The 114,666-nt window shown below is 73.4% G+C and carries 98 protein-coding genes, 2 tRNA genes, 1 pseudogene and 1 riboswitch (2 of these 102 only partly in view); of the genes and pseudogenes, 59 read left to right on the forward strand and 42 right to left on the reverse strand.

The window, feature by feature from the left end; all coding sequences use genetic code 11:
* Together otsB and otsA are read right to left on the reverse strand one after the other, a co-directional pair.
* On the reverse strand, positions 1-578 hold the 5' portion of the coding sequence (gene otsB, locus AC4H2G_RS19015) for a trehalose-phosphatase (protein ID WP_494367302.1). 286 nt of this gene lie to the left of the window's left edge; 578 of the gene's 864 nt are visible here — the first part of the coding sequence; it begins with the start codon at positions 576-578; the stop codon falls past the left edge of the window.
* The gene (gene otsA, locus AC4H2G_RS19020) at positions 575-2,068 is read right to left on the reverse strand and encodes an alpha,alpha-trehalose-phosphate synthase (UDP-forming) (protein WP_494367407.1); all 1,494 of its coding nucleotides are present in this window, start codon (positions 2,066-2,068) and stop codon (positions 575-577) included. The genes otsB and otsA overlap by 4 nt, the downstream gene beginning before the upstream one ends.
* Before the next feature lie 125 nt (positions 2,069-2,193).
* Between otsA and AC4H2G_RS19025 the strand changes: the two genes are divergently transcribed.
* The 4 genes from AC4H2G_RS19025 (at position 2,194) to AC4H2G_RS19040 (ending at position 5,629) form a co-directional block, all read left to right on the forward strand.
* A complete protein-coding gene (locus AC4H2G_RS19025) occupies positions 2,194-3,897 on the forward strand; it encodes a serine/threonine-protein kinase (protein ID WP_494367303.1) in 1,704 nt (567 codons plus the stop codon).
* Positions 3,898-3,970: 73 nt separating this feature from the next.
* Positions 3,971-4,549 carry a hypothetical protein gene (locus tag AC4H2G_RS19030; protein WP_494367304.1) on the forward strand — a complete coding sequence of 193 codons (579 nt, stop codon included), beginning with the start codon at positions 3,971-3,973 and terminating at the stop codon, positions 4,547-4,549.
* Positions 4,550-4,636: 87 nt separating this feature from the next.
* Positions 4,637-5,494 carry a DsbA family protein gene (locus AC4H2G_RS19035; RefSeq protein WP_494367305.1) on the forward strand — a complete coding sequence of 286 codons (858 nt, stop codon included), beginning with the start codon at positions 4,637-4,639 and terminating at the stop codon, positions 5,492-5,494.
* Between the two features lie 62 nt (positions 5,495-5,556).
* Positions 5,557-5,629 (forward strand) — tRNA-Thr (locus AC4H2G_RS19040).
* Positions 5,630-5,786: 157 nt separating this feature from the next.
* Here AC4H2G_RS19040 and AC4H2G_RS19045 read toward each other — a convergent pair.
* Together AC4H2G_RS19045 and AC4H2G_RS19050 are read right to left on the reverse strand one after the other, a co-directional pair.
* On the reverse strand, positions 5,787-6,644 hold the full coding sequence (locus AC4H2G_RS19045; RefSeq protein ID WP_494367306.1) for an SGNH/GDSL hydrolase family protein: 858 nt from the start codon (positions 6,642-6,644) through the stop codon (positions 5,787-5,789).
* A gap of 200 nt (positions 6,645-6,844) precedes the next feature.
* Positions 6,845-7,546, reverse strand: a complete 702-nt coding sequence (locus AC4H2G_RS19050; protein WP_494367307.1) for a uracil-DNA glycosylase — start codon at positions 7,544-7,546, stop codon at positions 6,845-6,847.
* A gap of 142 nt (positions 7,547-7,688) precedes the next feature.
* On the opposite strand from AC4H2G_RS19050, the gene AC4H2G_RS19055 reads away from it, so the two are divergent.
* From AC4H2G_RS19055 to AC4H2G_RS19070, 4 genes are all read left to right on the forward strand, one after another.
* Positions 7,689-8,006, forward strand: coding sequence for a DUF3263 domain-containing protein (locus AC4H2G_RS19055; protein WP_494367308.1), 318 nt, complete (start codon positions 7,689-7,691; stop codon positions 8,004-8,006).
* A gap of 72 nt (positions 8,007-8,078) precedes the next feature.
* Entirely contained in the window at positions 8,079-8,726 is a 648-nt protein-coding gene (locus tag AC4H2G_RS19060) for a LytR C-terminal domain-containing protein (protein WP_494367309.1), read from the forward strand.
* A gap of 102 nt (positions 8,727-8,828) precedes the next feature.
* Positions 8,829-9,032 (forward strand): cold-shock protein, encoded by a 204-nt coding sequence (locus AC4H2G_RS19065; RefSeq protein ID WP_435737009.1) that lies wholly within the window; start codon positions 8,829-8,831, stop codon positions 9,030-9,032.
* Between the two features lie 42 nt (positions 9,033-9,074).
* A complete protein-coding gene (locus AC4H2G_RS19070) occupies positions 9,075-10,559 on the forward strand; it encodes a phytoene desaturase family protein (protein ID WP_494367310.1) in 1,485 nt (494 codons plus the stop codon).
* An 8-nt stretch (positions 10,560-10,567) separates the two neighbouring features.
* Here AC4H2G_RS19070 and AC4H2G_RS19075 read toward each other — a convergent pair whose 3' ends face one another.
* Positions 10,568-12,178 carry a glycoside hydrolase family 15 gene (locus AC4H2G_RS19075; RefSeq protein WP_494367311.1) on the reverse strand — a complete coding sequence of 537 codons (1,611 nt, stop codon included), beginning with the start codon at positions 12,176-12,178 and terminating at the stop codon, positions 10,568-10,570.
* Between the two features lie 312 nt (positions 12,179-12,490).
* Here AC4H2G_RS19075 and groL point away from each other — a divergent pair, with 312 nt between their 5' ends.
* From groL to AC4H2G_RS19115, 8 genes are all read left to right on the forward strand, one after another.
* Entirely contained in the window at positions 12,491-14,116 is a 1,626-nt protein-coding gene (gene groL / locus AC4H2G_RS19080) for a chaperonin GroEL (RefSeq protein WP_494367312.1), read from the forward strand.
* 325 nt (positions 14,117-14,441) lie between these two features.
* Positions 14,442-14,744 (forward strand): urease subunit gamma, encoded by a 303-nt coding sequence (locus tag AC4H2G_RS19085; protein ID WP_494367313.1) that lies wholly within the window; start codon positions 14,442-14,444, stop codon positions 14,742-14,744.
* A 35-nt stretch (positions 14,745-14,779) separates the two neighbouring features.
* A complete protein-coding gene (gene ureB, locus AC4H2G_RS19090; RefSeq protein ID WP_494367314.1) occupies positions 14,780-15,154 on the forward strand; it encodes an urease subunit beta in 375 nt (124 codons plus the stop codon).
* A gap of 3 nt (positions 15,155-15,157) precedes the next feature.
* Positions 15,158-16,876, forward strand: coding sequence for an urease subunit alpha (locus tag AC4H2G_RS19095; protein ID WP_494367315.1), 1,719 nt, complete (start codon positions 15,158-15,160; stop codon positions 16,874-16,876).
* A 99-nt stretch (positions 16,877-16,975) separates the two neighbouring features.
* Complete coding sequence (locus AC4H2G_RS19100; protein WP_494367316.1) at positions 16,976-17,869, forward strand: urease accessory UreF family protein; 894 nt, start codon at positions 16,976-16,978, stop codon at positions 17,867-17,869.
* On the forward strand, positions 17,835-18,662 hold the full coding sequence (gene ureG / locus AC4H2G_RS19105; RefSeq protein ID WP_494367317.1) for an urease accessory protein UreG: 828 nt from the start codon (positions 17,835-17,837) through the stop codon (positions 18,660-18,662). The genes AC4H2G_RS19100 and ureG overlap by 35 nt, the downstream gene beginning before the upstream one ends.
* Before the next feature lie 25 nt (positions 18,663-18,687).
* Positions 18,688-19,587, forward strand: a complete 900-nt coding sequence (locus AC4H2G_RS19110; protein WP_494367318.1) for an urease accessory protein UreD — start codon at positions 18,688-18,690, stop codon at positions 19,585-19,587.
* A gap of 1 nt (position 19,588) precedes the next feature.
* Positions 19,589-20,638, forward strand: a complete 1,050-nt coding sequence (locus AC4H2G_RS19115; protein ID WP_494367319.1) for an energy-coupling factor ABC transporter permease — start codon at positions 19,589-19,591, stop codon at positions 20,636-20,638.
* 100 nt (positions 20,639-20,738) lie between these two features.
* Here the strand turns inward: AC4H2G_RS19115 and AC4H2G_RS19120 are convergent, their stop codons facing one another.
* Positions 20,739-21,230: a GNAT family N-acetyltransferase gene (locus tag AC4H2G_RS19120; RefSeq protein ID WP_494367320.1), complete on the reverse strand. Its 492-nt coding sequence runs from the start codon at positions 21,228-21,230 to the stop codon at positions 20,739-20,741.
* Between the two features lie 159 nt (positions 21,231-21,389).
* Here AC4H2G_RS19120 and AC4H2G_RS19125 point away from each other — a divergent pair, with 159 nt between their 5' ends.
* From AC4H2G_RS19125 to uca, 8 genes are all read left to right on the forward strand, one after another.
* A complete protein-coding gene (locus AC4H2G_RS19125; RefSeq protein WP_494367321.1) occupies positions 21,390-24,629 on the forward strand; it encodes a hypothetical protein in 3,240 nt (1,079 codons plus the stop codon).
* Positions 24,630-24,851: 222 nt separating this feature from the next.
* Positions 24,852-26,114 carry an urea ABC transporter substrate-binding protein gene (urtA, locus tag AC4H2G_RS19130; protein ID WP_494367322.1) on the forward strand — a complete coding sequence of 421 codons (1,263 nt, stop codon included), beginning with the start codon at positions 24,852-24,854 and terminating at the stop codon, positions 26,112-26,114.
* A 598-nt stretch (positions 26,115-26,712) separates the two neighbouring features.
* Entirely contained in the window at positions 26,713-27,597 is an 885-nt protein-coding gene (gene urtB / locus AC4H2G_RS19135; RefSeq protein ID WP_435736997.1) for an urea ABC transporter permease subunit UrtB, read from the forward strand.
* Positions 27,594-28,778 (forward strand): urea ABC transporter permease subunit UrtC, encoded by a 1,185-nt coding sequence (gene urtC, locus AC4H2G_RS19140; protein WP_494367323.1) that lies wholly within the window; start codon positions 27,594-27,596, stop codon positions 28,776-28,778. Before urtB ends, urtC begins: the two co-directional genes overlap by 4 nt.
* The gene (gene urtD / locus AC4H2G_RS19145; protein ID WP_494367324.1) at positions 28,775-29,728 is read left to right on the forward strand and encodes an urea ABC transporter ATP-binding protein UrtD; all 954 of its coding nucleotides are present in this window, start codon (positions 28,775-28,777) and stop codon (positions 29,726-29,728) included. The genes urtC and urtD overlap by 4 nt, the downstream gene beginning before the upstream one ends.
* On the forward strand, positions 29,728-30,420 hold the full coding sequence (gene urtE / locus AC4H2G_RS19150) for an urea ABC transporter ATP-binding subunit UrtE (protein ID WP_494367325.1): 693 nt from the start codon (positions 29,728-29,730) through the stop codon (positions 30,418-30,420). The genes urtD and urtE overlap by 1 nt, the downstream gene beginning before the upstream one ends.
* Before the next feature lie 87 nt (positions 30,421-30,507).
* A complete protein-coding gene (locus AC4H2G_RS19155) occupies positions 30,508-31,203 on the forward strand; it encodes a GntR family transcriptional regulator (RefSeq protein WP_494367326.1) in 696 nt (231 codons plus the stop codon).
* A gap of 99 nt (positions 31,204-31,302) precedes the next feature.
* On the forward strand, positions 31,303-35,088 hold the full coding sequence (gene uca / locus AC4H2G_RS19160) for an urea carboxylase (protein ID WP_494367327.1): 3,786 nt from the start codon (positions 31,303-31,305) through the stop codon (positions 35,086-35,088).
* 50 nt (positions 35,089-35,138) lie between these two features.
* Here uca and AC4H2G_RS19165 read toward each other — a convergent pair whose 3' ends face one another.
* The 4 genes from AC4H2G_RS19165 to AC4H2G_RS19180 all read right to left on the reverse strand — a co-directional run bounded on the left by AC4H2G_RS19165 (position 35,139) and on the right by AC4H2G_RS19180 (position 39,009).
* On the reverse strand, positions 35,139-35,432 hold the full coding sequence (locus AC4H2G_RS19165; RefSeq protein WP_435736991.1) for a WXG100 family type VII secretion target: 294 nt from the start codon (positions 35,430-35,432) through the stop codon (positions 35,139-35,141).
* A 128-nt stretch (positions 35,433-35,560) separates the two neighbouring features.
* Positions 35,561-36,292: an HD domain-containing protein gene (locus AC4H2G_RS19170; protein ID WP_494367328.1), complete on the reverse strand. Its 732-nt coding sequence runs from the start codon at positions 36,290-36,292 to the stop codon at positions 35,561-35,563.
* A gap of 270 nt (positions 36,293-36,562) precedes the next feature.
* A complete protein-coding gene (locus AC4H2G_RS19175) occupies positions 36,563-38,269 on the reverse strand; it encodes a sensor histidine kinase (protein WP_494367329.1) in 1,707 nt (568 codons plus the stop codon).
* The gene (locus AC4H2G_RS19180) at positions 38,266-39,009 is read right to left on the reverse strand and encodes a response regulator transcription factor (protein WP_494367330.1); all 744 of its coding nucleotides are present in this window, start codon (positions 39,007-39,009) and stop codon (positions 38,266-38,268) included. Before AC4H2G_RS19180 ends, AC4H2G_RS19175 begins: the two co-directional genes overlap by 4 nt.
* Before the next feature lie 219 nt (positions 39,010-39,228).
* Here AC4H2G_RS19180 and AC4H2G_RS19185 point away from each other — a divergent pair, with 219 nt between their 5' ends.
* On the forward strand, positions 39,229-40,476 hold the full coding sequence (locus tag AC4H2G_RS19185; RefSeq protein ID WP_494367331.1) for a winged helix DNA-binding domain-containing protein: 1,248 nt from the start codon (positions 39,229-39,231) through the stop codon (positions 40,474-40,476).
* 21 nt (positions 40,477-40,497) lie between these two features.
* Here the strand turns inward: AC4H2G_RS19185 and AC4H2G_RS19190 are convergent, their stop codons facing one another.
* From AC4H2G_RS19190 to AC4H2G_RS19200, 3 genes are read right to left on the reverse strand one after another with little or no spacing between them, the layout of a single operon-like run.
* The gene (locus AC4H2G_RS19190) at positions 40,498-41,100 is read right to left on the reverse strand and encodes an NYN domain-containing protein (protein ID WP_494367332.1); all 603 of its coding nucleotides are present in this window, start codon (positions 41,098-41,100) and stop codon (positions 40,498-40,500) included.
* A 26-nt stretch (positions 41,101-41,126) separates the two neighbouring features.
* Positions 41,127-41,825: a class F sortase gene (locus AC4H2G_RS19195; RefSeq protein ID WP_494367333.1), complete on the reverse strand. Its 699-nt coding sequence runs from the start codon at positions 41,823-41,825 to the stop codon at positions 41,127-41,129.
* On the reverse strand, positions 41,825-42,601 hold the full coding sequence (locus AC4H2G_RS19200; protein WP_494367334.1) for a GVDTG sorting domain-containing protein: 777 nt from the start codon (positions 42,599-42,601) through the stop codon (positions 41,825-41,827). The genes AC4H2G_RS19195 and AC4H2G_RS19200 overlap by 1 nt, the downstream gene beginning before the upstream one ends.
* 199 nt (positions 42,602-42,800) lie before the next feature.
* Here AC4H2G_RS19200 and AC4H2G_RS19205 point away from each other — a divergent pair, with 199 nt between their 5' ends.
* Positions 42,801-43,562 carry a type 1 glutamine amidotransferase gene (locus tag AC4H2G_RS19205; RefSeq protein WP_494367335.1) on the forward strand — a complete coding sequence of 254 codons (762 nt, stop codon included), beginning with the start codon at positions 42,801-42,803 and terminating at the stop codon, positions 43,560-43,562.
* A 435-nt stretch (positions 43,563-43,997) separates the two neighbouring features.
* Here the strand turns inward: AC4H2G_RS19205 and AC4H2G_RS19210 are convergent, their stop codons facing one another.
* From AC4H2G_RS19210 to AC4H2G_RS19240, 7 genes are all read right to left on the reverse strand, one after another.
* On the reverse strand, positions 43,998-44,804 hold the full coding sequence (locus tag AC4H2G_RS19210) for a PspA/IM30 family protein (protein WP_494367336.1): 807 nt from the start codon (positions 44,802-44,804) through the stop codon (positions 43,998-44,000).
* 120 nt (positions 44,805-44,924) lie between these two features.
* Positions 44,925-47,015 (reverse strand): TPM domain-containing protein, encoded by a 2,091-nt coding sequence (locus AC4H2G_RS19215; protein WP_494367337.1) that lies wholly within the window; start codon positions 47,013-47,015, stop codon positions 44,925-44,927.
* A 169-nt stretch (positions 47,016-47,184) separates the two neighbouring features.
* A complete protein-coding gene (locus AC4H2G_RS19220) occupies positions 47,185-49,419 on the reverse strand; it encodes a pectate lyase-like domain-containing protein (RefSeq protein WP_494367338.1) in 2,235 nt (744 codons plus the stop codon).
* Between the two features lie 253 nt (positions 49,420-49,672).
* Positions 49,673-51,352, reverse strand: coding sequence for a DNA repair helicase XPB (locus AC4H2G_RS19225; protein WP_494367339.1), 1,680 nt, complete (start codon positions 51,350-51,352; stop codon positions 49,673-49,675).
* Between the two features lie 105 nt (positions 51,353-51,457).
* Entirely contained in the window at positions 51,458-54,067 is a 2,610-nt protein-coding gene (locus AC4H2G_RS19230) for a helicase-associated domain-containing protein (protein ID WP_494367340.1), read from the reverse strand.
* 162 nt (positions 54,068-54,229) lie between these two features.
* Positions 54,230-55,210: a type IV toxin-antitoxin system AbiEi family antitoxin domain-containing protein gene (locus AC4H2G_RS19235; RefSeq protein ID WP_494367341.1), complete on the reverse strand. Its 981-nt coding sequence runs from the start codon at positions 55,208-55,210 to the stop codon at positions 54,230-54,232.
* Positions 55,211-55,376: 166 nt separating this feature from the next.
* Positions 55,377-56,309 (reverse strand): NAD-dependent epimerase/dehydratase family protein, encoded by a 933-nt coding sequence (locus AC4H2G_RS19240; RefSeq protein ID WP_494367342.1) that lies wholly within the window; start codon positions 56,307-56,309, stop codon positions 55,377-55,379.
* 120 nt (positions 56,310-56,429) lie between these two features.
* On the opposite strand from AC4H2G_RS19240, the gene AC4H2G_RS19245 reads away from it, so the two are divergent.
* The 4 genes from AC4H2G_RS19245 to AC4H2G_RS19260 all read left to right on the forward strand — a co-directional run bounded on the left by AC4H2G_RS19245 (position 56,430) and on the right by AC4H2G_RS19260 (position 61,710).
* Positions 56,430-57,173 carry a TetR/AcrR family transcriptional regulator gene (locus AC4H2G_RS19245; protein ID WP_494367343.1) on the forward strand — a complete coding sequence of 248 codons (744 nt, stop codon included), beginning with the start codon at positions 56,430-56,432 and terminating at the stop codon, positions 57,171-57,173.
* Between the two features lie 93 nt (positions 57,174-57,266).
* On the forward strand, positions 57,267-57,650 hold the full coding sequence (locus tag AC4H2G_RS19250) for a cold-shock protein (protein ID WP_494367344.1): 384 nt from the start codon (positions 57,267-57,269) through the stop codon (positions 57,648-57,650).
* 2 nt (positions 57,651-57,652) lie between these two features.
* The gene (locus AC4H2G_RS19255) at positions 57,653-58,621 is read left to right on the forward strand and encodes a DUF3027 domain-containing protein (protein WP_494367345.1); all 969 of its coding nucleotides are present in this window, start codon (positions 57,653-57,655) and stop codon (positions 58,619-58,621) included.
* Positions 58,618-61,710, forward strand: a complete 3,093-nt coding sequence (locus AC4H2G_RS19260; RefSeq protein WP_494367346.1) for a sacsin N-terminal ATP-binding-like domain-containing protein — start codon at positions 58,618-58,620, stop codon at positions 61,708-61,710. Before AC4H2G_RS19255 ends, AC4H2G_RS19260 begins: the two co-directional genes overlap by 4 nt.
* Before the next feature lie 26 nt (positions 61,711-61,736).
* Here AC4H2G_RS19260 and AC4H2G_RS19265 read toward each other — a convergent pair whose 3' ends face one another.
* On the reverse strand, positions 61,737-62,045 hold the full coding sequence (locus AC4H2G_RS19265) for a DUF2530 domain-containing protein (protein WP_494367347.1): 309 nt from the start codon (positions 62,043-62,045) through the stop codon (positions 61,737-61,739).
* A 380-nt stretch (positions 62,046-62,425) separates the two neighbouring features.
* On the opposite strand from AC4H2G_RS19265, the gene AC4H2G_RS19270 reads away from it, so the two are divergent.
* The 12 genes and pseudogenes from AC4H2G_RS19270 to AC4H2G_RS19325 all read left to right on the forward strand — a co-directional run bounded on the left by AC4H2G_RS19270 (position 62,426) and on the right by AC4H2G_RS19325 (position 76,624).
* Complete coding sequence (locus AC4H2G_RS19270) at positions 62,426-63,943, forward strand: sugar transferase (protein ID WP_494367348.1); 1,518 nt, start codon at positions 62,426-62,428, stop codon at positions 63,941-63,943.
* A gap of 17 nt (positions 63,944-63,960) precedes the next feature.
* Complete coding sequence (locus AC4H2G_RS19275) at positions 63,961-64,644, forward strand: hypothetical protein (RefSeq protein ID WP_494367349.1); 684 nt, start codon at positions 63,961-63,963, stop codon at positions 64,642-64,644.
* Positions 64,645-64,712: 68 nt separating this feature from the next.
* Positions 64,713-66,188: an NCS2 family permease gene (locus AC4H2G_RS19280; RefSeq protein WP_494367350.1), complete on the forward strand. Its 1,476-nt coding sequence runs from the start codon at positions 64,713-64,715 to the stop codon at positions 66,186-66,188.
* Between the two features lie 134 nt (positions 66,189-66,322).
* Positions 66,323-66,427: pseudogene (locus AC4H2G_RS19285) on the forward strand (type IV toxin-antitoxin system AbiEi family antitoxin domain-containing protein); the annotation flags it as partial.
* Positions 66,428-66,892, forward strand: a complete 465-nt coding sequence (locus AC4H2G_RS19290) for a type IV toxin-antitoxin system AbiEi family antitoxin domain-containing protein (protein WP_494367351.1) — start codon at positions 66,428-66,430, stop codon at positions 66,890-66,892. It begins immediately after the preceding pseudogene.
* Complete coding sequence (locus tag AC4H2G_RS19295) at positions 66,889-67,242, forward strand: hypothetical protein (protein WP_494367352.1); 354 nt, start codon at positions 66,889-66,891, stop codon at positions 67,240-67,242. The genes AC4H2G_RS19290 and AC4H2G_RS19295 overlap by 4 nt, the downstream gene beginning before the upstream one ends.
* Entirely contained in the window at positions 67,223-67,798 is a 576-nt protein-coding gene (locus tag AC4H2G_RS19300) for a helix-turn-helix domain-containing protein (protein WP_494367353.1), read from the forward strand. The genes AC4H2G_RS19295 and AC4H2G_RS19300 overlap by 20 nt, the downstream gene beginning before the upstream one ends.
* Complete coding sequence (locus tag AC4H2G_RS19305) at positions 67,795-68,400, forward strand: DUF6036 family nucleotidyltransferase (protein ID WP_494367354.1); 606 nt, start codon at positions 67,795-67,797, stop codon at positions 68,398-68,400. The genes AC4H2G_RS19300 and AC4H2G_RS19305 overlap by 4 nt, the downstream gene beginning before the upstream one ends.
* A 302-nt stretch (positions 68,401-68,702) precedes the next feature.
* Entirely contained in the window at positions 68,703-70,424 is a 1,722-nt protein-coding gene (locus tag AC4H2G_RS19310) for a glycosyltransferase family protein (protein ID WP_494367355.1), read from the forward strand.
* An 8-nt stretch (positions 70,425-70,432) separates the two neighbouring features.
* Positions 70,433-71,683, forward strand: a complete 1,251-nt coding sequence (gene wecC, locus AC4H2G_RS19315; RefSeq protein WP_494367356.1) for a UDP-N-acetyl-D-mannosamine dehydrogenase — start codon at positions 70,433-70,435, stop codon at positions 71,681-71,683.
* On the forward strand, positions 71,680-73,833 hold the full coding sequence (locus AC4H2G_RS19320) for a glycosyltransferase (protein ID WP_494367357.1): 2,154 nt from the start codon (positions 71,680-71,682) through the stop codon (positions 73,831-73,833). Before wecC ends, AC4H2G_RS19320 begins: the two co-directional genes overlap by 4 nt.
* Positions 73,834-74,044: 211 nt before the next feature.
* Positions 74,045-76,624, forward strand: a complete 2,580-nt coding sequence (locus AC4H2G_RS19325; protein ID WP_494367358.1) for a heparinase II/III domain-containing protein — start codon at positions 74,045-74,047, stop codon at positions 76,622-76,624.
* A gap of 116 nt (positions 76,625-76,740) precedes the next feature.
* On the opposite strand, the gene AC4H2G_RS19330 is transcribed toward AC4H2G_RS19325, so the two are convergent.
* Genes AC4H2G_RS19330 through AC4H2G_RS19360 form a run of 7 tightly spaced genes read right to left on the reverse strand, consistent with a single transcriptional unit; the run spans position 76,741 to position 84,844 of the window.
* Positions 76,741-77,739 (reverse strand): DUF6270 domain-containing protein, encoded by a 999-nt coding sequence (locus AC4H2G_RS19330; protein WP_494367359.1) that lies wholly within the window; start codon positions 77,737-77,739, stop codon positions 76,741-76,743.
* Positions 77,736-78,875: a non-hydrolyzing UDP-N-acetylglucosamine 2-epimerase gene (gene wecB / locus AC4H2G_RS19335; RefSeq protein ID WP_494367360.1), complete on the reverse strand. Its 1,140-nt coding sequence runs from the start codon at positions 78,873-78,875 to the stop codon at positions 77,736-77,738. Before wecB ends, AC4H2G_RS19330 begins: the two co-directional genes overlap by 4 nt.
* 5 nt (positions 78,876-78,880) lie before the next feature.
* Entirely contained in the window at positions 78,881-79,807 is a 927-nt protein-coding gene (locus AC4H2G_RS19340) for an ABC transporter ATP-binding protein (RefSeq protein WP_494367361.1), read from the reverse strand.
* Positions 79,794-80,720 (reverse strand): ABC transporter permease, encoded by a 927-nt coding sequence (locus tag AC4H2G_RS19345; RefSeq protein WP_494367362.1) that lies wholly within the window; start codon positions 80,718-80,720, stop codon positions 79,794-79,796. Before AC4H2G_RS19345 ends, AC4H2G_RS19340 begins: the two co-directional genes overlap by 14 nt.
* 10 nt (positions 80,721-80,730) lie before the next feature.
* Positions 80,731-81,750, reverse strand: a complete 1,020-nt coding sequence (locus AC4H2G_RS19350) for an LCP family protein (RefSeq protein ID WP_494367363.1) — start codon at positions 81,748-81,750, stop codon at positions 80,731-80,733.
* Entirely contained in the window at positions 81,747-83,507 is a 1,761-nt protein-coding gene (locus AC4H2G_RS19355) for a glycosyltransferase family 4 protein (protein ID WP_494367364.1), read from the reverse strand. The genes AC4H2G_RS19350 and AC4H2G_RS19355 overlap by 4 nt, the downstream gene beginning before the upstream one ends.
* Positions 83,504-84,844 (reverse strand): glycosyltransferase family 4 protein, encoded by a 1,341-nt coding sequence (locus AC4H2G_RS19360; protein ID WP_494367365.1) that lies wholly within the window; start codon positions 84,842-84,844, stop codon positions 83,504-83,506. Before AC4H2G_RS19360 ends, AC4H2G_RS19355 begins: the two co-directional genes overlap by 4 nt.
* Positions 84,845-85,030: 186 nt before the next feature.
* Here AC4H2G_RS19360 and AC4H2G_RS19365 point away from each other — a divergent pair, with 186 nt between their 5' ends.
* Both AC4H2G_RS19365 and AC4H2G_RS19370 read left to right on the forward strand, forming a co-directional pair.
* A complete protein-coding gene (locus AC4H2G_RS19365) occupies positions 85,031-86,119 on the forward strand; it encodes an LCP family protein (protein ID WP_494367366.1) in 1,089 nt (362 codons plus the stop codon).
* Positions 86,116-86,856, forward strand: a complete 741-nt coding sequence (locus AC4H2G_RS19370; protein ID WP_494367367.1) for a DUF6270 domain-containing protein — start codon at positions 86,116-86,118, stop codon at positions 86,854-86,856. The genes AC4H2G_RS19365 and AC4H2G_RS19370 overlap by 4 nt, the downstream gene beginning before the upstream one ends.
* 22 nt (positions 86,857-86,878) lie before the next feature.
* Here AC4H2G_RS19370 and AC4H2G_RS19375 read toward each other — a convergent pair whose 3' ends face one another.
* Positions 86,879-87,343: a hypothetical protein gene (locus AC4H2G_RS19375; protein WP_494367368.1), complete on the reverse strand. Its 465-nt coding sequence runs from the start codon at positions 87,341-87,343 to the stop codon at positions 86,879-86,881.
* 106 nt (positions 87,344-87,449) lie between these two features.
* On the opposite strand from AC4H2G_RS19375, the gene AC4H2G_RS19380 reads away from it, so the two are divergent.
* Both AC4H2G_RS19380 and AC4H2G_RS19385 read left to right on the forward strand, forming a co-directional pair.
* Positions 87,450-87,908 (forward strand): MarR family winged helix-turn-helix transcriptional regulator, encoded by a 459-nt coding sequence (locus AC4H2G_RS19380; protein WP_494367369.1) that lies wholly within the window; start codon positions 87,450-87,452, stop codon positions 87,906-87,908.
* Positions 87,905-89,251: an MFS transporter gene (locus tag AC4H2G_RS19385; RefSeq protein WP_494367370.1), complete on the forward strand. Its 1,347-nt coding sequence runs from the start codon at positions 87,905-87,907 to the stop codon at positions 89,249-89,251. The genes AC4H2G_RS19380 and AC4H2G_RS19385 overlap by 4 nt, the downstream gene beginning before the upstream one ends.
* Positions 89,252-89,612: 361 nt before the next feature.
* Here AC4H2G_RS19385 and serC read toward each other — a convergent pair whose 3' ends face one another.
* On the reverse strand, positions 89,613-90,770 hold the full coding sequence (serC, locus tag AC4H2G_RS19390) for a phosphoserine transaminase (RefSeq protein ID WP_494367371.1): 1,158 nt from the start codon (positions 90,768-90,770) through the stop codon (positions 89,613-89,615).
* A 223-nt stretch (positions 90,771-90,993) separates the two neighbouring features.
* Between serC and AC4H2G_RS19395 the strand changes: the two genes are divergently transcribed.
* The 3 genes from AC4H2G_RS19395 to AC4H2G_RS19405 all read left to right on the forward strand — a co-directional run bounded on the left by AC4H2G_RS19395 (position 90,994) and on the right by AC4H2G_RS19405 (position 93,986).
* On the forward strand, positions 90,994-91,704 hold the full coding sequence (locus tag AC4H2G_RS19395; protein WP_494367372.1) for an iron-dependent transcriptional repressor DtxR: 711 nt from the start codon (positions 90,994-90,996) through the stop codon (positions 91,702-91,704).
* A 190-nt stretch (positions 91,705-91,894) separates the two neighbouring features.
* A riboswitch (cyclic di-AMP (ydaO/yuaA leader) is annotated at positions 91,895-92,055 on the forward strand.
* Between the two features lie 50 nt (positions 92,056-92,105).
* On the forward strand, positions 92,106-92,867 hold the full coding sequence (locus AC4H2G_RS19400; protein ID WP_494367373.1) for a C40 family peptidase: 762 nt from the start codon (positions 92,106-92,108) through the stop codon (positions 92,865-92,867).
* A 174-nt stretch (positions 92,868-93,041) separates the two neighbouring features.
* Complete coding sequence (locus tag AC4H2G_RS19405; RefSeq protein ID WP_494367374.1) at positions 93,042-93,986, forward strand: universal stress protein; 945 nt, start codon at positions 93,042-93,044, stop codon at positions 93,984-93,986.
* Between the two features lie 66 nt (positions 93,987-94,052).
* Here the strand turns inward: AC4H2G_RS19405 and AC4H2G_RS19410 are convergent, their stop codons facing one another.
* The 5 genes from AC4H2G_RS19410 to ddaH form a co-directional block, all read right to left on the reverse strand.
* Positions 94,053-94,901 carry an ABC transporter permease gene (locus tag AC4H2G_RS19410; RefSeq protein WP_494367375.1) on the reverse strand — a complete coding sequence of 283 codons (849 nt, stop codon included), beginning with the start codon at positions 94,899-94,901 and terminating at the stop codon, positions 94,053-94,055.
* Positions 94,901-95,911, reverse strand: a complete 1,011-nt coding sequence (locus tag AC4H2G_RS19415; RefSeq protein ID WP_494367376.1) for an ATP-binding cassette domain-containing protein — start codon at positions 95,909-95,911, stop codon at positions 94,901-94,903. The genes AC4H2G_RS19410 and AC4H2G_RS19415 overlap by 1 nt, the downstream gene beginning before the upstream one ends.
* Before the next feature lie 221 nt (positions 95,912-96,132).
* Positions 96,133-97,416 carry an aspartate aminotransferase type Ic gene (locus tag AC4H2G_RS19420; protein WP_494367377.1) on the reverse strand — a complete coding sequence of 428 codons (1,284 nt, stop codon included), beginning with the start codon at positions 97,414-97,416 and terminating at the stop codon, positions 96,133-96,135.
* Positions 97,417-97,426: 10 nt separating this feature from the next.
* Positions 97,427-98,704, reverse strand: a complete 1,278-nt coding sequence (gene rocD / locus AC4H2G_RS19425; RefSeq protein WP_494367378.1) for an ornithine--oxo-acid transaminase — start codon at positions 98,702-98,704, stop codon at positions 97,427-97,429.
* Positions 98,701-99,585, reverse strand: a complete 885-nt coding sequence (ddaH, locus tag AC4H2G_RS19430) for a dimethylargininase (RefSeq protein ID WP_494367379.1) — start codon at positions 99,583-99,585, stop codon at positions 98,701-98,703. The genes rocD and ddaH overlap by 4 nt, the downstream gene beginning before the upstream one ends.
* A gap of 304 nt (positions 99,586-99,889) precedes the next feature.
* Between ddaH and AC4H2G_RS19435 the strand changes: the two genes are divergently transcribed.
* Positions 99,890-100,804 carry a PadR family transcriptional regulator gene (locus AC4H2G_RS19435; protein WP_494367380.1) on the forward strand — a complete coding sequence of 305 codons (915 nt, stop codon included), beginning with the start codon at positions 99,890-99,892 and terminating at the stop codon, positions 100,802-100,804.
* 149 nt (positions 100,805-100,953) lie between these two features.
* Here AC4H2G_RS19435 and AC4H2G_RS19440 read toward each other — a convergent pair whose 3' ends face one another.
* The 3 genes from AC4H2G_RS19440 to AC4H2G_RS19450 all read right to left on the reverse strand — a co-directional run bounded on the left by AC4H2G_RS19440 (position 100,954) and on the right by AC4H2G_RS19450 (position 102,957).
* Positions 100,954-101,436: an SRPBCC family protein gene (locus tag AC4H2G_RS19440; RefSeq protein ID WP_494367381.1), complete on the reverse strand. Its 483-nt coding sequence runs from the start codon at positions 101,434-101,436 to the stop codon at positions 100,954-100,956.
* Positions 101,433-102,368, reverse strand: a complete 936-nt coding sequence (locus tag AC4H2G_RS19445; RefSeq protein ID WP_494367382.1) for a hypothetical protein — start codon at positions 102,366-102,368, stop codon at positions 101,433-101,435. The genes AC4H2G_RS19440 and AC4H2G_RS19445 overlap by 4 nt, the downstream gene beginning before the upstream one ends.
* A gap of 70 nt (positions 102,369-102,438) precedes the next feature.
* Positions 102,439-102,957, reverse strand: a complete 519-nt coding sequence (locus AC4H2G_RS19450; protein WP_494367383.1) for an OsmC family protein — start codon at positions 102,955-102,957, stop codon at positions 102,439-102,441.
* 116 nt (positions 102,958-103,073) lie between these two features.
* Between AC4H2G_RS19450 and AC4H2G_RS19455 the strand changes: the two genes are divergently transcribed.
* A complete protein-coding gene (locus AC4H2G_RS19455; RefSeq protein ID WP_494367384.1) occupies positions 103,074-103,403 on the forward strand; it encodes a MazG nucleotide pyrophosphohydrolase domain-containing protein in 330 nt (109 codons plus the stop codon).
* Here AC4H2G_RS19455 and AC4H2G_RS19460 read toward each other — a convergent pair.
* Together AC4H2G_RS19460 and AC4H2G_RS19465 are read right to left on the reverse strand one after the other, a co-directional pair.
* Positions 103,400-104,827, reverse strand: coding sequence for a DNA polymerase IV (locus AC4H2G_RS19460; RefSeq protein WP_494367385.1), 1,428 nt, complete (start codon positions 104,825-104,827; stop codon positions 103,400-103,402). The genes AC4H2G_RS19455 and AC4H2G_RS19460 overlap by 4 nt on opposite strands.
* Before the next feature lie 104 nt (positions 104,828-104,931).
* On the reverse strand, positions 104,932-105,195 hold the full coding sequence (locus AC4H2G_RS19465) for a GlsB/YeaQ/YmgE family stress response membrane protein (protein WP_251150233.1): 264 nt from the start codon (positions 105,193-105,195) through the stop codon (positions 104,932-104,934).
* Between the two features lie 205 nt (positions 105,196-105,400).
* Between AC4H2G_RS19465 and AC4H2G_RS19470 the strand changes: the two genes are divergently transcribed.
* Together AC4H2G_RS19470 and AC4H2G_RS19475 are read left to right on the forward strand one after the other, a co-directional pair.
* On the forward strand, positions 105,401-106,171 hold the full coding sequence (locus AC4H2G_RS19470; protein ID WP_494367408.1) for a thymidylate synthase: 771 nt from the start codon (positions 105,401-105,403) through the stop codon (positions 106,169-106,171).
* Between the two features lie 16 nt (positions 106,172-106,187).
* Positions 106,188-106,778: a dihydrofolate reductase gene (locus tag AC4H2G_RS19475; RefSeq protein ID WP_494367386.1), complete on the forward strand. Its 591-nt coding sequence runs from the start codon at positions 106,188-106,190 to the stop codon at positions 106,776-106,778.
* Positions 106,779-106,833: 55 nt separating this feature from the next.
* Here AC4H2G_RS19475 and AC4H2G_RS19480 read toward each other — a convergent pair whose 3' ends face one another.
* Positions 106,834-107,598 carry a GntR family transcriptional regulator gene (locus tag AC4H2G_RS19480; RefSeq protein WP_494367387.1) on the reverse strand — a complete coding sequence of 255 codons (765 nt, stop codon included), beginning with the start codon at positions 107,596-107,598 and terminating at the stop codon, positions 106,834-106,836.
* A gap of 379 nt (positions 107,599-107,977) precedes the next feature.
* On the opposite strand from AC4H2G_RS19480, the gene AC4H2G_RS19485 reads away from it, so the two are divergent.
* The 4 genes from AC4H2G_RS19485 (at position 107,978) to AC4H2G_RS19500 (ending at position 111,173) form a co-directional block, all read left to right on the forward strand.
* Positions 107,978-108,946, forward strand: a complete 969-nt coding sequence (locus AC4H2G_RS19485) for a transporter substrate-binding domain-containing protein (protein WP_494367388.1) — start codon at positions 107,978-107,980, stop codon at positions 108,944-108,946.
* 4 nt (positions 108,947-108,950) lie between these two features.
* Positions 108,951-109,679 (forward strand): ectoine/hydroxyectoine ABC transporter permease subunit EhuC, encoded by a 729-nt coding sequence (gene ehuC / locus AC4H2G_RS19490; RefSeq protein ID WP_494367389.1) that lies wholly within the window; start codon positions 108,951-108,953, stop codon positions 109,677-109,679.
* The gene (gene ehuD / locus AC4H2G_RS19495; protein WP_494367390.1) at positions 109,676-110,317 is read left to right on the forward strand and encodes an ectoine/hydroxyectoine ABC transporter permease subunit EhuD; all 642 of its coding nucleotides are present in this window, start codon (positions 109,676-109,678) and stop codon (positions 110,315-110,317) included. Before ehuC ends, ehuD begins: the two co-directional genes overlap by 4 nt.
* A 70-nt stretch (positions 110,318-110,387) precedes the next feature.
* Entirely contained in the window at positions 110,388-111,173 is a 786-nt protein-coding gene (locus tag AC4H2G_RS19500; RefSeq protein ID WP_494367391.1) for an amino acid ABC transporter ATP-binding protein, read from the forward strand.
* 216 nt (positions 111,174-111,389) lie between these two features.
* Here the strand turns inward: AC4H2G_RS19500 and uriH are convergent, their stop codons facing one another.
* The gene (gene uriH, locus AC4H2G_RS19505) at positions 111,390-112,349 is read right to left on the reverse strand and encodes a uridine-preferring nucleoside hydrolase UriH (RefSeq protein WP_494367392.1); all 960 of its coding nucleotides are present in this window, start codon (positions 112,347-112,349) and stop codon (positions 111,390-111,392) included.
* Positions 112,350-112,499: 150 nt separating this feature from the next.
* Here uriH and AC4H2G_RS19510 point away from each other — a divergent pair.
* A tRNA-Arg gene (locus AC4H2G_RS19510) sits at positions 112,500-112,572 on the forward strand.
* 342 nt (positions 112,573-112,914) lie between these two features.
* On the forward strand, positions 112,915-114,666 hold the 5' portion of the coding sequence (locus AC4H2G_RS19515) for a DEAD/DEAH box helicase (RefSeq protein ID WP_494367393.1). It continues 456 nt past the right edge of the window; the window shows 1,752 of its 2,208 coding nt (coding positions 1-1,752); it begins with the start codon at positions 112,915-112,917; the stop codon falls past the right edge of the window.

The following is a 114,666-nucleotide window of genomic DNA, read 5'->3' on the forward strand; positions in this document are numbered from 1 at the left end:
ACGTCCTTGCCGTGCATCGCGTGCAGCCCGAGGTGCTCGGCCACCGCGTCGGCGGCGGCCTCGGCCGCCAGGGTGTCCTCGGCGGAGGCGAGCCGGGTGTGCAGGACGGCGGCGCTCGGCTTCTCCTGCACCCAGGCGCCGTCGCGCCCGGCGACCGCGGCGGCCAGGCCGGTCCTCAGCTCGGCGAGCGCTCGCTCCTGCGCGTCGGTGAGCACGAGGGGGACGGCGTCGACGCCGTGCTCGGTCACGCGTCCTGTCTCGGCGCCGTGGCTCCCGACGAGGAACGTCCCGACCGGGGGCTCTCCCCGCTCGGCGAGATCGGTGAGGTTGCGTCCCGACACGAGGGCGAGCCGCGTCGTCGTCCCTCGCGCCGCCGCCGCGAGGCGGTCCACGGCTGCCCGGGCCGCGGGCGTCATGCGCGCGGCGAGGGGGTCGTCGACGAGCGGCGCGAGCGTCCCGTCGAAGTCGAGGGCGACGAGGCGCGCGCGGGGCGGCCCGTCGCCGTCGCCCGCGAACGCGAGGACGGCGTCGGCGACGTCGGGCGGCAGCGCGACACCGGCGGGCAGGGCGCCGCTCATGCGTCGCGCTCCGCGGCGTCGTCCTGCTGCGCGCGGTCGATGGGCTCTGCGGGCCGGCGCGGTACCCGCGACGGCATGGCGGTCAGGACGCCGAGGAACGACTCCGACCACTTGGCGACGTCGTCCGCGAGGACGCGGCGGCGCAGGCGGCGCATGCGCTTGCGCTGCTCGCGGTGGTCCATGTGCGCGGCCGCGACGATGATGTCCTTCATCCCGTCGATGTCGTGCGGGTTGACGAGCAGCGCCCCGGACGCGAGCTCGTCGGCGGCGCCCGTGAACTCCGACAGGATGAGGACGCCGCGGTCGTCGGAGCGGGCCGCGACGTACTCCTTCGCGACGAGGTTCATGCCGTCGCGCAGGGACGTGACGAGCATGACGTCCGCCGCGAGGTACAGCGCGGCCATCTCCTCGGGCGGGTAGGAGTGGTGCAGGTAGTGGATGGCCGCGTGCCCGATCTCGGCGTACTCGCCGTTGATGCGGCCCACCGCGCCCTCGACGTGCTCGCGCAGCTCCTGGTAGGCGTCCACGTTCTCGCGGCTCGGGCTCGCGACCTGGACGAGGGTGGCGTGCTCGACGTCGAGCCGGCCGTCCTGCAGCAGCTCGCCGTACGCCTTGATGCGGTGGCGGATGCCCTTCGTGTAGTCGAGGCGGTCGACGCCGAGGATCATGACGTCGGGGTCGCCGAGGTCCGCGCGGACCTCGCGGGCGCGCTGCTGCACCTCGGGGGTGCGCGCGAGCTCGTCGAACCGCCGGGAGTCGATGGAGATGGGGAACGCGGCCGCGCGCACGTGCCGGTCGTGGCCCGCGGCCGTCGGCACCGTGATCATCGGGCCGCGCGTCGTGTACGCGCGCAGCCGGCGGACCGCGCGGATGAAGTTCGCGGCGTCGCCCGCCCGCTGGAACCCCACGAGGTCGGCGCCGAGCAGGCCGTCGAGGACCTGGCGTCGCCACGGGAGCTGCTGGAACAGCTCGAGCGGGGGGAAGGGGATGTGGTTGAAGAACCCGATCCGGATGTCGGGCCGCTGCTCGCGGACCATCTGCGGCACGAGCTGGAGCTGGTAGTCGTGCACCCACACGACGGCGCCCGGTGCGGCCTGCGCGACGGCGGCGTCGGCGAAGCGCTGGTTGACGCGGCGGTACGCGTCCCACCACGTGCGGTGGTAGGTGGGCGGCGAGATGACGTCGTGGTAGAGCGGCCAGAGGGTGTCGTTGGAGAAGCCCTCGTAGTAGCGCTCGATCTCGTCGGCGGTCAGCGTCACGGGGACGAGGCGCATGTCGTCGGCGTCGAACGGCTCGTGGGCGAGGTCGGGCGCACCGGACCAGCCGACCCACGCGCCGTCGGAGGACTTCATGACCGCCTCGAGCGCCGTGACCAGGCCGCCCGGCGATCGGTCCCACGAGACGTCACCCCTGGCGTCCACCGTGAAGTCCACGGGCAGCCGGTTGGCCACGACGACGAGATCGAACCCTTCTTTGCCTGACAACGGAATTCTCCTTGGTGCTTCGATGGAACGCGGATGGCGCGTCCCAGGGTAGACGGACGGTCGCGGACGGCGCGGGTCGACACCGACCGTCCCGGGCCGCCGGACGTCGCGTCTGCGGCTACCTTGTCACCATGGAGGAGTCCACGCAGCGCGTCGCCCCGACGGCGGGCGGCCGCGGGCCGGCACCCGGCAGCGAGGTCGGGGGCTACCTCATCGGCGCGCGCCTCGGCTCCGGCGCCATGGGGACGGTGCACAGCGCGCACGACGGCGGCGGCAACCTCGTCGCGATCAAGTTCCTCCACGCGCACGTCGACGTCGACGCCGCGGCGCAGGGCCGCGAGAGGTTGCGCCGCGAGGCGCTGGCCCTCCAGCGGCTGCGGCACCCGGCCGTCGCGCAGATCCTCGACGTCGAGCTCGACGGCCCGGACGCGTTCATCGTCACCGAGCTCGTCGACGGCCCGACGCTCGAGGACGAGATCGCCGACGGCGGGCCGCTCGACGCGTGGGACCTGTACGAGCTCGCCGACCAGCTCGCCGCGGCGCTCGAGGCCGTGCACGCGGCGGGCGTCATCCACCGCGACCTCAAGCCGAGCAACGTCCTCGTGGCGTCGCGCGGTCCCGTGCTCATCGACTTCGGCATCGCGCAGGGGCTCGAGGACGCGCGCGTCACGTCGACCGGCCTGGTCATGGGCACGCCCGGCTACCTCGCGCCCGAGCTGCTCGAGGGCGCGGCGCCGAGCGCCGACACCGACTGGTGGGGCTGGGCCGCCGTGCTCGCCTACGCGGCGACGGGCCGGGCGCCGTTCGGCGTGCGGCCGACCGACGTCGTGCTCGCCCGGGCTCGCAGCGGACGGCCCGACCTCGCCGGCCTCGGACCCGTCACCGCGCAGGCGCTCGCGGGCGCGCTGCACGCCGACCCCACCCGGCGTCTCGGCCCGACCGAGGTCGTCGCGGCGCTGCGCCGCGCCGCCGACACGGGCGACGCTCCCACCCAGCTCGTCGGCCCGCCGACCGGCCCCACCCAGGTCGTGGCACCCGCCGCCGTCGCTGCGGGTGCCGCGTGGGCCGCTGCCCCCGCGGTCGTGCCGCCGCCCCTGCCCGCGTCCCAGACGCAGGTGAACGACGGCCGGACCGTCGCCGTGCCCGCCGACGGGCTCGCCGACCCCGACCTGCTCGACGACCTCGGCGCCCCGCCCTCGGACGAGGCGGGCGAGCCGCTGTACGTGCGCCCGGTCCCCGCGTCCCGGCGCACGGCGCTCGCGCTCCTCGCGGTGCCGCTCGTGCTGCTGGGCGCGATGTTCCCCGGGCTCGCGTTCGGCGCGCTCGCGCTGTTCGTCGTGCTCGCGCGCGTCGTCGGCGTCACCACGGAGTCGTTGCACACGCGCCGTGAACGGCGTGGCGTGCAGCGCAGCGACACCGCACGCTCCGTCGCGGCGTCCCCCTGGTACGTGCTGCGCGCGCTCCTCGGCGCGCTCCCGTCGCTGCTCGTCGCGGCGTGCGCGGGCGTGCTGGTCGTCGTGGCGGGGTGGTGGCTGCTCGAGGCGGACCGCTGGGTCGTCGTCGCGGGGCCCGACGGCGGCAACTCGCCCGTCGTGACGACCGTCCTGCTCGTGGTCGCGATGCTCGCGGCGGTCGTGCTCGCGTGGGTCGGTCCGCTCACCTACCTCACGCGCTACGGGACCCGCACCGCGCTCGCCCGGGTCGCCCCCGGGCGCACCGGGACGCTCGTCCTCCTCGGCCTCGGGATCGCCCTCACCGTCGTGTGCGTGGTGCTGCTCGCGTCGGACCGCCCCGTCGAGTGGTGGCCGTTCCCGGGCCCGCCGGACCTCAGCTGACCTCCCCGGGCGGACGACCGGCGTCCGGTCGGCACCCAGGCCCGTCCCAGGCGGCGTGTGTAGTCTGGGCGCCGTGCTCCGGAGGACGGTCACGCGCGGTATGCCGCGCGGCGCGAGGCGGGCGTCCGTCATGCCCGCGACCGGGCCGTTCCTCGGCCCCGTCGTCCTCCTCCTCACGCTTGCCGCGGCCCTGCTGACGAACCTCGCGGACCGCGGGTTCGCCGTCGTGAACCAGTGCGTGACCGTCCCCGGCGCGTGGGGGATCGCGGGCATGCACCTCGCGCTCGTCCACGAGGCGCCCGACTGCCCGTCCGGGACGGCGCTCGGCGGCGACGGCGCCGCGATGGTCACGGTGCTCGGCGTGCTCGCCGTGCCTGTCCTGCTGGGCCACGCCGCGGCCGCGCTCGTGGCGTGGGGCGTCTCGGCGCGCGTGCGCCGGGCGCACGCACGGGCCCGCGAGCTCTCCGCCGGGGCGGTGCGCGTCCTGACCGCACTCCTCGCCCGCGTCCTCGGCGCCTCGCTGGGACGCACGGTCGCCGGGCCGCGCTCCGATCGGCTGCCGCGGCCCGACGTCGTCCCCGCCGCGCTGCACCACCTCGCCGACGCCGTGGTGCGCACCCGGCGCGGACCCCCCGTGGCCGCCCTCGCCTGACGGCTCCGGCATCTCGAGCCCGACGGCGGCACTCCCCGCCCTCCGTCGTCCCCGCACGACGACCGCACCGCACCCGAAGGACCCACCATGCCCAGCAACGAACCCCAGACCAAGGCCCAGCGCCGCGACGCCGCGCGCGCCGAGGCCCTCGCGCTCCGCGAGGCGCAGGCCAAGCGCGACCGCCGCAACCGGCTCATCACGATCGGCGCGCTCGTCGCCGGTCTGGCCGTCCTCATCGGCGTGTTCCTCTACTTCTTCATCCCCGCCCTGAACGACCAGAACGAGACCGTCGACGCGGTCGCGGCGGGGAACCTCAGCGAGGTCACGAACCCCGAGAACTCGACCGACGGCGGCATCCCGATGGGTGCCGACGGCGCCGCGGGGACCGACAACGGTGCGGAGGCGGTCGAGGTCGCGGTCTACGTCGACTACATGTGCCCCATCTGCGGCGACTTCGAGGAGGCCAACGGCGCCTCGCTCGACGCGCTGCGCGAGTCCGGCGACATCACCGTCGTGCTGCACCCCGTGTCGATCCTCGACCGGGCGTCGCAGGGGGCGCAGTTCTCCACCCGCGCCGCGGCCGCCGCCGGGTTCGTCGCCGACCAGGCCCCCGAGGCCATGAACGAGTTCAACGCCCTCATGTTCGCCAACCAGCCCGCCGAGGGCACCGAGGGCCTGACCGACGAGCAGATCGCGGACCTCGCCGAGCAGGCCGGCGCCCCCGCCGACGTCGCGGCGCAGATCGCCGACGGCACGGCCACCGAGCAGTTCGCCGACTGGGCCGCCACGGCGACGAACCTCGTCACGCAGGACGAGTCGCTCGCCAACCCGCAGTCGGGCGGCTTCGGCACCCCGACGATCGCGATCGACGGCGAGCGCTGGGACGGCAACTGGTCCGACCCGAGCGCGCTGCCCGCCGCGGTCGAGGCCGCGCAGCAGGGCTGACGCCGACCGGGTCGGGCCGGACGAGCGGGTATCCTGCTCTCTCGTCCGGCGCGAGCCGGTGCGCCGCCTTAGCTCAGCTGGTAGAGCACTCGCCTTGTAAGCGAAAGGTCGTCGGTTCGAACCCGACAGGCGGCTCCGCACGAGCCCCCGATCTCCACGAGGTCGGGGGCTTCGTCGTGCGCGGCGGAGCCGCACGGTCGCGTGAGATCGGCAGGTCGGCGTGAGATCGGCTCTTCAGAGGACCGATCTCGCGTGCGGGTGCCGATCTGGCGTCGAGCTGCCGATCTGAGGATCAGTCCTTCGCGAGCGGGACCGGCTCGAGCTCGGGCGCCTTCGGCAACCGCCCGTCGCCCGACGACGTCCCGGTGAGCCGGCGCTGCACCCACGGCCCGACGTGCGCGCGCACCCACTGCCCGTGCTGCCGGGCGCGGTCGAGAGCGGGCGACGGCGGCAGGGGAGTCAGCGGGTCGTCCCACGCCGCGTCGTCGGGCGCCTGGCCCAGCCCGACGAGCGCCGCCTGCGCCACGCGCCGGTGCCCCTCGGGCGTGAGGTGGATGCGGTCGTCGGACCACATGCGCCAGTCCTGCAGCGCGCGCAGCCCCCACAGGTCGACGACGTACGCGCCCTGTCGCCGCGCGATCGCCCAGATGTGCGCGTTGTACACCCCGACGCGCGAACGCGTCAGACCGACGAGCGGGGAGTGCGACGCGTCGAAGCCCGTGCCCATCAGCACGTCGCTCCCCGCGGCGCGCAGACGGGCGACCGCGTGCTCGAGGTTCCGCGCGAGGCGGTCGACGTCGGCGTTCGGGCGCAGGATGTCGTTCCCGCCGCCGATGACGCTCACGAGGTCCGGCTGCAGCGCGAGGGCCGCGGGCACCTGCTCCGTGAGGATCGACCGGAGCTTGCGTCCCCGGATCGCGAGGTTCGCGTACCGCAACGGCTCGTCGCCCGCGGCGACACGGCGCACGGCGAGATGCTGCGCGAGGAGGTCCGCCCAGCCGCGCTGGTGGTCGTCCTGGCCGGGGTACGGGTCCCACAGGCCCTCGGTGAACGAGTCACCCACCGCGACGTAGCTGCTCCAGCGCGGCGGGGAGGTCTCGGGGGCGGGCGTTCCGGAGGACGGGGAGGTCGTCGGGTTCGGCGTCGTCACCCGACCATTCTGCTCCTGTGGTTCGGGTGATCGTTGGTCGCCAGGCCGCGGTGGTTCCCCGGACGCGCGCGCGTCCCGTCCACCACCGCTCGTCCGTCGCCTCGCCCACGCCCCCGACGGGGTTCCGCCGTCACGTCCGCCGCTCGGTCGTCTCGCCACCACGTGGCACAGACCCGGCCGGTGCTCCGCCGGCGACCGCCTCAGGCGGTGGGCAGGTGCCAGTCGACGGGGGCGGCGCCCTGGGCGACGAGGAGCTCGTTGACGCGCGAGAACGGGCGGGAGCCGAAGAAGCCTCGCCGGGCGGAGAGCGGGCTCGGGTGCGCGCTCGCGACGACGGGGGTGTCGCCGAGCATCGGGCGCAGCGTCGCGGCGTCGCGGCCCCACAGGATGGCGACGAGCGGGGCGTCGCGCGCGACGAGGGCTCGGATCGCCGCCTCCGTGAAGGTCTCCCAGCCCTGGCCGCGGTGCGAGCCTGGCTCACCGGGTCGCACGGTGAGGACCCGGTTGAGGAGCATGACGCCCTGGTCGCTCCACGCGGACAGGTCGCCGGTCGCGGGGAGCGGGGCGCCGACGTCCTCGGCGAGCTCGGCGAAGATGTTCTGCAGGGACCGCGGCACGGGGCGCACGTGGGGCTGCACGGAGAAGGACAGGCCCATCGGGTGGCCCGGGGTGGGGTACGGGTCCTGCCCGACGACGAGCACGCGCACCTCGGCGAGCGGGCGCGAGAACGCGTTGAGGATGGCCGACGGCGCGGGCAGGTACTCGCGGCCCGCGGCGACCTCCGCGCGGAGGAAGTCGCCCGTCGCGTGGAGCTGGGGCTCCACGGGCGCCAGGGCCTCGGCCCAGTCGGGCGCCATGACGCTCGCGAGCGGGGGACGGGTCGTTCCGGGTGCGCTCTCCACGAGCACCGAGCGTAGCCCGCGCCCGGCGGGGACGAATGACACCGGTGTGGTTCGCTGCGTACCCTGGGGACGGTCCGGCCCTCGCGCCACGACGAGGGCGGCCTGTTTCGGTGACGAGAAACGTGCACGACGGGAGGGAACCATGAGCGAGGCGGCACACGTCCTCGAGGGACCCGACGCGACCGCGCCCGACGGGAGCGACGACGCGGCGTCGGGACTGAGCGCACGCGACCGGGAGATCCTCGACTTCGAGCGGCAGTGGTGGAAGTACGCGGGCGCCAAGGAGCAGGCGGTGCGCGAGCTGTTCGACCTGTCGGCCACCCGGTACTACCAGGTGCTCAACGCGCTCATCGACTCGCCGGCCGCGCTCGCGCACGACCCGATGCTGGTCAAGCGGCTGCGACGCATGCGTTCCACGCGCCAGCGCGCCCGGACCGCGCGCCGTCTCGAAGGCCTCTGAGGCGGGGCGAGCCGTGAAGAACCGGCGAACCGGACGTTTAGCCATCCGCCCCGACCGGGCTACCCTGTCGCCGTGACGAAGAGCCGCTACCCCTACGCGCCCGACGAGTTCGACGCTCCCGCGCCGCAGGGTGCGCCCGTCGGCGTGCACCGTTCGCCCCGCACCCGGTGGAGCAAGACCTGGCCGTTCCTCCTCGTGGCCGTGGTGTTCGCCGGGCTCGCGTACGGCGGCTTCACGCTGCTGTCGGACGGGAGCGGCGAGGCGCCGCCCCAGGCCGAGTCCACCGATCCGGCTGCGGGCTCGACCGAGACGCCGACCGACGCCGCGACCGAGACCCCCGCCGAGACGGAGGAGACGCCGGCCGAGACCGCGGAGCCGCCGGTCGAGGAGACCCCGGCCGCCCCGGACATCGACGCGCTCATGGCAGTGGCGGACCCGAGCGCGCTCGTCCGCGTGATGAACGACGGAGGGGGCGACGGTGCCGCGGGCATCGGCAAGGGCGCGCTCGACGCACGGGGCTTCACGAACACCACCGCGGAGGACTTCCCCGGCGAGTCCGGCCAGACGGGCAACGTGGTCTGGTACACCGAGAACCGCGGTGACACGGCGGCCGCCGTGGCGGCCGTCCTCGGCATCCCCGCGGAGCAGGTGACCCAGGAGACGCTGCGGTCGGGCGACGTCATGGTCGTCATCACGACCGAGCTCACGCCCGCGCCCTGACCTGGCCCGCGTTCTCCTTCCGTCGACCAGCCGTCGCCGCTAGGCTCGCCGTACCACGAGGCGGCGGTCGTCCCGTGGGTGACGACGCACGAGGAGATCTCGATGGCTCAGGGCACCGTGAAGTGGTTCAACGCCGAGAAGGGCTATGGGTTCATCACCCCGGCCAGCGGCGGTCAGGACCTGTTCGTCCACTTCAGCGCCATCCAGTCCGACGGCTACCGGTCCCTCGAGGAGGGGCAGGAGGTCGAGTTCGAGCTCGGCCAGGGCACGAAGGGACCGCAGGCCGAGCAGGTGCGGCCGCTCTGATCGTGCAGACGACCGTGCTGCCGAGGGTCTGACCGGGCGCGCGTGGTGGAGAACCTCGATGCGGTCGTCGTGGGCTCGGGTCCGAACGGTCTCGCGGCAGCGGTGACGCTCGCCCGTGCGGGGTTGTCGGTCCGTGTGCTGGAGGCGCAGCCGACGATCGGCGGCGGCGCGCGGACGCTCGACCTGGGACTGGCGGACGGGCTCGTGCACGACGTGTGCTCGGCCGTCCACCCGATGGCCTGGGCGTCGCCGTTCTTCGAGGCGTTCGACCTCGGGGCGCGCGGGGTCGACCTCGCCGTCCCGGAGGTGTCGTACGCCCAGCCGCTCGACGGCGGCCGGGCCGGCATCGCCTACCACGACCTCGACCGCACGGCCGAGCGGCTCGGCGGGCCCGACGGCGCAGCCTGGCGGGCGCTGCTCGGTCCCCTCGCGGAGGGGTGGCGCGACGTCGCCGCCGTCGCGCTGGGCGACAAGCGCTCGGTGCCGGGCCGCGTGCTGCGGCCGGAGGGCGCCGCCGTCGCGGCCCGGTTCGGCGCGGCGGTGCTCGAGCAGGGCAGCCGTGCGTGGGGCCGTCGCTTCGCGACCGAGGAGGCCGCGGCGCTGCTCACCGGCGTCGCCGCGCACGCGATCACCCCGTTGCCGTCGCTCGCAGGTGCGGGGACCGCGCTGCTCCTCGCGGCGCTGGGCCACGCCCCGGGCGGCTGGCCGCTCCCGCGCGGCGGATCCGGCGTGATCGTCGCGGCGCTCGTCGAGGACCTGCGCGCGCACGGAGGTGAGGTCGTGACCGGGCACCGCGTGACGTCCCGCGCCGACCTGCCCCGGGCCCGGGCCTACGTGTTCGACACCGCGCCACGCGTCGTCGCCGACGTCTTCGCCGACGGTCTCGCGCCGCAGGCGGCCGCTGCGCTGCGTCGGTTCCGGCACGGCGACGCCGCGGCGAAGGTCGACCTCGTGCTCTCGGGACCGGTCCCGTGGGCGGACCCCGAGGTGGGCCGGGCGGGCACGGTGCACGTCGGCGGGACGCGCGCGGAGATGGCGTTCGCCGAGTCGGAGGTCGCGGCCGGGCGCCACGCGCAACGGCCGATGCTCCTCGTCAGCGACCCGACCGTCGTCGACCCCGGGCGCGGCGCCGGCGGGCTGCGGCCGCTGTGGACCTACGCGCACGTGCCGGCCGGGTCGACGCGTGACGTCACGGAGGACGTCGTGGCCCAGATCGAACGCTTCGCGCCGGGCTTTCGCGACGTCGTCGTGGCGTCGCGCTGCGTGCCGGCCGCGGAGATGAGCCGGCACGACGAGAGCTACGTCGACGGCGACATCGCCGGCGGCGCGGTGACCATGTGGCAGATGGTGGCGCGCCCCAGCCTCCGGCTCGACCCGTACGCGGTCGGGCTGGAGGGTGTGTACCTGTGCTCCGCGTCGACGCCGCCGGGCCCGGGCGTGCACGGCCTCGGCGGCTGGTACGCCGCGCGCCGCGTGCTGCGGCGCGAGTTCGACGTCCGCGACGCCCCCGACCTCGGGCCGCGGTAGGAGCCGTCCTACCGCTCGGCGGCGTCCAGCTCGACGAGCGCGAGGACGACGAGCGCGGAGCTCCACGACAACGGTGCGACGGCCGCGGGCGACCCGTCGGCCAGCACCTTCTCCGGGATCGCGCCGGACGCCGTGCGGTGCTCGTCGACCCAGCGCAGCCACTCGCGCGCGTCGGCACGGTCGTCGGCGTCGGACGACGACGCGGCGGTGAGGGCGTAGAGCGTCGTCTGCGGCGTCCAGGAGATGCCGTCCTCACGCCACCCCGCTCCGGGGGCGAGACCCCCGGCCGGTCGCAGCATCTCCGTGACGGACGCCTGCCAGGCATCGTGCGCGCCGTCGAGCGGCTCCGGCTGGAAGGGCGGGAGGACGAACGCCGTCGAGGCGTCCCGCAGGCCGCCGGTCACGTGCCGCGGGTACCCCTGGCTGCCGAACGCGTCCTCGACGGCGGCGCGCAGGCGTTCTGCGGCCCCGGACGTCTGCACGACGCGCGTCCACGTCCCGGCCGTGGCCCCGACGTCGGACGCGACCTCGCCGGCCGCACCGGCCGCACCGGCCGCACCCGGCGCGCCCGTCGCGCCGGCCCCACGGGGTGCGCCCGGTGCGCCCGCCGCGCCTCCTGTCTGCGGAACCCTGCCGAGCCCTGCGCCGTACACCGTCGCGTGGCGCGGCCGTTCGGTCGTGGCCGCGGCCCGGTAGAAGTCGGACGCCGCCTCGAGCCCCGCGAGGAGGGGACCGGCGGTGCCGAGCGTGAGCGACGTCGGCTCGACCTCCCAGTAGTCGCTCGACGCCGGTGGCAGCGCGTCGGCCCCGGCGACGAGCGACAGCGCGTGCGCGGTCGACGCGTCGACGAGGGGACGCAGGCGGGCGACGACGTCGGCCCTGTCCGCCTCGGGGGCCTCGGCGACCACGACGGCCGCCGCCCACAGCGCCCAGCCGGTGCCGTCGGACTGGAGCCCGCGGTCGTCGGGGACGCCGGAGCCGTCCGGCAGGTACCGCGCGTGGAACGACCCGTCTTCCTCCTGCACCTGGGCCAGGAACCCGAGCACGTCGAGGGCGTCGTCGACGTGACCCGTGCGGGCGAGCGCCGCCGCGGTGAACGACGCGTCGCGCGGCCAGACGTAGCGCCACCTGGGTGAGGGGGCGGCCAGCGACGCTCCGTTGTCGAGCACGAGGGCACGTAGGTCGAGCAGCGCGTCCTCGCCCAGGTTCGCGTACGGCCCGCCGGCGCCCGGGACGGTGCCCGCGGCGAGCCAGGCGCGCGAGGAGGCGGCGGCGTCGGCTGCTGCGGACGCGTCGAGGAGCGCTGCGGCGTCGAGCGGTGCGCCCGCAACCTGGGCGAGGCGGTTCGCCTCGCCGTCGGCGGGGTCGACGCCCGCGATGAGCACGGCGGCGTCGAGGCTCGCCGGGTCGAGGACGCGGCTGCCCTCGAGATAGGTCGCGGCGGTGCCGGACGGCAGGCGCAGCAGCGCGCCGGAGGTGACGGCGACCCCGTCCTGGTAGAGGTCGATGTGCTCACCGACCGGTTCGGCGGAGGCGGTCGCCGCGCTGAGCCCCAGGCTCGGGACCAGCACGAAGCAGGCCACCGCACCGAGGCGCCACGTCGCTGTTGCGCGGATCACACCGCGCATCCTAGGGGAGCGTGGCCACGACGTGGACCGGCGCCGAGTTCCGCCTCGGGCGATACGGGGGAGAAGAGCCCTTCGCTGCCTTGCACTCGCAGGGTGCGAGTGCCAATAATGGCGTTAGCACTCTCCCCGTGAGAGTGACAGAAGTGACCAGCGCAGGCAGCCGCTCAGGCGGGTGCCGCGCAACAACACCAGGTCGACAGGTGAGGCCCGCCCCGGCGGCGTGACATGAACGCCGCCCGACGCGGGCCGTCCGTCGCGGGCGCCCGCCGACCGCCGAAAGCCACCAGCGGAGGATCATTCCCCATGGCAAAGATCATCGCCTTCAACGAGGAGGCCCGTCGCGGGATGGAGCGCGGGCTCAACGTCCTCGCCGACACCGTGAAGGTCACCCTCGGCCCCAAGGGCCGCAACGTCGTGCTCGACAAGAAGTGGGGCGCGCCGACGATCACGAACGACGGCGTCTCCATCGCCAAGGAGATCGAGCTCGAGGACCCGTACGAGAAGATCGGCGCCGAGCTCGTCAAGGAGGTCGCCAAGAAGACGGACGACGTCGCGGGTGACGGCACCACCACCGCGACCGTGCTCGCCCAGGCGCTCGTGCGCGAGGGCCTGCGCAACGTCGCCGCCGGCTCGAACCCGATCGCGCTCAAGCGAGGCATCGAGAAGGCCGTCGACGCGGTGACGGAGCAGCTGCTCATCGCCGCCAAGGACATCGAGACCAAGGAGGAGATCGCCGCCACGGCCGCCATCTCTGCCGGCGACCCCGCGATCGGCGAGCTCATCGCCGAGGCCCTCGACAAGGTGGGCAAGGAGGGCGTCATCACGGTCGAGGAGTCGAACACGTTCGGCCTCGAGCTCGAGCTCACCGAGGGCATGCGCTTCGACAAGGGCTTCCTCGCGCGCTACTTCGAGACGGACCCCGAGCGCCAGGAGGCCGTGCTCGAGGACCCGTACGTCCTCATCGTCGAGTCCAAGATCTCGAACGTGAAGGACCTTCTCCCCGTCCTCGACCAGGTCATGAAGCAGGGGCGCTCGCTCCTCATCATCGCCGAGGACGTCGAGGGCGAGGCGCTCGCGACGCTGGTGCTCAACAAGATCCGTGGCACGTTCAAGTCCGTCGCCGTCAAGGCCCCGGGCTTCGGCGACCGCCGCAAGGCCATGCTCCAGGACATCGCGATCCTCACCGGCGGCCAGGTCATCACCGAGACGGTGGGCCTCAAGCTCGAGAGCGCGACGCTGGACCTGCTCGGCCAGGCGCGCAAGGTCGTCGTCACCAAGGACGAGACCACGATCGTCGAGGGTGCGGGCGACGCCGACCTCATCGCGGGTCGCGTGAACCAGATCCGCAGCGAGATCGAGAAGTCCGACTCGGACTACGACCGCGAGAAGCTCCAGGAGCGCCTCGCGAAGCTCGCGGGCGGCGTGGCGGTCATCAAGGCCGGCGCGGCGACCGAGGTCGAGCTCAAGGAGCGCAAGCACCGCATCGAGGACGCCGTGCGCAACGCGAAGGCGGCCGTCGAGGAGGGCATCGTCGCCGGTGGTGGCGTCGCGCTCATCCAGGCCGGTGCCGTCGCGTTCGAGAAGCTCGAGCTCGAGGGTGACGAGGCGACCGGTGCCGCGATCGTGCGCGCCGCGATCGACGCCCCGCTCAAGCAGATTGCGATCAACGCGGGCCTCGAGGGCGGCGTCGTGGCGGAGAAGGTGCGCAACCTCCCGTCCGGCCACGGCCTCAACGCCGCGACCGGCGTCTACGAGGACCTCCTCGCCGCCGGCGTGAACGACCCGGTCAAGGTCACGCGCTCCGCGCTGCAGAACGCCGCCTCCATCGCGGCGCTCTTCCTCACGACGGAGGCCGTCGTGGCGGACAAGCCGGAGAAGAACGCGCCGGCGCCGGGTGGCGACGGCGGCATGGGCGGCATGGACTTCTGATCCACGCCTGACCCGCCTCCCGGTTCCGTCCGGGAGCACCGCAGGACATCGAGGGCCGTCGGCCGGGTTCGCCCGGTCGGCGGCCTTCGTCGTGCCCGGCCGTCGTCGTGCCCGGCCGTCGGCGCCGAACCCCGGGTTGTGTGCCGATCAAGGCCTCTGGATGCGCACAACCCGGAGTTCGGCGGGCTCCCCACGGGAGCGGGATGGCCTGCGTGGCCGCGGAGGCTCGATCCCGGCACGTGGACAGCGCCGCCGACAGCGCGGTACACACGCGTATAACGCGGTGTATACACGCCGGACACATGCGACGGGCAGGATCACCGCCATGCACCTGACACCTGGTGACACCGAGAAGCTGCTGCTCGCCGTCGCGGGCATGGTCGCCCGCGACCGTCGCGAGCGCGGTGTGCTCCTCAACTATCCGGAGACGGTCGCGCTCCTCACCACGTGGGTGATCGAGCGCGCGCGCGAGGGCGTGACCGTCGCCGAGCTCATGGTCTCCGGCCGCGAGGTGCTGGGCCGCGACGAGGTCATGGAGGGCGTCGCCGAGATGCTCCCCGACGTGCAGGTCGAGGCGACGTTCCCCGACGGGCGCAAGCTCGTCACCATCCACCAGCCGATCGCCTGACCGGCGACCCGCGCAGCAGCAGGACGGAGCCGACGATGGCGGGTATCAGCACGAGCGGGCCGGGCGCGATCCGGCTCAAGCAGGGGGCGGAGGACGTGCCGGTCGTCCTCAACGCGGACCGTACCGACGACGAGCGCCTCACGCTCGTGGTGACGAACACCGGCGACCGGCCCGTGCAGATCGGGTCGCACCTCCACCTGCCGGACGCCAACGCGGCGCTGGACCTCGACCGCGCCGCTGCGCACGGCTTCCGGCTCGACGTGCCGTCCGGCACGTCCCGCCGGTTCGAGCCGGGAGCCTCCGCCGAGGTCGAGGCGGTCGCGCTCCGGGGCCGACGCCGCGTGCCCGGTCTCCAGCGCGGCAAGCCCGACGGCGGCCGCCTCGACACCACGACGACCCCGGAGGACTGAGCGATGGTGGCGATCTCGCGCGAGCGCTACGTCGCGCTGTACGGGCCCACGACGGGCGACCAGGTGCGCCTGGGGGACACCGACCTGTGGATCGAGGTCGAGGAGGACCGCACGTTCGGCGGCGAGGAAGCCGTCTTCGGCGGCGGCAAGTCGATCCGCGAGTCGATGGCGCAGGGCTCGACGACCCGCGCCGAGGGCGCGCTGGACACCGTGATCACGAACGCCGTCGTGCTCGACTGGTGGGGGATCGTCAAGGCGGACGTGGGGATCCGCGACGGCAGGATCGTCGCGCTCGGCCGGGCCGGGAACCCCGACGTCGCGGACGGCGTGCACCCGGACCTGCACATCGGGCCGTCGACCGACGTCGTCTCGGGCGAGGGCAAGATCCTCACCGCGGGCGGCATCGACTCGCACGTGCACCTCATCTCGCCGTCGCAGATCCACGAGGCCCTGGCCACGGGGATCACGACCGTCGCGGGCGGCGGCACCGGCCCGAGCGAGGGCACCAAGGCCACGACCGTCACGCCGGGTGCGTGGCACCTCGAGGCGATCCACCGCTCGCTCGACCGGCTGCCCGTCAACGTGCTGCTGCTCGGCAAGGGCAACACCGTGAGCGCGGACGCGCTGCGCGAGCAGGCGATGGCCGGCGCGGGCGGCTACAAGGTGCACGAGGACTGGGGCTCGACGCCGGCCGCGATCGACGCGGCGCTGCGCGCGGCCGAGGACTGGGGCCTGCAGGTCGCGCTGCACTCCGACTCGCTCAACGAGGCCGGGTACGTCGACTCGACGCTGCGCGCGATCGGCGGCCGGTCGATCCATGCGTTCCACGCCGAGGGCGCCGGGGGAGGGCACGCGCCCGACATCCTCACGGTGGCGAGCCACCCGAACGTCATCCCGGGGTCGACCAACCCCACGCTGCCGCACACCGTGAACACCGTCGCCGAGCACCTCGACATGCTCATGGTGTGCCACCACCTCAACCCTGCCGTCCCGGAGGACCTCGCGTTCGCCGAGTCGCGGATCCGCGGCACGACCATCGCCGCCGAGGACGTGCTGCACGACCTCGGCGCCATCTCCATCACGTCGTCCGACGCGCAGGCGATGGGGCGCATCGGCGAGGTCGTGACGCGCACGTGGCAGGTCGCGCACGTCATGAAGGCCCGGCGCGGCGCCGACCCGGGCGGCGCCCGCGGGCCCGCGCTGCCGGCGGACAACCTGCGTGCCCGCCGGTACGTCGCGAAGTACACGATCAACCCGGCCGTCGCGCACGGGATCGACGGCTACGTCGGCTCCGTCGAGCCGGGCAAGGCCGCGGACCTCGTGCTGTGGGAGCCGAAGTTCTTCGGCGTGCGGCCGAGCGTCGTCATGAAGGGAGGCGCGCTGGTGTGGGGCGCGCTGGGGGACCCCAACGCCTCGATCCCGTCGCCGCAGCCCGTCCTCATGCGGCCGGCGCTCGCGGACGCGATCGGCGCGGACGTGTCGATGTCGTTCGTCTCGCCCGCCGCGCTCGACGACGGCCTCGAGGAGCGGCTCGGCCTCGCGCGCCAGCTCCTGCCCGTCGCCGACACGCGCGGCGTCGGGAAGGCGCAGATGAGGCTCAACGACTACCTGCCGCAGATCGAGATCGACCCGGAATCGTTCGCGATCGAGGTCGACGGGGAGCTCGTCGTCCCCGCGCCCGCCGACCGGCTGCCCCTCGCGCAGCTCTACTCGCTGTTCTGAGCCGTGGACGAGACCCAGGAACCGGCCCGCACGTCGAGACGTGAGCTTCTGCCCCGGATCGAGCCGGATCAGGGGCGGGAACTCGCTTCTCGGCGGGCCGTGGACGCGGCGTCGGACGCGGGTTCCGCGGGGGACGGGCGGGCCGAGCTCATGCTCGCGCTGCTCGCGGACGCGCGGCTCCCGACGGGCGGGCACACGCAGTCCGCCGGGCTCGAGCCCGCGCTGCGGGCCGGCATGGACCCCGCGCGCGTGCCCGACTACGTGCGTGCGCGCCTCGCGACCGTGACGTGCGTCGAGGCGGCGACGGCGGTCGTCGCGCGGCACGCGGTGCTCGCAGGTCTGCCCGACGACGCGGGGTCGCCACGCGGGCCCGCCTCGCCGTCGTCCGTGCCCGACGACGCGTGGTCGCCCGCAGCCGACGCCCTCGCCGACACGTGGCGCGCCTGGGCCGCTCGGACGCCGTCGCCCGCGCTGCGCGAGACGTCGCAGCGGCTGGGCCGCGGGTACCTGCGGCTCCTGCGCCGCCTCTGGGCCGGGCATCCGGGCGTCGTCGCGCTCGACCAGGCGGCGCGCCTCCTCGCGGCCGAGCAGACGGCCGTCGCGGCCGGGTCACCGCGCGAGCGCGCGGCGACCGGTTCGCCGACGCGCGAGGGCGAGCGGGCGGCGTCGGGCCGGACGCGTGCGCCGTCGCCGCCGCGGCCGCTCGTGCTGGGCGTGACGGCCGCGTGCGCGGGCCTGTCCGCGCTGCAGGTCGCGCGCCTCGTCGGGTACGAGGACGTGCAGACCGTCGCCGCGGCGACGCTCAAGCTCGCTCCGGTCGACCCGGTCGACGCGACCGGCTGGGTCGTCGCCGCCCAGCCCGCGATCGACGCGCTGGCCCACGACGTCGCCCACCTCACCGACCCCCGCGCGATCCCCGCGCACGGCGCACCGCTCGTCGAGCAGTGGGCCGAGACCCATGCCCGCACCACCGAGAGGCTGTTCAGTGCCTGACATCCTGACCGACCAGAGCACCACCCCCGCCGCGCCGTCCACGAGGTCTCTGCGCCTCGGGGTCGCCGGCCCCGTGGGGACCGGCAAGAGCTCGCTCATCGCGCTGCTGTGCCGCGAGCTGTCCGGGGTGCTGCAGCTCGGCGTCATCACCAACGACATCTACACCGACGAGGACGCGCGCTTCCTACGGTCCGCCGGCGTGCTCGACCCGGAGCGCATCCGCGCCGTCGAGACGGGCGCGTGCCCGCACACCGCGATCCGCGACGACGTGACCGCGAACCTCCTCGCCGTCGAGGACCTCGAGGAGGACTTCGCGCCGCTCGACGTCGTGCTCGTCGAGTCCGGCGGCGACAACCTCACGGCGACGTTCTCGCCGGCGCTGGTCGACGCGCAGATCTTCGTGCTCGACGTCGCGGGTGGCGGCGACGTCGCGCGCAAGGGCGGTCCCGGCATCGCCCGCGCGGACCTCCTCGTCGTCAACAAGACGGACCTCGCGCCGTACGTCGGCGTCGACGTGCCGCAGATGGTCGCCGACGCGACGGCGGCGCGCGACGGCGGTCCGGTGCTCGCGCTCTCTCGGGTCGACCGGGAGTCGATCGACGCGCTCACCGCGTGGCTCCAGGTGCTGCTCGCGGAGCACCGCGCGGGCAGCCACGTGCCGCAGGACCCGGGGCCCATGGCGCCGCACTTCCACGCGGACGAGGACGGCAACGGCTTCCTCCACACGCACGACGACGGCGACGCCGGTCACGACCACGCGCACGACGACGCGCCGACCGGCGCGCGCGGCTGACCTCGGCCGATCGGGAGGGGACCGGATGGACGGCACGACGCGGGTCGGGGTGACCCGGGCGGCAGGGCGCGTGCGCTGCGACCTGCGTCCCGGAGCGCTCAGCGCGCGCGTGCTGTCGACCGGCCCGGGCGTCGCTCGGGTCGCGCTCGTCGCCACGCGCGCGCTCCTGCTCGGCGGCGACCACGTGCGCGTCGAGGTCCACGTGGGGGACGGCGTCGAGCTCGAGCTCGTGGAGGTCTCCGGCACGGTCGCCTACACCGGGCGAGGCCGCGCGGCGTCGTGGACCGTGGACGTCGTCGTGGAGGACGACGGCCTGCTCGTCTGGGACGCGCTGCCGTTCGTCGTCGCGGAGGGGGCGGACGTCGCGCGGAGCACGGACGTGCGGCTCGGCGCGGGCGCCGTCGCGCTGCTGCGCGAGACGCTCGTGCTCGGCCGGACGGGCGAGACCGGCGGCCGGGTGCGGTCGAGCACGCGCGCCGAGCACGGGGTGCAGCCCGCGCTCGCAGCGGATCCTCAGCACGACGCCGGTGAGATCTCGCCGCCGGGCCGGTCGTACCCCGCGTGCCCCGAGCCCGCGCGCGAGCTGTTCGTCGAGGATCTCGACCTCGGCGCGGACCGATCACTGCCTGGGATCCTCGGCACGGCGCGCGTCGTCGACTCCGTGCTCCTCCTCGGCGCGCGGCCCCCGGTCGCGCACCCGGACGACGCCGTCGCCGGGCGGCACCCGTTGCGCCTCGACCTCGACGGGCCCGGCGCCGTCGCGCGTCATCTCGGTGCCAGCACGCACGACGCCGGCCTCGACGCCGTCGTCACCACGTGGGCCGCGGCGGCGCGCGCCGCCCGCGCGGCCTCGATCCACGACGGCGCCCCCGACCCCGATCCCGATCCGGACAAGAGCAGCATGCTGCAGACGACAGGAGCCTGACATGCACGTCCCCGACCACTTCCTGAACGACCCCACGTCGGCGACGACCGCCGTCGTGTCCCTCGCCGCCGTCGGGTACGCCGCGTACCGCGCGCGGGCCGACCTCACGCCGGGGCGCGTCGCCCTGACCGCCGCGACCACAGGCCTCGTGTTCGCCGTGCAGATGCTCAACTACCCGGTCGCGGCAGGCACGAGCGGGCACCTCATGGGCGGGGCGCTCGCGGCGGCGCTCGTCGGGCCGTGGCTCGGCATGCTGTCCGTCACCCTCGTGCTGCTCGTGCAGGCGCTCGTGTTCGCCGACGGCGGGCTCAGCGCCCTCGGGACGAACGTGCTGCTCATGGCCGTGGTCGGCACCCTCGTCGGCTGGGCCGTGACGCGCGGGGTCCTGCGCCTGACGCGCGGTCGCTGGTCGCCCGCCGCCGCGGGGGCGGGCGCGCTCGCGAGCGTCCCGGTGTCGGCGGCGGTGTTCGCCGGCCTCTTCGCCGTCGGCGGGACCGTGCCGGTGCCGGTCGGGGAGCTCGTCGGGCAGATGCTCTCCGTGCACGTGCTCATCGGGCTGGGCGAGGCACTCATCACCGCCGGCGTCGTCGGGCTCGTGCTGGCCGTCGCGCCGGGTGTCGCGGCGATCGAGCCGGTCGCCCGTGCCGCGCGCGGCGCCGTCGTGCCCGACGCCGCGGGGTCGGCCTCCCCGGCCCTGTCGCCGTCGGCCGTCGCGTCCGCCGTCCCTGCTGCCGGTCCGGCGGGGGGCGTCCGCCGGGCCGTCGCCGCGCTCGGTGGTGGTGCGCTGCTCGCCGCGGTCGTGCTCTCGTCGTTCGCGGCCGCCACGCCCGACGGGCTCGAGGCGACCGCGGAGGCCGTCGGGTTCGCGGGCGCCGCACGGGACCACGCGTTCGCCGGGCTGCCGCTCGCGGACTACGGCGAGGTCGGCGGGATCTTCGTCGGGGTCGCCGGGTTCGTGGGCGTCGTGCTCGCCGTCGCGGTGACCTGGGCGCTGCTCGCGGGCGCCCGCCGGGCGCTCGGTGCACGGACGGTCTCTGCACCCGCTGCCTGACACCGTCCGACGACGGCCTGCCGCACCGGGGTGGTGCGGCGGGCCGTCGTCTCTACGTCCGCGTCGTGTCTCCTGGGCGAGGGCGCCCCGCCGCGCGCTGTCAGCGGACCATGCGGATCTCGACGATGCCGCCGAAGCGGTCGTCCGTGCAGCGGGGGCCGTCGGGCTCGAACCCGTTGCGTTCGTAGAAGCGCCGCGCGCGCGGGTTCTCCTCGGCCACCCAGAGCTGCGCCGGACCGGGCGGCACGACGGCGTCGAGCAGCGCCTGCCCCACCCCGGTCCCGTGGTGCTCGGGCAGGACGTACAGCGAGTACAGCTGCACGTCTCTCGCCGGCGCGAAGCCGCCGACCTCGACCGCCGGTCCGCTGATCGCGTGCCCGACCACGACGTCGTCCACCTCCGCGACCACGAGTGCACGGTCCTCCGACGGCGGGGTGGCGAGCCAGCGCTCCCACGACGCCGTGCGCGCCGCGATGGTCGCCGTCTCCCAGAACGACGCGGGCACGAGGTCGGAGTACGTCGCGCGCCACACGAGGTGGTGGACGACGGCGCAGCGCGCTGCGTCGTCGGGGCGGGCAGGTCGGACCAGCACGTGCGCGAGCGTACTGCGGAGCCATCGCAGGGTGCTGCCCGGGCAGTGGCAGTGGCAGTGGCAGTGGCAGTGGCGCTGGCGGTGCTGTCGCCCGTCGTGCGGCGGGGACGGGCGACGACCCGGTTCAGCGCGGCAGCGCCGGGGGCCTACGCTGACGCCGTGCACGACGACGTCACTCCCCGCCGCCCCTGGTACGCCGGTGCCGCCGTCGCCGTCCTCCTCGCCCTCGGGCTCGGTGTCGCGGTAGGTCTCGGCGACGTGCTCGCCGTCGAGGCGACGCCGTCGGTCGCGGCGCCGGAGCACGCCGTCGCGGCCCCGGCCGCCGCGGCGAGGCCCGCGCCCGCGGTCACGACCGTCGTCGTGCCCGACGACTCACTGCGGCTCTCGCTCGCCGCCGACGCCGTCGTCGCCGCCCTCGCCGGGCGCGGCACCGTCGCGACGGTCCGGGTCGCCCCCGCCGCGCCCGGCCCCGCCGCGCCCGGCCCCGCCGCGCCCGGCCCCGCCGCGCCCGGCCCCGCCGCGCCCGACCCTGCGCCGGGCGAGCTGCGGGTGGCCACCGGCGCCGACCTCGGCTCGGACGACCCGGAGGCGTACCGCCTCGCGGCGCTCGGAAGCCCGGGTGCCGGCTCCTGGCGTCTCGACGCGGCCGACGCCGCCGGTGCCGCGCACGGGCTGTACGAGGTGGCGGACCGCATCCGCACCGGACGCGACGCGCTGCCCGCGGGACCGGGAGAGGCGGGGGACGGCGTCGTGCAGGAGCCCGCGCTCGGCATGCGGCTCGTCGACAAGGGCGCGACGGGCATCGAGCCCGACGCGCAGGCCTGGCGCGAGGGCGACCCGTACTCGCACAACGGCGGGTCGTTCGCCGACGCGATCCTGTCCGACGCCCCGTACGTGGACGAGGCCGAGATCGCCGACGACGCCGAGGACTTCCGCGGCTACGTCGCGTCACAGCTCGCGCAGGGGTTCACGGGCGTCGTGATCCCGGGCTTCCTCGAGTACGTGACGTTCGATGGCGTGGGTGACGGCGACGACGTGTACGCCGACGGCGACGAGCACGTCGCCCGCGCCGAGGCGATGCGTGCGAGGTTCGGCCCGATGTGGGATGACGCCGACGACGCCGGCATGGACGTCTACCTGCAGACCGACATGCTCATGCTCAGCACACCGCTGCAGGAGTACCTCGACGCGCGCGACCTCGACGTGCACGACCCCGGGCTGTGGGAGGTGTACGCGGCCGGTCTCGACGAGCTGTTCACCACCATGCCTGCTGTGGACGGCCTCATGGTCCGCATCGGCGAGGCCGGACGGATCTACGACCTGCCGGGCTGGGACTACTGGTCCGAGCTCGCGGTCACGGACGACGCCGCGGTGCAGGCGATGCTCACGGCGTTCACGCGCGTGGCGGAGGAGCACGGCAAGGACGTGATCTTCCGGTCGTGGTCGGTCGGGGTCGGCGCGGTCGGCGACATGCACACGAACCCCGAGTCCTACGAGTCCGTGCTCGCCGGCATCGACTCGCCGTCGCTCGTCGTGTCGACGAAGCACGTCGCAGGGGACTTCTACTCGTGGCTGCCGCTCAACCCGACGCTCGACGTCGGCGACCAGCGGCGCATCGTCGAGATGCAGTCGCGGCGCGAGTTCGAGGGCTTCGGGGCGCTGCCGAACGACCTCGGAGCCGCCTACTCCGGAGCGCTCGAGCACTACCTCGCGGTCAACCCCCACGTCGAGGGCGTGTGGGCGTGGGCCCAGGACGGCGGGCCGTGGAAGGCCGGGCCGATGAGCCTGTACCGCAAGTCCGGGTTCTGGCAGCTCTACGACCTCAACACGTACGCCGCGGCGCGCCTCGCCGTCGACCCGTCCGCCGACCCCGGCGAGATCACCGCCTCGTGGGCGCGCGCGACCTTCTCCGACGACCCGGCGACGGTCGCGGCGGTCGGCGAGGCGATGGCGCTCTCGCGCGACGCGGTGACCCACGGGCTGTACATCGGGGCTTTCGCCGGGAACCAGGTGAGGGCGCTCGGTCTCGAGCCGCCGCCCATGATGTGGATCTTCGAGTGGGACATCGTGTCCGGCGACGCCGCCGCGCTCGACTCGATCACCTCGATCGTGGGGGACCGGCCCGAGGACGTCGAGGCCGCCGTCGCGGAGGGGCGCGACGCCGTGCGGACCGTCGGCCGGATGCGCGACGCGATCGCGGGTACCGACCCGGCGACGTGGCGCGACCCGGCGCTGCGCCAGCAGCTGCTCGACGCGATCGACTACGAGGCGGACCTGTTCACGGTGCTCGCCGACTACCGCGAGGTCGTGCTGCAGCACGGCCGCTGGCTCGCGACCGACGACGGCGCGGCGCGCGCCGCGTGGGCGGACGCCCGGGACCGCTTCGAGCGGTCTCGCTCCGCGCACGTCGCCGCCTACGGCGACGATCTCTACCTGCCCGCCTACACGTTCACGGCGGCCGACCTCGGGCTCCAGCGCGCGGAGCGCGACCTGTCCGTCGCCTGGTCTGCACGCGTGCTCGGGGTCCTGCTCGTCCTCGCGCTGCTCCTGGGGACGGCGCCGGGACAGCGACTCCTCGCGCGGGCCGCCCGCACCCGCGCCCCGGCGGCCGCCCGCACCCGCGCCCCCGCAGCCGACGGTGCCGAGCGCCCGAGCAGGCAGGTGCCCGGCAGTCTCGCCCTGCGCGCGCTGTGGCTCGGCGCGACGCGACCCTGGTGCGCGGCCTCGATCGCCCCGGAGGCCGGTCGCGTCGACCGCGTGGCCGTGTGGGTGCTGCCCGTCGCCGCCGTCGTGCTCAGCCGCGTCGCGTACACGTGGGCGCTGTCCTGGGTGCACCTCGTCGTCGTGCTCGGGGCGTGGGCGCTGTTCGTCGGGGCGCTGCGCCTGACGGTCGGACGCGCCGGGTCGTTCGGCCTCGCGGGCGCGGTGGGCGGAGCTGCGATGCTCCGGACGGTCGTCCTGCTCGCCGCGCTCTCACCGACCGGCCCGGGCGGCTACTGGTACGGCCTGTGGGCGGAGCCCGGGGCGCGGACGGTGTACGTCGTGCTCGCCTTCGCAGGGTTCGTCTGGGTCGGCGTCGCGGCGTGGTTCGCGCTGCGGTCGCTCGGCGCGGGCGTGCTCGGCGCGACCGGCCGCGTGCTCGTCGCCGCCGCGGCCCCGCTCGTCGTGGGCGGGCTCGCCGTGGCCGCGGTCGGTCTCGAGACGACGCTCACCGCCTGGAACGACCAGATGATGGTGCTGCCGTGGGGGCTGTCGCGGATCCTCGGCCTCACGGTGCACCTCGGCGTCCCGGGCGCTCTTCCGCTCGCAGTGGTGGTGCTCGGTGCTGTGGTCGGCGCGCTCGGTGCGGCGGCGTGGTGGTCCGGGCGCGCACGGACCACGGTCGGCGCGGCTCGCTGAACCGGGAGCCGGAGCCGGAGCCGACAGCTGGCGTGACCGGATCGTGACCCTGTGACACGCAGCGTTAACACGAGGGTGAAACCGCCCGAAACACGGCCTCTCTAGCGTCGACACCAGTGGGCACGGTTGCGGACACGTCCTCGTATACGTCCGCGTACACCTGCCCGCGGCACACGGTCCTCCCGCCCCGGAGGCCGCGCCCACCCGCTGAAAGGACCTCCGGTGACACCTTCACGCGCCACGACCCGCCGCGCCCCGGCAGCCGCCCTCGTCGCCCTCACGCTCGTGCTCACCGCGTGCGGCGCGCGCACCGAGAGCGGCGACACGGCCGGCGAGACCTCCGCCGCCGAGAGCTGCGTCGACACCTCCGGCGACACCGTCAAGATCGGATTCCTCAACTCGCTGTCCGGCACCATGGCGATCTCCGAGCAGACCGTCGCCGACTCGCTCGCCCTCGCGGCCGCGGAGATCAACGCCGACGGCGGCGTGCTCGGCAAGCAGCTCGAGATCGTCCAGGAGGACGGCCAGTCAGAGCCCACCGTCTTCGCCGAGAAGGCCGAGAAGCTCATCACGAGCGACTGCGTCGCCGCCGTCTTCGGCGGCTGGACCTCCGCGTCCCGCAAGGCCATGCTGCCGGTCTTCGAGGCGCAGGACTCGCTGCTGTTCTACCCCGTCCAGTACGAGGGCCTCGAGTCGTCGCCGAACATCTTCTACACCGGCGCGACGACCAACCAGCAGATCGTCCCCGCGCTCGACTACCTCAAGGAGCAGGGCACCGAGTCGATCTTCCTCGTCGGCTCCGACTACGTCTTCCCGCGCACCGCGAACAAGATCATCAACGCCTACGCCGAGGCCAACGGCATGGAGGTGCTCGGCGAGGAGTACGCGCCCCTCGGCCACACCGACTTCTCGACCATCGTCAACAAGGTGAAGTCCGCCGGCGCCGACGCCGTGTTCAACACGCTCAACGGCGACTCCAACGTCGCGTTCTTCAAGGAGTACAAGAACGCGGGCCTCGGCCCGGACGCGATGCCCGTCGTGTCGGTGTCCATCGCGGAGGAGGAGGTCGGCGGCATCGGCGTCGAGAACGTCGAGGGCCAGCTCACCGCCTGGAACTACTACCAGACCATCGACAGCCCCGAGAACACCACGTTCGTCGAGGCGTTCCAGGCCGAGTACGGCGACGACCGCGTGACGTCCGACCCGATGGAAGCCGCCTACACGTCGCTGTACCTCTGGAAGGGCATGGTCGAGAAGGCCGAGTCGTTCGACGTTGCCGACGTCCAGGAGGCCGCCGACGGCGTCACGTTCGACGCGCCCGAGGGTTCCGTGACCGTGAACGGCGACAACCACCACATCGCCAAGACCGCCCTCATCGGCAAGATCGGCGCCGACGGTCTCATCCACACCGAGTGGAGCTCCGAGGAGCCCATCGAGCCCGACCCGTTCCTCGAGGGCTACGACTGGGCTGCTGACCTGTCCTGAGGTCCGTGGGTCGGTCCGGCGGGGACCGGGATGTGCGCGCCGGGTCGCCCCCGGCGGGGACCGGGATGTGCGCGCCGGGTCTACCATCCGCCCGCTCGTTCCTCGCGGGCTCCCGCCAGACCCACCACGACTCGGCGCGCACACCCCGGACCCCGCCTCTCCCGTCACGTCGCTTCGTCCGTCACTCCTGCACGACGGCGGTCGTCGGCTCTCCCGTCGGCTCGCCTCGCCCGATGGTCCGCCTGCACGACGGCGGCTCCCGCCTCCGCGTTCTCGGGTTGCATGGGAAGGGGACGCCCGAGGTGACGGGCGAGCGCGGCGGCCGGCGGAGAAGGGGCGGCGGGTCGTGGTGGGTCTGGCGGGAGCCGCGAGGAACGAGCGGCGGATGGTAGACCCGCCGCCCCTTCTCCAGAGGCCGCCGCCCCACCCACAGACCGCCGCCCCACCCACAGACCGCCGCCCCACCCACAGACCGCCGCCCCACCCACAGACCGCCGCCCCACCCACAGACCGCCGCCCCAACCACAAGCCGCCGCCCCAGCCACAACGCCACAGCAACTGCCCACATCGACGCACCGAACCGGAAGGCGAACCGCCCATGGATGTGCTGTTCTCGCAGCTCTTCGCGGGACTGAGCCTTGGCTCCGTCCTGCTCCTCGCCGCCCTCGGGCTGGCGCTCACGTTCGGCCAGATGGGCGTCATCAACATGGCGCACGGCGAGTTCATGATGGCGGGTGCCTACACGGCGTTCGTCGTGCAGGGGGTCGTCGGGAGCGCCGGCGTCTCGTTGCTCGTGGCGCTGCCGCTCGGGTTCCTCGTCGGCGGGCTGCTCGGTCTGCTGCTGGAGGCGACGCTGATCCACCGGATGTACAAGCGGCCCCTCGACACGCTGCTCGTCACGTGGGGCGTCGCGCTGGTGCTGCAGCAGGTCGCGCGCGACGTGTTCGGCGCGCCGAACGTCGACGTGCGCGCGCCGTCCTGGCTGAGCGGGGCGTTCGACCTCTTCGGCCTCGCGGTGCCGAAGACGCGCCTGTTCATCCTCGCGCTGGCTGTCGTCGCCGTCGTCGCTCTGGCGGTCGTCCTCAAGGCGACGCCGCTCGGGCGGCGGATCCGCGCCGTCGTGCAGAACCGCGACCTCGCCGAGGCGAGCGGTGTCTCCACGCGCGCCACCGACCGCCTGTCGTTCTTCATCGGCTCAGGCCTCGCCGGCATCGCGGGCGTCGCGCTCACGCTGCTCGGCTCCGTCGGTCCGACGCTCGGGACCAGCTACATCGTCGACGCGTTCCTCGTCGTCGTCGCCGGCGGCATCGGCCAGATCAAGGGCACCGTCATCGCGGCGTTCGCGCTCGGTCTGCTCCAGGCGACGTTCGAGTACTCGACGACGGCGAGCATCGCCAAGGTGCTCGTGTTCGTCGCCATCGTCGCCTTCCTCCAGGTGCGACCCCAGGGCCTCGTGTCGGTCCGGACGAGGAGCCTCGCATGACCGCCGTCACCGAACGGGCCCAGAGCACGTTCCGCTCGTCCCGAGCCCGCGTGATCGTCGGGTTCGCCGTCGCGGCCGTGCTGCTCTTCGCGGTCGCACCCGCCACGCTCTCGACGTTCCGCCTCGGGCTGCTCGGCAAGTTCCTGTGCCTCGCCATGGTCGCTGTCGGCATCGGCCTCGCGTGGGGTCGCGGCGGGATGCTCACGCTCGGGCAGGGCGTGTTCTTCGGCCTCGGCGCCTACATGATGGCGATGCACCTCAAGCTCGCGGACGCCGCGCAGGTCGAGGGGTCGGGCGGCGTGCCCGACTTCATGATGCTCTACGGCTCCGGCGTCGTGCCGGGGTGGTGGGAGCCGTTCCGGTCGCCGGTCGTGACGATCCTCGCGATCCTCGTCGTCCCGGCCGGCGTCGCCGCGCTGCTCGGCTGGGCCGTCTTCACGCGGCGCGTCCGCGGCGCGTACTTCGCGATCCTGTCCCAGGCGCTCGCCGCCGCGTTCGCGATCCTGCTCATCGGGCAGCAGGCGACGACGGGCGGCACCAACGGCCTCAACGGCTTCCGGTCGTTCTTCGGCTACGACCTCGCCGACCCGGTGAACAAGCGCATGCTCTTCTTCATCGCCGCCGGGGCGCTGCTCGTCATGGTCGCGATCGCGCGCCAGCTCATGGTCTCCCGCTTCGGCGAGCTGCTCGTCGCCGTGCGGGACCAGGAGAACCGCGTGCGGTTCCTCGGATACGACCCGGCGAAGGTCAAGGTCGTCGCCTACGCGGTCGCGGCGCTCATGGCGTCCGTCGGCGGGGCGCTGTTCGTGCCGATCGTCGGCATCGTCTCGCCCGCCGACGTCGGCGTCGTCCCCTCGATCGGGTTCCTCATCGGCGTGGCGATCGGGGGCCGCGCGACGCTCCTCGGGCCGGTGCTCGGGTCGATCGCCGTGAGCTGGGCGCAGACCAGCCTGTCCGAGCAGTTCCCGTCCGGGTGGATCTACGCCCAGGGCGCGCTGTTCATCGTGGTCGTCGCGTTCCTGCCCGGAGGCCTCGCGGAGCTGTTCACCCGGTGGCGTCGCTCGCGCGGTGCACACGGTCCCGACGCCGGTCCCGCCCCGGGCGGCGACGTCACCTCGGGCGCCGGTCCCGACGAGACCGAGCGCACCGCCGTCGACGCACCCTCGGGGAGGGCCTCATGACCGAGCAGCACACCGCACCCGAGGCCCTCGAGGCAGGTGTCGCGGGAGACGGCCTCGACCTGGAGGCGGCCCAGGCCGTCCTCGGCGTCGACGACTCCCGGTTCCGACACGACTATCTCGAGATCCGTGGTTTGCGCGTCGAGTTCGACGGTTTCGTCGCGGTCCAGGGCGTCGACCTCACGGTGACGGCGGGCGACCTGCGCTTCCTCATCGGGCCGAACGGTGCCGGGAAGACGACGATCGTCGACGCGATCACCGGACTCGCGAAGGCGTCGGGGTCCGTCCAGTTCGGCGGCGTCGAGCTGCTGGGGAAGAAGACGCACCGGGTCGCCCGCGCGGGAGTCGGGCGCACGTTCCAGACCGCGAGCGTGTTCGAGGAGCTCAGCGTCCTGCAGAACCTCGACATCGCCGCGGGTTCCGGGCGCGGGCCGCTCACGCTCCTGCGCCGGCGCGGACAGGTGCCCGAGTCCGTCGAGCAGGCGCTGGAGACCGTCGGACTGACGCACCTGCGAGACACCCAGGCCGGGATCCTCGCGCACGGGCAGAAGCAGTGGCTCGAGATCGGCATGCTCCTCGTCCAGGACGCGCGCCTGCTCCTGCTCGACGAGCCCGTCGCGGGCATGAGCCAGGCCGAGCGCGAGCAGACGGGCGAGCTCCTGCAGCGCATCGGCGCCCAGCGGACGGTCGTCGTCGTCGAGCACGACATGGAGTTCCTGCGGGCCTTCGCCTCGTCGGTGACGGTGCTCCACCTCGGGCAGGTCCTCGCCGAGGGCACGTACGCCGAGGTCCAGGCCGACCCGCGCGTGCAGGAGGTCTACCTCGGCAGCGCGGGGGCGACCCGGGGCGCGCGACGACCCGGGCGAGGCGCGCCGGAGGGCGAGCCCGCGGCGTCGGGCACGGGTTCGACCGTGGGGCCGCAGGGCTCCGCGGCCCACGAGGAGGAGGCGTGATGCTCGAGCTCACGGGACTGCACGCCGGCTACGGCCGGACCATGGTGCTGCACGGCGTGGACGTCACGGTGCCCACGGGGGGCGTGGCCGCCGTGCTCGGCCACAACGGCGCCGGGAAGACGACGCTCCTGCGGACGGCCCTGGGCCTGCTCAAGCCGCGCTCGGGCACGGTCGTGCTCGACGGCGAGGACGTCACCCGGCTGCCGACGTTCCAGCGGGTGCGGCGCGGGCTCGCGTACGTGCCGCAGGGGCAGCAGTCGTTCGGCGACCTCACCGCGCGCGAGAACCTCCAGCTCGTCGCGGACATGTCGCGCGAGGGGCCGCGCCGGCTCGACGAGGCGCTCGACCTGTTCCCGGCGCTGCGCGGTCTGCTCGGCCGTCGCGCGGGACTGCTCTCGGGCGGGCAGCGCCAGCAGCTCGCGATCGCCCGGGCGCTCATCACGGGGCCGCGCGTGCTCGTGCTCGACGAGCCGACCGAGGGCATCCAGCCGTCGGTCGTCACCGAGATCGAGGACGCGATCCTCACGCTGACGGACGCGGGCGGCCTGTCGGTGCTGCTCGTCGAGCAGCACGTCGGGTTCGCGCTCGGCGCGGCGAGCGACTACGTCGTCCTGCAGTCGGGGCGGGTCGCCAGCCGCGGGTCCGGGGGAGAGGACGCCGAGGCCGGTGTTCGCGCGGCGATGGCGGTGTAACCCCGGCGGCCGTGTCGCCGGGGCGCGGTGCGGGAAGATGATGGCAGGGCAGGACCACGCACGGGCCGGACGACCAGGAGACCCCGCATGGACATCGTGACCGCGCCGGAGCCGGCGACCTCGTTGCGCGACGCCGTCTACACGCGGCTGCGCGCCGAGATCCTCAACGGCCGCGTCGACCCGCGCGAACGGCTCACCGAACCCAAGCTGAGCAAGCGGTTCGAGGTGTCGCGCACCCCGGTGCGCGAGGCGCTGTCCCGCCTGCTCTCCGACGGGCTCATCGAGCGGACCGACTTCGGGTACGCCGTCGTCGTGCCGAGCCTCGCCGCGCTGCGCGACCTCTACGAGCTGCGCGTCACGCTCGAGCTGCGCGGCGTCGAGCGGATCATCGAGAACCCCGAGCTGCGCTACGACACCGAGGCGCTGTCCGCCGAGCTCGACTACTGGCTCGGGCTGCGCGCCGACGTGCCCGAGCCGGACCCGAGCTTCGTCATGCTCGACGAGCGCTTCCACACCGTGCTGTCGCGCGCGGCGGGCAACGAGCGCCTCACCGAGGCCCTCGTCGAGGTCAACGAGAAGGTCCGCGCCGTGCGCATGTACGACTTCGTGGAGCCCGAGCGCATCCGCATCACCATCGACGAGCACGTCGAGATCCTCGAGCTCGCCCTCGCGGACCGCCTGCCGGAGGCCCGCACGGCCCTGCACAAGCATGTCGGGGAGTCGCTCGCCGTCGTCATGGAGCGTGCGGCCCGGGCGCTGTCGCGCATGGCGCTCGCCGTCTGAGACCCCGCGTCCGACGGTAGCTCGCCGGGCCTACAGTGTCGTCGTTCGACCCGACGGCGAGGCGCGCTCTCGTCCGCCCGCACGGCACCCGGGAGGGCGATGACCGCCACGCTGCTCGTCGCGAACCGCGGCGAGATCGCCTGTCGCATCCTGCGCAGCGCGCGCGATCTCGGCCTGCGCACCGTGGCGGTGCACTCCGACGCCGACCGGGGCGCCCGGCACGTGCGTCTCGCGGACAGCGCGGTGCGGCTCGGTCCGGCGCCTGTCGCCGAGTCGTACGACGACGGCAGGCGGCTCCTCGACGCCGCGCTCGCCACGGGGGCCGACGTGCTGCACCCCGGGTACGGGTTCCGCTCGGAGGACGCCGGGTTCGCCGCGACGATCGAGGTGGCGGGTGTCGCGTTCGCCGGCCCGACCCCCGGGCAGCTGCGCGTGCTCGGCGACAAGGCGCGTGCTCGTGCGCTCGCGGAGGAGTGCGGGCTGCGGGTGCTGCCCGGGTCGCCGGTGCTCGCCGGGCTGGCGGACGCGAACGGCTGGGCGCGCGAGATCGGCTACCCGCTCGTGCTCAAGGACGCGGGCGGCGGGGGTGGCACGGGGGTCCACGTGTGCCGCGACCCCGGCGAGCTCGCGGCGGCGTGGCGCCGCGAGTCGTCGCGACCGGGGTCGTCGGGGCGCCTGTTCGTCGAGCGGCACGTCGAGCGCGCGCGGCACCTGGAGGTGCAGCTCTTCGGGGACGGGTCGGGCCGCGTCGTCACGCTCGGCGACCGCGACTGCTCGCTCCAGCGACGTCACCAGAAGGTGCTCGAGGTCGCTCCCGCACCACACCTCGACCCGGCCTCGCGGACCGCGCTGCACGACGGCGCGCGCCGCCTTGCGGAGTCCGTCGCCCTCCGCTCGGCCGCGACCCTGGAGGTGCTCCTCGACGCCGGCTCCGGCGACGTGACGTTCCTCGAGGTGAACCCCCGCATCCAGGTCGAGCACACCGTGACCGAGGAGGTCACCGGCGTCGACCTCGTCGCGTGGATGCTGCGCCTCGCGCTCGGGGACACGTCGATGCTCGAGGGGGTCCCGCCGTCGGGCCCGGCCGTGCGCGGTGCGGCCGCGCAGGCCCGCGTCTACGCGGAGGACGTGCGGCACGGGCGACCGGTCGCCGGCACGCTCGCCCGGCTGGACCTGCCGTCCGGTCACGACCGGGCGCACGAGGGCGGCGAGCGCCGGGTCCCGGACGGGTCGGCGGACCGCACCGGAACCGGGCGGGCGAGGACGGCCGTCCGCGTCGAGACGGGCGCGAGCGTCGGCGACGAGCTCGGCCCGCACGCGGACCCGCTGCTCGCCAAGGTCGTCGTCCGCGCCTCGACCCACGCCGACGCCGTCGCGGACCTGCGGACGGTGCTCGGGGAGATGCGTGTCGACGGGGTGCCGACGAACGTCTTGCTGCTGCGTGCCGCGCTCGACGAACCCGACGTCGCGGCGGGAACGGCGACGACCACCACGCTCGGCCGGGTCCACGACCCGTCGCCGTGGATCGAGGTGCTCGACGCGGGCGTCCTCACGACGGTCCAGGACTGGCCCGGGCGCACCGGGTACTGGGGGGTCGGGGTGCCGCCGTCGGGGCCGATGGACGACCTCTCGTTCCGCGCGGGCAACCGCGCGCTGGGCAACCGCGAGGGCTTGCCCGGGCTGGAGTGCACGCTCACCGGTCCGACGCTGCGGTTCTCCCACGCCGCGACGGTGTGCGTCACCGGGGCGCCCGCGCCGGTCGTGGTGGACGGCGAACCGGTGCCGCAGTGGGAGCCCGTCGAGGTCCCGTCCGGGGGTGTGCTCGCGGTCGGGCCGCCGCATGCCGTCGGGCTCCGCACCTACGTGCTCGTGCGGGGCGGGCTCGACGTCCCGACGTACCTCGGGTCGTCCGCGACGTTCCTCCTCGGGGGCATCGGCGGCTACGCCGGCAGGGCCCTCGCCATGGGCGACGTGCTGCACCCGCGCAGCTCCCCGGGCGTCGATGCCGAAGCGGATGCCGATGCCGATGCCCTGGGCGTGGGCGTGGGTATGGGTATGGGCGAGGAGGACCCGACGCCACGGCCCGTGCCCTCCGACGAGCGCCCGCGCATGGGCCACTCCTGGGAGATCGCCGTGGCGAGCGGGCCGCAGCCCGTGCACCTCACGGCGGCGGCGCTGCGCCGGCTGCGCACCGCGTGGTGGCGCGTCCTGCCGCACGCCGACCGCACCGGGATACGGCTCTCGGGGCCGCCCCTCACGTGGGTACGAGCCGACGGCGGCGACGCCGGGCTGCACCCCTCGAACGTGCACGACAACCCGTACTCCGTGGGCGCGCTCAACGTCAGCGGCGACACCCCGATCCTGCTCGGCCCGGACGGTCCGAGCCTGGGCGGGTTCGTGTGCCCGCTGACCGTCGTCGCCGGTGCGCGCTGGAAGCTCGGACAGCTCCGGCCGGGCGACGTCGTGCGGTTCGTCGTCGTGGACGACGACGAGGCGCGGATCCTGCGAGCACGCGGCGCGGCCCGGGCCGCCGCTCGCGTCCCCGCCTCGCGGCGCACGGCCCTGGACGACGGCGTCCTCGCGCGCCGCGACGGGAGCGTGCCCGCCGGCCGGCCGGCGGTGCGGTACCTGCGCGGCGCCGAGGACAACGTGCTCGTCGAGTACGGGGCTGACGGCGGCGGATCGGCACAGGACGAGGGCCCGGAGGGCGTCGCTGTCGGTGACCCGTTGCTCCTGCGGCTGCGGGTGCACGCCCTGGCGCAGGCGCTCGCGGCGCAGTCCCCGCGGGGCGTCGTCGACATGACGCCGGGTGTCCGGACCCTGCACGTCCACGTCGACCCGGACGAGCTGCCCGCGCGACGTCTCGTCGGGCTCCTCGAGGAGATCGAGGGCGACCTCCCGCCGTCCGCGGAGATCGAGGTCCCGAGCCGCGTGCTCCGCCTTCCGCTGAGCTGGGACGACCCCGCGATCCACGAGGCCGTCGAGCGGTACGCGGCGGCCGTCCGGGAGGACGCCCCGTGGCTCCCGTCCAACGCGGACTTCGTGCGGCGCGTCAACGGGCTCGGCTCCGTGGACGACGTGCGCCGCACCGTGCTCGACGCGGAGTACCTCGTGCTCGGTCTGGGCGACGTCTATCTCGGCGCGCCGCTCGCCCTGCCGGTCGACCCGCGGCACCGCCTCCTCACGACGAAGTACACGCCCGCGCGGACCTGGACACCGGCCGACGCCGTGGGGCTCGGCGGGACGTACCTGTGCGTCTACGGGATGGACAGCCCGGGCGGGTACCAGCTCGTCGGCCGCACGGTGCCGATCTGGGCACCCCACGCTCAGCGCGGCCCGTTCGAGCCCGGCGTCCCGTGGCTGTTCCGCGCCTTCGACCGCATCGTGTGGGAGCCGGTCGACGTGGCGGAGCTCGTCGAACGGCGGGCCGCCGCCCGGGCAGGTGTGCTCGACGTGCCGACGGTCCCGGGGACCTTCTCCGGGCGCGCCCACCTCGACCTGCTTGCGGAGCACGCCGACGAGATCGCGGCCGTCGCCCGGTCCCGCCGCGCCGCGTTCGACCGCGAGCTCGAGGCGTGGAAGGGCGCGGGCGAGCTCGTCGGCGCCCCCGGGCGTCGCGGGCGCCGGTCGCGCGGCGAGACCACGGTGCAGCCCGTGCCCGGACGGACGGTGCTGCGGGCCCCCCTCGGCGGCGTCGTCTGGCGGGTCGAGGCGCAGCCGGGCGACGAGGTGCGCGCGGGAGGCACCGTCGTCGTGCTCGAGGCGATGAAGCTCGAGCTGCCGGTGACGACGACCGTGCTGGGACGCGTCATCGAGGTCCTGGTCCGCCCCGGCGACCACGTCGCACCCGGGGACGTGCTCGCCGTCGTCGGCACCGACGCCTGAGCTGCGGCTGCCACCGCCGGCGCAGTCCTCGCCCGACCGCCTGCTGCCCGTCAGCGGGCGACGAACAGGCGCGACGCCTGGGCCTCGGCGTCCGCGTACGTCTGCGCGGCCGAGCCGAGCGCGGCGGTGATCGCGTCGAGCGCCGCCTCGACCTGGACCTGGGTGCCCTGCCACTGCACCATGACTCCCGTGAAGGCGTCGGCGGCTCCGCCGCGCCACGACGCCTGCAGGTCCGTGAGATGCCGCATCATCGCCGCGACCTCCGAGCGGATCGCCGTCACCGACCCGTTCACGGCCGTGCTGGCCTGCGCGACGCGCGCGCTGTCGACCTCGTACCTGCTCATCGTCGTCCTCCGTCGTGTCCGGCGACCGTGCGGGCCGCGCGGCCCGGTCGTCTGCCGGGCTCGTCGAGGACGCTAGGGGAGCGGGCGGTGGCCTGGTTCGGGGTAGCGGCGCACCTGTGGACGACCGCTCAGGCGATGGGGGTTGTGGACGGCGTGGATCGTTGCGCGAGCTTGATCTGCTCCTTACGCAGGCGCTGGAGCTCGGCGTCGAGGTTCTGTCGAGCGGGTTCCTCCCAGGCCGTGCCGAGCGGGCTGGAGAACAGCGACCGCCGCTCGAGCAGCTTGGTGAGGATGGCCATGCGCGCCCTGACGTAGTCCTCGGGCGGGATGTGCGCGTACTCGTCGCGCACGTCCTTGAGGTACTCCTTGTAGCGCTGCGGCTCGGCGGCGAGCATCGCCAGGTCGGCGTCGCACAGCACGGCGCAGTCGAAGTCCGTGGGGTCGGGCGCGTGCCGCACGAGGGCGTTCACGAGGTGGGCGACACGGCGCGCCGAGTCCTCGGGGACGCCAAGCTCCGTCAGCTCGGCCAGCGCGAGCGCCGCGCTCGCCGTCTCGTCCTCGCCGCCCTTGTTCGCGTACGTCGCGCGGCCCTTCGCGTCGAAGACCGCGCCGTGGTACCAGGCGGCGAGCCGCACGAGGTCGGGGTCGTGGGTCTCCTGCGAGAGCTCGTCCACGCGACCGAGCACGTCGGCGAGGTGACGCAGGTTGTGGAAGTTGCGACCCGGGGTGTCCCAGCGGTCGAGGAGCCCTTGCCCGACGGCGCGGATCGCGTCGTCCGACGCGGTCGCCCCGGCGCCCCGGGCGCTGCGGACGAACGAGGAGAGGAACCACTGCGGTGCGTCGATGCTCGTGACGCCCATGGAGATCAGCCTTCTTCGACGACGAGGGAGGAGCGGCACCGGCCGGGGGAACCGACCGGTAGGCCCGGCGTCGTCAGCGTCCCTGCCGGGCCTTCGATCTCAGCCTAGGTCGATCCACTGACGACGACGCGCCATCGTAGCCCTGCTCGGCGGTGTGGTGTCAGGACGACAGGTCACCCACGTGACCTGTGAGCCTGACAGGAGGCGACGTCGCGCCGTCTGTCAGGGTCACAGGGCACCCGCGTGACCGGTAACCCTGACACGACGTCGTCAGGGGGCGAGCGGGAGCTCCACGCGGACGGTCAGCCCGCCGTCGTCGTCGGTCGTGCGCACCGAGACGTGGCCCCGGTGGGCGGCGACGATCGCCGCCACGATCGCGAGCCCGAGGCCCGAGCCGCCGGACGCGCGGTTGCGGGACGAGTCCGCCCGGTAGAAGCGCTCGAACACCCGGTCCTCCTGCCCGGCGGGCACGCCGGGGCCGTGGTCGCGGACCTCGAGCACCGCCGTCGCGCCGGGCCGGGCGCCGTGCTCGGCGTCCCCGGCAGCGGTCCTGGTCGCGGGCGGCGGGGGTGCCGCGACGACACCGAGGGCGATCTGCGCGGCCGTGCCGCGCGGCGTGTGCCGTGCGACGTTGCCCACCAGGTTGGCCAGCACCTGCCGCAACCGGTCCTCGTCTCCGACGACGCGCAGCGGGTCCGGCGCGACCGACCCCGCCGCGAGCCCGACGACCTGCACGTCTCGCGACGGGTCGAGCGCGTGCAGGTCCTGCGCGGAATCCTTGGCGAGCGCGGCGAGGTCGACGGGCTCGTGGCGCAGCGGCCGGCCCTCGTCGAGGCGCGCGAGCGCGAGCAGGTCGTTGACCAGCGTGCCCATGCGGGTCGCCGAGTCCTCGATGCGGCCCATCGTGTCGTCGACCTTCTCGGGCGTGTCGAGCGCCCCCATCCGGTACAGCTCGCCGTACCCGCGGATCGTCGCGAGCGGCGTGCGCAGCTCGTGGCTCGCGTCGGACACGAACGTCCGCATGCGCGCCTCCGAGGCCTCCTGCACGGCGAACGCCTCCTCGATCTGCGACAGCATCGCGTTGAGCGACGCCGCGAGCGAACCCACCTCGGTCGTGGGCGGAGCGGGTCGCACCCTGCGCGCGAGGTCACCTGCGGCGATGCCCGCTGCGGTCTCCTCGATCTCGCGCAGCGGCCGCAGCGCGCGGTGCACCGCGAGGTACGCGACCGCCCCGCCGACGAGCGCGATCCCCAGCGCGGACAGCGCGAGCGTGCGGCCGAGGACCTTGACGGTCTCGTGGATCCCCGTGAGCGGGAGCGCGACGAAGGCGGTCCCGACGACCTGGTCGTCGAACCGCACGAACCGCGAGACGACGCGCCACTGCGCCGGGTCCGACCCGCCGGACGACGACACCGTGAACGGGTCGCCGTTCAGCTGTTCGATCTCCTGGTCCGAGAGTGCGGGGATGTCCGGCTCGCCGTACAGGCTCACCGTGGCGGGCCAGCTCAGGGGTACCTCGCCGCCCTGGAGGTCACGGGCGAGCACGTAGTAGTCGCTGGGCAGCCGGCTGCGCTGCGTGTCCTGCGTGATCGTGGACCAGGCGACCGTGCTCGCCGAGCGCCGGAGCTGGTCGTCGACCTGGTCGACGAGGTACTGCGACACGACGGTCGTCGTCAGGAGCGCGGCGATCCCCTGTCCGGCGACGAGCAGCAGCACGATGATCGCGACGAGCCGGGCGCGCAGGGGCACGCGCGCGAACCAGCTCCAGTCCCCGGTGGGGACGGGCCGGCCGTAGGGGCGCTGCGCCGTCGGGCCCGGGACACCCGGTTCCCCGGCCGCCGCGGCCGAGCCGCCGGACGTGCCCGACGCCGGGTCACCGGCCGGGCGCGCGGCGTCGCCGGGCGGAGGGGGCGGCACGGCGCGCGCGTCGGTCGCCGTGCCGTCGGACGTCGCCGTGCCGTCGGACCCTGCGGTCATGAGGCCGACGGCGCGCCCGGCGGCTGCCGCAGCAGGTACCCGACGCCGCGCTTGGTGTGGATGAGCGGCGGCAGGGCCACGGGCGCGCCGTCGGGGCCGGGCACGGTGAGGTTGTCGATCTTGCGCCGCAGGTAGGAGATGTAGGACTCGACGATGTTCGCGTCGCCGCCCCAGTCGTACTGCCACACGTGGTCGAGGATCTGCGCCTTCGAGAGCACGCGGCCGGCGTTGAGCATGAGGTAGCGCAGGAGCTTGAACTCGGTGGGGGACAGGTCGACGTCGATCCCGGCGCGGCGGACCTCGTGCGAGTCCTCGTCCATCTCGAGGTCGGCGAAGCGCAGCACGGCGTCGTCGACGGGCTCGGAGTGGGTCCGGCGCAGCACGGCGCGGATGCGGGCGACGACCTCCTCGAGGCTGAACGGCTTCGTCACGTAGTCGTCCCCGCCGACGGTCAGGCCGGTCACCTTGTCGCGCGTGTCGTCCTTCGCGGTGAGGAACACGACGGGCGTGCGCTGGCCCTTCTCGCGCATGCGGCGCGTGACGGTGAACCCGTCCATGTCGGGGAGCATGACGTCGAGCACCACGAGATCGGGCTCGACGTCGCGCACGAGCTTGAGCGCGCTCTGACCGTCCGCGGCGGCGTGCACCTCGAACCCGGCGAAGCGCAGGGAGGTGGCCAGGAGCTCGCGGATGTTCGGCTCGTCGTCCACGACGACGAGGCGTGCCTCGGGAGTGCTCATGGATCCAGTGTGCGCGCGTCCTCTGGGAGCTGCCTGGGAAGGTGCTCCACCGGTGCCGACACGCGTCGTGCCGCCGAGAAGTGAGTTTGCGCCCCGGATCTGGCCGATTCCGGGGCGCGAACTCACTTCTCGGCGGCTCGGCGGCTCGGCGGCTCGGCGGCTCGGCGGCTCGGCGGCGCGGTCGTGGGTGGCGTGGGTGGCGTCCGGCAGGATGGCGGCGTGCGCATCACCGTGGAGCAGCGTCGTCGTCTGCTCGTGGCCCGTCAGCTCGCGCTCGGCGTCGACCACCCCGGCCTTCCCGCTGCGACGTCGGTCGAGGACGTCGTGGAGCGCGTCCTCGCGCTGCACGCGACCGACGCGCCGAGCGTGTACCTGTCGGTCCTCGCGCGCGCGCCCGGCCTCGCGCTCTCCGACGTCCGCGACGCGTTGTTCGGGCGGCGCACGCTCGTCAAGGTGCTCGCGATGCGTCGGACGATGTTCGTGGTGCGGCGCGAGCTGGTGCCGGTCGTGCACGGCGCCGCGGGCGCGGCGGTCGGGCGCCGGCTGCGGACCCGCCTTCTCAAAGAGCTCGCGACCCTCCCGACCGACCCGCCGATCGAGGACGCCGAGTCGTTCCTCGCCGAGACCGAGCGGCAGGTGCACGCCGCGCTCGCGGAGCAGGGCCCGCTCGACGGCGCGAGCCTGTCCCGCGCCGTGCCGGCACTGCGTACCGCGTTCCTGCCGACCACCACGAAGTCGTGGGACGTGCGCCGGACCGCGACGACCCAGCTCCTGTCGATGCTCTCGGCCGAGGGCGTCGTCGTGCGCGGGGAGCCGCGCGGCTCGTGGTCGTCGAACCGGCACGTGTGGGCGCCGATGGAGGACTGGTTCCCGGGCGGGATCCCGGACGTCGACGAGCCGACGGCGCGCATCGAGCTCGCGCGGGCGTGGCTCGCGGTGTTCGGCCCCGCGACAGGGAAGGACCTGCAGTGGTGGACGGGCTGGAACCTGCGCGACACGCGCGCGGCGCTCGGCGCGCTGGACGTGCGCGAGGTCGACCTCGAGGTGGGCGCGCCCGGCGGGGCGGGGACGAGCGCGGCGGCGCCCGGCGTCGTGCTCGCGGCCGCGCTCGACGACGGGTCGCTCGACCTGCCGGCGGACACGCTGGACGGTGTCGTCTCGCTCGTGCCCGCGCTGGACCCGACCACGATGGGCTGGGCCGCGCGCGACTGGTACCTGGGCTCGCACCGCGAGCGGCTCTTCGACACGATCGGCAACGCCGGCGCGACGATCTGGTGGGAGGGGCGGATCGTCGGCGCGTGGACCGTGCGCCGCGGCGGGGAGCCCGCATACCGCCTGCTCGAGGACGTCGGCGCGGACGCGGAGGCCGCCGTCGAGGCGGAGGCAGCGCGCATCGCCGGCCTGCTCGACGGGGACGGCACGACGGCGTCGTTCCCCACCCCGCTGTACCGCGAGCTGCACGTCTGAGCGCGCAGCCCGCGGCACGCGTCAGAGGTAGCGCAGCGGGTCGAAGTCGGCGAGGGGGATGATCCGCACGCGCGGGAGCATCGTCGTGAAGGCCCCGGCGTGGTCCTCGAGGTCGAACACCTCGAGACCGCGCGCGGTGAGCTCCGAGAGGCGCACGTTGACGAACTCGCGGAACGCCAGCACGCCCACGCGCCGGTCCGGGTCCTCCAGGAGCGTCTCGACCTGCGGCAGGAAGTCGCCGTCGTGGCTCGCGAGGAGGACGTCGCCCGGTCGGTCGCGCAGCGCGTCCAGGGTGCGCTGGATACCGATGTCCACGACCTTCTCGCTGCCCGTCCCCGCGAGCGGGATGGGTCGGTAGCCCATCGCGAGCAGGGCCTGCACGAACGACATGGGCATCTGCCCGGACGACGCGTTGAGGAAGAACAGAGGCGTGACGTCCTGACCCCACGCCTGACGCGCGAAGTCGACGATCCGATCCCAGCGCGGACGCTCCTCGGGTGCCGGGCGATGCCCGAGGACGTTCATGCCGAGCGTCGCGTCGATGTTCTCGCCGTCCACGACGAGGTACGTGCGGCGCGGCTGCTCGACGACGGGCGGGGGCGCGACGATCTGGGGGTCAGACATGTCGACCACCCTAGCCGCGAGAGGGCTCACCGGTCCGCGAGGCGGGCGAACACGACGGTGTTGTCCGTGTAGTGGCCCGTCGCGGGGTCGACGCCACCGCTGCACGTGATGAGCCGCAGCTCAGGCGCGGCCGTGTTGCCGTAGACCGCGAGGGTCGGGAACGCGTCCTTCGGGTGCTGCTGCACGTCCTCCACGACGAACGTGACCGTCGACCCGTCCGCGCGGTCCACCACGACCTCGTCGCCGGGAACGACACGGGCCAGCTGGTGGAAGACGGACGGGCCGCCCTCGCTGTCGACGTGCCCCTCGATCACCGCAGGCCCCGTCGCGCCCGGCCGGGGCGAGCCGTCGAACCAGGCCGCGCGGTCGACGTCGGGCCCCTCGGGGACGGCGATCGTGCCGTCGTCGGCGAGACCGAGGGTGATGAGGTCGGACTCGACGCCGATCGACGGGATGCGCACGGTCGTCGGAAGCGGCTGCTCCTCGACCGCCTCCGCCGCCTCCTTCGTCTCCTCGGTCGGGACGGCAGCCGGCGGCGCCGGCGGGCCGGACGGGCTCGCGGTGGGGGCGGGCAGACCGTCCGCCGCGGGCACGGACCGCTCTTGGACGGCCGGCGGGTCGGGCTGCTGTCCGGCGACACCGACGGCCACCGCCGCGCCCCCTCCGAGGAGGAGGGCGGCGGCGGCCACGACGACGCCGCGGCGCACCCGGGCGTCGCCCGTCATCAGCGCTCCGCGCGAGCCGTGCGACGGGCGCGGACCAGCAGGACGCCGCCCGCGAGCAGCGCGGCCACGCCGCCCGCCATCAGTCCGGCGTTCTCGACGCCGGCGGTCGAGCCGCTCCCGGTCTGCACGCCACCCTGCGGCATCTCGGACATCTGCGACACCGTCATGACCCCGCACAGCGCGGGGTCGGTCGCCTCGGCGGGCAGCGCCGGGTCGAGGTCGGACATGGTGTCCCCGCCGTAGGCGCCGTCGCCGTCGTGGTCGACGCCGTGGATCACGACGGCGGCCTCGCCGCCCGAGATCGCGTCGGCGACCTCCTGCGACACCTCGATCTCGCCGCGCTGGTACGTGATGTCGCCGCCTTCGGCCGTGTCGAAGTGGGCGACGTCGAGCGCGTGGTCGGGCGACGTGTCGCCGCTGGTCGTGAGCGAGACCTGGACGGCGCCGTACGCCGGGACCCCCTCCGACGTGGTGAGCGTGCCGCTGCCGTCGGCGTCGTCGCTCGCGGCGGGGCACTCGTGGCGCGCGTCGGGCGCGAAGTGGATGTGCGCCGCGTGCGGGCTGCCCGGCAGCAACCCGGTGGCCTCGACCTCGACGTTCAGCGTGGTGCCGTCGACCCAGACCATGGCCGTGCCGCTCCCTTCCACGCCGTTGAGGGCGACGGGCGAGAGGTCGCCCTGGGTGGTGTCGGCGGCCGCCGCGGGACCCGCGACGGCGAGGGCTGCGGCCAGGGACAGTGCCGGGACCGCCAGGGCGGTGCGTGTGCGCGTCCTCATGGTGGTGCTCCCTTCGACGGGTCGCGGCTCTCGCGACCACGGGAAGGGTTCGGTGCAGGCGGGAAGGCGGATGGGTCGGATCTCGATCGGTCGTCGTGGTCGCGGCGACGGCGGGGTGCCGGGCCACCGGCGACCCTCCCACGGTCCGTGACGTGGAAGTTTGTGCGCAGCGGGGGGCTACTGGGTACGGTCGTGCCCCGTGACCACGTTCGACAACCCGTCAGGCCCTGCGCACCCGACCGTGCGCCTCACGGTCGTCCAGAGCTCTCCGGACGTCACGCTCGACACGTACGCCGACCACCTCGACGCGGACGTCCACGTCGTGCGTGCGTACGACGGCGAGCCCGTCCCCACGGTGGGGGAGGTCGCCGACGGGCTCGTCGTGCTCGGCGGCCACATGTCCGCCCACGACGACGCCCGGGCACCCTGGCTGCCCGCCGTCCGGGAGCTGCTGCTCGCGGCCGCGACGTCCGGCGTCCCGGCGCTCGGCATCTGCCTCGGCGCGCAGCTCCTCGCCGTCGCGGGCGGGGGCCGGGTCGAGGTGGCCGCGCCGCCCGGGCGCGAGGTCGGCGCGACGCAGGTGTTCTGGCGGCACGACGCCACGATCGACCCGGTGCTCGGGGCCCTCGCGGCCGGCGACGACCCGGTCCGCTGGGTGGCGAGCGCGCACGGCGACGCCGTCGTGGACCTGCCTGCAGGTGCTGTGTGGCTCGCGTCGTCGGACATGTACCCGTACCAGGCGTTCCGCCTCGGCTCGGCGCTCGCCGTCCAGTTCCACCCCGAGGTCTCGTGGGCGAGCCTCGCCGGGTGGTGCGACCGCTACGACGACGTCGACACCCCCGCGGTGCTCGCAGGGTTCGACGAGCACGCCACCGAGATCGCCGACGGCGGCCGCCGCCTCGCCGCCGCGTTCGTCGCCGAGGTGGGTGCCGCCGTCGGGCAGCGATTCGTCACCGCCTGAGGTCCGGGGCGGTCGCAGCTCCGAGGCCGGGTCCGCGGTCGACGGCTCCACGAGGAAGGGGCCGGGTCTACCATCCGCCCGCTCGTTCCTCGCGGGCTCCCGCCAGACCCGCCACGACCCGGCCCCTTCCTCGTTCCGCCGTCGACCGCTCGGCGACGCGTCTCACCTCCGATCACATGACGACCCGTCCGCCGTCGACCGCATGGTGACCCGCCCGGCGTCGACCGCTCGGCCCCGCGTCGAGGTGACGCGAGGCACGAGCGGTGGGGGCGGCGTCGGATGCGAAGGGCGTCAGAGCCGCGCTCCTCAAACTGACGGCTGACAGACCGAGGCGACGGCGCGGCAGCCCGAGCACCGACGCCGCCCCCACCGCGGGCGCCCCCACCGCGGGCGCACCCACCGCCGCGGACCCGACCGAGCGTCCAGGGCCCCGCGTCACCAGCCGGACGTCGGCGCGTCCTGGGTGCTCGTGCCGGACCCGATCTCCGGGGTGACCTGCGTGGGCGCGACCTGGGGCGCCGTCGACGCCGACCCGCCCTTGAGCGCGGCGAGGCGCGCCTCGATCTCGATCGTCTCGCCGGAGGTCTCGAGCTCGGCGAACTGCGCGTCGAGGCTCGACGCCGCGACCTCGGCCTGGCCCATCGCCATCGCCTCCTCGCGCCGCACCATGTCCTCGTAGCGGGAGATCTCGCTCGTGGGGTCAAGGACGTTGATCGAGCTGATGGCACCCTGCACGGTCTGCTGCGCCTGCGCGCTCTTCTGGCGGGCGACGAGCGAGTCGCGCTTCGAGCGCAGCTCGCCGAGCTTGTCCTTCATGAGCGCGAGGCCGGACTTGAGCTTCTCGACGGTGTCGCGCTGCGACGCGATGAGCGGTTCCGCCTGGCGCACCTCGCCCTCGGCGGCGATCTGCTTGCCCAGCGCGAGCTTGGCGAGGTTGTCGAACTTGTCCGCGTTCGCGGTGTCGCCGGCCTGGCGGTAGCGGTCGGCCTGCGCGGACGCGGCGAGGGCCTTCTGGCCCCACTCCTGCACCGCCGCGACGTCCTCGTTGTAGTCCTGCTCGGCGAGGCGCAGGTTCCCGATGGTCTGCGCGACCGCCTGCTCGGCCTCGGCGATGTTGTTCGTGTAGTCCCGCACGAGCTGGTCCAGCATCTTCTGCGGGTCCTCGGCGCCGTCGATCAGCGCGTTGATGTTGGCCCTCGTGAGCTGAGCGATGCGCCCGAAGATGCTCTGCTTCTCCGCCATGGTGCCTCTCCTGTCGTTGCGTCCTGCCCTGACCGGGTCGTGCTGCCTGCCGTCTGGTGCCGTGCCGTCTGGTGCCGGGCCGCGGGTGCGGTGGCCCAGGAGCCTGAGGGGTTCGGCTCGTCAGAACCGCCCGCCGCGTCCCGAGCGGCCGCCCGACGACCTGCCGCCGGACCGTCCGCCCGAGCGCCCGCCGCCGAACCCGCCGCCCCCGAACCCGCCGCCGAAGCCGCCTCCGCCGAAGCCTCCGCTGCGGCCGCCCCGCCCGCCGCCTCCGCGCAGGATCGAGTCGAGCAGGATGCCGCCGAGCACCATGCCGCCGACGTTGCTCCCTCCGCCCGAGCCGTAGCCACCGCCGAAGCCGCCGAGCCCGCCGCCCTGCGAGGAGTCCCACCGGGACGCGTCCTGCTGGGCCAGCTGCGCGGCGGCCTGCGCCTGCGCGTCGGCCTGCTGCGCGCGCTGCAGGGCCGTCACCGGGTCCGTGGGCTGGAGGGAGCGAGCCTCGCCGAGCAGGCGGATCGCCTCCGAGAGGCGGGTCCGCGCCTCGGGCCCGACGGCGCCGCGCCGGGTCTCGATGAAGTCGTTCGTCGCGCGCACCTGGGAGTCCACGCGCAGCAACGTCTCGCGCAGCAGGGCGTTCGCACGGGCCGCCTGCTCCGCGCGCTCGCGGAACGGGGCGAGCGTGGTGTCGAGCGCGGCCTCGGCGTCGGTGAGGCGCCGCAGGGCGGCGAGGGGGTCGCCGCCGTCGTGCACCGTGGAGGCGGCCTCGGCCGCGGCCTGTGCCTCGGCGAGGGCGGGCGCCACCGCGGCGTCCTGCGGCGCGAGCCGGCCGGCGTCGGCCAGGTCCGCCCGGATCGAGGCGAGCCCCTTGTCCAGACGGACGCCCGCCTGCGCGAGGTCCGTCCCCGCGCGCTCGACCGCGTCGAGGAGCGTGACCGCCTGGCCGACGGCGTTCTGCGCCGCACGGGCCAGGGCCACCGCCGCCGCCCGGTCCTTGCGGGTCAGCGCTTCGCGGCCCCGGGCAACCGACTCCTGCGCCCCCGCGACGAGCGCCTCCGCCTGGTCCGGGTTCTGCGCGACCGACGCGAGCGCCGTCGCGGGATAGGTGCGGGCGAGGGTGCCGAGCGTCGTGCGGGCCGTCGGGACTCGGGTCAGCACCTCGGCGGCGCGCTGGTCCGTCTCGTCGAGCACCTGCGGCGCGCGGGCCTGGAGATCGCGCAGCTCGTCGAACGTCGCGGACTGCGCGTCGAGGGCGTCCGCGACGTCGTCGCACAGCGTGATGATCCGCGCCATCAGCGCGCGGGCCTGCGGCTCCGACTCGGGGGCGGAGTCGTCGAGCTGCCGCCGCAGCGCGAACGCCTCGGTCACCCGCTGCTTGCCCGCAGCCAGCGCCGCGGAGAACTGCTGCGTCGCCTCGATCCCGAACTGCGCCTGCGCGAAGCCGAGCTCCTGCTCCGACGTCTTCAGGGCGTCGTCGATCGCGACCAGCGCGGCGCTCGCACGACGGTCCAGCTCGTCGGTCGGCAGCGACTCCAGGCTGCCGGGTGCCGGACCGCCCGTGGCGGTACCGCGCTCGGCGCGACGTCGGCGGTTCGCGACGGCGCGCACCACGAGCACCACGACGAGCACGAGCAGCCCGCCCACCGCGAGCACGAGGAACCAGCTCACCCCGCCGCCGTCGCCGCCGGTCGCCGACTCCCGCGCGGTGTCCGCCGCGGCGATCGCCGCGCCCGCCCAGTCGTCCTCGCGCAGGTGGTCCTCGACGGTGGACGAGATCCGGTCGATGTCGGCGTCGCTCAGCGCGATGTTGGTGTCGTACGACAGCCCGTACCGGCGGTCCTGCGTCCCGACCGCGAGCAGCAGGTCGTCGACCCCGAGCCCCGACATGTTCGCCGTCGCGTTCGCCCAGTCGATGCCGTCCATGCCGTCGAGGTCGGGCACGTACACGACGAAGAGCTGCAGGTCGGTGTCCGCGGCGAGCCGGTCGAGGGCCTCTTCGACCTCGCCCGTGCGGTCGCCGAGCACGCCCTCGGGGTCCGTGATCTCGCCCTCGACGGCTGTCGGGGGCGCGGCGTGCGCCGTCCCCGACGGCACGAGGAGCGCGGCCACCGCCACGACGACCGCAAGGGCGGCGACCAGGGCGAGCGCCGCCAAGGATCCACGTCGCGCGGTGTCGCGGGCACGCGGGAAGGACCAGTGGTCGGGCAGGCTCACGCCGCGATCCTGTCCCACCGGGCAGTGGCCTGCAAGGCGGCAGCGGCGACGGGGGCGGCGCGACCGGGCCCGAGACGGCCGGCCGGCGACGATCGGGCGTCGTCCGGTGCGAGCACGGCAGGAGCCCGCCTCGAGGACGAGGCGGGCTCCCGGTCGTGCTCCGCGCGTGTCAGCCGCAGGTGCGGGCGTCGTACGCCGCCGCGACCTCGCTCGTCACCGGACCGGACCCGAGGTCCCCGACCGCGGAGACGGTCGCTTCCCCGCCGTCGACGGCGCCCGCACGCACCGCGAACGACTGGTACGCGTCGGCGCCCGGCGCGACGTCCTGGACCGTGCGCGAGCCGTAGGGCGTGGTGAGGGTGACGTCCACGGGGACGTCCGCGTCGTTCGTCGCGCGGACCGCGACGAACGCCCTGCCGGCGAGGCACCGCGCCGACGCCTGGACGTCGACGGCGGGCCCGTCGGGCAGGTCCGTGGGGTACGCCACGACCTGCGGCGACGCGAACGACCCGACGGCGGGGTAGCCCGTGTCGTTGATGACGTGGTTGATGCCACCGGACCCGTTGAGGAACACGCTCGTCATCGAGCGGAACGTGACGCCCGCGCGGACGGGCGTCTGGATGCCGCTCTCGACGCGCACGTCGACGCCCTGGTTGAAGAACGAGTACACCCCGAGGCCGACCGCGTCGTGCGTCCGCACGTCGTCGCCGACCCGGTACGACGCATAGCCCTTGCGGTCGCCGTCCATGAAGGCCGCCTGGCTCGGCGGGTCGTACGGGATCTCGCTCTGGTAGAAGATCGTGCGGCCGCGCTCGCCGTTCCAGATCGTCTGGTTCTTCTGGTAGTGCTCGACGAACAGGCCGGTGGCGATCACGTCGTCGCCGTTGACGACCAGGCCGTGGTCGCCCGTGTTCTGGTCCCAGCCGATGCCGTTGCCGTGGTCTCCGCGCCACGCCCAGATGTGGTCGAGCAGGACGTGGTCGCTGTTGACCTCGATGCTCGTGGTCGCCTTGCCGACCCAGGGGCCGCCGATGCGCACGAACACGTCGGTGAGGGTCGTCGGGTCGCTCGCGTCCGACTCCTGCGCGTCCGCCGGACCGACGCGCAGCAGGACGTCGGAGCTCACGGGACCGGCGTCGACGGTGATGCCGGCGATCTTCACCCCGGCGACGTCGCCGACCTCGAGCGCGGCGTCGCCGGTCTGCGGGGCGAGCGACGCGTAGCCGAGGCCCAGCACGACGGTGCCGGGGTTGTCGACGTGGATCGCCTCGTCGAGCCGGTACACGCCCGGGGTGAGGAGGAGGTTCTTGCCGGTCGCCAGCGCGGCGTTGATCTGCGCCGCGGTGTCGCCCTCGTGGGCGATGTAGAACTCGTCGAGCCCGAGCGTCGTGCCCGCCGCGTCGTCCGTGGACCAGTCGGTGCCGCGCGTGTCGGTGCGCGCGTTCGGCACGAACACGGCGAGGTCCTCGCCGTCGCGGAACAGGAACGGGGCCTCGCGGCTGACGGGGGTCGTGTCGAGCGTCGTCTTGACGCCCACGGCGTTGTTCGGCAGTGGGTCGCCGAAGTCCGTCGCGGGAGCGCCCTCGACGCCGGAGAACACCATGTTCCACACGCCGCCGTCCCAGGTGCCCACCTCGGAGTTGCGCGTGAACCACTGCTGCTGGGAGCCGGTGACGAGCGTCCCCGTGATGCGCGAGTTGGCGAGGTAGCCGCCGGACGCGTACTCGCCGTACGCGCCGAAGACGGTGAGGTCGCCGCGGATGTCGACGCGCCGCATCGGCGCGGCCTGCGAGACCGCGAAGCGCATCTGGTGGGGCGCGGTCGAGCCGGCGGGGAACGGACGCGTGGCGTCCTCGTCCACCGGCCGCTGGATGGGGTTGATCGCGACGTTGCTGAGCGAGCGCCAGAAGCGCGTGAGCGAGCCCGGGTCCTGGCACGACCACGGGTTGTTCGGGCACGTGACGACGGGCTGGACGCTCAGGGCGCCGTTGATGAGCACGTCGCCCGGCTGGGCGCCCAGTCCTGCGATCGTGGTGTAGTAGCCGACCTCCTGGTTGACCATGCCGGTGGCCGTGGCGGGGTTGTCCTGCCCGGCGGCCGAGCCGTAGACGCCCGGCTCGAAGAACACGGCGTGCCGGTTCTGGCTGAACTCCGCCTCGTCGTTGATGGACGCGAGATAGGTGTTGATCTCGTCGACCGACCAGGTCTCGTCGATGAAGGTGACGTTCGGCCCGAGGTCGGGGTCGGCGGCGGCCGCGGGGGCGGCCAGCGCGATTCCGGCGAACGTGCCGGTCAGGGCGACCGCGGCGGCGCTGACCGCGGCGGTCGCGGCCCGGGCGCCTCGCGCGCGGACGTGGAGGCGTCCCGCACGGGTGCGGGACGAGTCTCTGAACGAGAGGGTCACGGGGTGTTCTCCTTCGAACCTGGACCCGGCGCTCGTCGCGCCGGCGCCGGAGCGTCGTCGCACCGGTTGTCGGGAGCATAGGCCAGGGCTGACTTGCTTGTCAGTAAGGAGTTGGTAGCGCTCCCAGGCGCCGCGCCCGCGGCCGCACCGGAGGGCGCGTGCACGACGGCGGGAGCGCCGTCGTGCGTCGCACGTCCGCCCCGGCACCGCAACGATCACGCCGCGCCGGGGCCCGCTCTCCGCCGGACTCCGGTCAGGCGTCGACGCCGAGGTCCTCGGCGTCCACGATGCGATACGCGTAGCCCTGCTCGGCGAGGAACCGCTGGCGGTGCGCGGCGAAGTCCTGGTCGACGGTGTCGCGCGCGACGACGGCGTAGAAGTGCGCCGTGCGGCCGTCCGCCTTGGGGCGCATGACGCGGCCGAGGCGCTGCGCCTCCTCCTGGCGCGAGCCGAACGAGCCCGACACCTGGATCGCGACCGACGCCTCCGGGAGGTCGATGGAGAAGTTCGCGACCTTCGACACCACGAGCCGCGAGATCTCGCCCGATCGGAACGCCTCGAACAGGCGCTGGCGCTCGCGGACCGTCGTCGCGCCGGTGATGAGCGGGGCGTCGAGGTGGTTGCTCAGCTCCTCGAGCTGGTCGAGGTACTGGCCGATGACGAGCACCTGGTCGTCCGGGTGCTGCGCGACGATCTGCTCGACCACGCGGTTCTTGCCCGTCGCCGTGGCCGCGAGCCGGTACTTGTCCTCGGGCTCGGCCACGGCGTACGTCATGCGGTCGGACTCGGGCAGCGTGAGGCGCACCTCGACGCAGTCGGCGGGCGCGATGTAGCCCTGCGCCTCGATGTCCTTCCACGGCGCGTCGTAGCGCTTCGGCCCGATGAGCGAGAACACCTCGTCCTCGCGACCGTCCTCGCGCACGAGCGTCGCCGTCAGGCCGAGCCGGCGCCGCGCCTGCAGGTCCGCGGTCATGCGGAAGATCGGCGCGGGCAGCAGGTGCACCTCGTCGTAGACGACGAGGCCCCAGTCGCGGGCGTCGAGCAGCTCGAGGTGCGTGTAGACGCCCTTCCGCTTCGTCGTGAGCACCTGGTACGTCGCGATCGTGACCGGCTTGATCTCCTTGCGGGCACCCGAGTACTCGCCGATCTCGTCCTCGGTGAGCGTCGTGCGCCGCACGAGCTCGTCGCGCCACTGGCGCGCGCTCACAGTGTTCGTCACGAGGATGAGCGTCGTGGTCCCGGACCTCGCCATGGCGCCCGCGCCGACGATCGTCTTCCCGGCGCCGCACGGCAGCACGACGACGCCGCTCCCGCCGTGCCAGAACCCGTCCACGGCCTGGGCCTGGTAGGGCCGCATCTCCCAGGGCTTCGGCGCGTCGCCCGCGGTGCGCGGCGGCGTCGTGGGGCTGAGCGCGATCTCGTGCTTCTCGCCGTCCACGTAGCCCGCGAGGTCCTCGGCGGGCCAGCCGAGCTTGACGAGCACCTGCTTGAGGTGACCGCGCTCGGAGGGGTGCACGACGACGGTCGTCTCGTCGATCCGCTCGCCCACGAGGCCCGCCGTGCGCTTCGACTTGAGCACCTCCGCGAGCACGGCGCGGTCCGTCGCCTCGAGCACGAGCCCGTGCACCGGGTGCTGCGCGAGCGTGAGCCGCCCGTAGCGCGACATCGTCTCGGCGATGTCGATGAGCAGCGCGTGCGGCACCGGGTAGCGCGAGTACTCGATGAGCGTGTTCACGACCTGCTCGGCGTCGTGGCCCGCGGCGCGCGCGTTCCACAGCCCGAGCGGGGTCAGCCGGTACGTGTGCACGTGCTCGGGGGCGCGCTCGAGCTCGGCGAACGGCGCGATGGCGCGCCGCGCCTCGTCGCCGCGCGGGTGGTCGACCTCGAGCAGCAGCGACTTGTCGCTCTGGACGATGAGGGGGCCGTCGGTCATGCGTCTCCTTGCCGAGGTAGTGCCGTGGTGTGCGAGGTAGAGCCGTGGTCGGCGAGATGGAGCGGTGGTCGTCGGTACCAGGGCTCTACCTCGGCGACCACGGTTCTATCTCGCCCCGTCGTGGTCGCTCGACCGCGCCGGGGCGACGGAGGCGATGCGGTGCACCGCGACGGTGAGCTCCGCGTCGCGCGCGGGATCCTGCGCACGCAGCCGCCCGGCGTCGAGCGTGAGCGGTCGCACGAGCCGCCGGGTCGGGGTCCCGACGGACCCCACGACCTCGAGCCACACCGACGAGCCGTCCGCGATCGCCTCGCGCAGGAGACCCAACGCGGCCGCCGGGTCCGTTGTTCCATCGTCCCCGGCGCGTCGGCCCGCACCGCGCACCGCTGATCCGTCCGCGAGCGCCACGTCTGGGTCCGGGTCCGGGTCCGCCGAGCGTCCGGTCGTCGAGCCCGCCGCGGCCGTGCCCGTGCCCGACGACGCCCGCCCGCCCCCGCGACCCGTCGCACCTCCCGGGGCGCCGGGCAGGGCGGAGCCGTTCTGCCGTCGGGACGACGAGGCGTCGGCACGGCCCGACGGTCCGCCGTCGTCGTGCCCTTGACCTTGACCCTGAGCCGCCGCGTCGGCCGCGTCGGCCGCGCGCAGTCGCGCGACGAGCGCCGCGTACCTCTCGCCGGCCGGACCGGAGCGCCCGTCGCCGGGTCGCGGTCCGTCGTCGTCGGCGCCCGGACCGAAGCCCGCCGCCGCCGCGCGGGCACGTCGTCGGCCGACCACCAGACGACCGCCACCGGGCGGACCGGGGCGCCGGCCGCCGTCGGCCACCAGCACCCGCCCGTCCGGCCCCTCGACCGCCGAGACCACGCCGCGGGCGCGCAGCGCCGCCTGGAGCTCGCCCGCCGGGACGGCCGCGACGAGGACGGTGGGTGCGATCCGCACGAGCCCGAGGTGCCGCAGCGCGGTCGCCTCGACCAGGCCCGCGAGCAGCGCCGGGTCCTCGGCCCGGACGTAGCTCGACGCGGAGCCGACGCGCACGCGCCCGTGCCGTCGCGCGGCGTCCCGCACGAGGTACTCGAGCGCCTGGGGGACCGGCGTGCGCGAGTGCGCCGCGAGCTCGGCGAGCAGGTCGTCCGCCGTGCGCCCGTGGTCGAGCGAGCGCACGACCGACTCGGCGGAGAACCGGACCGTCGTCGCGGCGCCGCGCGACTCGACGTCGGCCGCGATCTCCACGAGCCGGCTCAGCGGGCCCGACGGACGCCCCGGCACGATCCCCGTGAGGTCGCCCTGCAGCAGGAGCTCGTCGACCTCGGGCGGCAGGACGGCCTCGAACGCGGCGGGGAGCGCCGGAGCGGGCTCGTCGGCCTGGCCGAGCAGCGCGCGCCCCGGCGCCGAGAGTGCCCCCGCGCCCGTGACGCCCAGCAGCGCGGCCTCGCGCAGCAGGCCGGCGACCGCCTGCTCCGGCGGCACCGCGCGCGGCGTGCGCCAGCGCAGGACCTCGACGACCTCGGGTGCCGCGGGTCCGCGTCCGGGGAGGGCCGCGAGCACGTCGAGCACCGTGCTCCGCAGCCGCGGCACCCACGGACGCCACAGCTCCGGGTCGAGCGCGCCGCGCAGGGCCCCCTTCTCGTCGCGGCTGCCCACGAGCCACGGGGTGCGGCGTGAGCGCCACCAGCCGCGCGCGAGCGTCGCCCAGCGGTCGCCGAGGTCGTCGTCGAGCCAGTCCTCGGCCGCCGCGGTCGCGGTGAACGACGGCGGGTCGTCGCCGTCGTCCGCGACCAGCCCCGCCGCGGCGGCGAGCTCGACGACCGCTGCCGCCGTCGCGTCCTCGACCTCCAGCGTCGCGGCGGCGCGGCGCAGCTCCCGCACGCCGAGCCCGCCGGAGCGCAGCACGCCCGGCGGTTCCTCCTGCCAGGCCGTGACGAGCCGCGCCACGAGCCGCACGGCCTCGATCCCGGCGCTCGCGGACTCCGCGTCGACGGTCGCCCCAGGGACCTCCCGGACGTCAGGCACCGGTGCCGTCGTGCGCACGTCACGGTGCGTGCGGCCGCCGCGCAGCGCGAGCCCGACCTCGCGGGGCAGGACGACGTGCCGGTCCTCGGTGGTGCGCAGGTACCCGCGGTCGACGAGCCACCCCACGGCACGCCGGGCTCCCGGGTCGGTGCGGGGTGCCACGCCGACCGGTGGGCCCCACGTGAGCGCGTCGAGGATGGCCGACGCACCGGGCGGGGCGTCGGCCGGGAGCGGGATCGCCGGGACGTCGTCGGGCGCGACGCCTGCCGCGGGGCCGAGCCCGGCGGGGTAGGGCCCGAGGATCTCGGCGAGGCCGGGAGCGGGACGACGGCTCGCGGGACGCCCGGGGTCGGGGGACCAGACGAGTGCCGCCTCGGAGAGGTGCGCCAAGGTCTCCGTGGTCGCCCGGACGCCTGCCGTGCCGCGGATACCGAGCGCGGCCGCGATCTCGCGGGGCGTCGTCGGACCGGTCACCGGGTCGAGGAGCAGCACCGACTCGAGCACGTGGAGCTCGAAGGCGCTGAGGCCCGCCAGCACGCGCTCCAGGCTCGTGCGGCTCGACGCGCGGGCGGCGAGCGACAGCAGCGTCGACGGCGAGGGCGTGGCCAGGTCGGGGCGTCGCGTCAGGAGCGCGACGAGTCGCGCGTCGTCGCTCGAGCGCAGGGTGTCGCTGAACGTCGCGGACCGTCCGGAGGTGGAGGTGGCCATCCGTTCGATGCTACGCGGACGGAGCGCCCGCGCGGGCACGGGCCGGGCGTCGTCGTACCTCGCGAGATCGGCAGGCCGGCGCGAGATCGGTCCTTGCGAGGACCGATCTCGAGACGAGCTGCCGATCTGGCGCCGAACTGCCGATCTGGCGCCGACGAGCCGCTAGCGTCTGCGGGGAGGAAACCGAGGGAGCGGCGGCGGCAACAAGCGGTCCGGGCGCAACGACCGGACGACCTCGGGCGGCAGCACTGCCAGGACGCGGTGCTCGACGGATGCCGCCGAGTCGGACGCCATGAAGCGCAGCATCCGCCACCGGGCGCGCTCGGCCGCCTCCTGACGCCGCTTCTCCTGGACGAGGACGCGACCCGGGTCGTCCCGCGGAGCGAGACCGTCGCCGGAGGTCCGGTACTTGACCAGCCCGTCGAACTCGAGCAGCAGCCGCCACTCCTCCCAGCCGGCGTCAGCGCGGACGCGGCCGATCGACGTGCGGATCTCGAGCTGCGTCGTCGGGCGCGGCAGGCCGAGGCGCAGCACGACGTACCGCAGCCATGACTCCCACGCGGACTCGGCGCCGGGGTCGGCGAGCGCGAGGACGTGCCTCGCCCGGCGGACGCCGCGCGCTCCGGGCACCTGGCGGTCCAGCACCGCGTTGACGGCCTCGCGGGAGACGCCGGACGCCATGGCGGAGTCGGCGACGACGAGACCGTCGAGCGGGGGCGACGTGCGCAGGCAGTCCGCCACCGTACGAGCGGGGGAGGTGACCGGCAGGCCGCCGACGATCACGCGCTCGCCCGGGTCGAGCGGGATCCGGTGCCGGGTGACGTCGTCCGCCGAGACGCTCGACGCGTTGTACGTCTGAACGACGTGCGTCGTCCTCGGCGCGGACCACAGCCGGAAGCCGTGGAGCAGCGCGGCCGTCGCGTGACTCAGCGTGTGGTCCGCGGCGAGCTGGAGGTGCAGCGCACGGGCGCGGTCGGCAGCCAGCTCGCGCTCCGCGGCGTACCGCGAGGCGTGCGGCGGGGTCTGCGGGCGATACGCGCCGCGGCGCACGCGTTCCCACGCGCCGTCGTGCACGGCCTGCGCCGCCGTGCCGGGCGGGTGCTCGCGGGCCAGGAAGATCGGGCGGTCGAGGTCCGGACTCATGGAGGGAGCGTGTCGCGGGTTCTCCCCGCGGCGTCTCGAGCGGGCCGCGGCCTGTGGACGGGAATCACAGGCGCCGGTCCTCTGGACGGCCAGAAACCCTGCGGTCACGCCGAACAACCGATCTCGGCGCCGGATCCTCGTCCGCGTCTCCGTCCGCCGGAGCGTCTCAGGCGCGCGCGGTGCGGCGGCAGACCTCGTCCCACGGGGTCGGCTCGATGCCGAACCGGGCGCGAGCCGCCGAGTCGTCGAGGACGTAGGGGCGCTCCCACTGGTAGACGATCTCGCGCAGCTCGCGCATGAGCGGAGAGAAGAGGCCCACGGCCGCGAGTCCGGCCCCGCGCAGCGACCGCACGCGGACGGGCGGCAGGCCCGCGCTCGCGAGCACGTCCGTGAGCGCCTGCTCCTGGCTGCGGGGCGCGTTGCTCGGCGTGTGCCACGTGCGGCCGTGCGCGCCGGGGTCCTCGGCGGCCGCGACGAGCGTGCGCGCGGTGTCCTGCACGTCGGTGAAGGTGTGCAGCAGGTCCGTGCGACCGATCATCGTCACCGCCTTCCCGCGCGACGCCGCCGGGAGGACGCGCGACACGTGGCCGTTGGCACCGACGCCCGGACCCATAAAGTCCGCGCTGCGCACCTCGACGACGCGGACCTTCCCGGCGTCGTGCGCGGCGAGCGCGTCGGCCCAGAGCCGGGCGCGCAGCACGCCCTTGTGGTCGGTCGCGGTGTCGGGCAGGTCCTCGCTCAGGGGTCCCTCGACGGGTCCGTACGGGTAGAGGTTGCCGGTGATCGCGTAGACGGCTCCGCTCCGCTCGGCGGCCGTGAGCATCGACGCGGCGAGCGGCGGCCACACGCGCTCCCACTGCGTGTAGTCGCCCGGGTTGGCGCAGTTGTGGAGCACGTCGGCGCCGTCGGCCAGGCGGCTGAGCGCGTCGGTGTCGGCCGCGTCGAGCGCGACGTGCCGGACCCCGGGGATCCCCGTGTCGCGACCGCTGCGCGTGACGACGGTGACGGACGACCCCCGCGCGGCGAGCAGGTCGGCGACGTGGCGTCCGACCGGGCCGGCGCCGACGACGACGTGGCGGTCGAGAGGGGTGCTGGTCATGGCGGTCTCCATTTCCGAGAGCGGTGCTCTCACTGTGAGGAGCGTGGCACGGGCGCAGCGCGAAAGCAAGAGCACTGCTCTCATTGGCGTGCAGTGCTCTCCTCTGCCACCCTGGACCGCATGGCAGCACCCCGGAACGCCCGCGCCCTGGCCCGAGAGACCCTGACGCGCGAGATCCTCGACGCCGCGCGCGCCCGGCTCGCGACCGACGGCCCGAGCGCCCTCTCCCTCCGGGCGGTCGCGCGCGACGTCGGCATGGTGTCGTCGGCCGTGTACCGGTACTTCCCGAGCCGCGACGCGCTCCTCACGGCGCTGCTCGTCGAGTGCTACGACGAGCTCGGCGCCGCCGTCGAGGGCGCGGAGGCCGCCGTCGCGCGCGAAGACCTCGAGGGTCGCTGGGTCGCCGCGTGCCGCGCGCTGCGGTCGTGGTGCGTCGCGCGGCCGGGGGACTTCGCGCTGCTCTACGGCACGCCGGTCCCGGGCTACGCCGCGCCGCGCGACACCGTCGAGCCCGCGACGCGGGTCGTGCGGGTCCTCGTCCGGATCGTCGGCGACGCGTGGGCGGCCGGGCGGGAACCCGTCCCGGCGCCGGTGGGCGCCGCCGACGCCACCGCGCTCGTCGCCGACGCCCGCGCCTACGTCGCGGCGCGCGGGCTCGTCGGTCCGGACGCGCCGACGGAGAGCGTCGTGCGGACCCTCGTCGCCTGGACGACCCTGTTCGGCACGGTCTCGTTCGAGCTGTTCGGGCACCTGGAGCGCACGGTCGGCGACCGCGCGTCGTGGTTCGACGCCGTGGCCCTGCGGGTCGGGGCGGACCTCGGCGTCGTCGGGCGCGCCGCCGACCCGGGGAGCGCTGCGCCCTGAGCTGCCGTCCGGCGGGCGGTATCGATGCGGCGGCTGCCCGACGAGGCCGGTAGCCTGAGGGTTCTGATCCCTACGAGCACGAACGAGGTCCACGTGCCCACCGGCAAGGTCAAGTGGTTCGACACCGAGCGCGGCTTCGGCTTCATCGCCGACGACGACGGCGGCGAGGTCTTCCTGCACGCCTCCGCGCTCCCCGCGGGCGCGCCCGCCCCCAAGCCCGGAGCGCGCGTCGACTTCGGCGTCGCCGACGGCCGTCGTGGCCCGCAGGCGCTCGCCGTCAAGCTCCTCGACCCCGCGCCGTCGGTCGTGAAGGCCAAGCGCCGCTCGGCCGACGAGATGGCCGTGATCGTCGAGGACCTCATCAAGGAGCTCGACGGGATCGGCAACGGCCTGCGCCGCGGCCGGTACCCGGAGAAGGACAAGACGACGAAGGTCGCCGCCGTGCTGCGCGCGGTCGCGGACGAGATCGAGGCCTGAGCATGAGTGCCGTGGCAGCCGCCGAGCAGCGCGCGCGTGGGGTGTCCGCGCGTGCCGCGCGCGACGCCGTCCTGACGGGCGCCGTCGACATCGCCCGCGCCGCGGCCGAGGAGGTCGCGGAGAACCCGCAGGACGTCGGCGAGCACCTCGGCACCGTCGCGGAGGCCGACCGGCTCATCTCCCACCGGTTCGCGTGCACGATGCGCGGCTACGCCGGCTGGCACTGGACCGTGACCCTCGCGCGCGTGCCCCGCGGGCGCGTCGCGACGGTGTGCGAGGTCGAGCTCCTGCCCGGTGACGGCGCGCTGCTCGCGCCCGCCTGGCTGCCGTGGTCCGAGCGCCTGCAGCCGGGCGACGTGGGTCCTGGCGACGTGCTGCCGTTCCGCGCCGACGACCCGCGCCTCGAGCCCGGTTACGTCCCGACAGGTGACGAGCAGGAGGACGCCGTCGCGATCGAGGAGCTCGCGCTCGCTCGCGCCCGCGTGCTCTCGCCGGAGGGTCGGGACGAGGCCGCGGAGCGCTGGTACCGCGGCTCGCGCGGCCCGACGACGCGCGGCGCCGTCGCGTCGGCGGCCGAGTGCGGGTCCTGCGGCTTCCTCGTGCCGCTCCAGGGCGCGCTCGGCCAGGTGTTCGGCGTGTGCGCGAACGCGTGGTCGCCCGACGACGGCAAGGTCGTGAGCCTCGACCACGGGTGCGGCGCGCACTCCGAGACGGACGTCGACCCCCAGCCGAGCGACTGGCCCGAGGCCGCGCCGCTCATCGACGAGATGCACGTCGAGCTCGTCTCGATGCTCGAGGCAGCGGCTCCGGCCGAGCCTCCTGCGGCGACGATCGACGTCGTGGCCGGGACCGATGTCGTGAGTGGGACCGACGCCGTGAGCGAACCCGACGCCGTGAGCGAACCCGACGCCGCGGACGGCACCGAGCCGGCGGAGCCGTCGCGAACGGCCGAGGACGAGCCCGGGGCGTGAGCCACGACCCCCTCGGGACCGCGGCGCTGCGTCGCGCCGTCCTCGAGGCCTGGCGGTCGTCGCCGACCCGGTTGCGCGAGGACGCCAACACCGAGGAGGACCACGCCCACGGCTCCTACCGCGACCGCGTGGTCGTCGAGCTCGCGCAGAACGCCGCCGACGCCGCCGCTCGCGCCGGGGTGCCCGGCCGTCTGCTCCTGACGCTGCGGCCGTCGGGCCGTCGCTCCACCGGCGACGCGACCGGCAGCACGACCGGCGCGACCGGCGCGACCGGTGCCGACGGCGCCGACGGCGCCTGGGTGCTGCGCGCCGCGAACACCGGGGCGCCGCTGGACGCCGCGGGCGTGGCCTCGCTCGCCGCGATGCGGGCGTCCGCCACCGGGGAGCGTGGCACCGGGGCGACCGTCGGCCGGTTCGGTGTCGGGTTCGCCGCGCTGCGCTCGGTCTCCGACGAGATCCGCATCGGTGCCGGGGACCGCGCGGTCGGCTTCTCGCTGGACCGTGCCCGCGTCGCGCTCGAGGACGTGGTGCGCGACGACGCCGCTCTCGCGGCCGAGGCCGCCCGGCGCGGCGACCGGCTCCCTGTCCTGAGGCTCCCGTTCCCTACGGCCGTCGAGGTCCCGACGGGCTACGACACCGCCGTCGAGGTCGTGCTGCGCGACGCGGCCGCGAGCGCCGCGGTGCGCGCGGAGCTGGCGGCCGTCGGCGACCCGCTGCTCCTCGCGCTGCCGGCTCTCGCGGAGGTCGTCGTCGACGACGGCGACGGCCCGCCCCGACGGGTCGCGGGCGTCGAGGACCGCTGGACCATCCTGCGCCGCGGCGGCGACCTCGACGAGGAGCTGCTCGCCGGCCGACCCGTCGAGGAGCGGTCGCGCGCCCGGTGGTCGGTCACGTGGGCGCTGCCGCGCGAACCGGGCCCGGCGGCCGGTCCCGAGCTCCCGCGCGTCGTGCACGCGCCGACCCCGACCGACGAGCCGGCGACCTTCCCGGCCTTGCTGCTCGCGTCGTTCCCGCTCGACCCGTCGCGCCGGCACGTGTCCTCGGGAGCCCTGACCGAGCACGTGGCGCGCCGGGCGGGCGAGGCGTACGCGGAGCTGCTCGGGGCGGAGGCGCTGCGCCGCGGGGCCGACGTCCTCGCCCTCGTGCCGACGGGGCTTCCCGCGGGCGCCGTCGACGCCCTCGTGCGCGACGCGGCCACCGACGTCCTGCGGCGCACGCCGCTCCTCCCCGTGGCGGGCTCACCGCACCTGGTCCGCCCCGCCGACGCGCGGGTGCTGACCGGGGACCTCGGCGCCGACGCGGCCGTGCTCGACGTGCTCGGCGTGCCGGACCTGGTCTCAGTGCCGCGGCACCTCCTCCCGGTCGCCCGCTCGCTCGGGGTGGAGGTGCTCGACCTCGCGGACGTCGTCGACGATCTCCGGGCCCCCGCCGGCCCCGGCGGCTGGCGCGCCCTCTACGACGCGCTCGCGCCGCACGCCGCGGACCCGGCCGTGCGGGAGGCGCTCGGCGCCGTCCCCGTGCCCCTCGCCGGCGGCCGCACGGCCCGCGGGGCGCGCGGGCTCGTCCTGCTCGACGCCGACGAGCCGCTCACCCTCACCGCGCACGACGCCGCGGACCTGGGCCTGCGCGTCGTCGACCCGGACGCGGCGCACCCGCTCCTCGAGCGTCTCGGCGCGCGTCGGACCTCGGTCCGCGACCTCGTCGCCGACGACGCGGTCCGCGCGCGCGTCCTCGCCGCAGCAGCCGCGTCCGACGACGGCGAGGACGTCACGGCGGCGGTCGAGCCCTTGCTCGCCCTCGTCGCGTCAGCGGTGGCGACGGGTCTCGACACCACGCCCTTCTGGTGGGGAGAGCTTCCGCTCGCGACCGGGGACGGCGAGACCGCGGCGGCCCGCTCGCTGGTCCTGCCGGGGTCGTGGGCGAGCCGTGTCCTCGACCTCGACGTGGTGGACCAGGACGTGGTCGAACGCTGGGGCGAGGCCGTGCTGCGCGCGGTGGGGGTCGTCGTCGGGCCGACGGTGCACCGGGTGCATGACGCCCTGACCCCCTCGCCGGGAGAGGAGCCGGTCCTCGCGCCGCACGGCGCGGAGGGCTGGTTGCCGGACTGGTCGGGGTACCTGGAGCACGTGGCGGCCGCGCTCGGAGCCGGGGTCTTCGTGGGCGACGTCGCGGCCGTCGCCGACCTCGACGCGGTGACCGACGACGCGTGGCCCGAGGTCCTCGCCGCGATCGCCGCGGACCCCGCCGCGCGGGCCGCGCTGCTCGAGCCGGTGCGCGCGCCGGACGGGCGGGAGGCGCCGTCGTACACGGCGTGGTGGCTGCGCGAGGAGCTCGGCGGGCCCTTCGCCCTGGGCGACGTCTCCTTCCTGCGCCCGGCCCCGCCCGAGCTGGCCGGGCTCGAGCCGACCGGGTCCGACGGCGCGGCGCTCGACGAGGCGGTCCTCGTCGCGCTCGGCGGTGTGCGAGACCTCGACGGGCTCGCGCCGGACGAGTGGGTCGGGCTCCTGGACGGGCTGCCCGACGTCGGGACGGGGCTCGCCGCCGACGACGCCGTCACCGTGTGGCGAGCGCTCGCGGGCCTCGCCGCCCGCGGGGAGGAGCTCGACCCGGCGCCGGACCGGCTGCCCGCGCTCGGCCCGCGGGGTGTCGAGGTCGCGGACGCGGCGGAGGTCGTGGTCGCGGCGGACCCGATGTGGTCGCCGCTGCGCCCGGTGCTCCCTGCTCCCGCGGCCCTGGTGGGCGCCGTCGCCGACCTGCTCGACGTCGCCGTCGCGCCGCCCGCCCCGCCACCCGACGCCGCGGGCACGGCGCGGGAGGTCCCCGAGCCGGTGCGCCGGGTCCTGGGGGACGCGCCCGGGACGTGGACCGAGCACGCGGACCTGCGGGTGCAGGGGGTGCGGGTGCCGTGGTGGGTCGTGGGTACGGGGTCTGCGGCGGCGGTGCACGGGGACGGTTCGGGGGCCCTCGCGGCGGCGCTGGTCGCGGCGGCAGGGAGGTTCGCGCTGCGGCACCTGGTCGAGGAGGTGCTGCGCGACCCCGAGCGCGCCGAGCGGGCCGTGGCGTCGTCGTTCTGGGACGACGCAGGCTGAGCGGCGCGTTCCGCGTTCCGCCGATGTCAGTCGGTCGTGCGGCCCCGGTGGTCGTCGCGCGGGACGACCGGGAGCTCGGCGGTGCCCGCACGGTAGCTCTCGCGGTGCCCGCGTTCCCACCACAGGCCGACGCCCCCGAGGAGGAGGCCGACGACGCACGTCGCGACACCGCGGGCGGTGGGCATGCCCGTCGCGAGGAGCACGACGCACACCAGCAGGGCCGCCGCCCACAGCGCGACGCCCCACAGGATCACGGCGCGCAGGTCCACGCGCAGAGGCGCCGGCTCGGGTCGGCGGCGGTCGGGGTGGAGCAGGAGCGTGACGAACGTGGGCACGTCGTCATCGTACCGGCGGGCCAATTCACCCGGTGATCCACGTCACAGCGGGCCGTCCGCGTCGTCTTACCTGGTGTGATGATCACCAGCGTCGCCCGACGGCCCGCCGCGACGGCGCGGCAGAGCTGGGCGGCCCGGGTCGCCACTCGTCGGCCGACCGGCGACCAGAACGCCCGAACTGGACGATTGTCCAAACTCTTTCACTCGTTCCCCGACGTTGCAGGAATCGTTGGAATCCTGCGCTCCGCAGGACCTGACGGATCGTGTCGGGCAGTCCTCTTCTCACCCGGGTGAAAGCCCGTCGGAATTCACTGCCGAGAACTTCTACGAACTTAGGATGAGTCGCCATGCAGGGGTATCAGGAGCCAGGAGGTGGACGCGTGTCCCACGACGTCGAGCACGACGTACGACGCGGACTGCGCTCCCTCCTCGTCACCTCGCCCGCAGCACGCGTCCGCCGCGCGCGGGCAGCCTTCACCGACAGCCACTGGCAGGTGGCCTACCGCCACCGGCTCCTCGTCACGGACACGGCCGCCGTCGCGGTCGGCGTGCTCGTCGCGTACTTCCTGCGCTGGGACCAGTTCGTCGAGCAGCCGGTCCGCAGCAACCTGCACGTGCCGTACGTCGCCCTCAGCCTGCTCATCGGGGTCGCCTGGTCCGTCTCGCTCGTCGCGACACGGACGCGCGACCCCCGGGTGCTCGGGAGCGGACCCACCGAGTACCACCGCGTGTTCGACGCGTCGTGGCGGCTCTTCGCGGTCTTCGCCGTCCTGGCGTTCCTCCTGCGGTTCCAGGAGGCGCGGGGCTACCTGGCCTTCGCGTTCCCCATCGGTCTCGGCGGCCTCCTGCTCGGGCGCTACCTGTGGCGCCAGTGGCTCCACCGGCAGCGCGCCCACGGGCTGGCACGCTCCGCGGTCCTGGCCATCGGCCACCGCGAGCAGGCGGAGCGGCTCATCCGTGACCTCAACGGTCGCAGCGAGTCCGGCTACCGCGTCGTCGGGGTGTGCGTCCCGTCGGGCCGCATCGAGGAGGGCGAGACGGTCGACGGCATCCCCGTCCTGGGCTCCCTGCGCGACGCCGGCGAGGTCGCCGCGCGGGTCGAGGCGGACATCGTCGCGGTCTCCGGCTCCGACTCCATCACGGCCGAGGTGGTCCGACGGCTCGGCTGGGAGCTCGAGCCGTACGGCGTCGACCTCATGCTGACGGCGGAGCTCGTCGACGTCGCGGGGCCGCGCATCACCATCACCCCGGCCGAGAGCGTGGCGCTCCTGCACGTCGACGCCCCGCGCTTCACGGGGCCCCGGTTCATGGTGAAGACCGCGACCGACTGGTTCGGTGCCGCGCTCATCACGCTCGTGCTGCTGCCCGTCCTCGTGGCCGTGGCGCTCGCGGTGCGGTGCACGAGCCGCGGACCGGTCTTCTACCGCCAGGAGCGCGTGGGCCGCAACGGGCAGGTGTTCCCGATGTTCAAGTTCCGGTCCATGCGGACCGGCGCGGACCGCGAGGTCGGCGCCCTCGTCGAGCAGAACGACGGCGCTGGTCCCCTGTTCAAGCTGCGCGACGACCCCCGGGTGACCCGGGTGGGCCGCGTGCTGCGCCGGTACTCGCTCGACGAGCTCCCGCAGCTGCTCAACGTGCTGCGTGGTGACATGAGCCTCGTGGGCCCGCGGCCGCCGCTGCAGAGCGAGGTCCAGAAGTACGAGATGAAGGTGCGCCGTCGTCTGCTCGTCAAGCCCGGGCTCACCGGGCTGTGGCAGGTGGGCGGGCGCTCGGACCTGTCGTGGGAGGAGAGCGTCCGTCTCGACGTCTACTACGTCGAGAACTGGACCCTCTTCGGCGACTTCCTCATCCTCGCCCGCACGGCACGCGCCGTGTTCGGCGGGCACGGCGCCTACTGAGGCGGGGGTGGTCCGCCATGAGGGTCTCCGTCGTCGGGTGCGGTCGCCGCGGTGCGGTCCAGGCGGCGTGCCTCGCCGCAGCGGGCCACGACGTCGTCGCCCTGGAGGCGGACCCGTCCGTCCGGCGGCGGCTGCGCGCCGGGCTGCCCACGACCGCCGAGCCGCGGCTGCGGCGGCTCCTCGCCCTCGCGCTGCTCAGCGGGAGGCTGCGGCTCACCGGTGACCGGACGGCGGTCGCCGGCGCCCGGGTGCACGTCCTGGCCGTAGGGACCGGTGTGGTCCCGGGAGGTCTGGCCGCCGGGGACGACGAGCTGCGCGCCGGTGCCCGGACCGCGATGCTGCGCGACGTCGTCGAGCAGCTCGCGCCCCACCTCGGGCCGGGGGACCTCGTCGTCGGCCGTGCGAGCGTCCTGCCGGGTACCGCCGCATGGCTCTCGGCGTCGCTCGCGGCCGACGGCGTGCGCGCGGACGTCGTGTGGGTGCCGGACGAGCACCGGCCCGGCCACGCCGTCCTCGACACGCTGCGCCCGAGCCGTCTCCTCTACGGGGTGCCGGCTGGTGGGCCGGGGGAGCGGGCGGTGGCGATCCTCGACGCGCTCCATGCCCTCCAGCTCGCCGCGGGGACACCCCGCGAGACGACCGGCCTCGAGCACGCGGAACTGGTGGGAGCACCTGTCCCGGCTGCGCTCGGCGCCGCGTGAGGCGCGCCACGGCGGGGCACCCTATCCCGGTTACGCCCCCGTAACCCGCGTCTGGCAGCATTCTCCCCATGTCTTCCCCCACCTCCGTCCGTGAGGACGAGCAGGCACCCCCGCCTGCCAACAGCGCGATCGACCGCTTCTTCAAGATCACCGAGCGCGGCTCGACCATCGGCACGGAGGTCCGCGGAGGCCTCGTGACGTTCTTCGCGATGGCGTACATCGTCGTGCTCAACCCGCTCATCATCGGGACCGTGCAGGACGGCACGGGCCAGTTCCTCGGCGGCGGCGACGCTCCCGACTTCGGCAAGGTCGCCGCGGCGACGGCGCTCGTCGCGGGCATCATGACCATCGCGATGGGCGTCTTCGCCAACTTCCCGCTGGGCCTGGCCGCGGGCCTCGGCCTCAACGCCGTCGTCGCCTACTCGATCGCGTCCCTGCCGGGCGTGACGTGGGCCGACGCCATGGGCCTCGTGGTGATCGAGGGCCTCATCATCCTGCTGCTCGTGCTCACCGGGTTCCGCGAGGCCGTGTTCCGCGCCGTGCCCGTCGAGCTCAAGACGGCGATCAGCGTCGGCATCGGCCTGTTCATCGCGCTCATCGGCCTCGTCAACGCAGGCTTCGTCACCGCGGGCAGCGGCACGCTCCTCGCGTTGGGCAACCTCGGCACGTGGCCGATCCTCGTGTTCGTCGTGGGCCTCGTGCTGACGATCGTGCTGTGGGTGCGCAAGATCAAGGGCGCGCTGCTCATCGCGATCCTCACGGCCACCGCCCTCGCGGTCGTGCTCGAGAACACCCTGAACATCGGGGCGAAGGCGCCCGACGGCTCGAACCCGGACGGCTTCAACCTCAACGCCCCGACGTTCGACGGCGTCGTCGACGTCCCCGACTTCGGCCTCCTCGGGCAGTTCTCCCTGCTGGGCTCGTTCGAGAACATCGCGACGGTCACCGTCATCCTGCTGGTCTTCTCGCTGCTCCTCGCGGACTTCTTCGACACGATGGGCACGATGGTCGCGGTCGGCGCGGAGGCGAAGCTCCTCGACGCGGACGGCACCCCGCCGCGCACGCGCGCGATCCTCGTCGTCGACTCGATCGCCGCGGCGGCCGGCGGTGCCGGGTCGGTCTCGTCGAACACGAGCTACGTCGAGTCGACGACCGGTGTGGGCGAGGGGGCCCGGACGGGCCTGGCGTCGGTCGTCACGGGCGTCGCGTTCCTGCTCGCGACGTTCCTGTCGCCGCTCGTCGCGCTCGTCCCCTACGAGGCCGCGGCGCCCGCGCTCGTCTTCGTCGGGTTCCTCATGATGACGCAGATCGCCGGCATCTCCTGGAAGGACGTCGAGATCGCGATCCCGGCGTTCCTCACGATCATCATCATGCCGTTCACGTACTCGATCGCCGACGGCATCGGCGCGGGCTTCCTCGCCTTCGTGCTCATCAAGCTCGCGCTCGGCAAGGTCCGCGCGATCCACCCGCTCATGTGGGTCTCGTCCGCGATGTTCGTCGTGTACTTCCTGCTCGGCCCGATCCGCGAGGCGCTCGGCCTGTAGGGCCGGCACCGTGACGCGGGCCCGGGAGCCGGGCCCGCGTCGTCGGGCACGCGCCCAGGTCCTGTGGATAGAAAGCATCCACGACGAAGGGGTCCCTGTATGGCTTTTATCCATGGGGACAACTCTGCGGTCGCCTGCCGGCGACCTTCACGACGAAGACGGCACGCGCGCTCGGCGTCCACCCCCGCGACCTGTACCGGTGGCGTGACGACGGCGACATCATCGAGCTCTCGCGCGCCGTGTACCGAAGAGCAGACGCGCCACAGGCGACCTACCCGGACCTGCTGGCCGTCGCCTACCGGGCGCCGCGGGCGATCGCGTGCTGCGTGACCGCCGCCGCGGTCCACGACCTGACAGACGAGCTGGAGACGACGGTGCAGATCGCCGTCTCTGCCGCGCACAACGCGGTGCGCATCGCGTTCCCTCCGACGACGGTGTTCCGCTTCGACCCGGACACGTTCGAGCTCGGGCTCGGCGAGGTCGAGGCGGCACCGGGGGAGAGCGTCCGGATCTACGACAAGGGCCGAACCGTCGTCGACCTGATGCGCCTGCGCGGTCGGATCGGCGAACCGGTCGCCCACGCGGCGCTCAACCGCTACCTCTCTTCTCCAGGCGCGCGGCCAGCGCTCCTGCTCGAGTACGCCAAGGCTCTGGACGTGTTCGGGCCCGTGCGAACCGCCCTCGACGTGGTGAGCGCGCGATGAGCCGCCCGCGCCGCGACTCGGCATCCGGTCGGGCCTACCCGGACCTGCAGAACCGAGCCCGCCGCGAGGGCCGACGCACGCAAGACCTGCTGACCATGTACGTCGTCGAGCGGTGGTTGGCCCGGCTCGCGCGCTCCTCGTACGCCGAGGACTTCGTGCTCAAGGGCGGCATGCTGCTCGCTGCGTTCGGCACGCTCGACGCGACGGCAGAGAGTTCGGTTGACGATGGCCTCTGGATCGCGGCAGAACGGCGCTGGGAGCGCCGAGCACGCCCTCTGGGAGGTTTCATTATCGTTGCTTTTCAAGCGATTGTCACCGACCATGGTAGTTGTGGAGCAGATCCGAGCTGAAGAACAGGTGGGTATGCGAGTGCGCTCAGCGAGGCTCGCACGCGCGTTGGACCAGCGGGATCTGGCCGAGCGGGCGGGGGTGTCGTTGAGTGCCTTGCGGCGGCTCGAGGCGGGCGAGGGCAGCACACTCAAGACGGTGATCGCTGTGACCAACGCCCTTGATCAGCCGCTGGTCATGACTGACTCATCTGTCAGGGCCACGCGCCGCCGTGCTCCGCGCGTCACGCAGACCCGTCCTCGGCTGGAGCGGCGTGAGGAACGCGTCTCCCTCGAGCTTCACCGGGCCGTCGTGCGCCACCTGCGCGCTGATGACCGTCGGGTGCGCGACGTCGCTCGTGCGAACCTGCCCCTGCTGCGCCGTACCGTGCACGGAGACCAGGCTCGCCGCTGGCTCGACGAGTGGGAGCGGGCGCTCGCCGGGACGACCGCCGACATGGTCGCGCTCTGCCTGCGCGAGGACGAGCACGGGATCGACATGCGTCAGGTCTCACCGTTCGCGGGCGTCCTCGCCGATGACGAGCGTGTCGCGGCAATCCGCAAGGCACGGTCCTGGTGAGGCGGGAACAGCTCGAGCACGCGATCCGTGCCGCGACGCAGATCCTTGAGCAGGACCGGGTCATCGTCATCGGGTCCCAGGCTGTGCTCGGATCCTGGGAAGAGGAGCAGCTGCCCAATCAGGCCACCATGTCTGTCGAGGTGGACATCTGCCCGCTACGCGATGACGACGCCGAGACGCTCGCTGATCGTCTTGACGGCGCAGTCGGGGAACTGTCCACCTTCCACATGACGCATGGCTTCTACATCCAGGGTGTCGGTCGGCAAACGGCGATCCTTCCGTCGGACTGGAGCGACCGTCTGGTTGAGGTCTCGTCCGACGCGACCGGCGGGGGAACGGGACTCTGCCTCGAACCGCACGACCTGTGCGCGGCAAAGCTGCTAGCCAACCGGGAGAAGGATCACGTGTTCGTGACGGCGCTCGTGCAGGCGGAGCTCGTCGACCCCAACATCATCTGGGAGAGGGTTTCCGCGACAGAGACGGAGCCTGAGAGGATCTCCGCGGCCCGGAGATTCCTGCGACCTCACTGCGACCGGTGGGCCGCCCTGGGCCTCGCCCCGCAGGCCGCATCTCGTGCGCGTCAGCGGGATCGTCGAGCGTGATCTGACGCCGCGGAGCCAGCCTGGACGGGTTCCGGCCTATCACCGGGACGGCGGTACCATGTCCGCGGTCGGTGCGCATGTGCAACGGCCGCGGATCGAGCGAGACGGTGACAGTGACGGCACGAGGGGGCTCACGCCTCGATGAGGCGCGCAAGGCCCTCTGGCATTTTCGCCGCGGTGGTTTGTCCCAGTTGCGGACGTATCTGCGTCGACGCGGCATCGCGAGGCCGGCGGGTGCGCAGGGCGCGATCCGCACCGACAGCGGTGTGACGTTCGAGCCGTGGGTACCGTCTGAGCGCCCTGTGACCCGCCCGGCGTTGCGCGTCGGCGTGATCCTCGACGACTTCTCCCGCCTCGCGTTCGGGTTCGAGTGGGACCAGGTGGCCGTGACGCCGCAGTCGTGGCGGGCCGAGCTTGACACGCCGCGCGACGGTGGCCGCCCGGGTCTCGACCTGCTCTTCGTCGAGTCGGCGTGGAACGGCAACGCGGGCGCGTGGCAGTACCACCTGACGGGTCCGACGGCGCCCCGTCCGGCGCTCGTGGAGCTCCTGGCCGCGTGCCGTGAGCGCGGCGTGCCGACGGTCTTCTGGAACAAGGAGGACCCGGCGCACTTCGAGGACTTCCTCGACACCGCGGCGCTGTTCGACCACCTGTACACGACCGACGTCGGGCGCGTGGACGCGTACCGCGAGCGGCTCGGGCACGACCGCGTGGGCGTGCTCGCCTTCGGCGCGCAGCCGGCGATACACAACCCGGTGCGCGCGCACGGGGACGGGCCGAGCGGCGACGTCGCGTTCGGCGGCATGTACTTCGCGCACAAGTACCCGGAGCGCCGCGCGCAGATGGACCTGCTGCTCGGTGCGGCGGTCGACGTCTCGCCACGCATGGAGCACGGCCTCGAGATCTTCTCGCGCTTCCAGGGCGGCGACGAGCGCTACCAGTTCCCTGCGCCGCTCGGGGCGCACGTGGTCGGCTCGCTCGACTACGACCGGATGCTCACCGCGTACCGCGAGTACAAGGTGTTCCTCAACGTGAACTCGGTGGTCGACTCGCCGAGCATGTGCGCGCGCCGGGTCTTCGAGATCACGGCCTGCGGCACGCCGGTGGTGACGACGCCGAGCGCGGCCATCGGCGAGTTCTTCCCGCCCGACGAGGTGTTCGTCGTGGGCGAGCGGGCCGAGGCCGCGCACACGATCCGCGCGCTCGTGCGCTCGCGCGAGCTGCGTGACCGTGCGACGCACCGAGGGCAACGGCGCATCTGGCGGGAGCACACGTACGGCGCCCGCGTGCAGCGCGTGCTGCACGACGTCGGGCTGGCTGAGTCCCCGACGGTGCGTCGCCTCGGCGTGAGCGCACTCGTGTCGACGAACCGGCCCGGTCAGCTCGACCACGTCCTGCGGACGGTCGGCGGGCAGCGCGACGTGGACGTGCAGCTCGCGTTGCTCGCGCACGGGTTTGACGTGGACGAGGCGGACGTGCGCGTGCGGGCGAAGGAGGCCGGGGTCGAGGACCTCGTGCTCCTCCGTGCGGGAACGGACGTGTCGCTGGGGGAGTGTCTCAACCGGCTCGTCGCGGCGTCCGACGGGGACGTCGTCGCGAAGATGGACGACGACGACCTCTACGGCGCGCACTACCTCTCCGATCAGCTCGACGCTATGGCGTACGCCAGTGCCGAGGTGGTCGGCAAGCAGGCCCACTACATGCATGTGGCGTCGCTCGACGCGACCGTGCTGCGGTTCGCGGAGCGTGAGCACCGGTACACAGATTTCGTGATGGGCCCGACGATCGTGGCCGACCGCACGCTCGTCGAGCGGGTGAAATTCGCCCATATGGCACGGGGTGAGGACACCGGCTTCCTACGATCAGCGGTGGACGCCGGGGCACGCGTGTTCTCCGCCGACCGCTTCAACTTCGTCCAGGTGCGCTCCGGCGGGGCGCACACCTGGGACGTCACCGACGCCGAGCTGCTCGCGAGCGGTGAGGTCCAGTTCTACGGACGTGCAGACGCGCACGTCCTCGTCTGAGGGGAATCATGACCAGCACCACTGTGTGCGTCGTCGGGCTCGGCTACATCGGGCTCCCGACGGCGGCGATCCTCGCGTCGAACGGCGTGAACGTCATCGGCGTGGACATCAACGAGCGCACGGTGGAGGCCGTGAACCGGGGTGACGTGCCCTTCGTCGAGCCCGACCTGGCGACGTACGTCGCGGGCTCCGTGACGCAGGGGACTCTGCGGGCGACGACGAAGCCCGAGCCGGCCGACGCGTTCATCGTCGCCGTACCGACGCCGTTCACGGAGGGGCACAAGCCCGACCTTTCGTACATCCAGGCCGCGGCCGAGGCCATCGCGCCGCACCTGTCGGCAGACGCGCTGGTGATCCTCGAGTCGACCTCGCCGCCGCAGGCCACGCAGCAGATGGCGGACTGGATCCTCGCCGCCCGCCCGGACCTGTCCCTCGACGGTTCTGAGGGCCGCGCGGTCATCCACGTGGCGCACTGCCCCGAGCGCGTGCTTCCTGGCCGCGTGATGATCGAGCTCGTGACGAACGACCGGATCGTCGGTGGGCTCACCACGGCGGCCGCGGAGCACGCCAAGGAGCTCTACCAGGTCTTCTGCCAGGGCGAGATCCTCCTCACCGACGCGGTGACTGCCGAGATGGCGAAGCTCGTCGAGAACTCCTACCGCGACGTCAACATCGCGTTCGCGAACGAGCTGTCCCTCATCTCGGCAGATCTCGGCATCGACGTGTGGGAGCTCATCCGCCTCGCGAACCACCACCCGCGCGTCAACATCCTGCAGCCGGGACCGGGCGTGGGCGGTCATTGCATCGCCGTCGACCCGTGGTTCATCGTGGATGCGGCGCCGGAGCGGGCGCAACTGATCCGGACCGCCCGCGAGGTCAACGACGCCAAGCCCGAATACGTGATCTCGCGGGTCAAGGCACACGCGGACCGGTTCAAGGCGCCCCGCATCGCCGTGCTCGGCCTCGCCTTCAAGCCGGACATCGACGACCTGCGCGAGTCTCCTGCACTGGCCATCGCCGCTCGACTGGCTGCGGAGGTCGACGACGCGGTGGTGCTCGCAGTGGAGCCGCACATCGACGAGCTGCCGCGTTCTCTCGCAGGGCGGACGAACGTCGAGCTCCGCGACCTCGGCAGCGCCGTCGCCGAGGCGGACATCGTCCTGGTGCTCGTCGACCACACCGACTTCAAGCAGGCAGACCGCAAGCCGCTGCGGCTCCGCGAGAAGATCGTCATCGACACGAAGGGCGTCTGGCGGTGACGAAGCCTTCGCTGGTTGCCAGAGCGCGCCGACGCATCGCCGGGCCCGTCCCGAAGGCGACTCTTGCGGGTCGCGAGCTCGACAGCTACATCGCCGAGGCCAAGGAACGCTGGGCCCAGGGTCGCCGGGACGCGGCGCTCGAGTCCATCAGGCGCGCGACCCTCCTCGGACCGCGCCGCGCGGATCTCTGGTATCTCTACGGGCAGTGGGCGATCGATGCCAAGCGTTCGGACGTCGCCTACGAGGCGATCCGTAGCGCGCTGGACGTCCGGCCGTGGCACCTCGGCGCGTACGAGCTTCTCATCGAGCTGGTGAGGAGCAAGGACAAGTCGCCGTCGATCCTCACCGACGCGCTCAGTGCTCTCGTCGCAGAACTCCCCGCGCACCCTGAGGCTCATCGCGCGGCGCTCGACTTCCTCATCCCGCAGAAGAGCCTCGACGGCATTCGTACCGTCGCCAGCGGTCTTGACCCGGTCGCGGGGTACGCCGCTCGCCTCTTCTTGGAACGAGACGCAGAGACGTCCACCCCTTCGACGAGTTCGTTGACCGACGACCAGCGCCACCAGGCTGAGCTTGTCTATGCGCTTGCCATCGGTCGCACCGGTACGTCCGTCGCTCTGCTGAAGTCGTTGCCCCCCGAGCATGTCCCGATCGACGCGCTGCGACGGGCCATCCGGCGCAGCCTCGCTCGTGAGCAGGACAAGCGCAGTGTGAAGCTTCTTCGCGAGTACGCACGCGTCCGCCCGACCGACGGCTGGGCACGCACGACGCTGAAGACGATCGAGCGTCGGCAGGAGCTGGAAGAGAAGGCGACGCCGTCCGGTGCGCCGACGAACTACCAGCTCGCGAAGCGTGGTTTCCCGTTCGGCAAGCGCAAGGACACGCCCGCCTACGAGCCCGATCCGCGCAGCACGTTCTACCTGCTCCACAACTCGCTCCCGTACAGCTCTGCGGGGTACGCGACGCGCTCCCACGGTCTTCTACGGCAGCTCAGCACCGAGTGGAACACCCGTGCGGTGACCCGTCTGGGCTTCCCGTTCGACACCCCGGGGCACGACGAGCTCCAGTCGATCGCCGACGTCGACGTGATCGACGGTGTCACGTACTCCCGCTTGAGCACGGAGACGGGCAGGTGGCAGAAGAACCCGATCACCGACTACGTCACTCAGTACTCCGACGCGCTCGCTGCTCTCGCCGCGGAGCACAAGCCGTTCGTCATCCATGCTGCGTCGAACCACTGGAACGGCCTCACTGCGGTCGAGACCGCCCGTCGTCTGGGCATTCGCTCCGTCTACGAGGTTCGCGGGCTCTGGGAGGTCACCCGTGCTTCCCGCAACCCGGAGTGGCACGACTCGGGGATGTACCGGTACGTCAAGCGGATGGAGGCAGACGCAGCGTCTGCAGCTGACCGCGTGATCACCATCACCCGCGGTCTGCGCGACGAGATGATCGACCGGGGCGTGGACCCGGCGAAGATCGCGGTGGTACCGAATGGCGTCGACACCGAGAGATTCACGCCGATTCCTCGTGACCTCGAGCTGCAGCGGCAGCTCGGGCTCGAGGGAAAGACGATCATCGGGTATGTCGGATCGGTCCTCGACTACGAAGGCCTCGACCTCCTCATTCGCGCCGCGAGCCGGCTGGCAGGCGAGCGAGAGGACTTCCACGTCCTGATCGTCGGTGACGGCGCGGAGAAGGAGACGTTCGAGACCTTGGCCGAAGAGCTCGGTGTACTCGGAACCTTCGTCACCTTCACCGGGCGCGTGCCGCACGCAGACGTCGAGCGCTACTACTCGCTGATCGACATCGCCCCCTTCCCGCGTGCTCCCATGCCCGTGTGCGAGCTGGTCTCTCCGCTCAAGCCGTTCGAGGCCATGGCGATGGGCAAGGCGGTGGTCTCGTCGGACGTCCGGGCTCTCGCCGAGATCGTCACGGACGGTGAGAACGGTCTGCTGCACACGAAGGGCGACGTGGTATCGCTGGAGAGCGTGCTGCGTCGACTCCTGGACGACGACGAGCTGCGCAACCGGCTCGGAGCCCAGGCGCGCGACTGGGTCGTCCGCGAGCGGGACTGGCGCAACTTGGCGACACGCGTCTCGGAAATCTATGAAGGTCTCAGTTCCGGGGCCGCGTTGCGTTCGGGGACGTGACATGGGACCGACGATTGCGAACGCCCGCGAGGTGGCACTGCGTCAGGCCTTCGGGGTCGGGTTTGAGGCAACCGCTGACGACCGGTCGTCAGCCAGGGATGCACAAGCAAGAACGCTGAGGCTTCCCCCGCACCCTGCATATACTTTCCCCTCCCGGATCGACTGGCGTGCCGATCCATTTACCCAGCGCAATTGGCGGGCGCAGCTTCATATGCTCCGTTGGATCGATCCTCTGCGCCGGCAGGCGCGAATCGGTCGCGTCAGCGAGTTCCAAACGTGGGAAGAGATTGTCCACGACTGGATCAATGCGAACAGTGATCCGAAGCGCACGATCGTCTGGGCGTGGAAGGATATGGTCGACGCGATCCGCGCCGAGGTCATACTGTATGGACTTCCGTACGCCCGTGATGTCGAAACGGTCATGGACGCGCTTGCGCTGCATCGCGACTGGCTGATGGACGCGGAGAACCTTGGGCACTCGAATCACGCTCTCCATCAGCATTCCGCCCTCTTCCAGTTGGGAAGTGCGTTGGGGGACGTGACCGCGACCCGCAAGTCGCTCGCACGGCTGCGCGACTACTTCGCCTCAAACTACGATACGCAAGGCCTGAATGCTGAAGGAGCACCTGGATACTGGGAACTCAATCTCCGGTGGGGGCGTGAGGTACTCGATCGGCTTCGCCGTGAGGGCCAGGACGCTGACTTTATCGCTGAGTCGCTCAAGCTTGCGGCAGAGTCAATCGCCCATGCGACTCGTCCTGACGGCCGAATCGAGGCGCTCGGCGACACGGTTGCGGGGCGGCCGCGCGCCGGTCAGGATGACGTCATCGAGTATGCCCGTTCGCAAGGCGAGGGCGGAGTCCCACCGCCTTCGATGTCCAAGGTGTACATGGGTGGGTATGCTTTCGGACGGTCCGGCTGGGGCGAGACGAGGCGGGGCGTCGGCGAAGAGAGCTTCTACTCTCTTGTATTCGGTAGCGCGAGCAAGGTGCATGGGCACGTAGATGCGGGGAGTTTCACGTTCTTCGCCGGCGGCTCGCCGATCGTCGTCGATGCCGGGAAGTACTCGTACACCAACACTGCCGAGAGGGCGCACTTTGTGTCGCGCAATGCGCACAACGTGGTGGTGATAGAAGGGGCCGAGTATGACAGGACCAGTGTGGTGTCTCTGGTCCGGCACGAATCGAACGACGTGTACGACTACTTCAAGCTCGAAGACACTGGCTACGCCGGTGTCGTGCTTAGACGAGATGTCCTCTACCTACGCCCCGCTGACGCGCTTCTCATCATCGACACGGTGATCGCGGACCGACAGGTTGAAGCCGAGCTCAGGATTCTCGTCGATCCGCGTCGCGTAGTGGAGCGGCGTGCTGGTCACCTGCTCGTCGGGGACGGGGGAATCGCTTTTGGCGGAACGCTACCTGATATCGGAGTCATCAAGGCCGCCCCCGGACGCTTGGATGGATGGGTTTCCGAGCGGTGGAACGAGATGACACCGTCTCATCTCGTGACGGCGCGGAAGGTCGGGCGCCGATTCCGGATTGTCACCGCCGTGTGCGGGCAGCGCCCGACAGGCCGTCTCCGCTCGGTTGAGCTCGACGACGGAGCGCGGGCATTTCGCATCGACTCATCATCGGGACCGTACGACGTCGTGATCGACGACGCGGGCGTCCGGGTGGAGCGTGCGGACGGTTCCAGTGCGGCCCTGCCGCCGCCGCTGGAGGCCGTTGGGACGGCGACCGTCGCGGAGGTTGAGTCGGCGGTAACTGGTGCCCGTCGGCTGCTCGCCGGAGGGCAAGCAACATCGCTGGACGGGGCCATGGACGCGGATCTGCGTCGGCTTCGCGAGCACATCGGTCGCGGGCACGACTACGGCGGACTCGTCACGATTCGAGATCTCCGTGAAGCCGGGGTCGCCGCCGGCCTTCTCGAACCGGACCATGCCAGGGATGCGATCCGCTCTGCCTATCCCTACGACCGAGCCGCGTCTCCAGGAGTGAAGGATGTAGTGGTGCACGGTGACACCGTGGTGGCGGGACTGGTCGGCGCGGCACCGGCGACCCACGTGATCGACGTCGGTGCGCTCGCACTCCCCATCCGTGTCGAACCATGTGGCACCACAACCATGCTCGTCGGGTTCTCGGGTGCTCTCGAACGGACACGTGACAGGCTCCCACGCTTCGAGAGAGCCACAAGCCTGTCGCGATTCGGACGGACGACGGCCGTAGTGTCAGACCCGACGCTTGATCTGCGATCGGACTTGGGGCTCGCTTGGTATCTGGGAACGCTCACGCGGAACCTCCATGCCGACATCGCCGACGCCCTCAGATTACTCTCCGTCGCCGTCGGGGCCTCGAGAATACTGCTGGTAGGAAGCTCCGGGGGCGGTTTCGCCGCACTGCAAGTCGGAAGCTATCTCACCGACAGTCATGTGGTCGCGATCAATCCGCAGACAGATGTGCGTCGATATCACGCACGCTTCTCGCAGAAGGCGCTCGCGCTTGTATCCGGAGACCCGTCGGGTAGTCCGATCGATGTTCAGCGGATCTCCGCGGTCGAGCGCCTGCGCGCCGGGCACTCGGCCCTGAGCGTCACACTGGTGGGGAACCGTGGCGACGGCCATCATATGGCGAGTCACATCGGCCCTTATGTATCGGTCGCAGAGGAGGTCGGCGTCCGTGTCCAACTGGTAGAAGTTGACTGGGGGCGCGGGCACGTGGGACCAACGCGCGACGCCTTTTCGACCATCGTCACGAGCGCCCTCACCAAGCTCGAAGAATTTGAGAGTTGACGAGTAGGCCGCGGCAGCGAAATGGCCGGGCCGGGGACCGGTGTATCGCGGGAATGGTCATCCGCGGCGATGCGCTAGCCGCGACTGGCTACTGGGTGCGTCTCAGCATACGCGTTTCATCTCGAGACTTTCTCAGACGGCGAGTACACGGCCGTGCGTTTGCTGCCGTACTTGTGAAAGACGCGGAATCGGTAAGTCTCGGGTTCGAGGCCTTTTACCTGAAACTGCGGAGACTGCTGGTACGGCAACTTTTGTACGATCCCCAATGAGTTTGTAACGTACAGAGCGAACTCGTTGGCCCAGGTCGGCGACGCATGGATGAGAAACCCGTTGCGCGCAAGCCGCTCCACGCGAGGAAACGGAGGTGGGAAACTGCTTTCGGCATCGAATGCCACGCCGTGGAGTTCGACTGCGAGCTGGTGGTTACTCGCGACCGAGTATCGGAAGGGTGATGGCACTCCGGAGTTCTTGAGCGCGGTCATCACCTGATCTCGTCCGACGACGATGAGTCCAGGGAGAGCCTTCAGCGCGGACTCGACGTAGTACGGCGCGATAGCCGCGTGCGTCACCGTTGTGACACCCGCGTATGGCGGCGTCGGGGATCCGTCTTCGAAAGTTGCGGCCCACGGTGGGGCGATCAGCACCGTCCGCTCTGCGAATCCCGCGGCGTCAAGCGACTCAGCCCACATCCTGGTCGCGCTCGTCCAGAGCTCGAAGTGTTCATCCGTCCCGAAGGGCAGGTGTCGCGCGTTTCTCGTGAGAATGGCGTCGATTCCTGACGCGACCACCTCCGGTGTCCTGGTGACGAATCTGCCGCGGTGCTCGAATACTCCTAGGACCTCGTCCGCAAGGTCCCAGACGAGGATATCCGAGACGGCGCGGTGTTGCTCGAACCTCTCGACGAGGTCACCCGCGAGGGTTCCTGCGAGTGCCCGGCGCTGGATGCGGGACTCGAGCCGCGAGATGTCGACGCCTCGCCCGAGATCGGGGATCGTGCCGTGGACCGAGATGAGGGATTGCCGCGAGGTGTGGTGCGATACCTCGAAGCCATGCCCGTTGAGCGTCGCGAGCACATCTCGCGAGACGGAACCCCCTTGTACGAAGGTCCGTATCATGCCGGCTCCTGTCGGCCACTGACGCCAAGCGAGCGAGCGAGCACTTCGAGAGAGCGGATGGCGCTCGTGCCGTCGCCGTAGGGGTTGTTCGCGCCGGACATCGCAGAGTAGGCGGTGCTGTCGGTCAAGAGCCGTGACACCTCGACGACGATCCGCTCCTCGTCCGTCCCGATGAGCTTGACGGTCCCGGCGGCCACGGCCTCTGGACGTTCAGTGTTGTCCCGCATCACGAGCACCGGCTTGCCGAGGCTCGGTGCTTCTTCCTGCACCCCGCCCGAGTCCGAGAGGATCACCGTGCTGAGCGACATCATCCGGGCGAACTCGCCGTAGGGGAGCGGCTCCGTCACGGTCACGTTGTCGACGCCGACGAGCTGCGGTAGCACCGCGTCGCGCACGATGGGGTTCCGGTGCGCGGGCAGCACGATCTCGAGGTCAGGGAACTGCCGCGCGATCCGGGCGAGCGCACGCCCCACGCCCTCCATCGCACCGCCCCAGTTCTCGCGGCGGTGCGTCGTCACGAGCAGGATGCGCCGTCCGGAGGCGGCGAGCTCCTCGAGACGAGGATCGGTGAACGGCACCTCCTTGCCCACCGTGGTGAGGAGTGCGTCGATCACCGTGTTGCCGGTGACCGCGATCGTGGCGTCGTCCACGCCCTCCGCGAGCAGGTTCGCCCGGCTGGTCTCCGTCGGAGCGAGGTGCAGCGTCGCGATCTGCGTCGTGAGCTTGCGGTTCGCCTCCTCGGGGAACGGGGAGTTGATGTTCCCCGAGCGAAGCCCGGCCTCGACGTGGACCACGGGGATCTGCCGGTAGAACGCTGCGAGCGCAGCGGCGGTCGAGGTCGACGTGTCGCCCTGGACGATGACCGCGGCCGGCTTCTCCTTCTCGAGGATCGGGTCGAGCCCCTCCAGCACGCGCGCGAAGATCTGCGCGAGCGTCTGCCCGTGGCTCATGATGTTGATGTCATGGTCGGGCACGATCCCGAACAGCTCGTTCACCTGGTCGAGCATCTCGCGGTGCTGGCCGGTCACCACGGTCACCGACTCGAAGTCGGGGCTCTCCTCGAGCGCCTTGATGACGGGCGCGACCTTGATCGCCTCGGGCCTCGTGCCGTACACGGTCATGATGCGGGTGGTCATGCTTCTCATTCCTCGTTCGTGGTCGGGATGCGACCAGCTGCGCGCACGTGCCGTGGTCGATAGCCGCGTCCGGGCGGCTCCTCGATCTGCACGTGCGTCTCCGTCTTCTCCGCGAGCGCGTCCTCGATGATCTTCTTCGCGTCGTCGGGCTTCTCCTTGGCGATGGCCCACGCCCACTTGCGGTAGCGCAGCGCGACGTCTTCTGCCGGCCCGTCGAGCACGAGCCGGCCGTAGTTCAGCCAGATCGCGCGCGTGCACGTCTCCTCGATCGTCTTCGCCGCGTGGCTCACGAGGAACACGGTGCCCGCGTTCTCCCGCAGGCGGTTCATGCGCGCCTCGCTCCGTTCGCGGAAGGCCGCATCGCCGGTCGCGAGTGCTTCGTCGATGAGCATGATGTGCGGGTTGGCGGCGGTCGCGATGGCGAACCGCAGGCGCGCGCCCATGCCGGAGGAGTACGTCTTCATCGGCAGGTAGATCGACTTGCCCAGGCCGGCGAGCTCCACGACGTCGGGGATCGCCTTCTCGGTCTGCTCCGGCGTGAGGCCCATCGCCAAGCACCCGAGCCGCACGTTCTGCTCTCCGGACAGGTCCGGCACCAGCGCGGCGTTCACCCCGATCAGCACGGGCGTGCTCTCGGACAGCACCCGCCCGCGCGCCGGCCGCTCGAGCCCCGCGATGATCCGCAGGAGCGTGCTCTTCCCGGAGCCGTTCTGGCCGACGAGGCCGATCTGCTCCCCGGAGCGCGCGACGAACGAGATGCCGGACAGCGCGCGCACGAGAACCATCGGCTGCTGTCCCAGCACCGACTTCGCCGCACGGACGATCCGGTTGGACCGACGGCGCTCCGCGGCGTCGGTCGAGGGCACCCGGTACCGCACGTGCACGTCCTGCACCGCGACCGTCGCCGCGGCGAACGGGTCAAGCTCGCCCATACGACTCCTCCCCGCGGTAGAAGAAGAGGAAGCCCACGACGAGCGTCCCGACCGCCCAGGCGCTGAGTCCCAGCCACGAGGACAGTGCCGGCGTGACCCCGTAGAGCACGCAGTTCCGGACCATGTCGAGCACCATGAACATCGGGTTGAGCTCCATGACCGCGAGGAGCGTCGGATGGCTGATGAACTTCTCGTAGGAGAAGAACACGGCCGACCCGTACAACCACAGCCGCGTCGCGAACCCGATGAGCTGGTTGATGTCCGGCACGACTGCGGCACACCGCGCGAGAAGCAGCGAGAGCCCGGTCACGAACAGGACCTGCAGGGCGAGGACGGCGGGCACGAGGGCGACGCGCCAGGTGAACTCCTCGCCGGGCGGCAGCACGATGATGATGGCCGCCATCGCGCCGAGCACCGGCACCATGTTGAGCATCTCGCGCAGCACGACGGCGATCGGCAACGAGGCCCGGGGGAACGCGAACGCCCTGATGAGGTTCCGGCCGGCGGCGATCGACTTTGCCCCGCCCGTGACGCAGCGGGTCGTGAAGGAGAAGAGGAAGACGCCGATGACGAGGTAGCCGAGGAAGTTGTCGATCCCGCGGTCCGACTGCAGCAGCAGCCCGAAGATGAGGAAGTACGTCAGCCCGTCGAGAACCGGCTTGAGCACGAGCCACACGGTGCCCAGCAGGTTCTCGCGCGTCCCGCTCGTCACCTTGGCGCGCGCCTCGGCCCACAGGAAGTGCCGTCGGTTCCAGAGCTGGCTCAGGTACACGCCGAGCGGCGGCCGGGCCCCGACGCGGGTGAGCCGACCGCCCGAGACGACCTCCGTCGTCGACGGCGGGCCGGCGAACAGCATCGAGTAGAGGTCGCCGCTCGTCGGCTCCTCCTGCTCGGTGTTCGTGTTCCCGGTCATCTGCGGCATCCTAGGACGCCCCCGTCGGCGCGTACTCCGTGCCGTACGTCGCGACGTACGCGTCGAGCGTGTCCGTCCGCACCGCCTCGCCGAGCGCCGCAGTCTGCGCGGCGTCGACGAGGTTCACCGACGCACCCCCGCGGTTCCCGAACCCGGTGACGGGCACCATGAGCCCCACGACGTCCTCGCGCTCGAGCTCGGCGGCGAGCGGGACGAGCGCGAGGGCGTCGTCCACGTCGAGATCGCCGGTGATCTTCACGTTCTGCACGAGCATCGGGACGAGCTCGGCCAGCACGGCGGGCTCGTCCGCGCGCTCCGCGATCCGGTCGAGCATCCCGACGAGCGCAGCGCGTTGCCGCTCCGTGCGGTCGAGGTCGCCGAGCGGCAGCCGCTTGCGCTCGCGCACGTAGATGAGGCCGTCGGTCCCGGACAGCGTGATGCGGCCCTCCGGGAAGTCGACCACCCGACCCGTGCTGTTCACGGTGACGGTGCTCGCGTGCCGGTTGTCCACGGAGAACCCGTCGAGCGCACGGGTCAGCGCGATGAAGCCCGCAAAGTTCGACTGCACCACGTAGTCGATCTCGACACCTCCCAGCACCTGGGAGACGGTCTGCGCGAGCGTGTCCGTGCCCCCGCGCGCGAACGCCGCATTGATCTTGCCCTCGCCGAGCCCGGGGATGTCGACCCACATGTCGCGCGTGAACGACACGAGGTACAGGTTCTCCCGGTCCGCCGGCACGTGGACGAGCAGGATCGTGTCGGCGTTGCCGGTGAGGTCCGCCGGGTCACGCGAGTCCGACCCGACGAGCAGCGCGTTCACCGGCCCTTCGGGCAGCGGGTCCGCCGGACCGGTCGGCGGGGGCGAAGGCGCGGCGGTCCGCGGCACCGACGGCGCCGCGGACGACGGTGAGGAAGGCACAGCGGTGCCCGACGGCGCGGCGTCCGGCGGCGTGGCCGTGCACCCGGCCAGCACGAGCAGGGCGGCCGCGACCACGCCCGCGAGAGCACGGCGCAGGAGGGCGGATGTCATCGTGCCCCTCCAGCCAGTGCTCGTGCGTACACCTCGCGGTACCGGGCCGTGTTCGCGGCCCACGTCCTGGTGGCCGCGAGCCCGCGACCGCGGGAAAGCATCGCACGACGCGCCGCGGCGTCGTGGAGCACGTCCGCCACGGCAGCGGTCCACGCGGAAACTTCACCCGGCGCGACGAGCACGCCGGCGTCCCCGACCGCCTCGCGCAGCGCGGGCAGGTCGCTCGCGACGACGGGCCGGCCGACGGCCATCGCCTCGACCGGCTTGAGCGGTGTGACCAGCCGGGTCACGCGGTCGTCGCGCCGCGGGACGAGCACGACGTCGAGCGCCGCGAGGTACGTCGTGGCGAGGTCGCGCGGGACCCGGCCGGGCAGGATCGCGTGCTCGCCCAGCCCCAGCTCGTCGGCGAGGCGGAGCAGGCCGGGGCGCGCGACGCCGTCGCCCACGACGAGCGCCGTCGCGTCCACGCCGCCCGCACGCAGGGCGGCGACGACGCGCAGCACGGTGTCGAGGCCCTCGTAGCCGACGAGGCTGCTCACCGTCCCGACCACCGGTCCCGGCACGTCGACGCCGAGCCGCGCGCGCGCCTCCGCGGGGGACGGGTGCGCCGTCTCGAGCAGCGACTCCGGCACCGCGTTCGGCACGACGGTGACACGCCCTTCCGGCACACCTCGGGTCACGAGCTCGGCGCGCATGGTCTCGCTGAGCGTCACCACGTGGTCCGCGGCGAGCGCGAGCTCGGTCTCCTTCGCGCGGATCAGCGCGTACCGGCCGGATGCCTCGGCCGCGCGCCGCGCGTCCGGCGACCGGTGCGACGCCGCCCACGTCTCCTCCGGCAGCCCGCGCACTTCGTACACCCACGGCACGCCCAGGCGCCGCGCGGCCTCGCGCGCGGCGGTTCCGGTCGTGTGCGGAGTGGTCGCGTGCACGACGTCGGGCGCGAACCGCTCCCCGGCCCGCACCAGCAGGTCGACCTCCGCCCGGGCGCGCGCCTCCGGGTCGGCGCGCTGGACCCACGGCAGCAGCCGCGCGTACCGCACGCCGTCGACCACGTCCGCGCCCCGGGCACCGAGGACCCCGATCGTCACCGGGTACGCCGCACGCGTCGTCGCGGAGACGGTCAGCCCGGCCTCGCGCTGCGCGCGCAGGATCGCGTGGCTGCGCAGCGTGTACCCGCTCTGCGTGTGCGGCAGCGAGTTCGTCAGGTGGTGCAGCACGCGCGGGTGCCCGACGTCGGCGCTCGCCCTCGACGCGGAGCGTGTCCCGGCGTCGTGGGCGGCGGGCGAGGGAGCCAGCGCCCGCACCTGGGCGCGGATCGCCCGCAGCGTGCGGCGCTCCGCCCGGCCCGACGCCGTCGCGCGCCCCAGGGCCTCCACGTCACCCGCGTGCCACAGCGCGCGCAGACGCGCGGGGCCGGGGTGGGGGACGCCGTCGAGCAGGTCCGGGCTCCCGACGGCCACGGCGACCTCCGCGGCGACCCGGTGCGCCAGCCCCCGACGGCGCGGTGCGGCGAGCAGGGCGGCCGCCGACGCGGCGGCGGCCTCCGGGGCGCCGTCGAGGTAGAGGCCGAGCGCGCGCCGGGCCGAGGGCTCGCCCGCGGACAGCAGCAGGCGCACGACTCCGGCCCGGACGCGTGCGGGCGCGCGGCGAGCCGCCTGGATCGCGAGCCACACCGGGTCGTCGAGCAGGGCGCGCACGCCGAAGGATGCGGCGAGGGTCAGGGCGCGCGCGAGGTCGCGCGCAGGAGACGGCGTCACCGGCGCAGCCCGTCCAGGAGCTCGACGTACCGGGCGGCGAGCGCGTCGTCGTCGGCGTTGAGGGCCACCCACTCCTGCGCCGCCGGACCGATCGACGGGACCGCGCCGTCGCGCACGAAGCCCGACCACAGCGCGACCAGGGCCGCCACGTCGCCCGGCGGCACGACGTCGCCCGCCTCCAGGGACAGCACGAGCTCCGCGGCCTCGCCCGCGAGGCACGCGGTGACGTGCCGGCGCGTGGCCATCGTCTCGTACAGCTTGGACGGGACCGTCCACTGGAACGGCTCCCAGTCGCGCAGCGACACGAGCACCGTGTCCGCCCACGCGTACAGCGCGGGGACGTCCGTGTGCGGAACGCGTCCGAGGAACGTCACCGGCGCTCCGAGCGTCGATGCGAGGGCGGTGAGATGGGGGACGTCCGCGCCGGTCCCGGCGATCCGGACCTCGACCGGGACGCCGCTCGCGGTGAGCGCCGCCGCGGCGTGGATCGCGACCTCGAGTCCCTGGGACCGTCCGATCGTCCCCACGTACACGACGCGCAAGGGCCGGTGGGGCCCGAGGCGTGCGGAGTCCTCGGGCAGCGCCTCGACCTCCTCGTCCACCTCGTCCGCGAGCCGGTCGGCGCCGAAGGCCGTGCCGTTGCGGACCACGCCCACGCGCGGGGCGCCACGGCCCGCGACCACCTCGGCGAACGTCTCGGTCGTCGTGACGACGAGGTCGCTGCGGGCCTGCAGCCGGATGATGGCGCGGTGCGCGACGGCGACGACGGCTGCGCGCGCCCGCTGACCCGGGCCGTCGGCGACGACGCCGGCCGGCCGGATGAGGTCGGGCCAGGCGTCGCGCATCTCGACGACGAACCGCGCGCGGAAGAGGCGCGCGAGAGCCCACGCCGCGAACATGCTCGGGATCCCGGGGACGGTCCCCACCACGACGGTCGGCCGGTGCGCCCGCGCGCGCAGGAGCCGCCAGCCGAGGACGACGGAATGAGCGGCCGCGACGACGTGGTCGGCCGTGCGGGACACGAGCGAGGTCGTGTGCTCGCGGTAGCGGACCCGGAGGATGCGCTCACCGTGGCGGCCGCGCTGGACCCGGCCGGGACGGATGTCGGCGTGGGTCGGGTCGAGCACGCCCGCCGGGTAGTGCGGCGGCGGCGCGAGGACGCTCACACGGATGCCCGCGTCGACGAGCCGGGGGACGAGCGCGCCCCAGCGGCGCTGCGGGGCGCCGGTCTCCGGCTCGTAGTGGTGCGTGACGAGGAGAAGGTGGTCGCCGGGCCGTCGTCCGGATCTCGCCAGGGGCAACCGTCGTCGAGCATGCCTCGCGGCGGTGCTGGACATGTCGCCCCCTGGGCTCTCGTCGTCCTCAGGGCATGGACCGACGAGGAACTTCGTGCTCTTTACGGCACGATCGTACCGCCCGCAAACCGGGGGAAGTCGTGAATCGGCGGGGGACCGCGGGTGAAGAGGCCCTGTGCCGAGCCGATCCCGGCCATCCGACCTGGGCGCGGACCGTAGGATTCGCCCGTGGCCGACACCCTCTTCCCGCCTTCCCCCACGCCCCAGCCGCCCGGCGAGCGGCGTCACGCGCGACGTCGTCGCGGCACCCGCACCACGCTCGTGGTGCTCGGGTCGCTGCTCGTGGTGCTCGTGCTCGGCGGGGTCGGGGGAGCGCTGTGGTTCCAGAACCGGCTCGACGACAACATCGAGAAGCTGGCCGACCCGTTCGAGGGCCTCGAGAACCGGCCCGACCCCGCGCCATCGCCGACGGAGGAGGGTGTCACCACCGAGGCGGTGAACTTCCTCGTGCTCGGCTCCGACAGCCGCATCTCCGCGGGCGACCCGTCGCAGTGGGAGGCCGGCGCCCAGCGCACCGACGCGATCATGCTCGTCCACCTCCCGGCGGACCGCGAGACCGCACAGGTGATCTCCTTCCCGCGCGACGCATGGGTCCCGATCCCCGGCCACGGCGAGGGCAAGATCAACGCCGCGTTCTCCTACGGCGGGCCGTCCCTCATGATCCAGACGGTCGAGCAGCTCACCGGCGTGCGGATCGACCACTTCGCCGTCACGGACTTCGAGTCGTTCACGGCACTCACCGACGCGCTCGGCGGCGTGCAGATCCGCATCCCCGAGGACATCGGCGACGGCAAGAAGGTCTTCTTCGAGGCCGGCGTGCACCAGATGAGCGGCGAGGAGGCGTTGTCCTACACGCGGCAGCGGTACGGGCTCGCCAACGGCGACTTCGGCCGCGTCCAGCGCCAGCAGAACTGGATGCGCGCCATGCTCGGCAAGATCAACAACAACCGCAACGACGTCGCGATGATGACGCGGTTCTTCACCGCCGTGAGCGAGTCCGTCGCCGCCGACGAGGGCCTGACCATCGACGAGATGCGCACCCTCTACATGAGCGCGCGCGGCCTGAGCACCAACGACGTCACGTTCATGACGGCGCCCAACTCCGGCACCGGACGCAGCCCCGACGGACAGTCGATCGTCGTGCTCGACCGCGCCGCGCTCGACCCGTTGACGGCGTCGATGGCGACCGACACCGTCGCCGACTACCTCGCCCAGAACGCCGCGGCGCTCGAGGTCCTGCCCCCGACGGTGAAGTGACCTCGGGGTCGGGCGACGGGACGCGGAGCGTCCTGATCCACGGGAGCTGCGTCACGCGCGACGCGTTCGCGCTGCCGGAGGCCCGGTTCCGCCTCGAGGACTACCACGCGCGCAGCTCGCTGGCCTCGGCGTTCGCGCCGCGCGGCGTGGAGGGCGTGGACCTCGCGCGCGTCGAGTCGCCGTTCCAGCGGCGCATGGTCGCGCGCGACCAGGGCAAGTCCTTCCGGCGGCAGCTCGCGACGACCGGCGCCGACGTCGTGGTCGTCGACCTCGTCGACGAGCAGTACGACCTCGTCGTGTCCGCGGACGGCGGGGTCGCCACCCGATCCCTGGAGTTCCTGCACGCCGGCGGTGACGCGACGGCGGGGGCTCGCGTGGAGTCCGGGTCCCCGGACTTCCTCGTCCGCTGGGAGGCCGGCTGGGCCGCGTTCGTCGAGACGGCGACGGCGCACGGCCGCCTGGGCCGCGTCGTCGTGCACGAGGCGCGCTGGGCCCACGCGAGCGCCGACGGGACGCGCTTCGACCACGCGCGCGTGGAGGCGGCGAACCGCACCCTCACCTACCTGTACGCGCGGATGCGCAAGGACCTACCGGAGCGACGGTTCCTGCGCGTGCCGGACCGCTACCTCCTGGGCGACCCCGGACACCGCTGGGGCGCCTCACCCGTCCACTACGTCGAGGACTACTACCGCGCGTTCCTCGACCGGCTCGACGACGCGACGTCGGGCCGGGGCTGACGGCGGGCCCTGCCGGCAGACGTCAGGCAACGCCGTCGATGACGACGATGCCGTCCTTGAACGCCACGTCGGTGATGCGCACCCCGGGGTCGGTCCGCTGGACGAGGCGCTGCACGTCGAGCGCGATCCGCGCGTCGGGCAGGACGCGGACCGAGCCTTCGGGCAGGCCCTTGGCCGCGACGACGGACTCGATGCGGCTCGCGGCGAGACCGAGCAGCTTGTGCGCGGGGAGGCCGCCGGCACTGGCGTCCACCGCGATCGTCGCGACACCGTCCGCGAAGCGCTCGACGCGGAGCCGGGCGCGCGCCGTCGGGGCCACGCGTGTCGCGAGCTTGAGCGGCGCCGGCAGGCGCTTGACCTGACGCGGGTCCACGACGAGGTCGAGCTCGTCGCCGCGCCCGGACACCGAGGTGATGAACGAGGGCAGCTTCTTGCCCAGGAGCCCGAGCGCGTGGAGGGTCTCGGCGAGCGTCAGTTCGTGGTGCACGGCGCACACCATAGCGGACGACCGGGACGTGTCGGGCGGGCGCCCACCGGCCGTCCCGGCGTATCCGCAGTTTCATTACCCGAGGTAATGAGTTAGGGTAATGATCATGCCTGCTGCGGACCCCACTGCCCCCACTCGGAGCCAGTGCCGGCCCGCGACCCTCGGCGGCGAGCTCCGTGTGGCGCTCACGCGCATCTCCCGCCGGCTGCGCTCGCAGCGCGGCGAGGCCGACCTCCCCGAGGGGCAGTTCGGCGTCCTCACCGTGCTGCACAAGCACGGCGCCATGTCGCCCGGCGCGCTCGCCGAGCACGAGCGCGTCCGCCCGCCGTCCATGACGCGGGCCGTCAACCGGCTCGTCGAGCTCGGGCTCGTCGAGAAGGTCGAGCACGAGACCGACCGGCGCCAGGTCGTCGTCCGCCTGACCGACGTCGGCGAGCACGAGGTCAAGGAGACCCGGCGCCGACGCGACGCGTGGCTCACGCAGCAGCTGACCACCCTCACCCCCGACGAGAGAGAGACCTTGGCCCGCGCCAGTGAGCTGTTGATCAGGATCGCCGCCCGATGAGCGCGACGTTCTCCTCCCTGAAGTACTTCAACTACCGCGTCTGGTTCGGCGCCGCGCTCGTCGCCAACATCGGCACGTGGATGCAGCGCGTCGCGCAGGACTGGCTCGTCCTCACCGACCTCACCGACGAGTCCGGCATCGCCGTCGGCGTCGTCACCGCGCTGCAGTTCGCCCCCGTCCTCGCGCTGTCCGCGTGGGCGGGCGTCCTCGCCGACCGGCTCCCGCGCCGTCGGCTCCTCATGGCCACCCAGAGCGCGATGGGACTCCTCGCCCTCGGCCTCGGCGCGCTCGTGCTCTCCGGCCACGTCCAGCTCTGGCACGTCTACGTGTTCGCGACGCTGCTGGGCGTCGTGTCCGCGTTCGACAACCCCGTGCGACAGACGTTCGTCGCCGAGATGGTCCCCGCCGACAAGCTGTCCAACGCCGTCGGGCTCAACAGCGCGTCGTTCAACGCCGCGCGCCTCGTGGGCCCCGGCGTGGCAGGCCTCCTCATCGCCGTCGTGGGATCCGGCTGGATCTTCGTCATCAACGGCGTCACCTTCGCCGCGACGATCCTCGCTCTCGGCTACATGCGGACGCGCGAGCTCCACCCCATGCCGAGCGCCTCCCGGCAGAAGGGCCAGATCCGCGAGGGCATCCGGTACGTGCGCGGCCGGAGCGACATCATCGTCATCATGGTCGTCGTCGGCGTCGTGTCGACGTTCGGCCTCAACTTCCAGCTCACGTCCGCGATGATGGCCAAGGTCGAGTTCGGCATGGGCCCGGGGGAGTACGGCATCCTCGGGTCGATCCTCGCGATCGGCTCCCTCACCGGCGCGCTCCTCGCCGCGCGGCGCGAACGACCACGCGTGCGCCTCGTCATCGGCTCCGCGTTCGGGTTCGCCGTCGCGACCGGTGTCATGGCGCTCATGCCGACCTACCCGAGCTTCGCCGTCGCGTGCATCCCCGTCGGGCTCGCGTCGCTCACCATGATGACCGCGGCGAACTCGACCATCCAGATGTCCGTCGACCCCGTCATGCGCGGGCGCGTCATGTCGCTCTACATGATCGTGTTCCTCGGCGCGACGCCGGTCGGGTCGCCCCTGATCGGCTGGGTCGCCGAAGCCTGGGGTCCGCGCTGGGCCATCGGCATCGGCTCCATCACCGCCGCGCTCGTCGCCGTCGGCGCGGCCGTCTGGGCCGTGCGCAACTGGCACCTCGAGGTCCGGTACCGCGTGCTGCAGCGTCCGCACCTGCTCGTGCGCTACCTCGACGCGGGCACCCCGGTGGAGACCGGCGCCCGGGCCGAGACGCGGCGTCGGCTCGAGACCGAGGACGCGCAAGAGGCTGCGCGCGCGGCCTGAGCCTTCTGCCACGTGTGGTCGGCCTGGGTGGCGGTCGGGGGCGCTCGCGCCGGGTCTACCATCCGCGGCGCTCGTTCCTCGCGCCGCTCCCGCCAGACCCGCCACGACCCGGCGCAAGCGCCCCCGACCGCCCTCGCCAGGTCGCCTCGTGCACGTGTCACGTGCTCGAGGTGACCCGGCCGCGTGCGACGAGTCGGGCGTGGCGAGACGACGGGCGAGCGGGTGGGGCGGCGTCGGATGCGAAGGGCGTGGAGCCGCGCGCGGAGACGCACGGCCGAACGCCCGAGGTGACGGCGCGGCAGCCCGAGCACCGACGTCGCCCCGCCCGCGGTGGTGACGAGCACCGACGCGCCGGGAGGGTTCAGGACAGGCGGTCGACGACGTGGTCGACGCACGCGGTGAGGGCGCGGACGTCGTCGGGGTCGATGGCGGGGAACATCGCGACGCGGAGCTGGTTGCGGCCCAGCTTGCGGTAGGGGAAGACGTCGAGGATGCCGTTCGCGCGGAGCGTCGCGACGACTGCCTTGGCGTCGATCGTGTCGTCGAGGTCGATCGTGCCGACGACGGTCGAGCGCTCGGCGGGGTCGGTGACGAAGGGCGTGGCCCACTCGCGGGCCTCGGCCCAGCCGTAGAGGTGGGCGGCCGACTCGGCGGAGCGTGCGGCGGCCCAGGCGAGGCCGCCCTGGGCGAGGAGCCACTCGACCTGCTCGGCGAGCATGACGAGCGTCGCGACGGCCGGGGTGTTGAGCGTCTGGTCCTGGCGCGAGTTCGCCGCGGCGGTGCGCAGCGACAACGACTCCGGCACCCAGCGCGTCCCGCTAGCCTCGACCTCGTCCGCGCGCGCGAGCGCGTCGGGGGAGCACAGCGCGAGCCACAGGCCGCCGTCGGACCCGAAGACCTTCTGCGGCGCGAAGTAGTACACGTCGGTCTCCGACACGTCCACGGGCAGGGCGCCCGCTCCCGACGTCGCGTCGACGAGCGTCAGTGCGCCGCGCTCGCGCGACCCGGGGACGCGGCGCACCGGCGCCATGGCCCCGGTCGACGTCTCGTTGTGGGGCCAGGCGTGCACGTCGACGTCGTCCGCGGGCGCCGGGTGCGCGACCGTGCCCGGGGCGGCCGTGATCACCTGGGACGGGTCGAGGAAGGGCGCCGCCGTCGTGGCCGCCGCGAACTTCGCGCCGAACTCGCCGAACGCCGCGTGCTGCGCCTTGCGGCGCACGAGGCAGGCCGTCGCGACGTCCCAGAACGTCGTGGAGCCGCCGTTGCCCAGGACGACCTCGTACCCCTCGGGGAGGTCGAACAGCTCGGCGAGCCCCTCGCGCGTGCGCCGCACGAGCGACTTCACGGGGGCCTGGCGGTGGGACGTGCCGAGGAGCGAGGCGCCGGCGTCGGACACGGCACGCACCTGGGCGGCGCGCACCTTGCTGGGCCCGGACCCGAACCGGCCGTCGGCCGGGAGCAGGTCCGCGGGGATCGTGATCGGGGAGGTGGCGTCGGCGGGGATCGCGTGCTCGGTCACAGCGTCACCCTACGCGCGCGCGGTGCGTGAGAACGGCGTCGTCCACCGTGCCACCGGGCGCCCGACGGCGGGGTCGTGCGACGGCGTGCGTTCGCCCGGATTTTCCCCGGAACGCGTCAGGGGATCGCCATAGACTGTCCTCACCGGTCCGCCGGCGCGGGCGGGGGTGCCCTGCGAGGCGGAGCAGCAGACGGCCCGGGCCGAAGGACGACAGGAGCGCGACGTGACCGATCTGATCGATACCACCGAGATGTATCTCAAGACGATCTACGAGCTCGTCGAGGAGGGCATCACACCCCTCCGGGCGCGCATCGCGGAGCGCCTCGGGCACTCGGGCCCCACGGTGTCGCAGACGGTCGCGCGCATGGAGCGCGACGGACTCGTCGTCGTCACGGGGGACCGGCACCTCGAGCTGACGCCGGCGGGCAACGACAAGGCGACGCGCGTGATGCGCAAGCACCGCCTCGCGGAGCGGCTGCTCACCGACGTCATCAAGCTCGACTGGGAGCACGTGCACACGGAGGCGTGCCGCTGGGAGCACGTCATGAGCGAGCTCGTCGAGGAGCGGCTCATCGGGCTCCTCGACCACCCGCACTTCGACCCCTACGGGAACCCCATCCCGGGGCTCGCCGAGCTGGGCGAGCAGTTCGAGGGCGTGGAGTTCCTCGACGGCGTCGTGCCGCTGCCTGCGTACGTCGCGCAGCGCCGCGCGGCGGGTGACGAGGAGATCGAGGTCGTCCTCCAGCGCATCGCCGAGCCGATCCAGGTCGACGTCGAGCTGCTCGCGCGGTTCGCGGAGGCCGGAGTGCTCCCGCGCCGGACGCTCGTGGTGCGCCCGGCGATCGGCGGCCTCGTCGTCCAGGGCAAGGGTTCCGAGCTCGTCCTGGACCTGCCCGAGGAGATCGCGCGTCACCTGTTCGTCGCCCAGGCCTGACCCGAGCCGCCCATCGGGGTAGCGCTCCCACGGAGCGCTGACCAGCATGGACACGCTCTCGTCGGCGGCTGCTCCCGAGCGTCGTGATGGGAACGTGACATTTGGCAGGGTGTCCTGTACGGTCGGTGCTGCTCCATCGGAAGACCTGTCCGGCGGAGTCCTCGAGCGGAACGCCTAACCCTGTCGCTGCCCGAGGTTCACGACAACCCGACGACAGGGACGGGGGACCCAAATCCGGGCGCTGGAGACAGCGTCCTTGGGGTGAAGCCCGACGGACCTCGGTCCGTCAGGCCGGGTGTTTCTCCCACCCGAACCCGACAGCTGACCTCGCAGGCGTCCAGGAGAGGCAACACGTGACCGTGAGCACGACTCGCGCCCGCCACCGCGCGGCGCGGCGTCCTATGACGCCACTCAGCACCATCGCCCAGGCAGCCTCGGACCAGATGTCGACCGTCGGGCGCCGCACAGCCGTCGTCGCCGCGTCCTCCGGTCTCATCGTCTCGATGATCGGCGCCGCCGCCCCCGCGACCGCTGCCCCCGTCGACTCGGAGCCGAAGCTCAACTCGGTCGACCTCAGCGCCCTGACCGCGCAGGCGCGGCAGGCCCTCGAGGCCGCACCGGCCGTGACGGTCGCCGCGGACGCCGCGTTCTCGATCGAGGCCGCACCGGTGACGGTGACCCCGGCCCCCGAGCCGGAGCCGGAGCCGGAGCCCGAGCCCGTCGTCGAGCGGACCCAGAGCACCAGCCGCACGCAGGAGCGTCAGTCGACGCAGACCGAGGCCGAGGCGCCTGCCCAGGAGGAGGCCGCGGTCTCCGTCCCGGCGTCGGCCTACGGCAGCTCGATCGTCTCGATCGCGGCGCGCTACGTCGGCGTCCCGTACGTCTACGGCGGCACCACGCCCGACGGCTTCGACTGCTCCGGCTTCACGAGCTATGTCTACGCGCAGGTCGGCATCAGCCTTCCCCGCACGTCGGGCGCGCAGGGCTCCGTCGGCACCAAGGTCCCGCGCTCCGAGGCGCAGCCGGGCGACCTGATCTGGACGCCGGGCCACATCTCGATCTACGCCGGCGACAACATGCAGATCGACGCTCCGCGTCCGGGCAAGACCATCCAGTTCCGTCAGATCTGGCAGTCGAACCCGACGTTCATCCGCGTCGCCTGATCGCAGGCACAGCACAGCACGTCACACGAGCCCCGTCCCTCCGCGAGTCGTCGCGTAGGGGCGGGGTTCGTGGCATTCTTGACTCGTTCGTGACCTGTGGTGGAGGCTCTGCCCAGGGCGCCTCGGCGACGTCGGTCGCCGGACGGCACGCGGCCGTCGAGAGGAGAGTCACTGATGACCCGCACGGAAACCGTCCTGGTCGGCGTCGACGGGTCGGCACCCAGCCTGCACGCCCTCGACTGGGCCGCCGCGTACGCCCTGCGCGTCGGTTGGTCGCTCCACGTGGTCTGCACCTACTCGCTGCCGTCGTTCACCGCCGCGTCGCTCGACGGCGGGTACGCAGCCCTCGACGACAGCGCCATCCAGGAGGGTGCCCGCGCGGTGCTCGAGGAAGCGCGGGCGCGCGCCGACGCCGCAGGGGTGCGCGTCACCGCGACGGTCACGACGGGCGACGCCGCGGGCGTGCTCGTCGAGATGTCCCGCGAGCACTCGCTCGTCGTCGTCGGCACCCGCGGCCGCGGCGGCTTCACCGAGCGGCTGCTCGGCACCGTGTCCTCAGCGCTCCCGGCGCACGCGCACTGCCCGACGGTCGTCGTCCCGTTCCGCGCGCGGACCAAGGGCGACGACGTGACGACCGAGGAGCTCCCGGTGGTCACCCCGCTGCGCCGCATCGTCGTGGGCGTGGACGGGTCGCCGTCGGCAGAGATCGCCCTGCGGCACGCGATCCGCCAGGCCCGCGCGTGGGACGCGGAGCTCGTCGCGGTCGCCGGGGTGCCCGTCGGTGCGGGTGCCGGTCTGCTGGCGTGGCTCCCCGCGTCCATCGACCACGAGCAGGTGCTCGCCGACGTCACGGAGGGCCTCAACGTCATCATCGCCCGGCACGAGGCCGAGAACCCCGGGCTGACCATCAAGCGGATCGTGCTCGACGGGACCGGCGCCGAGCTGCTCACCGAGTTCTCCACGGCGTCCGACCTGATCATCGTCGGGTCCCGCGGGCGCGGGGGCTTCCGCGGCCTGCTGCTGGGCTCGACGAGCCAGGCCGTGCTGCACCACTCGGCGTGCCCCGTCATGGTCGTGACGAAGAAGTGCGACGACGCGGTCGAGCCTGCCGAGAAGTGAGTTCCCGCCCTCAGATCTGCCGATTCGGGGGCAGGAACTCACTTCTCGCGGGAGGCGGGCCGAGGCTCAGCTGCGGTTGCGGTACAGGCGCATCGTGATCGGGGCGAGGACCGCGGTGAGCACGACCGACGCGACGAGCACCCACATGATGCCGTCGAGGTCGGGCTCGCCCGCCATGAGGCTGCGGACCGCCGTGACGAGGTGCGTCACCGGGTTGATCTCCACGAAGCGCTGCAGGACCACCGGCATGGTCGACGGATCGACGAAGATGTTCGACGCGAACGTCAGCGGCATGAGCACGAGCATCGACGTCCCCATGACCGCGTTCGGGGAGCGCAGCACGAGGCCGAGCGCCGTGAAGACCCAGCTCAGCGCGAACGAGAACACGAGCAGCAGCAGGATCCCGAGCACGACCCCGACGACCCCGCCCGGCGGGCGGAACCCGAGCACGAGCCCGAGCGCGAGCGTGACCACCGACGCGATCGTGTAGCGCACGGTGTCGCCGAGCAGGGCGCCGACGATCGGCGCCGGTCGCCACACGGGCAGCGAGCGGAACCGGTCGAAGACACCCTTCGAGATGTCGGTGTTCATCGTGTAGCCCGTGTAGATCGTCGTGAACAGCACGGCCTGCACGAGGATCCCGGGGAGCAGGAACTGCAGGTAGCTCTGCACGTCGCCGGCGAGCGCGCCGCCGAACAGGTACGTGAACATGAGCGTGAAGATGATCGGCGACACGGTGACGTCGAACAGCTGCTCGGGCACGTGCTTGATCTTGAGCAGCGCACGCCACGTGTAGGTGAGCGTCGCGGACACGGGCGACGGTCGGCTCGGGCGGTGCTCGAGCGCGACGGCCTCGCGCAGGGCGCTCGCCTCCGGGGCGCGCAGCTCCGCGGCAGTGGTGGGTTCGGTCGCCATCAGGCCACCTCCTCGATCTGCTCATCGGTCGGCAGGGGTTCGTCGACCGGCTGACCGGTCAGGGCGAGGAACACCTCGTCGAGGCTCGGCTGGCCGAGCGTGAACTCGGGCACCGCGATGCCCGCGTCGCCCAGCGCGGGCAGGAGGTCCGCGACCGAGGTGGCACCGTCGTCGGGCACGCGGGCCGAGAAGGCGTAGGGGTCGTTGGCGAGGGAGACCTCGGTACCCAGCACGGCGCCCACGATCTCCGCCGCGCGGGCGCGCTGCGCGGAGTCCGCGAGCCGCACGTGCACCGCGCCCTCGCCCACCGAGCGCTTGAGCTCCGTCGCGGTGCCCTCCGCGATGACCTTCCCGTGGTCGATGACCGCGATCTTGTCCGCGAGCTGGTCGGCCTCCTCGAGGTACTGCGTCGTGAGGAGGACGGTCGCGCCGTCGGCCACGAGCACCCGCACGATGTCCCACACCTGGTTGCGGCTGCGCGGGTCGAGCCCCGTCGTCGGCTCGTCGAGGAACAGCACACGCGGGCTCATCACGAGGCTCGCGGCGAGGTCGATGCGGCGACGCATGCCGCCCGAGTACGTCTTGACCTGGCGGTCGCCCGCGTCGCCGAGGCCGAACGCCTCGAGCAGGTCCGCCGAGCGGCGGCGAGCCGTCCCGCCGAGGAAGCCGTACAGCCGCGCGAGCATCACGAGGTTCTCGGTGCCCGTGAGGTCCTCGTCCACCGAGGCGTACTGCCCCGTGAGCCCGACGACGGAGCGCACCTTGTCGGCGTCGCGCACCACGTCGTGGCCCAGGACGGTGGCCGTCCCGGCGTCGGGCTGGAGCAGCGTCGCGAGCATCCGCACGGCCGTCGTCTTGCCTGCGCCGTTCGGGCCGAGGACTGCCAGGACGGTGCCCTCGGGGACCGTCAGGTCGACGCCGTCGACCGCCTTGGTCACCGACTTCCCGGACGTGAAGTGCTTGACGAGACCCCTCGCCTCGACGGCGAGGTCACCGGTCGACGAGCTCATGTCCCTCCTCAGGTCGCACGTGGAGGCACCCGGGCGGTCCCACCACCCACGCTCCGACCGGGCCGACCGGCGGAACTCATCGGTGCACCCACCCATCGTGCGCCGAGGGTCCGACAGGGTCCAGTGAGATACGTCAGGAGCGGAACGCGGCCCTCGGTCGCGAGATAGAACCGCCGGTCGCGAGATAGAGCTCGCGGGGTTCTATCTCGCGACCGGCGGTTCTACCTCAGCGATCCGGCGGACTGCTCCGCGGCGGCGAGCAGGACGCACGTCGCGACGCCGTCCATCGCGACGCGGACCTCTTCGAGCGGGGGCAGCGACGGCGCGAGGCGCAGCACCGTGTCCTGCGGGTCCTTGCCGTACGGGTAGGCGGCACCGGCCGGCGTGAGCGCGATGCCCGCCGCCTTCGCGAGCTCGACGACGCGCGACGCCGTCCCGGGCCGCACCTCGAGGCTCACGAAGTAGCCGCCCTTCGGCTCGGTCCACGCCGCGACGCCCCACGACCCGAGCCGCCCGGCGAGGATGCCGGTCACGGCCTCGAACTTCGGCGCGAGGATGTCGCGGTGCTTGCGCATGTGCTCGCGCACGCCCTCGGCGTCGCCGAAGAACAGCGCGTGGCGGAGCTGGTTGACCTTGTCCGGGCCGATGGACCGCGCCGACAGGTTCTTGCGGAACCACGCGACGTCGGCCGGCGACGACGCGAGGAACGCGACGCCCGCGCCCGCGAACGTGATCTTCGACGTCGACGCGAACAGCACCACACGGTCCGGGTTGCCCGCCTCCGCGGCGAGACCGATCGCGTCGGCGGTCGTCACCTCGTCCTGCGTGAGGTGGTGCAGCGCGTACGCGTTGTCCCACAGGATGCGGAAGTCGGGCGCGGCCGTCGGCATCGACACGAGCCGGCGCGCGACCTCCTCCGTCACGACCGACCCGTCGGGGTTCGCGTACGTCGGCACGACCCACATGCCCTTGATGCTCGGGTCGTCGGCGACGAGCGCGGCGACGGCCTCGGCGTCCGGACCGTCCGCCGTCATGGGGACGGTGACCATCTCGATCCCGAGCGCCTCGCACACCGTGAAGTGGCGGTCGTAGCCGGGCACCGGGCAGATCCAGCGCACTCGCTCCTCACGGCTCCACGGTCGCTCGGACCCGGGCACGCCGAACAGCATGGCGTCGGCGAGCGTGTCGTACATCATCGTGAGGCTCGAGCTGCCGCCCGCGAGGAGCTGGTCCACCGGGACCCCGAGGAGCTCGGCGAAGATGCGCCGCAGCTGCGGGAGCCCGTCGAGACCTCCGTAGTTGCGCACGTCCGTGCCGGCATCGTCCGTGTGCACGCCCTCGCCGGGCAGGGCGAGCAGCTCCTCGGACAGATCGAGCTGCTCGGCGGACGGCTTGCCGCGCGTGAGGTCGAGCTTCAGCCCGAGCGCCTGCAGGTCCGCGTAGGCGCGGCGCAGGTCGTCGAGGGACGCGGCGAGGGCGGAGGGGTCCGGGTGCACGGTGGTCACGCTCCGGACTCTACCGATCGTCGGCCAGCTCCGTCAGGGCATTCTCGAGGGCGGACATCCCCGTCTCGAGGTCGTCGGCGGAGATGGTCAGCGGGGGCGCGAGCCGGATGGTCGACCCGTGCGTGTCCTTCGCCAGCACTCCGTGCGCGAGCAGCGCCTCGCACAGGTCGCGACCGGTCCCGCGCGCCGGGTCCAGGTCGAGCCCGGCCCACAGCCCGACGCCGCGCACGCCGTCGAGCAGGCCGACCTCCACGAGCCCGGCGAGGCGCGCGTGGAACGCCGACCCGAGCGACCGGGCCGCCGCCTGCGGCTCGCCGGAGCGCAGCAGGTCGACGACGGCGATCCCGACGGCGCACGCGAGCGGGTTGCCGCCGAACGTCGACCCGTGCGTCCCGGGCGTGAGGACGTCGAGCACGTCGCGGCGCCCCACGACCGCGGACACCGGCAGGATGCCGCCGCCCAGCGCCTTGCCGAGCGTCACGAGGTCGGGCCGCACCCCCCATAGCTCGCACGCGAGCGTCGTCCCGGTGCGCCCGAGGCCGGACTGGATCTCGTCGGCCACGAGCAGCACGTCGCGCTCGGCGGTCAGCGCGCGCAGCGCCGGCCAGAAGCCGTCGGGCGGCACCACCACCCCTGACTCGCCCTGGATCGGCTCCATGAGCACGGCGACCGTCGTCTCGTCGATCGCGTCCGCGACCGCGTCGACGTCGCCGAACGGTACGACGCGGAACCCCGGCGTGTACGGGCCGAACCCGTCGCGCGCGTCGGGGTCGTCGGAGAACGACACGACCGTCGTCGTTCGGCCGTGGAAGTTGCCCGACGCCACGACGATCGTCGCCTCGCCCGGAGCGACCCCGCGGACGTCGTAGCCCCACTTGCGGGCGGTCTTGATCGCCGTCTCGACGGCCTCCGCGCCGGTGTTCATGGGCAGCACGGCCGTGCCCGGTCCGGCGTCCGCGCCGCCCGTCGGAGCGCCACCCGTGGTGAGCGGCCCGACGAGCGCGGCGAGCGCGTCGGCGAACGGCTCGAGCAGGTCGTGGTCGAACGCGCGCGACGTCAGGGTGACGCGCCCGAGCTGGCGCGTCGCGGCGTCGACCAGCGCCGGGTGCCGGTGGCCGAAGTTCAGGGCGGAGTACCCGGCGAGCAGGTCGAGGTAGCGGCGGCCGCCCGTGTCCGTGACCCACGACCCCTCGGCGGTCGCGATCGTCACGGGGAGCGGGTGGTAGTTGTGCGCGAGCGTCTGCGTGGTGGGGCGCGGGTCGGCCGGGCGCACGTCCTGCGCGGTCACGCGGCACCTCCGGCGCGGAGCCCGCGGATCTCGAGCGTGCAGCACTTGGCGCCGCCGCCGCCGCGCAGCAGCTCGGACGTGTCCACGCCGATCGGCGCGTAGCCGCGCTCGCGCAGCGCTCCCGCGAGGTGCTCGGCGCGCGGGTTGTGCACCACGTGCTTCCCGTCGCTCACCGCGTTGAGCCCCAGCACGACGGCGTCCTCCTCGGTGGCGAGCAGTGCGTCGGGGAAGCGCTCGCGCAGGGTCTCCTGCGCGGCGGGGGAGAAGGCGTCGGGGTAGTAGGTGAGGTCCACGGGGGGCGCGCCGACGAGTGCGGGGTGAGCCCCGCCGTCGGGCACGGGACCGCCCTGGTTGCCGCGCAGGACCGTGAGGGCGGTGTCCAGGTGGTAGAAGCGCGGGTCGACGAGCTCGAGCGTCACGACCTCGCGCCCCCACAGCGCGGCGGCCTCGGCGTGCGCGGCACGTTCGGTGCGGAATCCGGTGCCCGCGAGCACGACGTCGCCCGCGACGAGCAGGTCGCCCTCGCCCTCGTTGACGTGCTCGGCGAGGTGCGTGACGTACCCGTGGTCGGCGAACCACTTGAGGTAGGCGGGGCCCTCGGCCGCGCGCTCGGGGTGGAGGAACCGGGCCGAGTAGACGAGGCCGTCCACGACGGTCGCGCCGTTCGCCGCGTAGACCATGTCGGGCAGACCGGGGACCGGGTCGATCGTCTCGACGGTGTGCCCGAGGTCGCGGTACGTGTCGCGCAGGCGCTCCCACTGGGCGACGGCGAGCGGCGTGTCGACCGGTCGGCTGCGGTCCATCCAGGGGTTGATCTCGTAGCTGACCGTGAAGTACGTCGGCCGGCACATGAGGTACCGCCGGGGGTGGTCTGCGTGCATCGCCGCCTCCTCGCTGAGACCGGGCCGCGGGGTGAGGGCCCGGGGTGACCCGGCCGTGGGTGTCCGGCCGGGTGACGTGCTGGCTGCCAGCGTACGTCCGCGCGCGGCCGGTGGCCCGGCACCGCGCGCGTCTGACAAGGCGTTGACAGCGATATTCTAGCGATATATCGTTAGCGTATCGCTGAGCCACTCGATGCGACTCGCGACACCGCCCGAGGCGACGAGACGTCGCCGGGCACCCGCAGTGACCGGCCCGCCGCACACGCCCCGGGCCCACCAGACACCCTCACCCAGGAGAACCTCCATGAGCTACGCACACCACCACCGGGGTCGTCACCCCGAGACGTCCCAGCCCTCCGGCGAGCAGCGCGGTCCGCGCCGCCGTCGCCGCGACGGCTTCCCGCCCGTGCCTGACGACGCGGCCTGGTTCCGCGGCGACGTCCCCTCCGGCCGTGGCCGGGGCGGCGCCCGTCGCGGACCCGGCGGCTTCGGCGGCCCGGCCGACGGTCCGCGCGGTCCCGAGGGCCGCGGCTTCGGCGGCCCCGAGGGCCGTGGCCCGGGCTTCGGTCCCGGGTTCGGACCGGGCTTCGGCCCCGGTTTCGGGCCCGGCGGGCACCGGGGCGGTCATCGCGGCCGTGGGCCGCGCCGCGCGGGGCGCGGCGACGTCCGTGCCGCGATCCTGCTCCTCCTCGCCGACCAGCCGATGCACGGCTACCAGCTGATCCAGGAGATCGGTGACCGCAGCGAGGGCCAGTGGCGCCCGAGCCCGGGAGCCGTCTACCCCGCGCTCAACCTGCTGCAGGACGAGGGGCTCGTCGAGCTCTCGGCCGAGGGCGGGCGCCGGCTCGCCTCGCTCACCGAGGCCGGACGCGCCGTCGTCACCGAGCAGGCCGGCCAGCTCGGCGACCCTTTCGCCGACGCTGCGGGCCGGGGCGGACGCTCGCGCCACGCGCTGCGCGCCGGCGTCGAGGCGGTCGCGGCCGCCGTGCACCAGGTCGCCCGCACGGGCACCGACGAGCAGGCGAAGGCCGCGGCCGAGCTGCTCGAGCGCGCGCGGCGCGACCTCTACCTGATCCTCGCCGGGCCGACGCCGTCGGACGCCCCCGCCGACGTGGAGGATCACCCCGCGGACGTGCAGGACGCGCCCATGGCGGACGACGCGCCGTCGGGCACGGACGACGACGCGCCGTCGGGCACGAGCGACGAGCCCACCGCCTGACGTGATCTGACCGCCCGACCTGCCGAACCCCGGGTTGTCCCTCGATCAGACCGCTGATCGGGGGACAACCCGGGGTTCGGCGTCGGCGTCTACGTTGGTGTCGGCGCCGGGCTGCGCGGACGGACCGACGGTCTGGCGAGAGGGCCACGTCAGCCGCGTGCGGTGAGGCGCGTCTCCAGCCGGCGCAGCGACGCGTGCAGCATCCAGCGCAGCACCAGGCCGACGAGCGGGCCCGTGACGGACCGCGGGAGCGGACCGGCGAGGTAGGCGTCCTCCCACCACACGACACGGCAGCGCCCGGCCCCCAGCGGCTCGACGTCGAAGCCTGCGTCTCCGAGCAGCACGGGCCCTTCCTTGCGCACGCTCGTGCGCCCGGTCCGACCGGCGCCTGTCGACGGCCGCTCCAGCGACGTGACGACCATCCGGTCGACCACGCCGCGCGCGCCGCGACCGACGAACGGCCCGCTCACCATCGCGAACCGGTCGCCGACCTCCGGACCGCGCCCGGCCGGCGTCGCCATCCGCGTGAGCGGGATGAAGCGGGGGTGCGTGCGCGGGTCGGCGACCCAGGCGAACGCGACGGTCGCGTCGACGGGCAGCTCACGCCCGACCGCGACCCGGTGGGTCGTCACCCGGCGTCTCGCGTCGGGTCCTGGCGACGACGACGCCCCGGCAGGAGCCGCCGTCGACCCCGGGTGGGAGCGGCGTCCTCCGGGACGGGGACCAGCGTCGGCCGCGCGTCCTCGGTCGGCGCCTCGACGACCTCGAGGATCCGCCCGAACGTCGACGGCGGCGGGCCGAACGCCCGCCGCGACTGCGCGACGACGCCGTGCCCGAGCGCCCGCGCCCCGGCGACCCCGACGACCGCGCCGATGCCGAACGGCACGAGGCGGCCGAGCGCGAGGCCGGACTGCTTGGCCAGCTGCGTGCGCAGGAAGCGGTTGCCCAGCGCCTTGTTGACCTTGACGAGCGTCCCGGCGGGCATCCGGGTCAGCAGCACCTTGCCCCAGGCGAGGCCCGACCCCTGGGCGGCCTTCTCGACGTCGCGCGCGCCCTTCTCCCCGAGGACCGAGGCGAGCAGGAGCGCGCGGCGGCGGGCGACGTCGTCGACGGCGATGCCGTGCACGTCCGCCACGGCGAGCGAGAACGCCGCCGACGACGCGAAGAACGTCGCGATGTCGCTGGACGTGAGGACGATCCCCACGCCGGTGCCCACCGCCGGGATGCCCGCTGCGGCCCCGACGGCGCCCCCGGCGGCCTGGATGACGAGCAGGTACTCCCGTTCGAGGATGCGGATGACCTCGGCCGGGCCCGCCTCCGGGTTCCGGCGGCGCACGGAGTCGACGTGCGCGCGGATCACCTGCGACGGGATCGTCACCGACTTGTCCAGCGCGGCGTCGAGCAGCGGCGTCGGCCGGTACGCGGCCCACTCGACGGCGTCCTGCGTCGCTGCGGCGTCCCGCGTCGCGACGTCGTCCGGTGCGCCCTCGCGGGGCGGCGTCCCGTAGTCCGGGGTGCCGCCGTACGTCGCGGGGGTCCTCGAGGGGTCCTGCCTGTGCGCCATCGCGCCTCCCGTCATCGTGCGGTCCGGTCGTCCGGTCGTCCGGTCGTCCCGGTCAGCCGCTGCGGTCTGGTCAGGCCTGGGTCTCGACCTCGCGGCCCGCGCCCTCCGGCTGGAACAGGTACTCGACCTCGGCCCCTGCCTTGACCGTCCGTCCTACGGTGCACGCCTTGTCGATCGCTCGCTCGGCGACGGTGACGAGACGGTCGCGCGCGTCGTCGTCGAGCGACGTCAGGTCGATGTCGAACGTGCCCGTGATCTTCGGGTAGCGGTCCTCCTCGACGAGCTTGGCGCCCTCGACGTGGATCGTCACCTGGTAGTCGTCGCCGAGCCGCCGCGCGAACGTGCGGTCCGTGCTCATGCCCGCGCACGCGGCGAGCGCGATCTTCAACAGCTCACCGGGCGTGAACACCGCGCCCTCGCTCGCCGGGCCGATCGAGACCTGCGCGCCGCGCGCCGAGTGCCCCGTGTACGTGCGGTTCCCGGTGCGCTCCACCCACAGGGGGTCGGCCGGCGCGGGGGACGCCGCGGGGACGTCGCGCTCAGCCTCGTCGGCGGGGTTCAGGGTGCTCTCGGCAGGCTGGGTCGTCATGCGTCGATCCTCGCACTCCTCGGGTCGTGGCAGCCGGACGGTCCGCCGTCGGAGGAACGCGCGTGTTGCGTCGGCGATTCCCTCTGTGCGGCACCGTCGTGGACCAGCATGAGGGCATGCAGTTTCACGAGATGGAGGCCCAGGCTCGCGCAGTGCGAGCGAAGTACGCCGCGGTCGAGGCTGAACGCTACGGCCGATCCTGGACCCCCGAAGAGATCATGCTGGGGTTCCTCGGCGATGTCGGCGACCTCGCCAAGCTCGTTCAGGGCAAGGCAGGCATCCGTCCGCGAGGCGACCTGGACGCCGCGCTGGCCCATGAGCTCGCCGATTGCCTCTGGGCCGTGCTGACCATCGCCGACACCTACGGCGTCGACCTCGAAACGGCCTTCAGCCACACCATGCAGGACCTGACGAGCCACCTCGAAGACTGGGGAGAAGCGCGCTAGGTGTCGTCGGCTTCCGGGGGGTGCACGGGCTCGCCGTCAGGCCCGAGCGGGGCCACGAGGACGAGGTCCTCGGCCTCCGGATCGACCCAGCGCTGGTAGCCCGGCCCGGTCTGCGCGGTCTCGAAGCGCACGGCGACGCGCCCGTCGTCGCCGACGCGCACGACCCAGCCACGGCCGTCGGACGCGGTCTCGACGTCCAGCCCGGGTGCGACGTCGGCGGCCACCGCCCGTGCCGGTCCGGCCGGGCCTGGTGCGGCCGGGTCCTGCCCGGCCGGGACCGGTGCCGGTGGCGGCGCAGCGGCGCTCGCTGCCGGAGGCTCGACCTCGTCCTCCAGGGGCAGCATGAGCTGCGCGTGCTCCGACAGGGCGTGGAACGACGTGCCGAGCAGCCGCACGGGCTCGGTGACGTCCGCGAGCGCCAGCGCGCGGTGCGCCGCGGACCGCAGTGCGCCCTCGTCTGACGTCGGGCGCGGCAGCGTGACCGACCGGGTCAGCGTCGTGAACGACGAGAGGCGGACCTTGACCACGACGGTGCGCGCCGCGACGGCGTGCCGCTCGAGGCGGGCGAGCGCGGAGTCGACGACGCGGTCCAGCTCCCGGGAGATCGCCGCCCGGCCGTGCAGGTCGGTGTCGAACGTGTGCTCGGCACCGGCGGACTTGCGCTCGCGCACGGTCGTCACGGGCCTGTCGTCCCAGCCGCGCGCGATCCGGTACAGGTTCGTGCCGCCCGCTTCTCCGGCGACCATCAGCAACGTGTCCAGCGGTTGGCGGCGCAGGTCCGCCACGGTGCTCACCCCGAGCTCGTCGAGGCGCGCCGCGGACACCGGGCCGACACCCGCGAGCGCCCGCACCGGCAGCGCCAGCAGGAAGTCGTCCTCGTCGTCCGGGTCCACGACGAGCACCCCGCCGGGCTTGGCGTCCTCCGAGGCGAGCTTCGCGACGAGCTTCGAGCGGCCGAGCCCGATCGAGACCGACAGCCCGCTGAGCTCGCGTGCGCGCTCCCGGATCCTCAGCGCGAGATCCTCGAGATCCGTCCCCGGTCCGGCCGCTGCGTCGAGGTCGGCGAACGCCTCGTCGATGCTCACCGGCTCCACCAGGTCGGTGACCTCGCGCAGCGCCGCCATGATCCGGTCGGAGTAGGCGGCGTACGCCGCGAAGCGCGGCACGACGACCACCGTGGACGAGGGGCAGAGCCGGCGCGCGAGCTCCATCGGCATCGCCGAGCGCGCACCGAACCGGCGCGCCTCGTACGACGCCGTCGCGACGACGCTGCGCGGGCCGAGCCCGCCGACGAGCACGGGGCGTCCGCGCAGGGACGGGCGCTGGTGCTGCTCGACGCTCGCGAAGAACGCATCGGCGTCCAGGTGCGCGACCGTCGCCCGGGCGCGCAGCACCGGGGCGAGCGGCACGCGGGCGAGGTTCACCGCACCACTGTGCCGTGTCCCTCCGACACCGCGCGCTGCCCGGGGAACGACCGCGGGCCCGGCGCCGTCCGAGGACGGCACCAGGCCCGCAGGGTCGTGAGAGGTCAGGCGTGGCTGCGCTTGGTGAGCGCGCCGTACACGCCGAGCGTGATGAGCGACCCGAGGATGGCGAGGAGCCAGGTCCGGAAGTCGCCGAGGTCGCCGAGGCTCGTGCCGAAGAGCACGGAGCCGAGCCATCCGCCGAGGAGGGCGCCGAGGATCCCCAGGAGGATCGTGATGATCAGCGAGCTGGTCTGCTTGCCAGGAAGGACGAAGCGCGCGATGAGTCCGGCGATGAGCCCGAGCACGATGTAGGCGAGCCAACCCATGGTAAATCTCCGTTTCGTCGGAACTGTGAGGTATTCCCCCTACGACCGTGAACACTGGCAGAGGTGAAGGAAGCTCGCACGTCGAAACGGCCTCGCGCCTACACTGGCGACCGTGGAACTCGACGCAGCCGACGCCCGGACCGCACCTGCGCACGGGGCGGAGCCCGCGCCGTCGGGCACGGTCCCGACGCCCTACGAGGACCTCCTGCGCGACGTCGTGGAGAACGGGACGCCCAAGGGTGACCGGACCGGGACGGGCACGCGCAGCGTGTTCGGCCGGCAGATCCGCTTCGACCTGTCGCAGGGCTTCCCGCTGATCACCACGAAGCGCGTGCACCTCAAGTCGATCGCGTACGAGCTGCTGTGGTTCCTCCGCGGGGAGTCGAACGTGCGTTGGCTGCAGGAGCAGGGCGTGACGATCTGGGACGAGTGGGCCGACGCCGACGGCGAGCTCGGCCCCGTCTACGGCGTCCAGTGGCGCTCGTGGCCGACGCCGGACGGCCGCCACGTCGACCAGGTCGCCCAGGTGATCGAGCAGATCCGCACCAACCCCGACTCGCGGCGCCACATCGTCTCGGCGTGGAACGTCTCCGAGCTCGACCAGATGGCCTTGCCGCCCTGTCACACGATGTTCCAGTTCTACGTCGCCGACGGCCGGATCTCGTGCCAGCTCTACCAGCGCTCCGCCGACCTCTTCCTGGGGGTGCCGTTCAACATCGCGTCGTACGCGCTGCTCGTGCACATGGTCGCGGCGCAGACGGGCCTCGAGGTCGGCGACTTCGTGTGGACCGGCGGCGACGTGCACATCTACGACAACCACGTCGAGCAGGTGCGCGAGCAGCTCACGCGCGCGCCGTACCCGTACCCGACGCTGCGCCTCGCGCCCCGCGACTCGATCGACGCGTACGAGTACGAGGACATCGAGGTCGTCGGGTACCAGCACCACCCGACGATCAAGGCACCGATCGCGGTATGACGGGCGCGGCCCTCTGATGCTCGGACTGATCTGGGCCCAGGCTCGCGACGCCGCCGGTCGTCCCGTCATCGGCGCGGGCGGCACGATGCCGTGGCACCTGCCCGAAGACCTCGCGCACTTCCGGCGCGTCACGTCAGGGCATCCCGTCGTCATGGGGCGGCGCACGTGGGAGTCGCTCCCACCCCGGTTCCGGCCGCTGCCCGGCCGCGCGAACGTCGTCGTCACGCGCCGGGACGGCTGGGCTCCGGACGGCGCGGTGGCCGACGGCGCACGCGCGCCCGGGGAGGTCGGTGCGCCCGTGCGCGTGGCCGGGTCGGTGGACGACGCCCTCGCGGCGGCGCGCGCTGCCGCGGGCGTGGACGGCGAGGTGTGGGTCATGGGCGGCGCGCAGCTCTACGCGGCGACGATCGATCGGGCGGACCGGTGCGTCGTCACCGAGATCGACGCGGTCGTCGAGGGCGACACGTTCGCGCCGGGCGTCCCCGCCGGGTGGCGGGCTGACGCGGGGGAGTGGGCGACGTCGTCCACCGGCCTGCGCTACCGCGTCGTCACGTTCGTGCGCCCCGCCGACCGCTCCGTCGACCAGGTCATCGCGGCTCGTCGGTAGGTCAGGACGGGCCACCGTCTCCTGGTCGGCCGTCACCGTCTCCTGGTCGGCGCGGTCAGAGCCCCGTCGGCTCGATCGGCTCGAGGCGCGGCGGCGGGACGGGGTGCGGCTCCTCAAGCGTCTCGACGTGGGCGTCCTGCGGCGCGGTGAGGCGCTCGACCGCGCCGTCGAGGTTCGCCGTGATCGCGGCGACGAGGCCGTCGGCGTCACGCGCCTCGAGCCGCTCGACGATGTCCGCGTGCGACGCCGCGGAGTCGCGGCGCACCGCGTACTCGTCGCTCACCGTGAAGCTCGCGACACGGACCTCGACGATGAGCGTCGTCATCCACCGCAGGAGCCACGGGTTGCCCGCGGCTGCGACGAGCGTCCAGTGCAGCGTGAGATCCGCGTCGCCGATGCGCCGCGCGTCCTCGGAGCGGCCCGCCTCGACGAGCGCCTCGTACGCGCCACGCACCGCCGCGACCTCGGGGTCCGACGCGCGGGCGACGGCCAGGCGCGCGGCCGTCGTCTCGACCGTCGCTCGCGCCGCGTAGAGGGCAGGGATGCGCTCGCGCCCGATGGTCACCACGCTCAGGCCGCGACCCGGCGTCGCGGTGAGCAGGCCCTCCTGCACGAGGCGCTGGGCGGCCTCGCGGAACGGGCCGCGACTCACGCCGAGCTGGCTCGCGATCTCGACCTCGCGGATGGGGGTGCCGACGCGCAGGGCGCCGGAGTAGATGGCGTCGCGGAGCTCACGGACGATGAGGTCGACCGTCGACGGGCGCGTCACCGGTGAGAGGAACGGCGCGTTGCCGAGGGGCGCGCGCGAGGCGGGACTCATCGGCTCTCCTTCTCTGAGGTCGTGCAGTGGTGGGCCCGCCGGGCCGGGTGTGCGTGCGGGACGGTCGAGGTCACGATCCGGTATCACATCATCCCCTGTCGGAGGCCGGAGCGCGGCCTGCGGTCGAGCCGCCGTGCAGTTCGCGACGCGGCGGTCACACGACGAGCGTCGGTGCAGGTCAGCGGGTGTCTCCTACGGCTCTGGAGCGAGCGGTGGTGACGCCCTCCGGGACAGTGAACACCTGACACTGTCTGATTGTAGACAATCGGATAGTAGGACGAGCGGATTGTCGAATGGTCGACATCGCGTTAGCGTGTTCGATCGTCCAGCTACCCACGACCGTCCGCCGCGTCACGCGTCGACGGGCACGAAGGGAACCATGACTTCCACGCGATCCACCGCGACCCGACGCCGCGCGCTCCTCGCCGCGAGCGCCGTCGGCCTCCTTGCCGTCACCACCGCCTGCTCGAGCGTCGACTCCGGAGGCGGGAACGGCACCGACGGCGAGACGACCGGGGGCGGCAGCGGCACCCTCGCGGAGCTCCAGGAGAGCGGGACCATCACGGTCGGCTTCGCCGGCGAGGAGCCCTACAGCTTCCAGGACGACGGCGGCGAGCTCACCGGTGCGGCCGTCGCGCTGAACGAGGCGATCTACTCCGAGCTGGGCATCGACACCGTCGAGGGCACGCTCACCGAGTGGAACTCCCTGATCCCCGGTCTGAACGCCGATCGCTTCGACTCGATCAGCGCCGGCATGTCGATCCTGCCGGACCGTTGCGAGCAGGCCGCGTTCAGCGAGCCCGAGATCATGTACACGACCGCGTTCCTCGTGCCCGAGGGCAACCCCGACGGCCTCGACGACTGGCAGTCGGCGGTCGACGCCGGCGTCACCCTCGCGGTGATGGGCGGTGCCATCGAGGCGGGCTACGCCGAGGACACCGGCGTGGAGACGATCCAGGTCGGCAGCCCGCAGGACGGCCTGGACGCCGTCGTGTCCGGGCGCGCGGACGCGTTCGCCCTCACCGGGATCTCGCTGCGAGCGCTCGCGGAGCGGTCGGACGCCGCGGTCGAGGCCACCGAGGCGTTCGTCGCCGTGATCGACGGCGTGCCGCAGATCGGCGCGGGCGCCACGGTGTTCCGCCAGGCCGACACCGAGCTGCTCGACGCCTACAACGAGAAGCTCGAGGAGATCGTCTCCGACCCGCAGAAGTACGAGGACGTCCTCGGCCCGTTCGGGTTCACCGAGGCGGAGCGTCCCGTCGAGGGGCTGACGGCGGAGATGCTCTGCGAGGGCGACCTCGAGGCGATCGCCGGCGAGCTCGGCCCGGAGCTGGGTCTGGACTCCTGACCCGATGTCCGACGACATCCAGACACTTCTCGGCAGGCTCCCGCAGCTCGGTGAGAGTGTCCTCGTCACCCTGCAGCTGACGGTCGGCGGCGCGGTCCTCGCGATGGTCGTCGCCCTGCTGCTCGGGTTCGGCTCGCGCACCCGCTCCCTGTGGGTGCGCGGGCCCTCCCGGGTGGTCGTGGAGTTCTTCCGCGGCACGTCCCTCGTGGTCCAGTTCTTCTGGCTCTTCTTCGTGCTGCCCGTCTTCGGGTTCAAGATGGAGTCGCTGGCCGTGGGGATCGTCGCGCTCGGCCTCAACTACGGCGCGTACGGCGCCGAGGTGGTCCGGGGCTCGATCAACTCCGTCGCGGTGGGGCAGTGGGAGGCTTCCACGGCGCTCAACCTGGGACCGTTCCACCGCGTGCGCCGCGTGATCTTCCCGCAGGCGTGGGCCCTGATGATCCCGATGCTCACCAACCTGCTGATCCAGCTCCTCAAGGGCTCGGCGCTGGCGACCTACATCTTCCTCCACGACGTGAACTTCTTCACCGACCAGCTGCGCCGCACCACGCAGGACACCGTGTTCTCCTACTCGGTCGGCCTGCTCGTGTACTTCGCGATCGCCTACCTGCTGACGCTCGGGATGAACGCGCTCGAGGTGCGCGCGAAGAACCGGCTCGGCGCCGGCCCGAGCCTGCGCGAGGTGCTCCGGCTCGCGCCGGTCCCCACGACGGCGAAGGCAGGTGCGGCATGAACGACATCTGGAGCTGGGAGCGCGCCTGGGAGGTGCTGCCCGCACTCCTCGAGGGCTTCAAGATCACGCTGGTGGCGACGGTCGTCGGGATGGCGATCGCCTCCGTGCTCGGTCTGCTCGTCGCGCTCGTGCGGCGGTCCGGTTCGCGCTGGGTCACCGTGCCCGTCGGCGTCGTCGTCGAGTTCATCCGGTCGACGCCGCTGCTCGTGCAGCTCGTGTTCGCCGCGCTGCTGCTGCCTACGGTCCCGACGCTCGCCATCGGGTGCGCGGTCTTGGGCGTGCACTACGCCACCTACATGTCCGAGGTCTACCGCGCCGGCATCGACGCGGTGCCGCGCGGTCAGTGGGAGGCGGCCACGGCCCTCAACCTCCCGCGCGGGCGGACGTGGCGCGCCGTCGTGCTGCCGCAGGCGATCCGCAAGACCCTGCCGGGTCTCGGCAACTACGCGATCTCCATGTTCAAGGAGACGCCGTTCCTGTTCGCCATCTACGTGGTCGAGATGTTCGCGGCCGCGCAGAACTACGGCGCGAACACGTTCTCCTACATCGAGCCGCTCACCCTGGTCGGCCTGATCTTCCTGGCGGCGAGCTACCCGACGTCGCTCCTCGTACGACGGATGGAGAGACGCCTTGCCTGACGTGATCGACTCCCTGACCGACTCAGCGACCGGCTGTGCGACCGGCCCAGCGACATCCCCGGAGGACAGCGTGTCGACCACCCAGGGCACCACCCCCGCGATCGAGTTCACCGACGTCGTCAAGCGGTTCGGCGACAACGTCGTGCTCGACGGGCTGAGCTTCAGCGTCGCCAAGGGCGACCGCGTGACGCTCATCGGCCCGTCGGGATCCGGCAAGACGACGATCCTGCGGCTGCTCATGACGCTCGAGGAGGCGGACGGCGGACTCATCCTCATCGACGGCGACCCGTACACGCACGAGTACCGCGGCGAGAAGCGGGTCGAGGTGCCCGAGAAGCGGCGGCGCGTCGTGCGCAACCGCGTCGGGATGGTGTTCCAGCAGTTCAACCTGTTCCCGAACATGACCGTGCTCGAGAACATCATCGAGGCGCCGGTGCACGTGCTCAAGCAGTCGAAGGGCGAGGCCGTCGCCCGCGCGGAGCAGCTGCTCGAGCAGGTCGGGATGTCGGACAAGCGCGACTTCCGGACCAACCAGCTCTCGGGCGGCCAGCAGCAGCGCGTCGCCATCGCACGGGCGCTCGCGATGGACCCGGAGATCCTCCTGCTCGACGAGGTCACGTCCGCGCTCGACCCCGAGATCGTCGCCGACGTGCTCGGCGTCCTCCGCGAGATCGCCGAGACGACGGACATCACGATGCTGCTCGTGACGCACGAGATGCAGTTCGCGCGCGACGTGTCGAACCGCGTGCTGATGTTCGACCACGGGCACATCATCGAGGAGGCGCACCCGGAGACGATGTTCACGAATCCGACCCACGAGCGCACGCAGGAGTTCCTCAAGGCCGTGCTGGGCTGAGTCGGCGGTGTGTCGGTGGTCGGGTCCGCGGCCGACGGTTCCGCGAGGGGCGGGGCGGGTCTACCATCCGCCGCCCGGCACGGCGCTCCCGGCTGTTCAGTCATCGCCCGCCACGACCCGCCCCACCCCTCGCTCCACCGTCGACCGCTCGGTGCATCGTCGACACCACCATGTGGCCCGTCCGGTTCTCCGGACGGGCCACGGGCATGCTCGCCGTCAGGTCGGGTCGCCGATGCGGCGCAGTGCGTCGATGACCTGGGTCCAGAAGCGGTCGTGGTCGAGCGTGACGGCGACCTGGGTGCGGCACTCGGCCGGCTCGTCACCGCGCAGGTCGACGACGGTCATGCCGGTCGTGAGGGTGCCGGTGAGCTCGACGTCGACGGGCGCGCGGCGCGTCGTCATGACCGACGGGTCGGCCACGTAGGCGACGGCGCACGGGTCGTGGACCGGTGGGTGCGGGAAGGACTGGGTCGCGCTGTAGGTGCCGCCGTAGAAGTCGAGCAGCTCGCCGACGAAGCGTGCCGGCGCGGTGCCGAGGCCGGCGATGCGGTCGCGGACGTCGGAGGTCGCGACGGCCTGGTGGGTGAGGTCGAGGCCGACCATCGTCACCGGCCACGCCTCGTTGAGCACGACGTGCGCGGCCTCCGGGTCGGCGAGGACGTTGAACTCTGCCGTGGGAGTGCGGTTCCCGCCGTGGAACGCGCCGCCCATCATCACGACCTCACGGACGCGCGGCACGATGCGCGGCTCCTTGCGCGCCGCCGTCGCGATGTTGGTCAGCGGACCCACGGGCACGAGCGTGATCTCGCCGGGCTCCGCCGCGAGGACCGTCTCGATGATCAGGTCCACGGCGTGCCGCGGGTCGACGGCGCGGCGCGGGGCGGGCAGGACCGGCCCGTCCATGCCCGAGTCGCCGTGGATGTCCGGCGCGACGATCCGCGGCCGGACGAGCGGGCGGTCGCAGCCCGCGGCGATCGGCACGTGGATCCCCGCGGCCTCTGCGACGGACAGCGCGTTGCGCGTCACCTTCTCGAGCGTCTGGTTGCCCGCGACGGTCGTCACGGCGACGAGGTCGATCGCGGGGGAGCCGTGGGCGAGGAGCATCGCCACGGCGTCGTCGTGGCCCGGGTCGCAGTCGAGGACGATCTTCCGCGGGTGCATGGGCTCGGGGGTCACGCGCCCATCCTCGCGCGGTGCTGCACGCGCGGCACGTGGCGGACGTCGCGGTGCGCTCTGCCCGGCTCGTGCCCGACGTCGCGTGGTGCGCTTCGCGTCGGACGGGCCCGGGCGGCTAGGCTGTGCTGCGGCCCCGCCCCCCGGGGCTTCGCGCCTGTAGCTCAGGGGATAGAGCACCGCTCTCCTAAAGCGGGTGTCGCCAGTTCGAATCTGGCCAGGCGCACAGCGTGGATCTCTCCACGGTAGTGCTCGTCCCAGGTGTGTCGGTGGCGAGGCGCAGGAGGCGGCGAGGCGTCGTCCTCCTGGTGAGCGTGCGGTCGGCAGGCCGACTCGCGCGGCGGTTCGTCCGTCGCGTGACGTGAGAAGACTGCGGTAGAGCCCGCCGTCACGGCCCGGTCGAGGGGCGACCCTCGCTGCCGGTGTGCGGCTGCGTGCCTGCGGGGTACCCGTTGGCGGGAGCCTGGAGGCGGCTCCTGGCGCCACGGCGCTCGACCTGCCCGCCGGGCGGGTCGCGACCCGGCCTGCTGCGTCACGGTCGGTGTGAGAATGGAACGAAGGAGGAGATGTGGCTCGAGCAGGCCAGCGGCGGACCGGTCGCGCGCGCCCTGACCCCGGCGCCCAGCGCCGCCGCGCCCCACGACCCTCCGAGAAGGGGATCATCCCGGTGCTCGCGGGCATCGCCCGTGAGCTCGACGGCGCGGTCCGGCGGCCGCCGACGCGTCCGGCGGTGCGCACGAAGTTCCAGGTCGTGGCGCTGCTCGTGCGCGAGGAGCGCGCCCGGGTGATGGCCGACGGCTCTCTGACCGCGGGCAAGCGGGACCAGGAGCTCAAGCGGCTCGACGGCGTCGCGACGCTGCTCGCCAAGATCGCCGTCCGGGACACCACGCTGCTGACCCTGCTCGGCGAGGACGCCCGGGTCTCCGACGCGGCACGCGAGTACAAGGCGACGGTGATGCGCGCCGGCGGGCTGGAGCCGCCCGAGGAGCCCGCACCGAACACGTCCGCCGCGCCGGGTTCGCCGGGGGCGGCGTCGTCGGCCTCGCCGACCTCTCCGGCTGCGCCCGCACCCGCCGAGAAGCGGGTCGTGCCCCGGTCGGTGATCTCGCGCCAGCTGGCCAACCCGTTCCTCGCCCCGGACTTCGAGGCCGCCGCCGAGCGGACGGCTGCTCGTGCGCGCCGGCTCGCCGGCTGGGAGCTGCTCGAGCCGCTCTTCCGGTCCTTCGAGCAGGCCGGCCCCGGCGCTCCTGCGTGCATGGCGCTGCCCGAGGCCCGCTCGACGTCCGCGTCCTTCGGCCGTGAGCTCATGCCGCACCAGGCCCAGGTCGTCGCGGCGACCGCCCGCGGCCACCGCACCTTCCTCCTGGCCGACGAGCCCGGGCTCGGCAAGACCGCCCAGGCGCTGCTCGCCGCCCAGGCGGCGGACGCGTTCCCGCTGCTCGTCGTGGTTCCCAACGTCGTCAAGACGAACTGGGCGCACGAGGTCGGGATGTGGACGCCGCTGCGCAACGCCACGGTCGTCCACGGCGACGGCGACAAGGTCGACGCGTTCGCGGACGTCGTCATCGTGAACTACGAGCTCCTGGACCGGCACGTCGGCTGGCTCGGCGACCTCGGCTTCCGCGGCATGGTCGTCGACGAGGCGCACTTCATCAAGAACAAGGGATCGCAACGGTCCCAGCACGTCCTCGCGCTTTCCGAGCGGATCCGGACCCGCACCGCGCGGCCGCTCCTCATGGCGCTCACCGGCACCCCGCTCATCAACGACATCGAGGATTTCCGGGCGATCTGGCAGTTCCTCGGCTGGATCGACGACACGAAGCCGGTCGGCAAGCTGATGACCGCCCTGGAGGACACCGGCCTGACCCCCGCGGACCGGGGCTTCTACGCCGCCGCCCGGGCCGCCGTGATCGACCGGGGCATCGTGCGACGCCGCAAGGCCGACGTGGTGGCCGACATCCCAGCCCGCCGGGTGGCGGACCTGCCGGTGGAGCTCGACGGCGCGGCCGGCCGCTCGATCCGCGCCGCCGAGACGGCGCTCGCGCGCCGGCTGGCCGACCGCTACCGCTCCGCCGAGGCGGCGCGCGCCGGCTCCGACGCCGCAGTCACGGTGGGTGGCGAGGTCGATCTCGACCTCGCGCGCCGGGTGGCGGCCGCGGAGCTCAAGGACTCGAGCTCGAAGGCCCGCGGCGAGAACGTGTTCACGATGGTCCGCCGGATCGGCCAGGCCAAGGCCGGGCCGGCCGCCGACTACGCCGCGCAGCTCGCGCGCAACGTCGGCAAGGTCGTGTTCTTCGCCAAGCACGTCGACGTCATGGAC

This window comes from Cellulosimicrobium sp. BMG9.23, from assembly GCF_059159985.1.

Excerpts from the sequence above, each read along its gene's own strand:
- AC4H2G_RS19025 (WP_494367303.1), top strand. The coding sequence starts at position 2,194 with ATGGAGGAGTCCACGCAGCGCGTCGCCCCGACGGCGGGCGGCCGCGGG.
- AC4H2G_RS19035 (WP_494367305.1), top strand. The coding sequence starts at position 4,637 with ATGCCCAGCAACGAACCCCAGACCAAGGCCCAGCGCCGCGACGCCGCG.
- AC4H2G_RS19055 (WP_494367308.1), top strand. The coding sequence starts at position 7,689 with ATGAGCGAGGCGGCACACGTCCTCGAGGGACCCGACGCGACCGCGCCC.
- AC4H2G_RS19065 (WP_435737009.1), top strand. The coding sequence starts at position 8,829 with ATGGCTCAGGGCACCGTGAAGTGGTTCAACGCCGAGAAGGGCTATGGG.
- groL (WP_494367312.1), top strand. The coding sequence starts at position 12,491 with ATGGCAAAGATCATCGCCTTCAACGAGGAGGCCCGTCGCGGGATGGAG.
- AC4H2G_RS19085 (WP_494367313.1), top strand. The coding sequence starts at position 14,442 with ATGCACCTGACACCTGGTGACACCGAGAAGCTGCTGCTCGCCGTCGCG.
- ureB (WP_494367314.1), top strand. The coding sequence starts at position 14,780 with ATGGCGGGTATCAGCACGAGCGGGCCGGGCGCGATCCGGCTCAAGCAG.
- AC4H2G_RS19095 (WP_494367315.1), top strand. The coding sequence starts at position 15,158 with ATGGTGGCGATCTCGCGCGAGCGCTACGTCGCGCTGTACGGGCCCACG.
- ureG (WP_494367317.1), top strand. The coding sequence starts at position 17,835 with ATGCCCGCACCACCGAGAGGCTGTTCAGTGCCTGACATCCTGACCGAC.
- AC4H2G_RS19110 (WP_494367318.1), top strand. The coding sequence starts at position 18,688 with ATGGACGGCACGACGCGGGTCGGGGTGACCCGGGCGGCAGGGCGCGTG.
- AC4H2G_RS19115 (WP_494367319.1), top strand. The coding sequence starts at position 19,589 with ATGCACGTCCCCGACCACTTCCTGAACGACCCCACGTCGGCGACGACC.
- urtB (WP_435736997.1), top strand. The coding sequence starts at position 26,713 with ATGGATGTGCTGTTCTCGCAGCTCTTCGCGGGACTGAGCCTTGGCTCC.
- urtC (WP_494367323.1), top strand. The coding sequence starts at position 27,594 with ATGACCGCCGTCACCGAACGGGCCCAGAGCACGTTCCGCTCGTCCCGA.
- urtD (WP_494367324.1), top strand. The coding sequence starts at position 28,775 with ATGACCGAGCAGCACACCGCACCCGAGGCCCTCGAGGCAGGTGTCGCG.
- urtE (WP_494367325.1), top strand. The coding sequence starts at position 29,728 with ATGCTCGAGCTCACGGGACTGCACGCCGGCTACGGCCGGACCATGGTG.
- AC4H2G_RS19155 (WP_494367326.1), top strand. The coding sequence starts at position 30,508 with ATGGACATCGTGACCGCGCCGGAGCCGGCGACCTCGTTGCGCGACGCC.
- uca (WP_494367327.1), top strand. The coding sequence starts at position 31,303 with ATGACCGCCACGCTGCTCGTCGCGAACCGCGGCGAGATCGCCTGTCGC.
- AC4H2G_RS19165 (WP_435736991.1), bottom strand. The coding sequence starts at position 35,432 with ATGAGCAGGTACGAGGTCGACAGCGCGCGCGTCGCGCAGGCCAGCACG.
- AC4H2G_RS19170 (WP_494367328.1), bottom strand. The coding sequence starts at position 36,292 with ATGGGCGTCACGAGCATCGACGCACCGCAGTGGTTCCTCTCCTCGTTC.
- AC4H2G_RS19175 (WP_494367329.1), bottom strand. The coding sequence starts at position 38,269 with ATGACCGCAGGGTCCGACGGCACGGCGACGTCCGACGGCACGGCGACC.
- AC4H2G_RS19180 (WP_494367330.1), bottom strand. The coding sequence starts at position 39,009 with ATGAGCACTCCCGAGGCACGCCTCGTCGTCGTGGACGACGAGCCGAAC.
- AC4H2G_RS19190 (WP_494367332.1), bottom strand. The coding sequence starts at position 41,100 with ATGTCTGACCCCCAGATCGTCGCGCCCCCGCCCGTCGTCGAGCAGCCG.
- AC4H2G_RS19195 (WP_494367333.1), bottom strand. The coding sequence starts at position 41,825 with ATGACGGGCGACGCCCGGGTGCGCCGCGGCGTCGTCGTGGCCGCCGCC.
- AC4H2G_RS19200 (WP_494367334.1), bottom strand. The coding sequence starts at position 42,601 with ATGAGGACGCGCACACGCACCGCCCTGGCGGTCCCGGCACTGTCCCTG.
- AC4H2G_RS19210 (WP_494367336.1), bottom strand. The coding sequence starts at position 44,804 with ATGGCGGAGAAGCAGAGCATCTTCGGGCGCATCGCTCAGCTCACGAGG.
- AC4H2G_RS19225 (WP_494367339.1), bottom strand. The coding sequence starts at position 51,352 with ATGACCGACGGCCCCCTCATCGTCCAGAGCGACAAGTCGCTGCTGCTC.
- AC4H2G_RS19230 (WP_494367340.1), bottom strand. The coding sequence starts at position 54,067 with ATGGCCACCTCCACCTCCGGACGGTCCGCGACGTTCAGCGACACCCTG.
- AC4H2G_RS19235 (WP_494367341.1), bottom strand. The coding sequence starts at position 55,210 with ATGAGTCCGGACCTCGACCGCCCGATCTTCCTGGCCCGCGAGCACCCG.
- AC4H2G_RS19240 (WP_494367342.1), bottom strand. The coding sequence starts at position 56,309 with ATGACCAGCACCCCTCTCGACCGCCACGTCGTCGTCGGCGCCGGCCCG.
- AC4H2G_RS19245 (WP_494367343.1), top strand. The coding sequence starts at position 56,430 with ATGGCAGCACCCCGGAACGCCCGCGCCCTGGCCCGAGAGACCCTGACG.
- AC4H2G_RS19255 (WP_494367345.1), top strand. The coding sequence starts at position 57,653 with ATGAGTGCCGTGGCAGCCGCCGAGCAGCGCGCGCGTGGGGTGTCCGCG.
- AC4H2G_RS19275 (WP_494367349.1), top strand. The coding sequence starts at position 63,961 with ATGAGGGTCTCCGTCGTCGGGTGCGGTCGCCGCGGTGCGGTCCAGGCG.
- AC4H2G_RS19280 (WP_494367350.1), top strand. The coding sequence starts at position 64,713 with ATGTCTTCCCCCACCTCCGTCCGTGAGGACGAGCAGGCACCCCCGCCT.
- AC4H2G_RS19295 (WP_494367352.1), top strand. The coding sequence starts at position 66,889 with ATGAGCCGCCCGCGCCGCGACTCGGCATCCGGTCGGGCCTACCCGGAC.
- wecC (WP_494367356.1), top strand. The coding sequence starts at position 70,433 with ATGACCAGCACCACTGTGTGCGTCGTCGGGCTCGGCTACATCGGGCTC.
- AC4H2G_RS19325 (WP_494367358.1), top strand. The coding sequence starts at position 74,045 with ATGCTCCGTTGGATCGATCCTCTGCGCCGGCAGGCGCGAATCGGTCGC.
- AC4H2G_RS19330 (WP_494367359.1), bottom strand. The coding sequence starts at position 77,739 with ATGATACGGACCTTCGTACAAGGGGGTTCCGTCTCGCGAGATGTGCTC.
- wecB (WP_494367360.1), bottom strand. The coding sequence starts at position 78,875 with ATGACCACCCGCATCATGACCGTGTACGGCACGAGGCCCGAGGCGATC.
- AC4H2G_RS19340 (WP_494367361.1), bottom strand. The coding sequence starts at position 79,807 with ATGGGCGAGCTTGACCCGTTCGCCGCGGCGACGGTCGCGGTGCAGGAC.
- AC4H2G_RS19345 (WP_494367362.1), bottom strand. The coding sequence starts at position 80,720 with ATGACCGGGAACACGAACACCGAGCAGGAGGAGCCGACGAGCGGCGAC.
- AC4H2G_RS19350 (WP_494367363.1), bottom strand. The coding sequence starts at position 81,750 with ATGACATCCGCCCTCCTGCGCCGTGCTCTCGCGGGCGTGGTCGCGGCC.
- AC4H2G_RS19360 (WP_494367365.1), bottom strand. The coding sequence starts at position 84,844 with ATGTCCAGCACCGCCGCGAGGCATGCTCGACGACGGTTGCCCCTGGCG.
- AC4H2G_RS19380 (WP_494367369.1), top strand. The coding sequence starts at position 87,450 with ATGCCTGCTGCGGACCCCACTGCCCCCACTCGGAGCCAGTGCCGGCCC.
- AC4H2G_RS19385 (WP_494367370.1), top strand. The coding sequence starts at position 87,905 with ATGAGCGCGACGTTCTCCTCCCTGAAGTACTTCAACTACCGCGTCTGG.
- AC4H2G_RS19400 (WP_494367373.1), top strand. The coding sequence starts at position 92,106 with ATGACGCCACTCAGCACCATCGCCCAGGCAGCCTCGGACCAGATGTCG.
- AC4H2G_RS19405 (WP_494367374.1), top strand. The coding sequence starts at position 93,042 with ATGACCCGCACGGAAACCGTCCTGGTCGGCGTCGACGGGTCGGCACCC.
- AC4H2G_RS19410 (WP_494367375.1), bottom strand. The coding sequence starts at position 94,901 with ATGGCGACCGAACCCACCACTGCCGCGGAGCTGCGCGCCCCGGAGGCG.
- AC4H2G_RS19415 (WP_494367376.1), bottom strand. The coding sequence starts at position 95,911 with ATGAGCTCGTCGACCGGTGACCTCGCCGTCGAGGCGAGGGGTCTCGTC.
- ddaH (WP_494367379.1), bottom strand. The coding sequence starts at position 99,585 with ATGCACGCAGACCACCCCCGGCGGTACCTCATGTGCCGGCCGACGTAC.
- AC4H2G_RS19435 (WP_494367380.1), top strand. The coding sequence starts at position 99,890 with ATGAGCTACGCACACCACCACCGGGGTCGTCACCCCGAGACGTCCCAG.
- AC4H2G_RS19445 (WP_494367382.1), bottom strand. The coding sequence starts at position 102,368 with ATGGCGCACAGGCAGGACCCCTCGAGGACCCCCGCGACGTACGGCGGC.
- AC4H2G_RS19450 (WP_494367383.1), bottom strand. The coding sequence starts at position 102,957 with ATGACGACCCAGCCTGCCGAGAGCACCCTGAACCCCGCCGACGAGGCT.
- AC4H2G_RS19455 (WP_494367384.1), top strand. The coding sequence starts at position 103,074 with ATGCAGTTTCACGAGATGGAGGCCCAGGCTCGCGCAGTGCGAGCGAAG.
- AC4H2G_RS19465 (WP_251150233.1), bottom strand. The coding sequence starts at position 105,195 with ATGGGTTGGCTCGCCTACATCGTGCTCGGGCTCATCGCCGGACTCATC.
- AC4H2G_RS19475 (WP_494367386.1), top strand. The coding sequence starts at position 106,188 with ATGCTCGGACTGATCTGGGCCCAGGCTCGCGACGCCGCCGGTCGTCCC.
- AC4H2G_RS19480 (WP_494367387.1), bottom strand. The coding sequence starts at position 107,598 with ATGAGTCCCGCCTCGCGCGCGCCCCTCGGCAACGCGCCGTTCCTCTCA.
- AC4H2G_RS19485 (WP_494367388.1), top strand. The coding sequence starts at position 107,978 with ATGACTTCCACGCGATCCACCGCGACCCGACGCCGCGCGCTCCTCGCC.
- ehuC (WP_494367389.1), top strand. The coding sequence starts at position 108,951 with ATGTCCGACGACATCCAGACACTTCTCGGCAGGCTCCCGCAGCTCGGT.
- ehuD (WP_494367390.1), top strand. The coding sequence starts at position 109,676 with ATGAACGACATCTGGAGCTGGGAGCGCGCCTGGGAGGTGCTGCCCGCA.